The 105164-nt window shown below is 52.2% G+C and carries 102 protein-coding genes, 4 tRNA genes, 1 pseudogene and 1 CRISPR repeat array; of the genes and pseudogenes, 57 read left to right on the plus strand and 50 right to left on the minus strand.

The window, feature by feature from the left end:
• The first annotated feature begins 25 nt into the window (after positions 1-25).
• The 8 genes from QZF50_RS00535 to cas2e all read left to right on the plus strand — a co-directional run bounded on the left by QZF50_RS00535 (position 26) and on the right by cas2e (position 8584).
• Positions 26-2725, plus strand: coding sequence for a CRISPR-associated helicase/endonuclease Cas3 (locus QZF50_RS00535; RefSeq protein ID WP_042099585.1), 2700 nt, complete (start codon positions 26-28; stop codon positions 2723-2725).
• Positions 2726-2822: 97 nt separating this feature from the next.
• Positions 2823-4385 carry a type I-E CRISPR-associated protein Cse1/CasA gene (gene casA, locus QZF50_RS00540; protein WP_001084093.1) on the plus strand — a complete coding sequence of 521 codons (1563 nt, stop codon included), beginning with the start codon at positions 2823-2825 and terminating at the stop codon, positions 4383-4385.
• Positions 4382-4918 carry a type I-E CRISPR-associated protein Cse2/CasB gene (casB, locus tag QZF50_RS00545; protein WP_000029329.1) on the plus strand — a complete coding sequence of 179 codons (537 nt, stop codon included), beginning with the start codon at positions 4382-4384 and terminating at the stop codon, positions 4916-4918. The genes casA and casB overlap by 4 nt, the downstream gene beginning before the upstream one ends.
• Before the next feature lie 11 nt (positions 4919-4929).
• On the plus strand, positions 4930-5985 hold the full coding sequence (gene cas7e / locus QZF50_RS00550; RefSeq protein ID WP_000206450.1) for a type I-E CRISPR-associated protein Cas7/Cse4/CasC: 1056 nt from the start codon (positions 4930-4932) through the stop codon (positions 5983-5985).
• A gap of 10 nt (positions 5986-5995) precedes the next feature.
• Positions 5996-6742, plus strand: coding sequence for a type I-E CRISPR-associated protein Cas5/CasD (gene cas5e / locus QZF50_RS00555; RefSeq protein ID WP_000085060.1), 747 nt, complete (start codon positions 5996-5998; stop codon positions 6740-6742).
• Entirely contained in the window at positions 6724-7374 is a 651-nt protein-coding gene (cas6e, locus tag QZF50_RS00560; RefSeq protein WP_001472112.1) for a type I-E CRISPR-associated protein Cas6/Cse3/CasE, read from the plus strand. Before cas5e ends, cas6e begins: the two co-directional genes overlap by 19 nt.
• A complete protein-coding gene (gene cas1e / locus QZF50_RS00565; RefSeq protein WP_000144881.1) occupies positions 7371-8291 on the plus strand; it encodes a type I-E CRISPR-associated endonuclease Cas1e in 921 nt (306 codons plus the stop codon). The genes cas6e and cas1e overlap by 4 nt, the downstream gene beginning before the upstream one ends.
• Positions 8292-8359: 68 nt before the next feature.
• The gene (gene cas2e, locus QZF50_RS00570; RefSeq protein WP_223716397.1) at positions 8360-8584 is read left to right on the plus strand and encodes a type I-E CRISPR-associated endoribonuclease Cas2e; all 225 of its coding nucleotides are present in this window, start codon (positions 8360-8362) and stop codon (positions 8582-8584) included.
• Positions 8585-8680: 96 nt separating this feature from the next.
• Positions 8681-9687: direct repeats of the CRISPR family, unit length 29 nt; unit sequence GTGTTCCCCGCGCCAGCGGGGATAAACCG.
• Between the two features lie 81 nt (positions 9688-9768).
• Here the strand turns inward: cas2e and iap are convergent.
• A complete protein-coding gene (iap, locus tag QZF50_RS00575; RefSeq protein ID WP_000490402.1) occupies positions 9769-10806 on the minus strand; it encodes an alkaline phosphatase isozyme conversion aminopeptidase in 1038 nt (345 codons plus the stop codon).
• A gap of 251 nt (positions 10807-11057) precedes the next feature.
• On the opposite strand from iap, the gene cysD reads away from it, so the two are divergent.
• From cysD to rpoS, 12 genes are all read left to right on the plus strand, one after another.
• On the plus strand, positions 11058-11966 hold the full coding sequence (gene cysD / locus QZF50_RS00580) for a sulfate adenylyltransferase subunit CysD (protein ID WP_000372108.1): 909 nt from the start codon (positions 11058-11060) through the stop codon (positions 11964-11966).
• Between the two features lies 1 nt (position 11967).
• Positions 11968-13395: a sulfate adenylyltransferase subunit CysN gene (gene cysN / locus QZF50_RS00585; protein ID WP_001090346.1), complete on the plus strand. Its 1428-nt coding sequence runs from the start codon at positions 11968-11970 to the stop codon at positions 13393-13395.
• A complete protein-coding gene (gene cysC / locus QZF50_RS00590) occupies positions 13395-14000 on the plus strand; it encodes an adenylyl-sulfate kinase (RefSeq protein WP_001173673.1) in 606 nt (201 codons plus the stop codon). Before cysN ends, cysC begins: the two co-directional genes overlap by 1 nt.
• Before the next feature lie 49 nt (positions 14001-14049).
• Positions 14050-14373, plus strand: a complete 324-nt coding sequence (locus tag QZF50_RS00595; protein ID WP_001246104.1) for a DUF3561 family protein — start codon at positions 14050-14052, stop codon at positions 14371-14373.
• A gap of 193 nt (positions 14374-14566) precedes the next feature.
• Complete coding sequence (gene ftsB, locus QZF50_RS00600; protein WP_000517476.1) at positions 14567-14878, plus strand: cell division protein FtsB; 312 nt, start codon at positions 14567-14569, stop codon at positions 14876-14878.
• 18 nt (positions 14879-14896) lie between these two features.
• Positions 14897-15607, plus strand: a complete 711-nt coding sequence (gene ispD / locus QZF50_RS00605; protein WP_000246138.1) for a 2-C-methyl-D-erythritol 4-phosphate cytidylyltransferase — start codon at positions 14897-14899, stop codon at positions 15605-15607.
• A complete protein-coding gene (gene ispF, locus QZF50_RS00610; protein WP_001219242.1) occupies positions 15607-16086 on the plus strand; it encodes a 2-C-methyl-D-erythritol 2,4-cyclodiphosphate synthase in 480 nt (159 codons plus the stop codon). Before ispD ends, ispF begins: the two co-directional genes overlap by 1 nt.
• A complete protein-coding gene (gene truD, locus QZF50_RS00615; RefSeq protein WP_061892518.1) occupies positions 16083-17132 on the plus strand; it encodes a tRNA pseudouridine(13) synthase TruD in 1050 nt (349 codons plus the stop codon). The genes ispF and truD overlap by 4 nt, the downstream gene beginning before the upstream one ends.
• The gene (surE, locus tag QZF50_RS00620) at positions 17113-17874 is read left to right on the plus strand and encodes a 5'/3'-nucleotidase SurE (RefSeq protein ID WP_001472109.1); all 762 of its coding nucleotides are present in this window, start codon (positions 17113-17115) and stop codon (positions 17872-17874) included. The genes truD and surE overlap by 20 nt, the downstream gene beginning before the upstream one ends.
• Positions 17868-18494, plus strand: a complete 627-nt coding sequence (gene pcm / locus QZF50_RS00625; protein WP_000254708.1) for a protein-L-isoaspartate O-methyltransferase — start codon at positions 17868-17870, stop codon at positions 18492-18494. The genes surE and pcm overlap by 7 nt, the downstream gene beginning before the upstream one ends.
• A gap of 184 nt (positions 18495-18678) precedes the next feature.
• Positions 18679-19773, plus strand: coding sequence for a murein hydrolase activator NlpD (gene nlpD, locus QZF50_RS00630; RefSeq protein WP_224692580.1), 1095 nt, complete (start codon positions 18679-18681; stop codon positions 19771-19773).
• A 62-nt stretch (positions 19774-19835) separates the two neighbouring features.
• On the plus strand, positions 19836-20828 hold the full coding sequence (gene rpoS, locus QZF50_RS00635; protein WP_000081550.1) for an RNA polymerase sigma factor RpoS: 993 nt from the start codon (positions 19836-19838) through the stop codon (positions 20826-20828).
• A gap of 120 nt (positions 20829-20948) precedes the next feature.
• Here the strand turns inward: rpoS and QZF50_RS00640 are convergent, their stop codons facing one another.
• Complete coding sequence (locus QZF50_RS00640) at positions 20949-21356, minus strand: MarR family transcriptional regulator (protein WP_001208070.1); 408 nt, start codon at positions 21354-21356, stop codon at positions 20949-20951.
• 146 nt (positions 21357-21502) lie between these two features.
• Between QZF50_RS00640 and QZF50_RS00645 the strand changes: the two genes are divergently transcribed.
• Genes QZF50_RS00645 through QZF50_RS00655 form a run of 3 tightly spaced genes read left to right on the plus strand, consistent with a single transcriptional unit; the run spans position 21503 to position 23770 of the window.
• Entirely contained in the window at positions 21503-22096 is a 594-nt protein-coding gene (locus tag QZF50_RS00645) for a non-oxidative hydroxyarylic acid decarboxylases subunit B (protein WP_000767707.1), read from the plus strand.
• Positions 22096-23523, plus strand: coding sequence for a non-oxidative hydroxyarylic acid decarboxylases subunit C (locus tag QZF50_RS00650; protein ID WP_000863195.1), 1428 nt, complete (start codon positions 22096-22098; stop codon positions 23521-23523). The genes QZF50_RS00645 and QZF50_RS00650 overlap by 1 nt, the downstream gene beginning before the upstream one ends.
• A gap of 10 nt (positions 23524-23533) precedes the next feature.
• Positions 23534-23770 (plus strand): non-oxidative hydroxyarylic acid decarboxylases subunit D, encoded by a 237-nt coding sequence (locus QZF50_RS00655; protein WP_000562984.1) that lies wholly within the window; start codon positions 23534-23536, stop codon positions 23768-23770.
• A gap of 38 nt (positions 23771-23808) precedes the next feature.
• On the opposite strand, the gene QZF50_RS00660 is transcribed toward QZF50_RS00655, so the two are convergent.
• From QZF50_RS00660 to ltnD, 5 genes are all read right to left on the minus strand, one after another.
• Positions 23809-25173, minus strand: coding sequence for a GntP family transporter (locus tag QZF50_RS00660; RefSeq protein WP_000104439.1), 1365 nt, complete (start codon positions 25171-25173; stop codon positions 23809-23811).
• An 88-nt stretch (positions 25174-25261) separates the two neighbouring features.
• Positions 25262-26038 carry an HPr family phosphocarrier protein gene (locus QZF50_RS00665; protein WP_001136918.1) on the minus strand — a complete coding sequence of 259 codons (777 nt, stop codon included), beginning with the start codon at positions 26036-26038 and terminating at the stop codon, positions 25262-25264.
• Positions 26039-26042: 4 nt separating this feature from the next.
• A complete protein-coding gene (locus tag QZF50_RS00670; RefSeq protein ID WP_001278994.1) occupies positions 26043-26681 on the minus strand; it encodes an aldolase in 639 nt (212 codons plus the stop codon).
• Positions 26678-27940 carry a 3-oxo-tetronate kinase gene (gene otnK / locus QZF50_RS00675; RefSeq protein ID WP_000590392.1) on the minus strand — a complete coding sequence of 421 codons (1263 nt, stop codon included), beginning with the start codon at positions 27938-27940 and terminating at the stop codon, positions 26678-26680. The genes QZF50_RS00670 and otnK overlap by 4 nt, the downstream gene beginning before the upstream one ends.
• On the minus strand, positions 27937-28845 hold the full coding sequence (gene ltnD, locus QZF50_RS00680; RefSeq protein ID WP_000847985.1) for an L-threonate dehydrogenase: 909 nt from the start codon (positions 28843-28845) through the stop codon (positions 27937-27939). Before ltnD ends, otnK begins: the two co-directional genes overlap by 4 nt.
• Before the next feature lie 195 nt (positions 28846-29040).
• Here ltnD and ygbI point away from each other — a divergent pair, with 195 nt between their 5' ends.
• Entirely contained in the window at positions 29041-29808 is a 768-nt protein-coding gene (gene ygbI / locus QZF50_RS00685) for a DNA-binding transcriptional repressor YgbI (RefSeq protein WP_001297141.1), read from the plus strand.
• Between the two features lie 50 nt (positions 29809-29858).
• Here ygbI and pphB read toward each other — a convergent pair whose 3' ends face one another.
• Together pphB and mutS are read right to left on the minus strand one after the other, a co-directional pair.
• Positions 29859-30515, minus strand: coding sequence for a protein-serine/threonine phosphatase (gene pphB / locus QZF50_RS00690; RefSeq protein WP_001141333.1), 657 nt, complete (start codon positions 30513-30515; stop codon positions 29859-29861).
• Between the two features lie 105 nt (positions 30516-30620).
• Positions 30621-33182: a DNA mismatch repair protein MutS gene (gene mutS, locus QZF50_RS00695; RefSeq protein ID WP_001272898.1), complete on the minus strand. Its 2562-nt coding sequence runs from the start codon at positions 33180-33182 to the stop codon at positions 30621-30623.
• Positions 33183-33257: 75 nt separating this feature from the next.
• Here mutS and QZF50_RS00700 point away from each other — a divergent pair, with 75 nt between their 5' ends.
• Entirely contained in the window at positions 33258-33392 is a 135-nt protein-coding gene (locus QZF50_RS00700) for a hypothetical protein (RefSeq protein ID WP_000611926.1), read from the plus strand.
• Positions 33393-33468: 76 nt separating this feature from the next.
• The gene (locus QZF50_RS00705; RefSeq protein ID WP_000015499.1) at positions 33469-33822 is read left to right on the plus strand and encodes a nitrous oxide-stimulated promoter family protein; all 354 of its coding nucleotides are present in this window, start codon (positions 33469-33471) and stop codon (positions 33820-33822) included.
• Between the two features lie 36 nt (positions 33823-33858).
• On the opposite strand, the gene flhA is transcribed toward QZF50_RS00705, so the two are convergent.
• The 6 genes from flhA to hypA all read right to left on the minus strand — a co-directional run bounded on the left by flhA (position 33859) and on the right by hypA (position 39628).
• Positions 33859-35937: a formate hydrogenlyase transcriptional activator FlhA gene (flhA, locus tag QZF50_RS00710; RefSeq protein ID WP_061892517.1), complete on the minus strand. Its 2079-nt coding sequence runs from the start codon at positions 35935-35937 to the stop codon at positions 33859-33861.
• Between the two features lie 73 nt (positions 35938-36010).
• Positions 36011-37021, minus strand: a complete 1011-nt coding sequence (hypE, locus tag QZF50_RS00715; protein WP_061892516.1) for a hydrogenase maturation carbamoyl dehydratase HypE — start codon at positions 37019-37021, stop codon at positions 36011-36013.
• A complete protein-coding gene (gene hypD / locus QZF50_RS00720) occupies positions 37018-38139 on the minus strand; it encodes a hydrogenase formation protein HypD (RefSeq protein ID WP_001212982.1) in 1122 nt (373 codons plus the stop codon). The genes hypE and hypD overlap by 4 nt, the downstream gene beginning before the upstream one ends.
• On the minus strand, positions 38139-38411 hold the full coding sequence (hypC, locus tag QZF50_RS00725) for a hydrogenase 3 maturation protein HypC (protein WP_000334881.1): 273 nt from the start codon (positions 38409-38411) through the stop codon (positions 38139-38141). Before hypC ends, hypD begins: the two co-directional genes overlap by 1 nt.
• Complete coding sequence (hypB, locus tag QZF50_RS00730; protein WP_000337665.1) at positions 38402-39274, minus strand: hydrogenase nickel incorporation protein HypB; 873 nt, start codon at positions 39272-39274, stop codon at positions 38402-38404. The genes hypC and hypB overlap by 10 nt, the downstream gene beginning before the upstream one ends.
• A gap of 3 nt (positions 39275-39277) precedes the next feature.
• Complete coding sequence (hypA, locus tag QZF50_RS00735) at positions 39278-39628, minus strand: hydrogenase maturation nickel metallochaperone HypA (RefSeq protein ID WP_290388808.1); 351 nt, start codon at positions 39626-39628, stop codon at positions 39278-39280.
• 211 nt (positions 39629-39839) lie between these two features.
• Here hypA and hycA point away from each other — a divergent pair, with 211 nt between their 5' ends.
• The 9 genes from hycA to hycI all read left to right on the plus strand — a co-directional run bounded on the left by hycA (position 39840) and on the right by hycI (position 47702).
• Entirely contained in the window at positions 39840-40301 is a 462-nt protein-coding gene (gene hycA, locus QZF50_RS00740; protein WP_000158056.1) for a formate hydrogenlyase regulator HycA, read from the plus strand.
• 124 nt (positions 40302-40425) lie between these two features.
• Positions 40426-41037, plus strand: a complete 612-nt coding sequence (hycB, locus tag QZF50_RS00745; protein ID WP_001079181.1) for a formate hydrogenlyase subunit HycB — start codon at positions 40426-40428, stop codon at positions 41035-41037.
• The gene (gene hycC, locus QZF50_RS00750) at positions 41034-42860 is read left to right on the plus strand and encodes a formate hydrogenlyase subunit 3 (protein ID WP_001274407.1); all 1827 of its coding nucleotides are present in this window, start codon (positions 41034-41036) and stop codon (positions 42858-42860) included. Before hycB ends, hycC begins: the two co-directional genes overlap by 4 nt.
• 2 nt (positions 42861-42862) lie before the next feature.
• Positions 42863-43786 carry a formate hydrogenlyase subunit HycD gene (hycD, locus tag QZF50_RS00755; protein ID WP_000115199.1) on the plus strand — a complete coding sequence of 308 codons (924 nt, stop codon included), beginning with the start codon at positions 42863-42865 and terminating at the stop codon, positions 43784-43786.
• Between the two features lie 17 nt (positions 43787-43803).
• Entirely contained in the window at positions 43804-45513 is a 1710-nt protein-coding gene (hycE, locus tag QZF50_RS00760; RefSeq protein WP_001288134.1) for a formate hydrogenlyase subunit HycE, read from the plus strand.
• A gap of 9 nt (positions 45514-45522) precedes the next feature.
• The gene (gene hycF / locus QZF50_RS00765) at positions 45523-46065 is read left to right on the plus strand and encodes a formate hydrogenlyase subunit HycF (RefSeq protein WP_000493777.1); all 543 of its coding nucleotides are present in this window, start codon (positions 45523-45525) and stop codon (positions 46063-46065) included.
• Positions 46065-46832 (plus strand): formate hydrogenlyase subunit HycG, encoded by a 768-nt coding sequence (gene hycG, locus QZF50_RS00770; RefSeq protein ID WP_000067399.1) that lies wholly within the window; start codon positions 46065-46067, stop codon positions 46830-46832. The genes hycF and hycG overlap by 1 nt, the downstream gene beginning before the upstream one ends.
• Positions 46829-47239: a formate hydrogenlyase assembly protein HycH gene (hycH, locus tag QZF50_RS00775; RefSeq protein ID WP_001291921.1), complete on the plus strand. Its 411-nt coding sequence runs from the start codon at positions 46829-46831 to the stop codon at positions 47237-47239. The genes hycG and hycH overlap by 4 nt, the downstream gene beginning before the upstream one ends.
• Positions 47232-47702: a hydrogenase maturation peptidase HycI gene (gene hycI, locus QZF50_RS00780; RefSeq protein WP_000132962.1), complete on the plus strand. Its 471-nt coding sequence runs from the start codon at positions 47232-47234 to the stop codon at positions 47700-47702. The genes hycH and hycI overlap by 8 nt, the downstream gene beginning before the upstream one ends.
• A 158-nt stretch (positions 47703-47860) precedes the next feature.
• On the opposite strand, the gene ascB is transcribed toward hycI, so the two are convergent.
• Both ascB and ascF read right to left on the minus strand, forming a co-directional pair.
• On the minus strand, positions 47861-49285 hold the full coding sequence (gene ascB, locus QZF50_RS00785) for a 6-phospho-beta-glucosidase AscB (RefSeq protein WP_000110307.1): 1425 nt from the start codon (positions 49283-49285) through the stop codon (positions 47861-47863).
• An 8-nt stretch (positions 49286-49293) separates the two neighbouring features.
• Complete coding sequence (gene ascF, locus QZF50_RS00790; protein WP_001107881.1) at positions 49294-50751, minus strand: PTS cellobiose/arbutin/salicin transporter subunit IIBC; 1458 nt, start codon at positions 50749-50751, stop codon at positions 49294-49296.
• A 259-nt stretch (positions 50752-51010) separates the two neighbouring features.
• On the opposite strand from ascF, the gene ascG reads away from it, so the two are divergent.
• The 3 genes from ascG to hypF all read left to right on the plus strand — a co-directional run bounded on the left by ascG (position 51011) and on the right by hypF (position 55102).
• Positions 51011-52021, plus strand: coding sequence for a DNA-binding transcriptional regulator AscG (gene ascG, locus QZF50_RS00795; protein ID WP_001363554.1), 1011 nt, complete (start codon positions 51011-51013; stop codon positions 52019-52021).
• 148 nt (positions 52022-52169) lie between these two features.
• Complete coding sequence (hydN, locus tag QZF50_RS00800; RefSeq protein ID WP_001078777.1) at positions 52170-52697, plus strand: electron transport protein HydN; 528 nt, start codon at positions 52170-52172, stop codon at positions 52695-52697.
• 152 nt (positions 52698-52849) lie between these two features.
• The gene (gene hypF, locus QZF50_RS00805; protein ID WP_001107672.1) at positions 52850-55102 is read left to right on the plus strand and encodes a carbamoyltransferase HypF; all 2253 of its coding nucleotides are present in this window, start codon (positions 52850-52852) and stop codon (positions 55100-55102) included.
• 225 nt (positions 55103-55327) lie between these two features.
• Here the strand turns inward: hypF and norW are convergent, their stop codons facing one another.
• The gene (gene norW, locus QZF50_RS00810; protein WP_000064748.1) at positions 55328-56461 is read right to left on the minus strand and encodes an NADH:flavorubredoxin reductase NorW; all 1134 of its coding nucleotides are present in this window, start codon (positions 56459-56461) and stop codon (positions 55328-55330) included.
• Positions 56458-57897: an anaerobic nitric oxide reductase flavorubredoxin gene (norV, locus tag QZF50_RS00815; protein WP_000029625.1), complete on the minus strand. Its 1440-nt coding sequence runs from the start codon at positions 57895-57897 to the stop codon at positions 56458-56460. Before norV ends, norW begins: the two co-directional genes overlap by 4 nt.
• A gap of 186 nt (positions 57898-58083) precedes the next feature.
• On the opposite strand from norV, the gene norR reads away from it, so the two are divergent.
• Positions 58084-59598 carry a nitric oxide reductase transcriptional regulator NorR gene (gene norR / locus QZF50_RS00820; protein WP_061892515.1) on the plus strand — a complete coding sequence of 505 codons (1515 nt, stop codon included), beginning with the start codon at positions 58084-58086 and terminating at the stop codon, positions 59596-59598.
• On the opposite strand, the gene gutQ is transcribed toward norR, so the two are convergent.
• The 7 genes from gutQ to srlA form a co-directional block, all read right to left on the minus strand.
• Positions 59595-60560 carry an arabinose-5-phosphate isomerase GutQ gene (gutQ, locus tag QZF50_RS00825; protein WP_001287446.1) on the minus strand — a complete coding sequence of 322 codons (966 nt, stop codon included), beginning with the start codon at positions 60558-60560 and terminating at the stop codon, positions 59595-59597. The two genes, norR and gutQ, sit on opposite strands and share 4 nt — an antisense overlap.
• Entirely contained in the window at positions 60553-61326 is a 774-nt protein-coding gene (gene srlR, locus QZF50_RS00830; RefSeq protein ID WP_290388809.1) for a glucitol operon DNA-binding transcriptional repressor SrlR, read from the minus strand. The genes gutQ and srlR overlap by 8 nt, the downstream gene beginning before the upstream one ends.
• 66 nt (positions 61327-61392) lie before the next feature.
• Positions 61393-61752 carry a transcriptional regulator GutM gene (gene gutM / locus QZF50_RS00835; RefSeq protein WP_000252908.1) on the minus strand — a complete coding sequence of 120 codons (360 nt, stop codon included), beginning with the start codon at positions 61750-61752 and terminating at the stop codon, positions 61393-61395.
• 104 nt (positions 61753-61856) lie between these two features.
• Positions 61857-62636: a sorbitol-6-phosphate dehydrogenase gene (gene srlD, locus QZF50_RS00840; protein WP_001077342.1), complete on the minus strand. Its 780-nt coding sequence runs from the start codon at positions 62634-62636 to the stop codon at positions 61857-61859.
• Positions 62637-62639: 3 nt separating this feature from the next.
• Positions 62640-63011, minus strand: a complete 372-nt coding sequence (gene srlB / locus QZF50_RS00845; RefSeq protein WP_000216201.1) for a PTS glucitol/sorbitol transporter subunit IIA — start codon at positions 63009-63011, stop codon at positions 62640-62642.
• 10 nt (positions 63012-63021) lie between these two features.
• Complete coding sequence (gene srlE, locus QZF50_RS00850) at positions 63022-63981, minus strand: PTS glucitol/sorbitol transporter subunit IIB (RefSeq protein ID WP_000148875.1); 960 nt, start codon at positions 63979-63981, stop codon at positions 63022-63024.
• Positions 63978-64541 (minus strand): PTS glucitol/sorbitol transporter subunit IIC, encoded by a 564-nt coding sequence (gene srlA / locus QZF50_RS00855; RefSeq protein ID WP_000573321.1) that lies wholly within the window; start codon positions 64539-64541, stop codon positions 63978-63980. Before srlA ends, srlE begins: the two co-directional genes overlap by 4 nt.
• A 255-nt stretch (positions 64542-64796) precedes the next feature.
• On the opposite strand from srlA, the gene mltB reads away from it, so the two are divergent.
• The 13 genes from mltB (at position 64797) to luxS (ending at position 75915) form a co-directional block, all read left to right on the plus strand.
• Positions 64797-65882: a lytic murein transglycosylase B gene (gene mltB / locus QZF50_RS00860; RefSeq protein ID WP_001295177.1), complete on the plus strand. Its 1086-nt coding sequence runs from the start codon at positions 64797-64799 to the stop codon at positions 65880-65882.
• A gap of 144 nt (positions 65883-66026) precedes the next feature.
• Entirely contained in the window at positions 66027-66524 is a 498-nt protein-coding gene (gene pncC, locus QZF50_RS00865) for a nicotinamide-nucleotide amidase (protein ID WP_000132231.1), read from the plus strand.
• A 79-nt stretch (positions 66525-66603) separates the two neighbouring features.
• Entirely contained in the window at positions 66604-67665 is a 1062-nt protein-coding gene (recA, locus tag QZF50_RS00870) for a recombinase RecA (RefSeq protein WP_000963143.1), read from the plus strand.
• Between the two features lie 242 nt (positions 67666-67907).
• Entirely contained in the window at positions 67908-68408 is a 501-nt protein-coding gene (gene recX, locus QZF50_RS00875) for a recombination regulator RecX (protein ID WP_000140506.1), read from the plus strand.
• Positions 68409-68535: 127 nt separating this feature from the next.
• Positions 68536-71166, plus strand: coding sequence for an alanine--tRNA ligase (alaS, locus tag QZF50_RS00880; protein ID WP_000047176.1), 2631 nt, complete (start codon positions 68536-68538; stop codon positions 71164-71166).
• A 234-nt stretch (positions 71167-71400) separates the two neighbouring features.
• Positions 71401-71586, plus strand: a complete 186-nt coding sequence (csrA, locus tag QZF50_RS00885; RefSeq protein ID WP_000906486.1) for a carbon storage regulator CsrA — start codon at positions 71401-71403, stop codon at positions 71584-71586.
• Positions 71587-71901: 315 nt separating this feature from the next.
• Positions 71902-71994, plus strand: a tRNA-Ser gene (locus QZF50_RS00890).
• Positions 71995-71997: 3 nt separating this feature from the next.
• A tRNA-Arg gene (locus tag QZF50_RS00895) sits at positions 71998-72074 on the plus strand.
• A gap of 198 nt (positions 72075-72272) precedes the next feature.
• Positions 72273-72349: transfer RNA gene (locus tag QZF50_RS00900), tRNA-Arg, on the plus strand.
• Between the two features lie 280 nt (positions 72350-72629).
• On the plus strand, positions 72630-73196 hold the full coding sequence (yqaB, locus tag QZF50_RS00905; RefSeq protein ID WP_000273309.1) for a fructose-1-phosphate/6-phosphogluconate phosphatase: 567 nt from the start codon (positions 72630-72632) through the stop codon (positions 73194-73196).
• Complete coding sequence (locus tag QZF50_RS00910; protein ID WP_001287457.1) at positions 73193-73621, plus strand: YqaA family protein; 429 nt, start codon at positions 73193-73195, stop codon at positions 73619-73621. Before yqaB ends, QZF50_RS00910 begins: the two co-directional genes overlap by 4 nt.
• A gap of 72 nt (positions 73622-73693) precedes the next feature.
• Entirely contained in the window at positions 73694-75250 is a 1557-nt protein-coding gene (gene gshA, locus QZF50_RS00915; RefSeq protein ID WP_000611804.1) for a glutamate--cysteine ligase, read from the plus strand.
• A 149-nt stretch (positions 75251-75399) separates the two neighbouring features.
• Positions 75400-75915 (plus strand): S-ribosylhomocysteine lyase, encoded by a 516-nt coding sequence (gene luxS / locus QZF50_RS00920; RefSeq protein ID WP_001130207.1) that lies wholly within the window; start codon positions 75400-75402, stop codon positions 75913-75915.
• A 63-nt stretch (positions 75916-75978) separates the two neighbouring features.
• Here the strand turns inward: luxS and emrB are convergent, their stop codons facing one another.
• The 14 genes from emrB to QZF50_RS00990 all read right to left on the minus strand — a co-directional run bounded on the left by emrB (position 75979) and on the right by QZF50_RS00990 (position 90094).
• Entirely contained in the window at positions 75979-77517 is a 1539-nt protein-coding gene (emrB, locus tag QZF50_RS00925; protein WP_001295176.1) for a multidrug efflux MFS transporter permease subunit EmrB, read from the minus strand.
• 16 nt (positions 77518-77533) lie between these two features.
• On the minus strand, positions 77534-78706 hold the full coding sequence (gene emrA, locus QZF50_RS00930; RefSeq protein WP_001295175.1) for a multidrug efflux MFS transporter periplasmic adaptor subunit EmrA: 1173 nt from the start codon (positions 78704-78706) through the stop codon (positions 77534-77536).
• A 126-nt stretch (positions 78707-78832) separates the two neighbouring features.
• Positions 78833-79363 carry a multidrug efflux transporter EmrAB transcriptional repressor EmrR gene (emrR, locus tag QZF50_RS00935; protein ID WP_000378442.1) on the minus strand — a complete coding sequence of 177 codons (531 nt, stop codon included), beginning with the start codon at positions 79361-79363 and terminating at the stop codon, positions 78833-78835.
• A 90-nt stretch (positions 79364-79453) separates the two neighbouring features.
• The gene (gene ygaH / locus QZF50_RS00940; RefSeq protein ID WP_000119763.1) at positions 79454-79789 is read right to left on the minus strand and encodes an L-valine transporter subunit YgaH; all 336 of its coding nucleotides are present in this window, start codon (positions 79787-79789) and stop codon (positions 79454-79456) included.
• Positions 79779-80516 carry an L-valine exporter subunit YgaZ gene (gene ygaZ, locus QZF50_RS00945; RefSeq protein ID WP_061892514.1) on the minus strand — a complete coding sequence of 246 codons (738 nt, stop codon included), beginning with the start codon at positions 80514-80516 and terminating at the stop codon, positions 79779-79781. The genes ygaH and ygaZ overlap by 11 nt, the downstream gene beginning before the upstream one ends.
• A gap of 123 nt (positions 80517-80639) precedes the next feature.
• Positions 80640-81824 (minus strand): MFS transporter, encoded by a 1185-nt coding sequence (locus QZF50_RS00950; protein WP_000165699.1) that lies wholly within the window; start codon positions 81822-81824, stop codon positions 80640-80642.
• A gap of 291 nt (positions 81825-82115) precedes the next feature.
• Positions 82116-83108 (minus strand): glycine betaine/L-proline ABC transporter substrate-binding protein ProX, encoded by a 993-nt coding sequence (gene proX / locus QZF50_RS00955; protein ID WP_001216527.1) that lies wholly within the window; start codon positions 83106-83108, stop codon positions 82116-82118.
• 56 nt (positions 83109-83164) lie between these two features.
• The gene (gene proW / locus QZF50_RS00960) at positions 83165-84229 is read right to left on the minus strand and encodes a glycine betaine/L-proline ABC transporter permease ProW (protein WP_000774996.1); all 1065 of its coding nucleotides are present in this window, start codon (positions 84227-84229) and stop codon (positions 83165-83167) included.
• Positions 84222-85424, minus strand: coding sequence for a glycine betaine/L-proline ABC transporter ATP-binding protein ProV (gene proV, locus QZF50_RS00965; protein WP_000985494.1), 1203 nt, complete (start codon positions 85422-85424; stop codon positions 84222-84224). The genes proW and proV overlap by 8 nt, the downstream gene beginning before the upstream one ends.
• Before the next feature lie 354 nt (positions 85425-85778).
• Positions 85779-86738: a class 1b ribonucleoside-diphosphate reductase subunit beta gene (gene nrdF / locus QZF50_RS00970; RefSeq protein ID WP_000777969.1), complete on the minus strand. Its 960-nt coding sequence runs from the start codon at positions 86736-86738 to the stop codon at positions 85779-85781.
• 9 nt (positions 86739-86747) lie between these two features.
• The gene (gene nrdE, locus QZF50_RS00975; RefSeq protein WP_000246540.1) at positions 86748-88892 is read right to left on the minus strand and encodes a class 1b ribonucleoside-diphosphate reductase subunit alpha; all 2145 of its coding nucleotides are present in this window, start codon (positions 88890-88892) and stop codon (positions 86748-86750) included.
• Positions 88865-89275, minus strand: coding sequence for a class Ib ribonucleoside-diphosphate reductase assembly flavoprotein NrdI (gene nrdI, locus QZF50_RS00980; RefSeq protein ID WP_000080947.1), 411 nt, complete (start codon positions 89273-89275; stop codon positions 88865-88867). The genes nrdE and nrdI overlap by 28 nt, the downstream gene beginning before the upstream one ends.
• Positions 89272-89517 (minus strand): glutaredoxin-like protein NrdH, encoded by a 246-nt coding sequence (nrdH, locus tag QZF50_RS00985; RefSeq protein ID WP_001223227.1) that lies wholly within the window; start codon positions 89515-89517, stop codon positions 89272-89274. Before nrdH ends, nrdI begins: the two co-directional genes overlap by 4 nt.
• 247 nt (positions 89518-89764) lie before the next feature.
• Positions 89765-90094 (minus strand): DUF883 domain-containing protein, encoded by a 330-nt coding sequence (locus tag QZF50_RS00990; RefSeq protein ID WP_001295174.1) that lies wholly within the window; start codon positions 90092-90094, stop codon positions 89765-89767.
• A 151-nt stretch (positions 90095-90245) separates the two neighbouring features.
• On the opposite strand from QZF50_RS00990, the gene QZF50_RS00995 reads away from it, so the two are divergent.
• Positions 90246-90590: a DUF2002 family protein gene (locus tag QZF50_RS00995; protein WP_000281320.1), complete on the plus strand. Its 345-nt coding sequence runs from the start codon at positions 90246-90248 to the stop codon at positions 90588-90590.
• 36 nt (positions 90591-90626) lie between these two features.
• Here the strand turns inward: QZF50_RS00995 and alaE are convergent, their stop codons facing one another.
• The gene (alaE, locus tag QZF50_RS01000) at positions 90627-91076 is read right to left on the minus strand and encodes an L-alanine exporter AlaE (RefSeq protein WP_000492656.1); all 450 of its coding nucleotides are present in this window, start codon (positions 91074-91076) and stop codon (positions 90627-90629) included.
• Positions 91077-91743: 667 nt separating this feature from the next.
• On the opposite strand from alaE, the gene stpA reads away from it, so the two are divergent.
• Positions 91744-92148 (plus strand): DNA-binding protein StpA, encoded by a 405-nt coding sequence (stpA, locus tag QZF50_RS01005; protein ID WP_000115383.1) that lies wholly within the window; start codon positions 91744-91746, stop codon positions 92146-92148.
• A 46-nt stretch (positions 92149-92194) separates the two neighbouring features.
• On the opposite strand, the gene ygaP is transcribed toward stpA, so the two are convergent.
• Positions 92195-92719: a thiosulfate sulfurtransferase YgaP gene (gene ygaP / locus QZF50_RS01010; protein ID WP_001229467.1), complete on the minus strand. Its 525-nt coding sequence runs from the start codon at positions 92717-92719 to the stop codon at positions 92195-92197.
• 9 nt (positions 92720-92728) lie between these two features.
• On the minus strand, positions 92729-93028 hold the full coding sequence (locus tag QZF50_RS01015) for a metalloregulator ArsR/SmtB family transcription factor (RefSeq protein ID WP_000137280.1): 300 nt from the start codon (positions 93026-93028) through the stop codon (positions 92729-92731).
• A gap of 182 nt (positions 93029-93210) precedes the next feature.
• Here QZF50_RS01015 and QZF50_RS01020 point away from each other — a divergent pair, with 182 nt between their 5' ends.
• On the plus strand, positions 93211-93369 hold the full coding sequence (locus QZF50_RS01020) for a YqaE/Pmp3 family membrane protein (protein ID WP_000508177.1): 159 nt from the start codon (positions 93211-93213) through the stop codon (positions 93367-93369).
• Positions 93370-93452: 83 nt separating this feature from the next.
• On the plus strand, positions 93453-93902 hold the full coding sequence (kbp, locus tag QZF50_RS01025; protein WP_000522424.1) for a potassium binding protein Kbp: 450 nt from the start codon (positions 93453-93455) through the stop codon (positions 93900-93902).
• On the opposite strand, the gene csiR is transcribed toward kbp, so the two are convergent.
• The 7 genes and pseudogenes from csiR to QZF50_RS01060 all read right to left on the minus strand — a co-directional run bounded on the left by csiR (position 93903) and on the right by QZF50_RS01060 (position 103916).
• Positions 93903-94565, minus strand: coding sequence for a DNA-binding transcriptional regulator CsiR (gene csiR, locus QZF50_RS01030; RefSeq protein WP_000156811.1), 663 nt, complete (start codon positions 94563-94565; stop codon positions 93903-93905).
• A gap of 20 nt (positions 94566-94585) precedes the next feature.
• Positions 94586-95986, minus strand: a complete 1401-nt coding sequence (gabP, locus tag QZF50_RS01035; RefSeq protein WP_001295173.1) for a GABA permease — start codon at positions 95984-95986, stop codon at positions 94586-94588.
• Positions 95987-96296: 310 nt separating this feature from the next.
• On the minus strand, positions 96297-97577 hold the full coding sequence (gene gabT, locus QZF50_RS01040) for a 4-aminobutyrate--2-oxoglutarate transaminase (RefSeq protein ID WP_001472084.1): 1281 nt from the start codon (positions 97575-97577) through the stop codon (positions 96297-96299).
• Positions 97578-97590: 13 nt separating this feature from the next.
• Positions 97591-99039 (minus strand): NADP-dependent succinate-semialdehyde dehydrogenase, encoded by a 1449-nt coding sequence (gene gabD, locus QZF50_RS01045; protein ID WP_001748722.1) that lies wholly within the window; start codon positions 99037-99039, stop codon positions 97591-97593.
• Positions 99040-99061: 22 nt separating this feature from the next.
• Complete coding sequence (gene lhgO / locus QZF50_RS01050; RefSeq protein ID WP_001472082.1) at positions 99062-100330, minus strand: L-2-hydroxyglutarate oxidase; 1269 nt, start codon at positions 100328-100330, stop codon at positions 99062-99064.
• Positions 100331-100349: 19 nt separating this feature from the next.
• The gene (gene glaH, locus QZF50_RS01055; RefSeq protein ID WP_000993087.1) at positions 100350-101327 is read right to left on the minus strand and encodes a glutarate dioxygenase GlaH; all 978 of its coding nucleotides are present in this window, start codon (positions 101325-101327) and stop codon (positions 100350-100352) included.
• Positions 101328-101662: 335 nt separating this feature from the next.
• Positions 101663-103916, minus strand: a pseudogene (locus QZF50_RS01060) (alpha-amylase family glycosyl hydrolase).
• A gap of 559 nt (positions 103917-104475) precedes the next feature.
• Between QZF50_RS01060 and QZF50_RS01065 the strand changes: the two are divergent.
• Positions 104476-104551, plus strand: a tRNA-Ile gene (locus QZF50_RS01065).
• Positions 104552-105164: the final 613 nt, after the last annotated feature.

Raw genomic sequence — 105164 nt, forward strand, 5'->3', positions numbered from 1 at the left:
ATATATCACAGATAATTTTTAATATATGCGTAAATATCCTTTAAGTTTACTGAAGGATAAAAATATTGTGACTTTTTTTGATTTCTGGGGAAAAACCCGACGCGGCGAGAAAGACGGGGGCGACGACTATCACCTTCTTTGCTGGCATTCGCTGGATGTAGCCGCGATGGGCTATTTAATGGTTAAAAGAAATTGCTTCGGGCTGGCTGATTATTTTCGTCAATTAGGGATTTCTGACAAGGAACAGGCGGCTCAATTTTTCGCCTGGTTGCTGTGCTGGCACGATATTGGAAAATTTGCCCGCTCTTTTCAACAACTTTACCTGCCCCCTGAACTCAAGATTCAGGAAGGTGCCAGAAAAAATTACGAAAAAATCTCTCATTCAACGCTGGGCTACTGGTTGTGGAATCAGTATTTAAGTGAATGTCAGGAGTTACTTCCTTCATCTTCGCTCTCTCCGCGCAAACTTAGGCGAGTGATAGAAATGTGGATGCCCGTGACGACAGGGCATCATGGTCGGCCCCCTGATCGTATGGATGAATTGGATAATTTTCTGCCTGAAGACAAAGCTGCAGCACGAGATTTTCTCCTTGAAATCAAACCACTGTTTCCGCTCATAGAGATCCCCGCATTCTGGGATGATGATGAGGGCATTGAACTTATAAAACACCTTTCCTGGTATATCTCTGCAACCGTCGTGCTCGCAGACTGGACGGGTTCGTCAACGCGATTTTTTCCACGCGTCGCACACCCAATGGATATTAAAGGTTACTGGCAGAAAACTTTAATTCAGGCTCAAAACGCCTTAACCGTCTTTCCTCTAAAAGCAAAAGTCGCGCCTTTCAACGGAATTAATACGCTGTTTCCTTTTATTGAGAATCCGACACCGTTACAGCAAAAGGTGCTGGATCTGGATATCAGCCAGCAAGGACCGCAGTTATTTATTCTGGAAGATGTGACTGGCGCAGGTAAAACAGAAGCGGCGCTTATCCTGGCGCACAGGTTGATAGCTGCGGGGAAAGCTCAGGGGCTGTTTTTTGGTCTGCCAACAATGGCAACGGCCAATGCCATGTACGATCGGCTGGTCAAAACCTGGCTTGCTTTCTATTCGCCAGAATCCCGCCCCAGCCTGGTGCTGGCACATAGTGCCCGCACATTAATGGACCGCTTTAATGAATCACTCTGGTCTGGTGATTTAGTCGGGTCAGAAGAACCGGATGAACAAACGTTCAGTCAGGGATGTGCGGCCTGGTTTGCCGACAGTAACAAGAAGGCGTTGCTGGCTGAAATTGGCGTCGGCACGCTGGATCAGGCGATGATGGCGGTGATGCCGTTCAAACATAATAATCTGCGGCTTCTGGGGCTGAGTAACAAAATCCTGCTGGCTGATGAGATCCACGCCTGTGACGCTTACATGTCGTGCATTCTTGAAGGGTTGATCGAGCGGCAGGCGCGTGGCGGAAACAGCGTTATTTTGCTTTCTGCCACGTTATCTCAACAGCAGCGCGACAAACTCGTCGCTGCCTTTGCGCGGGGTACAGAGGGCCTGCAAGAAGCTCCGTTCCTGGAAAAGGATGATTACCCCTGGCTGACGCATGTCACGAAATCCGATGTGAACTCACACCGGGTAGCGACGCGCAAAGACGTTGAGCGTAGCGTCAGCGTGGGTTGGCTTCATAGTGAACAAGAGTGTATTGCGCGTATCGAATCGGCGGTAAGTCAGGGGAAATGCATCGCCTGGATCCGGAATTCTGTCGATGACGCTATTAAGGTTCATCGTCAGCTGCTTGCCCGCGGCGTCATTCCTGCTTCCAGCCTTTCACTTTTTCATAGCCGCTTTGCTTTTAGCGATCGCCAGCGAATTGAAACGGAGACACTGGCACGCTTTGGTAAATATTGTAGTTTACAGAGAGCGTCGCAAGTCATTGTTTGTACACAAGTAATTGAGCAAAGCGTGGATATTGACCTGGACGAAATGATCTCCGACCTGGCCCCTGTTGATTTGCTGATTCAGCGAGCAGGACGATTACAGCGGCATATCCGCGATATTAATGGTCAGTTAAAGCGTGACGGAAAGGACGAGCGTTCCCCCCCTGAATTGCTGATTCTGGCTCCCGTCTGGGACGACTCTCCTGGCGACGAATGGTTTGGCAGTGCCATGCGTAACAGTGCATTTGTCTATCCCGATCATGGGCGAATCTGGCTGACGCAGCGTGTGCTGCGTGAGCAAGGTGCTATTCAGATGCCACACGCAGCCCGGCTTCTTATTGAATCCGTCTACGGTGAGGACGTGGTAATGCCGGAAGGATTTGCCCGCAGCGAGCAGGAGCAAGTGGGCAAATATTACTGCGATCGCGCAATGGCTAAAAAGTTTGTGCTGAACTTCAGGCCCGGCTATGCCGCCAATATCAACGATTACCTCCCGGAAAAACTGTCGACACGTCTGGCTGAGGAGTCTGTTTCCCTGTGGCTGGCTACCTGTATTGACGGTGTGGTGAAGCCTTATGCCACCGGTGCTCACGCATGGGAAATGAGCGTTGTCAGAGTGCGCCGAAGCTGGTGGAAAAAACATCGGGATGAGTTTTCTTTACTGGAGGGAGAGGCGTTCAGGCTGTGGTGCATTGAACAGCGACAAGATCCGGAGATGGCAAACGTGATTTTAGTCAACGATGACGAAAGTTGCGGGTATTCGGCTACGGAAGGATTGATTGGCAAGGTTGGTTGAGATGTCTGCGACAGGACTCTCTGAATAGTTGATACACCGAAAAGGATGGAAAGATGGACAACCGACCTGGGATGGTCTTTTTTACGAGAGGATGCGTATGAACTCGTTTTCACTTCTGACAACCCCGTGGTTGCCTGTTCGTTTTAAAGACGGAACGACAGGCAAGCTGGCACCAGTCGATCTGGCTGATGAAAATGTTGTCGATATCGCTGCGCCGCGGGCAGATCTCCAGGGTGCGGCCTGGCAGTTTTTGCTGGGGCTACTACAAACCAGCTTCGCGCCCAAAAATCACGGTCGTTGGGATGATATCTGGGAAGACGGACTGGAGGCTGAAAAGCTACGGGAAGCATTGCTGTCCTTAGAACACGCTTTCCAGTTTGGGGCAGATTCCCCTTCATTTATGCAGGATTTCGAGGCGCTCAAGGGAGATAAAGTTCAGGTCGCTTCGCTACTGCCTGAGATTCCCGGCGCTCAAACAACGAAGTTTAATAAAGACCACTTTATTAAGCGTGGCGTGACTGAACACGTATGCCCTCATTGTTCCGCGTTAGCTCTGTTCTCCCTACAGTTAAATGCGCCATCAGGCGGCAAAGGCTATCGCACCGGTTTGCGCGGCGGTGGGCCGATGACCACTCTGATTGAATTACAGGAATATCAAGGCAATCAACAAACGCCCTTGTGGCGCAAACTGTGGCCCAATGTGATGCCGCAGGATGAAGCCGACTTACCGCTACCCAAAAAATTTGACGATCTGGTTTTCCCCTGGCTTGGCCCGACGCGAACCAGCGAACTGGCCGGTGCGGTGGTAACCCATGATCAGGTCAATAAACTCCAGGCTTACTGGGGAATGCCGCGCCGTATTCGTATTGATTTTAATACCACGACAGTCGGCAACTGCGATATTTGCGGTGAACAGAGCGACGCGCTCCTGAGCCTGATGACGACCAAAAATTACGGTGCGAATTATGCCATGTGGCAGCATCCCTTAACGCCTTACCGTATACCACTTAAAGAGGGTGGCGAGTTTTACTCGGTCAAACCACAACCGGGCGGTTTAATCTGGCGCGACTGGTTAGGCCTTATCGAAACGGGTAAATCAGAAAACAATACGGAACTTCCCGCGCTGGTGGTGAAACTCTTTAATGCCAGCAGTCTGAAACAGGCAAAAGTAGGCCTGTGGGGATTTGGCTATGATTTCGACAACATGAAAGCGCGCTGTTGGTACGAACACCATTTCCCGCTGCTGCTCAAGAAAAAAGAAGGCCAGATACCGAAACTGCGTCTGGCTGCGCAAACGGCTTCACGGATTCTAAGTCTGTTACGAAGTGCATTGAAAGAAGCGTGGTTCTCCGATCCAAAAGGTGCACGGGGTGATTTCAGTTTTGTGGATATCGACTTCTGGAACAAAACTCAGCATCGCTTCCTGAGGTTAGTGCGCCAAATTGAAGAAGGTCAGGATGCGGACGAATTACTCGGCAAATGGCAAAAGGAAATTTGGTTATTCGCGCGTCAGGATTTTGACGAGCGTGTATTCACCAATCCATATGAGCCTGTTGATTTGAAACGCGTTATGACCGCGCGCAAGAAATATTTCACAACATCGGCGGAGAAGCAAAGTGCTAAAGCCGCCAGGGAGAAAAAGCAGGAGGCTGCTGAATGAGTATTGTAAAAGAGGAGCACAAAGCCACGCTGCGCAAATGGCACGAGGAATTGCAGGAGAAACGTGGCGAACGTGCCAGTCTGCGGCGTAGTACGACGGTTAATGATGTTTGTCTGACGGATGGATTTCGCCTGTTTCTGAAGAACAGACAAATAAAGTGGCAGGATGAACCTGAGTGGCGTATCACCGCACTGGCGCTGATAGCCGCAGTTAGCGCCAATGTTAAAGCTATTGATGAACGGCAGCCTTTTGCCGCGCAGCTGGCGGCGGTAATGTCAAAGGGGCGTTTTACTCGTCTGTCGGCAGTAAAAACACCGGATGAATTACTGCGCCAGTTACGCCGCGCAGTCAGATTATTAAACGGTTCCGTCAATCTTGACTCTCTGGCAGAGGGGGTCTTCCGTTGGTGCCAGGAGAGCGACGACCTGCTCAATCATCACCGCCGCCAGCAGCGGCCAACCGAATTTATCCGTATCCGCTGGGCGCTGGAATATTACCAGGCTGGCGACGCCGATAACGAACAAAATCAATAAAGGACTATCTCATGACAACATTTATTCAGCTTCATTTGTTAACCGCTTACCCTGCTGCCAACCTTAACCGTGATGATACCGGTGCGCCAAAAACTGTGGTGCTGGGTGGAGCAACGCGTCTGCGCGTTTCCTCGCAAAGTCTGAAACGTGCGTGGCGCACTTCTGCACTTTTTGAACAGGCACTGGCGGGCCATATTGGTATTCGCAGTGGGCGTATTGCGCGTGAGGCGGCAACTATCCTGATTGAGAAAGGAATCGAAGAGAAAAAAGCCATCGAATGGGCGGCAAAAATTGCAGATTATCTTGGGAAAGCTAAAAACGACAAAAAACCAAAAGATCCGCTCACTAACGCCGAAACTGAACAGTTAGTCCATATCAGCCCGGCAGAATTTGACGCCGTAAAAGTGCTGGCCCATCAGCTTGCAGAAGAAAAGCGCGCGCCAAAAGAGGAAGATCTCGCGTTGTTACGCAAAGACCGTATGGCGGTAGATATTGCCATGTTTGGTCGTATGCTGGCGAATAAACCCGAGTTTAATGTTGAAGCCGCCTGCCAGGTAGCGCACGCATTTGGTGTCAGTGAAACGATTGTCGAAGATGATTTTTTCACCGCCGTTGATGATTTGCGCCAGGCTTCTGAAGATGCCGGTGCCGGGCATCTTGGTGAAACCGGATTCGGTTCTGCACTGTTCTACACCTATATCTGCATTGATAAAGATCTGCTGGTCGAAAACCTTGGCGGTGACGAAGCGTTAGCTAATCAGACCATACGTGCCTTTACGGAAGCCGCACTTAAAGTCTCCCCAACCGGCAAACAGAACAGCTTTGCCAGCCGTGCCTACGCCTCCTGGGCGCTGGCAGAAAAAGGCACCGATCAACCGCGTTCTCTGGCGGCAGCTTTCTATGAACCCATTAATGGCACCCGTCAGTTAGAGGTGGCGGTGCAGCGTATTACAACTCTTCGCGAAAATATGAATACGGTCTACGAACAGAAGACCGATTACGCAAGTTTTGACGTGATGAACAAACAGGGAAGCATGAAGGACGTGCTGGACTTTATCTGCGCGTAAGGGGCGGCTTATGAGCCAATATCTGATTTTTCAGCTTCATGGGCCGATGGCATCCTGGGGCGTCGATGCCCCCGGCGAAGTGCGTCATACCCATGAACTGCCTTCGCGCTCAGCATTGCTGGGGCTGCTGGCTGCCGGGGTAGGGATCCGGCGTGATGATACCGAACGCTTAAACGCGTTTAATCGCCACTATTCACTGGTGGTTTGCGCCAGCCGTAACCCGCGCTGGGCACGGGATTATCACACGGTCCAGATGCCAAAAGAGGTGCGTAAAGCACGTTATTTCAGCCGTCGCGAAGAGTTGAGCGCCCCTGAGCTTTTGAGCGCGATTATCTCCCGGCGCGACTACTACACCGATGCCTGGTGGATGGTGGCGGTGGCAACAACCCCCGATGCGCCTTACAGCCTCGAACAGTTGCAGGACGGTTTACGCCATCCGGTTTTTCCGCTTTATCTGGGGCGAAAAAGTCATCCGCTGGCGTTACCACTTGCGCCGTTACTACTCGAAGGCAACGCGTCGGATACCTTACGTAACGCATACCAACAGTATCAGGATCATTTCCGCAAACTGAAAGTCTCACTCCCAAAACTTCAGGATGAATGCTGGTGGGAAGGGGAACACGACGGCCTGGTCGCGAGCAAAATATTACGCCGTCGGGATGTTCCTTTAAATCGTCAGCAGTGGTTGTTTGGGGAACGCACCGTCAATCAGGGGCCGTGGCTCAGCAAGGAGGAACCATGTACCTCTCAAGAATAACCTTACATACCGGCCAGCTTTCCCCAGCGCAGTTGCTGCATCTGGTGGATCGCGGTGAATATGTGATGCATCAGTGGCTGTGGGATCTCTTCCCTGGCGGCAAAAAAAGGCAATTTCTTTATCGTCGGGAAGAACTCCAGGGCGCGTTTCGCTTTTTTGTCCTCTCGCAGGAACGCCCGGCGGAAAGTGAAACTTTCACCATCGAATGCCGACCATTTGTGTCCGAGCTGCGTACCGGACAATCTCTTTGTTTCAACCTGCGGGCGAATCCAACAATCTGTAAAGCGGGCAAGCGCCACGATCTGCTGATGGAGGCGAAACGGCAGGTGAAGGGGCAGGCGGAAGGGCGTGATATCTGGTTGCATCAACAACAGGCGGCGCTGGACTGGCTGGCAGCGCAGGGGGAAAGAAGTGGTTTTACACTACTGGATACCTCGGTTGATGCCTACCGACAACAACAACTCCGGCGGGAAAACACCCGGCAACTGATCCAGTTCAGTAGCGTGGATTATACGGGGATGCTTACGGTCACCGATCCTGGGTTATTTCTGCAACGTCTGAGCCAGGGGTATGGCAAAAGCCGGGCGTTCGGCTGTGGTCTGATGCTGATCAAACCCGGAGCCGAGGCGTGACGTTTGTACCACTGAGCCCGATCCCATTAAAAGATCGCACCACCATGATCTTCCTCCAGTACGGTCAGATCGACGTACTGGACGGCGCTTTCGTGCTGATCGACAAAACAGGGATCCGCACACATATTCCGGTAGGATCGGTCGCCTGCATTATGCTCGAACCGGGAACGAGAGTTTCCCACGCGGCGGTGCATCTGGCCGCCACGGTGGGAACACTGCTGGTCTGGGTCGGTGAAGCGGGCGTTCGCGTTTACTCATCCGGACAACCCGGAGGGGCGCGGGCAGATAAATTACTCTACCAGGCAAAGCTGGCTTTAACGGAAGATCTACGCCTGAAGGTGGTGCGCAAAATGTATGAATTACGTTTTCGTGAGCCACCGCCAGCTCGCCGTTCAGTGGAGCAGCTACGTGGAATTGAGGGATCTCGCGTTCGCCAGACGTATGCATTACTGGCGAAACAATATGGTGTGAAATGGAATGGTCGCAAATACGATCCTAAAGACTGGGAAAAAGGCGATGTTGTGAATCGCTGCATCAGTGCTGCTACATCATGTCTGTACGGTATATCTGAAGCGGCAGTATTAGCCGCGGGATATGCGCCCGCTATTGGGTTTATCCATAGTGGCAAACCGCTTTCATTTGTTTATGACATAGCCGATATCATTAAATTTGATTCGGTTGTACCAAAGGCATTTGAAATAGCGGCGAGGCAACCCGCAGAACCTGATAAAGAAGTCAGATTAGCCTGTCGTGATATTTTCCGTAGCACTAAGTTAACGGGCAAATTAATACCGTTAATTGAGGAAGTCCTTGCCGCAGGTGAAATTGAACCGCCACAACCTGCGCCGGATATGTTACCGCCAGCCATCCCCGAACCTGAAACGTTGGGCGATAGCGGTCATCGAGGACGCGGCTGATGAGCATGGTCGTGGTTGTTACAGAAAATGTCCCGCCGCGCTTACGTGGACGGCTCGCAATCTGACTACTGGAAGTGCGTGCCGGTGTGTATGTTGGTGATACATCAAAACGTATTCGGGAGATGATCTGGCAGCAAATTACCCAACTGGCAGGTTGTGGAAATGTGGTCATGGCCTGGGCGACAAATACTGAGTCTGGTTTTGAGTTTCAGACCTGGGGCAAAAACAGACGTATTCCGGTGGATTTGGATGGGTTACGTTTGGTTTCTTTTCTTCCTGTTGATAATCAATAAGTTAGACGTTCTTTAAAAATAAGGAAATGTTTGAATTTAGTTGGTAGATTGTTGATGTGGAATAAATTTGTTTAAAAACAGATATGTATGCTTAGTGTGTTCCCCGCGCCAGCGGGGATAAACCGATTAACGCGGCCCGCCTCTGCGTTGGCGTGAAGTGTTCCCCGCGCCAGCGGGGATAAACCGCGCGTTTCTGGAACCGTAATTTGCTGCGGTATGTGTTCCCCGCGCCAGCGGGGATAAACCGCTATTGGCCTCACTGCCACCGCAGTTAATACTGTGTTCCCCGCGCCAGCGGGGATAAACCGGTGGTTACCTAGTTGCTATGTGTTCGTGACAAGTGTTCCCCGCGCCAGCGGGGATAAACCGCGCCGAGCGTGGCGCGGATATAAAAAAGCCCCGTGTTCCCCGCGCCAGCGGGGATAAACCGGAATATCGGGTGCCAGCCTGGACGCTGGCCGAGTGTTCCCCGCGCCAGCGGGGATAAACCGACGCGAATCGGCGGTTTTGAGCGGGTAGCAAAGTGTTCCCCGCGCCAGCGGGGATAAACCGCTCCGCTCTGTGTTCGATAAACTCATCCAGCAGTGTTCCCCGCGCCAGCGGGGATAAACCGAATTAAAATCCCCGTTTCTGTTACATGGGCGAGTGTTCCCCGCGCCAGCGGGGATAAACCGAATTTTCTTCATTGCTCAAACAGGCTGCATAACGTGTTCCCCGCGCCAGCGGGGATAAACCGGACTCAACCGCGCTTCCCGGCCTCACCACTGCGTGTTCCCCGCGCCAGCGGGGATAAACCGGCGAAAAAATACGGCTGGATGCGACAAAAAAAGTGTTCCCCGCGCCAGCGGGGATAAACCGGAGAAGAAGCTCCTGAGCTAACCGTTGAAGAGCGTGTTCCCCGCGCCAGCGGGGATAAACCGCCAAAGAAGAACAACGAGCCAACTGGTTTCAGGTGTTCCCCGCGCCAGCGGGGATAAACCGGCAATTTGTTGTCCGCGATCCGGTACGCGCGTGTGTTCCCCGCGCCAGCGGGGATAAACCGCGGCTATGGAATTTATGGAGAAGTTTGGTTTTGTGTTCCCCGCGCCAGCGGGGATAAACCGGGCGCACTGGATGCGATGATGGATATCACTTAGAATTCCCCGCCCCTGCGGTAGAACACCCAGCTCCCATTTTCAAACCCATCAAGACGCCTTCGCCAACTCCTTCACCAGAGGTAGCATTATCCGCATAACGTCACGGCAGCGACGTTCTATTCTTCCAGGAAGTGCCTTATCAATATGCTGTTGATTATCCAGTCTTACGTCATGCCAGCTATTTCCCGCAGGGAATGCGGCTGTTTTTGCGCGTTGCTGATAACCATCCTTATTCCCAAGATTCCAGTTAGTCGCTTCCACCGAAAGTACAGCAATGCCCGCTTTGTCGAATATTTCTGCGTCATTACAACACCCAGTGCCTTTCGGATAATTTTTATTCAAACCCGGATTGGTCGTTGCGGCTATTCCGTGACTGCGCGCAATTGCCAGCGCCCTGTCGCGCGTTAATTTCCTTACTGCTTCAGGGGTTTTTACACCGCTGTTGAAATACAATTTATCGCCAACAATTAAGTTATCGAGATTAATCACCAGCAGCGTATTTTTCTTTTCGGTGTCACTCATCCGCTTGAGTAAATTCTCAGCGCCTAATTTCCCTTCCTCTTCGCCGCTGGTCGCCACAAATCGAATACCATACTCGGTAGGCGTATTTTTCAGGCGTTCTGCCAATTCCAGCATGACACCTAAACCTGCGGCGTTATCATCCATTCCTTGTAACGTCAGCCCGCCGAGATTGGCATCGGCGTCAGCATCGCTCAGCGGGGCGTAAGTATCCAGATGCGCCATAATGATGATCTGCTGCGGCGCTTTGCCTTCATGAGCGGCAATCACCGTACTTCCTGTCACGTTATGCCAGTTCTTGCGATTATCGCGGGCGGTATAAATATACCGACTATTAAATGTCCGAATATCACTGCGATAACCCATTTGCTGAAACTGTTGGCGAATATAATCGGCAGATAACATTTCTGCTGGAGTTCCGGTCATGCGTCCCGGAAAGAAAGTAGCAATATGTCGTGCCTGGGTATTAGCAAAATCGCCAGGTTTAGGTGACGAGGCGTGTACGGGGAGAATAAAGCATACGCCGAGCGCCAGGGCAGCGGTACGGTGGCGCAATGCGGAAAACATAGTGAGTCCTTAAATACCATGCAAATTTTTTTACCGCCATAGTATGAAACTGCCGCTGCGCTAAAACAATTTCAAATCTTCCTAAACGCCCGAAATCCGGTGCCTTAAGCACTTTTTGATATTAGCTTTGCCAAATCGTTATTCCGTTAAGGAACTACTCATTCTAATTGGTAATTTCATTCGTTCTCTTACGCTCCCTATAGTCGAAACATCTGATGGCAAGAAAATAGCGGTATTGCAAAGGAACGGTTATGGATCAAATACGACTTACTCACCTGCGGCAACTGGAGGCGGAAAGCATCCACATTATTCGCGAGGTGGCGGCAGAATTCTCAAATCCGGTGATGCTCTACTCTATCGGTAAAGATTCCAGCGTCATGCTGCATCTGGCGCGCAAGGCGTTTTATCCAGGTACGCTGCCTTTCCCGTTGCTGCATGTCGATACCGGCTGGAAATTCCGCGAGATGTATGAGTTCCGCGATCGTACGGCGAAAGCCTACGGCTGCGAGCTGCTGGTGCATAAAAACCCGGAAGGCGTGGCGATGGGGATTAATCCATTCGTGCACGGCAGCGCGAAACATACCGATATTATGAAAACTGAAGGCCTGAAACAGGCGCTGAACAAATACGGTTTTGATGCCGCCTTCGGTGGTGCGCGCCGTGACGAAGAGAAATCCCGCGCTAAAGAGCGAATCTACTCTTTCCGTGACCGCTTCCATCGCTGGGATCCGAAAAATCAGCGCCCGGAGCTGTGGCACAACTACAACGGGCAAATTAACAAAGGCGAAAGCATCCGCGTCTTCCCGCTCTCTAACTGGACCGAGCAGGATATCTGGCAATACATCTGGCTGGAAAATATCGACATTGTGCCGCTGTATCTCGCTGCGGAACGTCCGGTTCTGGAACGCGACGGTATGTTGATGATGATTGATGACAACCGTATCGACCTGCAACCGGGCGAAGTGATTAAAAAACGGATGGTGCGTTTCCGTACGCTGGGCTGCTGGCCGCTGACCGGTGCGGTGGAGTCAAATGCACAAACACTGCCGGAGATCATCGAAGAGATGCTGGTTTCCACCACCAGTGAACGTCAGGGCCGCGTGATTGACCGCGACCAGGCGGGGTCTATGGAGCTGAAAAAACGTCAGGGGTATTTTTAAGATGAACACCGCACTTGCACAACAAATCGCTAATGAAGGCGGCGTCGAAGCCTGGATGATTGCGCAACAACATAAAAGCCTGCTGCGTTTTCTGACCTGTGGTAGCGTCGATGACGGCAAAAGTACCCTGATTGGTCGCCTGCTGCACGATACCCGCCAAATCTACGAAGATCAGCTCTCATCGCTGCATAACGACAGTAAGCGTCACGGCACCCAGGGCGAAAAACTGGATCTGGCTCTGCTGGTGGACGGCCTGCAAGCTGAGCGCGAACAGGGCATCACTATTGATGTGGCCTACCGCTATTTCTCTACCGAGAAGCGTAAATTTATTATCGCCGACACCCCCGGGCACGAGCAGTATACCCGCAATATGGCGACCGGCGCCTCAACGTGTGAGCTGGCGATCTTACTGATCGATGCCCGTAAAGGCGTGCTCGATCAAACCCGTCGTCACAGTTTTATCTCCACGCTGCTGGGGATCAAACATCTGGTCGTAGCGATCAACAAAATGGATCTGGTGGATTACAGTGAAGAGACATTCACCCGCATTCGTGAAGACTACCTGACTTTCGCCGAACAGTTACCTGGCAATCTGGATATTCGCTTTGTGCCGCTCTCTGCGCTGGAAGGCGACAACGTGGCTTCGCAAAGTGAAAGTATGCCGTGGTACAGCGGTCCGACACTGCTCGAAGTGCTGGAAACCGTGGAGATCCAGCGAGTGGTGGATGCTCAGCCAATGCGCTTCCCGGTGCAGTACGTTAATCGCCCGAATCTCGATTTTCGTGGCTACGCCGGAACGCTGGCATCCGGTCGCGTGGAAGTCGGGCAACGTGTCAAAGTGCTGCCCTCTGGTGTGGAATCAAACGTCGCGCGGATCGTGACTTTTGATGGTGATCGCGAAGAAGCCTTTGCCGGAGAAGCGATCACCCTGGTGCTGACGGATGAGATCGACATCAGCCGTGGCGATCTGCTGCTGGCGGCAGACGAAGCGTTACCGGCGGTGCAGAGCGCGTCGGTGGATGTGGTATGGATGGCGGAACAGCCGCTTTCCCCGGGCCAGAGTTACGACATCAAAATTGCCGGTAAGAAGACGCGCGCGCGTATTGATGGCATTCGCTATCAGGTTGATATTAATAACCTTACCCAGCGTGAAGTTGAAAACCTGCCACTGAATGGGATCGGCCTCGTGGATCTCACTTTTGACGAGCCGCTGGTGTTAGATCGTTATCAACAAAATCCGGTGACGGGTGGGCTGATTTTTATCGATCGCCTGAGCAATGTGACCGTGGGTGCCGGTATGGTGCACGAGCCAGTTAGCCAGGCAACTGCTGCGCCATCTGAATTCAGTGCATTCGAACTGGAATTGAATGCTCTGGTTCGTCGCCACTTTCCGCACTGGGGCGCGCGCGATTTGCTGGGGGATAAATAATGGCGCTGCATGACGAAAACGTCGTCTGGCATAGCCATCCGGTCACTGTGCAACAACGCGAGCTACACCACGGTCATCGTGGTGTAGTGCTGTGGTTTACCGGCCTCTCCGGGTCCGGTAAATCAACGGTCGCCGGGGCGCTGGAGGAGGCGTTACATAAACTCGGCGTCAGTACGTATCTGCTGGATGGCGATAATGTTCGCCACGGATTATGCAGCGATCTCGGTTTTAGCGATGCCGATCGTAAAGAGAATATCCGTCGCGTCGGTGAAGTGGCGAATTTGATGGTTGAAGCCGGACTGGTAGTGCTGACCGCATTTATCTCGCCACACCGCGCCGAACGCCAGATGGTTCGTGAACGCGTAGGAGAAGGGCGCTTTATCGAAGTGTTTGTCGATACGCCGCTGGCGATTTGCGAAGCCCGCGATCCAAAAGGCTTATATAAGAAAGCGCGTGCCGGTGAACTGCGCAACTTTACGGGAATAGATTCCGTTTACGAAGCGCCTGAATCGGCAGAAATTCATCTCAATGGTGAACAATTAGTAACAAATTTGGTACAGCAATTATTAGATCTGTTGAGACAGAACGATATTATCAGATCCTGAGACACCACCGGGTTTCCATGCCCGGTTCGTCAAAGTAACAGGATCAAATATGCGTAATAGCCATAACATTACACTAACAAATAACGACAGCCTTACTGAGGATGAAGAAACCACATGGTCACTGCCTGGTGCCGTGGTCGGTTTTATCTCCTGGTTATTTGCGCTGGCGATGCCGATGTTGATTTATGGCTCTAACACGCTGTTCTTCTTTATCTACACCTGGCCTTTCTTTCTGGCGCTGATGCCCGTCGCGGTAGTGGTGGGGATTGCGCTGCATTCATTGATGGACGGAAAGCTACGCTACAGTATTGTTTTCACCCTGGTGACAGTAGGCATTATGTTTGGCGCACTGTTTATGTGGCTACTGGGCTAATTTGTACTTTCCCGTCTCCTCTGTTCATAATTCAAACCGTAACTAATAATGAGATTATGTTCTGCACGCCCTGGGTATACGTAACAATGGACAAATGTGGTACATTTGCCCGCGTTGTCGCGGTATCCCCAACAGAGGATGTAGAGTCGTCTTCGGATGCATGGGATGATGATGCCGTTTTTCAGGGGGCAGGATGGGTAAACTAACGCTGCTGTTGCTGGCTATTCTGGTCTGGCTACAGTATTCGCTGTGGTTCGGTAAGAACGGTATACATGACTATACCCGCGTCAATGATGATGTGGCGGCACAGCAAGCTACAAACGCGAAACTTAAAGCGCGAAACGATCAACTTTTTGCCGAAATTGACGATCTCAATGGCGGCCAGGAGGCGCTCGAAGAGCGTGCGCGTAATGAACTCAGCATGACCAGGCCGGGCGAAACTTTTTATCGTCTGGTGCCTGACGCGTCGAAGCGCGCACAGTCTGCGGGGCAAAACAATCGATAAATCAGCCCGGGAATTAACATGGCAACCACTCATTTGGATGTTTGCGCCGTGGTTCCGGCGGCCGGATTTGGCCGTCGAATGCAAACGGAATGTCCTAAGCAATATCTCTCAATCGGTAATCAAACCATTCTTGAACACTCGGTGCATGCGCTGCTGGCGCATCCCCGGGTGAAACGTGTCGTCATTGCCATAAGTCCTGGCGATAGCCGTTTTGCACAACTTCCTCTGGCGAATCATCCGCAAATCACCGTTGTAGATGGCGGTGATGAGCGTGCCGATTCCGTGCTGGCAGGTTTGAAAGCCGCTGGCGACGCGCAGTGGGTATTGGTGCATGACGCCGCTCGTCCTTGTCTGCATCAGGATGACCTCGCGCGATTGTTGGCGTTGAGCGAAACCAGCCGCACGGGAGGGATCCTAGCCGCACCAGTGCGCGATACGATGAAACGTGCCGAACCGGGCAAAAATGCCATTGCTCATACCGTTGATCGCAACGGCTTATGGCACGCGCTGACGCCGCAATTTTTCCCTCGTGAGCTGTTACATGACTGTCTGACGCGCGCTCTAAATGAAGGCGCGACTATTACCGACGAAGCCTCGGCGCTGGAATATTGCGGATTCCATCCTCAGTTGGTCGAAGGCCGTGCGGATAACATTAAAGTCACGCGCCCGGAAGATTTGGCACTGGCCGAGTTTTACCTCACCCGAACCATCCATCAGGAGAATACATAATGCGAATTGGACACGGTTTTGACGTACATGCCTTTGGCGGTGAAGGCCCAATTATCATTGGTGGCGTACGCATTCCTTACGAAAAAGGATTGCTGGCGCATTCTGATGGCGACGTGGCGCTCCATGCGTTGACCGATGCATTGCTTGGCGCGGCGGCGCTGGGGGATATCGGCAAGCTGTTCCCGGATACCGATCCGGCATTTAAAGGTGCCGACAGCCGCGAGCTGCTACGCGAAGCCTGGCGTCGTATTCAGGCGAAGGGTTATACCCTGGGCAACGTCGATGTCACTATCATCGCTCAGGCACCGAAGATGTTGCCGCACATTCCACAAATGCGCGTGTTTATTGCCGAAGATCTCGGCTGCCATATGGATGATGTTAACGTGAAAGCCACTACTACGGAAAAACTTGGATTTACCGGACGTGGGGAAGGGATTGCCTGTGAAGCGGTGGCGCTACTCATTAAGGCAACAAAATGATTGAGTTTGATAATCTCACTTACCTCCACGGTAAACCGCAAGGCACCGGGCTGCTGAAAGCCAATCCGGAAGACTTTGTGGTGGTGGAAGATTTGGGCTTTGAGCCTGATGGTGAAGGTGAGCATATTCTGGTTAGAATCCTCAAAAACGGCTGCAATACCCGTTTTGTGGCGGATGCACTGGCGAAATTCCTGAAAATTCATGCCCGTGAAGTCAGCTTCGCTGGGCAAAAAGACAAACATGCTGTTACGGAACAGTGGTTATGCGCTCGCGTGCCAGGCAAGGAAATGCCCGATCTGAGCGCCTTTCAACTGGAAGGCTGCCGGGTGCTGGAGTATGCGCGGCACAAGCGCAAGCTGCGTTTAGGCGCGCTGAAAGGTAACGCCTTTACCCTGGTTCTGCGCGAAGTGAGCAATCGCGATGACGTTGAACAACGTCTGATCGATATTTGCGTAAAAGGTGTACCGAACTACTTCGGTGCCCAACGTTTTGGGATTGGCGGTAGCAACTTGCAAGGGGCGCAGCGCTGGGCGCAAACCAATACTCCGGTGCGCGATCGCAATAAACGGAGTTTTTGGTTGTCGGCAGCCCGCAGTGCGTTGTTTAATCAGATTGTTGCTGAGCGCCTCAAAAAAGCAGACGTTAATCAAGTTGTTGACGGCGATGCGCTACAATTAGCCGGACGTGGTAGCTGGTTTGTCGCAACCACCGAAGAACTGGCGGAATTACAGCGTCGCGTCAACGATAAAGAGCTGATGATAACCGCCGCATTGCCGGGCAGTGGCGAATGGGGAACTCAGCGTGAAGCGCTGGCATTCGAACAAGCAGCTGTCGCCGCAGAAACTGAATTACAAGCTTTACTGGTGCGCGAAAAAGTTGAAGCCGCGCGCAGAGCGATGCTGCTGTATCCGCAACAATTAAGCTGGAATTGGTGGGATGACGTCACCGTAGAGATCCGTTTCTGGCTTCCGGCGGGTAGTTTTGCAACCAGCGTTGTCAGGGAACTTATCAACACAACAGGTGATTATGCGCATATTGCTGAGTAATGATGACGGGGTACATGCACCCGGTATACAAACGCTGGCGAAAGCCTTGCGTGAGTTTGCTGACGTTCAGGTGGTCGCCCCCGATCGTAACCGCAGCGGCGCTTCAAATTCTCTGACACTGGAATCCTCCCTGCGCACGTTTACCTTTGAAAATGGTGATATTGCTGTGCAAATGGGAACCCCGACCGATTGCGTCTATCTTGGCGTGAATGCTCTGATGCGTCCGCGCCCGGACATTGTTGTGTCCGGGATTAACGCCGGGCCGAATCTGGGGGATGATGTTATTTATTCCGGTACGGTAGCCGCCGCGATGGAAGGTCGCCATTTAGGTTTTCCGGCGCTTGCCGTCTCGCTAGACGGGCATAAACATTACGACACCGCTGCGGCAGTTACCTGTTCTATTCTGCGTGCACTGTGCAAAGAACCGCTGCGAACAGGGCGTATTCTTAATATAAATGTACCGGATTTGCCGCTGGACCAAATCAAAGGAATCCGCGTGACTCGCTGTGGGAGCCGTCATCCGGCAGATCAGGTGATCCCGCAGCAAGATCCTCGTGGTAATACACTGTACTGGATTGGTCCTCCGGGGGGGAAATGTGACGCCGGGCCGGATACCGACTTCGCAGCGGTAGATGAAGGCTATGTCTCCATCACGCCGCTGCATGTGGATTTAACTGCGCATAGCGCGCAAGATGTGGTTTCAGACTGGTTAAACAGCGTGGGAGTTGGCACGCAATGGTAAGCAGACGCGTACAAGCACTTCTGGATCAATTACGTGCGCAAGGTATTCAGGATGAGCAGGTGCTGAATGCACTTGCCGCCGTGCCGCGTGAAAAATTCGTTGATGAAGCGTTTGAACAAAAAGCCTGGGACAATATCGCCTTGCCGATAGGTCAGGGGCAGACAATTTCGCAGCCGTATATGGTGGCGCGAATGACCGAATTACTCGAGCTGACGCCGCAGTCGCGGGTGCTGGAAATTGGCACTGGTTCGGGATATCAAACGGCAATCCTGGCGCATCTTGTCCAGCATGTTTGCTCGGTTGAACGGATTAAAGGCTTGCAGTGGCAGGCGCGTCGCCGCCTGAAAAATCTTGATTTACATAATGTTTCAACCCGTCATGGCGATGGATGGCAAGGTTGGCAGGCACGTGCGCCGTTTGACGCTATCATTGTTACGGCGGCACCGCCGGAAATTCCAACTGCGCTAATGACGCAGCTGGACGAAGGCGGGATTCTCGTCTTACCCGTAGGGGAGGAGCACCAGTATTTGAAACGGGTGCGTCGTCGGGGAGGCGAATTTATTATCGATACCGTGGAGGCCGTGCGCTTTGTCCCTTTAGTGAAGGGTGAGCTGGCTTAAAACGTGAGGAAATACCTGGATTTTTCCTGGTTATTTTGCCGCAGGTCAGCGTATCGTGAACATCTTTTCCAGTGTTCAGTAGGGTGCCTTGCACGGTAATTATGTCACTGGTTATTAACCAATTTTTCCTGGGGGATAAATGAGCGCGGGAAGCCCAAAATTCACCGTTCGCCGCATTGCGGCTTTGTCACTGGTTTCGCTATGGCTGGCAGGCTGTTCTGACACTTCAAATCCACCGGCACCGGTCAGCTCCGTTAATGGCAATGCGCCTGCAAATACCAATTCTGGTATGTTGATTACGCCGCCGCCGAAAATGGGGACGACGTCTACAGCCCAGCAACCGCAAATTCAGCCGGTACAGCAGCCACAAATTCAGGCTACTCAACAACCGCAAATCCAGCCAGTGCAGCCAGTAGCTCAGCAGCCGGTACAGATGGAAAACGGACGCATCGTCTATAACCGTCAGTATGGGAACATTCCGAAAGGCAGTTATAGCGGCAGTACCTATACCGTGAAAAAAGGCGACACACTTTTCTATATCGCCTGGATTACTGGCAACGATTTCCGTGACCTTGCTCAGCGCAACAATATTCAGGCACCATACGCGCTGAACGTTGGTCAGACCTTGCAGGTGGGTAATGCTTCCGGTACGCCAATCACTGGCGGAAATGCCATTACCCAGGCCGACGCAGCAGAGCAAGGAGTTGTGATCAAGCCTGCACAAAATTCCACCGTTGCTGTTGCGTCGCAACCGACAATTACGTATTCTGAATCTTCGGGTGAACAGAGTGCTAACAAAATGTTGCCGAACAACAAGCCAGCTGCGACCACGGTCACAGCGCCTGTAACGGTACCAACAGCAAGCACAACCGAGCCAACTGTCAGCAGTACATCAACCAGTACGCCTATCTCCACCTGGCGCTGGCCGACTGAGGGCAAAGTGATCGAAACCTTTGGCGCTTCTGAGGGGGGCAACAAGGGGATTGATATCGCAGGCAGCAAAGGACAGGCAATTATCGCGACCGCAGATGGCCGCGTTGTTTATGCCGGTAACGCGCTGCGCGGCTACGGTAATCTGATTATCATCAAACATAATGATGATTACCTGAGTGCCTACGCCCATAACGACACAATGCTGGTCCGGGAACAACAAGAAGTGAAGGCGGGGCAAAAAATAGCAACCATGGGTAGCACCGGAACCAGTTCAACACGCTTGCATTTTGAAATTCGTTACAAGGGGAAATCCGTAAACCCGCTGCGTTATTTGCCGCAGCGATAAATCGGCGGAACCAGGCTTTTGCTTGAATGTTCCGTCAAGGGATCACGGGTAGGAGCCACCTTATGAGTCAGAATACGCTGAAAGTTCATGATTTAAATGAAGATGCGGAATTTGATGAGAACGGAGTTGAGGTTTTTGACGAAAAGGCCTTAGTAGAAGAGGAACCCAGTGATAACGATTTGGCCGAAGAGGAACTGTTATCGCAGGGAGCCACACAGCGTGTGTTGGACGCGACTCAGCTTTACCTTGGTGAGATTGGTTATTCACCACTGTTAACGGCCGAAGAAGAAGTTTATTTTGCGCGTCGCGCACTGCGTGGAGATGTCGCCTCTCGCCGCCGGATGATCGAGAGTAACTTGCGTCTGGTGGTAAAAATTGCCCGCCGTTATGGCAATCGTGGTCTGGCGTTGCTGGACCTTATCGAAGAGGGCAACCTGGGGCTGATCCGCGCGGTAGAGAAGTTTGACCCGGAACGTGGTTTCCGCTTCTCAACATACGCAACCTGGTGGATTCGCCAGACGATTGAACGGGCGATTATGAACCAAACCCGTACTATTCGTTTGCCGATTCACATCGTAAAGGAGCTGAACGTTTACCTGCGAACCGCACGTGAGTTGTCCCATAAGCTGGACCATGAACCAAGTGCGGAAGAGATCGCAGAGCAACTGGATAAGCCAGTTGATGACGTCAGCCGTATGCTTCGTCTTAACGAGCGCATTACCTCGGTAGACACCCCGCTGGGTGGTGATTCCGAAAAAGCGTTGCTGGACATCCTGGCCGATGAAAAAGAGAACGGTCCGGAAGATACCACGCAAGATGACGATATGAAGCAGAGCATCGTCAAATGGCTGTTCGAGCTGAACGCCAAACAGCGTGAAGTGCTGGCACGTCGATTCGGTTTGCTGGGGTACGAAGCGGCAACACTGGAAGATGTAGGTCGTGAAATTGGCCTCACCCGTGAACGTGTTCGCCAGATTCAGGTTGAAGGCCTGCGCCGTTTGCGCGAAATCCTGCAAACGCAGGGGCTGAATATCGAAGCGCTGTTCCGCGAGTAAGTAAGCATCTGTCAGAAAGGCCAGTCTCAAGCGAGGCTGGCCTTTTTTCTTTCGGTTGGTGAGTCGGTGTATTTGTAGTCTGGATAAGACGCGATAGCGTCGCATCCGGAAATTTGCCCCCTATGCGTTCATCATCTTGCGCACCAGCTGCATAAACAGCTCCTGCTCTTCTCCACTCAAACGCCCCAAAAATTCCTCATCCACGCTGTCACCAATGGGTATCGCCGCAGCAAGTATCTTTTCGCCTTCGGCAGTCAACCAGACAAAGCGTCGCCGCTTATCAGCGGGGTCATGTTCACGTCTGACTAAGCCACGATTTTCCATTCTTGCCAACATTTCTGCTAACGTTGCTTTGGTGCTGACAGCTGCTTCTATCAGTGCCACCTGTTCGATACCAGGTTTATCAGCAATGGCGCGCATCACCGCGTACTGTGGTTTGGTCAGGTCAGGTAACTCGTGCTGCCAGCGAGCCGTGTGCTGCTGAAAAAGCTGTCGTAACTGATGGAACGCTTTATTTCGTAACGCCATGTAAACTCCGGGCTAATTCTCTGTCGCTATCATAGCGGTTTTTTAGTGACGAAGAAGATGTTGTTACTTTTCAATCCTTGCCGCTGTGGAAATGAAGGAGTATGTTAATAATAACGTTCGTATACGAACAATTAAGAGGATAAGCAATGAAACTGATCGTCGGGATGACAGGGGCTACCGGTGCGCCTCTTGGTGTGGCATTACTGCAAGCGCTGCGGGATATGCCGAATGTCGAGACTCATCTGGTGATGTCGAAGTGGGCGAAAACCACCATTGAACTAGAAACGCCTTACAGCGCTCACGATGTTGCTGCCCTCGCAGACTTCAGCCATAACCCGGCGGATCAGGCGGCGATCATCTCATCCGGTTCTTTTCGTACCGACGGCATGATCGTTATTCCGTGCAGTATGAAAACGCTCGCCGGTATCCGCGCTGGTTACGCCGATGGCCTGGTAGGGCGCGCGGCGGACGTCGTGCTCAAAGAAGGCCGCAAACTGGTGCTGGTGCCGCGTGAAATGCCGCTTAGCACCATCCATCTCGAAAATATGCTCGCACTTTCACGCATGGGCGTGGCGATGGTGCCGCCGATGCCTGCCTTTTATAACCATCCCGAAACGGTAGATGACATTGTCCACCATGTGGTAGCCCGCGTGCTGGATCAATTTGGCCTCGAACATCCCCATGCCAGGCGCTGGCAAGGATTGCCGCAGGCCCGGAATTTTTCTCAGGAGAATGAATAATGGCATTTGATGATTTACGCAGCTTTTTACAGGCGCTTGATGACCACGGCCAGTTACTGAAAATCAGCGAAGAGGTGAACGCTGAGCCGGATCTGGCAGCAGCAGCTAACGCCACCGGGCGTATCGGCGACGGCGCGCCCGCGCTGTGGTTTGATAATATTCGCGGCTTTACCGATGCCCGCGTGGCGATGAACACCATCGGTTCCTGGCAGAACCACGCGATTTCCCTCGGCCTGCCGCCAAATGCCCCGGTTAAAAAGCAGATTGATGAGTTTATCCGCCGCTGGGATAACTTCCCGATTGCCCCGGAGCGCCGCGCCAATCCAGCCTGGGCGCAGAACACCGTTGATGGCGACGAGATCAACCTGTTCGATATCCTGCCGCTGTTTCGTTTAAACGATGGCGATGGCGGTTTCTATCTCGACAAAGCGTGCGTGGTTTCCCGCGATCCGCTCGACCCGGATAACTTCGGCAAGCAGAACGTCGGCATCTACCGCATGGAAGTGAAGGGCAAGCGTAAGCTCGGCCTGCAACCGGTGCCGATGCACGATATCGCCCTGCATCTGCATAAAGCAGAAGAGCGCGGTGAAGATCTGCCGATTGCGATCACGCTCGGTAACGATCCGATCATCACGCTGATGGGGGCCACGCCGCTGAAATATGATCAGTCCGAGTACGAAATGGCAGGCGCGCTGCGTGAAAGCCCGTACCCGATCGCCACCGCCCCGCTGACCGGTTTTGATGTGCCGTGGGGTTCAGAAGTGATCCTCGAAGGGGTTATCGAAAGCCGTAAACGCGAAATCGAAGGGCCGTTCGGTGAGTTTACCGGGCACTACTCCGGCGGGCGTAACATGACCGTGGTGCGCATCGATAAAGTCTCTTACCGCACCAGGCCGATTTTCGAATCGCTGTACCTCGGTATGCCGTGGACCGAAATCGACTACCTGATGGGGCCAGCCACCTGCGTGCCGCTGTATCAGCAGCTGAAAGCCGAGTTCCCGGAAGTGCAGGCGGTAAACGCCATGTACACCCATGGCCTGCTGGCGATTATCTCCACCAAAAAACGCTACGGCGGCTTTGCCCGCGCGGTGGGCCTGCGCGCAATGACCACGCCGCATGGTCTGGGCTACGTGAAGATGGTGATTATGGTCGATGAAGACGTTGACCCGTTCAACCTGCCGCAGGTGATGTGGGCGCTCTCCTCGAAAGTGAACCCGGCAGGGGATTTGGTGCAGTTGCCGAATATGTCCGTGCTGGAACTCGATCCAGGCTCAAGCCCTGCGGGGATCACCGACAAGCTGATTATCGACGCCACTACGCCTGTCGCCCCGGACAACCGTGGTCACTACAGCCAACCGGTGGTGGATTTACCGGAAACCAAAGCCTGGGCTGAAAAACTGACCGCTATGCTGGCTGCACGTAAATAAGGAGAAGAAGATGATTTGTCCACGTTGTGCCGATGAACAGATTGAAGTGATGGCGAAATCGCCGGTGAAAGATGTCTGGACGGTATATCAGTGCCAGCATTGCCTTTATACCTGGCGCGATACCGAACCGCTGCGCCGTACCAGCCGCGAACATTATCCCGAAGCGTTCCGCATGACGCAGAAAGATATTGATGACGCGCCAATGGTGCCGAGCATCCCGCCGCTGCTGGTGGAAGGTAAGCGTTAAATAAAAGGTCCGATGCCCATCGGACCTTTTTATTAAGGTCAAATTACCGCCCATACGCACCAGGTAATTAAGAATCCGGTAAAACCGAGAATGGTCGTTAACACTGTCCAGGTTTTCAGACCGTCTGCTACCGACAACCCCAGATATTTGGTCACAATCCAGAACCCTGAGTCATTAATATGTGACGCGCCAAGCCCACCAAAGCAGGCTGCCAGCGTCACCAATACGCACTGAATCGGATTCAATCCCATCACCGCTTCTGAGAGTAACCCGCCGGTTGTCAGGATTGCTACGGTTGCTGACCCCTGCGATGCACGCAGAGCCAGTGAAATAATAAATGCGGCTGGTAACAGAGGCAGGTCAATCATTTGTAGCATATTGGCAAGGGCTTTGCCGACGCCCGATTCCACCAGCACTTTGCCAAATACCCCTCCAGCACCAGTAACCAAAATCACTACCGCCGCAGTGGGAAGGGCTGAGCCCATAATGTCGCTGGTGTGTTGTAAGCTCCAGCCGCGACGTAAAGCCAATAACCAGAATGCCAGCACCAGCGCAATCATTAGAGCTACCATTGGTGAGCCGATCAGCTGTAGCGTACCAAGCAGGGGATGCGAAGGCGGCATCAGTGTTGCGGAAACCGTACCCGCCATGATAATCGCGATAGGAATAACAATTAGCGAGGTGACCAGCGCGACGCCCGGTGGATTTATTTTATCGCTTAATTTTGTTGCGCCTTCCTCACTGGCCGGAGCCAGTTGCATCTGTTCCAGTACTTCCACCGACATCGCATATTGGCGCGTATTGATTATTTTCGCTGCAAAGTAGCCAACAATCCCTACGGGAATAGAAATCGCAATACCGATGATGGTTAGCCAGCCGATGTCTGCGTGGAGTAACCCCGCTGCGGCGACAGGGCCTGGATGCGGCGGTACCGCCACATGAACAGTTAGCATGATTCCAGCGACAGGCAGGCCAAATTTGAGTGGCGATATTTTGGCAACCTTGGCAAAACCGTAAATGATTGGCGCAAGAATAATAAAGCCGACATCAAAGAAGACGGGAATACCGAGGAAGAACGCTGCCAGAGTCAGCGCAGCGATAGTTCGTTTGTCACCTAACTTGCGACTGAAATAATTAGCCAGTGACTCTGCACCACCAGAGTGTTCGATCATACGCCCCAGCATAGCGCCCAGACCAATAATAATAGTGACGGAACCAAGCACACCGCCCATCCCGGCGATCATCACTTTACCCACTTCGCCCGCCGGTATACCCGCCGCAAGTGCGACTAACAGGCTGACGAGGAGCAGAGCAACGAATGGTTGTACCTTTGCCTTGATGACCAGCAGCAACAGCATGATTACGCCAGCTAACGCAATGCATAACAATGTAATTGTGGACATGGGAAACCCTGTCTGAAAGTTATAGTTAACCTACCCCATCCGTAGATGGGGGGATGTATGGGTACGTTGTAATTAGGGATTTAACGAATTAGCGCCAGGCGTCAAACCAGCCAAGCCCTTCTTCGGTGAGGCCACGAGGTTTATATTCACAACCGATCCAGCCCTGATATCCCACCTCATCGAACAGGCGGAACAGCCACGGATAGTTGATTTCTCCATCGTCCGGTTCATGTCGATCAGGTAGTCCGGCAATTTGTACGTGCGCATATTTCCCAGCGTAGTCGCGGATTAAATGCGTCAGGTTGCCATCTACTTTTTGCGCATGAAAAGTATCTAGTTGAATAAACACGTTATCTCGCGCAACCTCTTCAACAATAGCCAGTGCCTGATACTGGCTGGAGAAGAGATAATGAGGCTTAACGTCGGGGCTGAGTGCTTCAACTAATATTCGCTTGCCGTGTAGCGCAAAGCGGTCGGCAGCGTAGCGGAGATTATCGATAAATACTGCCCGGTACCGTTCAGCGTCTTCGCCAGCGGGCACGACGCCTGCCATCACATGGACTTGTTCACAATTGAGCGCCAATGCATATTCCAGTGCCAGGTCGATGTCTGCGTGTGCTTCGTGCTCACGTCCGGGAAGGGCGGATAATCCCCATTCCCCCGCATTAATATCTCCGGGAGCGGTATTGAACAGCGCCAGTGTCAGATGGTTTTGCTCCAGTTGCTTTTGGATTTGCAGGGTGGAGTAGTCATAGGGAAACAGAAATTCCACAGCATCGAACCCGGCTTTTCGCGCTGCGGCGAAGCGTTCAATAAAAGGCACTTCGGTGAACATCATGGATAAATTAGCTGCAAAACGAGGCATTGCATTAACTCCTTAATTCCGCAATTTCACCTGCGGTCAGATAACGGATCGGGCGGTCACCGAGAATAAAAATCAGCTTTGCCGTTTCCTCCAGCTCTTCCATATTGTTGGCGGCTTCTTGCAGGCTTTCACCGCAAACCACTGGGCCATGATTTGCCAGTAAAAAAGCCTGATTGTCTGCTGCCAGTTCCGCCAGATCCTGTGCGATGCGTTTATCGCCCGGTCGGTAATAAGGCACCAGCGGGACATTTCCCATCCGCATCACCACGTATGGTGTGAACGGACGAATAACGTTGCTGCTGTCCAGCCCTTGCAGGCAGGAAAGCGCCGTCGACCATGTGCTGTGCAAATGCACCACCGCTTTACAGCGCGGATTGTTGCGATACAGCGCCAGATGAAAGAGCACCTCTTTCGAGGGTTTGTCACCACTTAACCATTCGCCATCCGCGGCGACTTTGGAAAGCCGCTGCGGATCGAGATTGCCCAGGCATGAACCTGTCGGTGTCGCCAGTAAATTCCCGTCAGGTAAAAGCAGCGACAGATTGCCAGCCGAACCGGTTGCATAGCCGCGCTGAAAGAATGAACTGGCAATCCGCGTCATCTCCTCTCGCAAAGACTGCTCTACTTTTGCGAAATCGCTCATGATAAAAACTCTCTTTGGGCTCGTGAAAAAAAGGCTTCATCACCGAAGTTGCCAGATTTAAGGGCGAGTGAGACAGGCTTATCCAGTGCGTTTACCCACGGCACGCCGGGGGAAATGGTTGGGCCAATATGAAACCCTTTTATGCCCAGGCTCTGTGTGACTACGCCGGAGGTCTCACCGCCTGCGACAATAAAGCGTGTCACGCCTTCCGCTGCTAACCGCGCCGCTAGTTGAGAAAATAGAGTTTCTACTGCCTGACTGGCTTTTTGTGCACCGTATTGCTGTTGAATTGCTGCCAATGCGTCAGTGCTGGCGGTGGCAAAAACCAGTGGAGCAAGTACACTTTCCTGGCCCAGAACCCACTCTGCCAGTTCGTGTGCATAAGCGGCCAGAGTTTCGGTTGAGAGGCAGCGTGCCACATCAACTTCACGGGCTGGTGCAATTTGACGGTAATGTGCCACCTGGCGGTTGGTCATTTGAGAGCATGAACCGGAGAGCACTACGCCGCGCCCAGCGAGCGGATGCCCTGCTTCGCGAGCCTGGTTACCGTTTTCTTGCGCCCACTGCCGGGCCAGGCCAATCGCCAGACCAGAACCGCCCGTTACCAGTGGGGCATCGCGCAAGGCTTCTCCCTGAATTTCCAGATGGTGTTCGGTCAGCGCATCAAGCACCGCGTAGCGGTAGCCCTCTTGCTGTAAGCGAGCCAGCTCTTGACGAACGGCATCCACACCTTGTTCGAAAACATGTGCCGAAACGACGCCGCAGCGCCCTGTGGATTGCGCTTCAACCAGACGGGGAAGATAGCTGTCGGTCATGGGATTTACCGGGTGATGGCGCATCCCGGATTCGGCCAGCAGTTGATTCATTACGAACAAATACCCCTGATAAACCGTACGTCCGTTGACCGGCAGGGCCGGAGAGAAGACCGTAAACGGCGTGTCGAGAGCATCCATTAATGCATCGGTAACCGGGCCGATATTACCTTTCGCCGTACTGTCGAAAGTAGAGCAGTATTTGAAATAGATCTGTTTGCAACCTTGCTGTTGCAACCAGCTCAGAGCCGCCAGCGATTGCTGTGTGGCTTCAACCACCGGACAGGAGCGCGTTTTCAGGCTGATCACCAGTGCGTCGATTGCTTCCGGCATTTTACCTGTTGGAACACCGTTAATTTGTACCGTTGGTAGACCGTTTTCCACCAGAAAACTGGCGATATCCGTCGCGCCGGTAAAATCATCGGCGATAACGCCAATCTTGATCATGATTTCGCTCCCGGTAGAGTGATGCCAGAGAAAATCTTGATAACTGCGCTATCGTCTTCTTTCCCGTAACCTGCGTTACTGGCGCTGGTGAACATATTCAATGCTGTTGAGGCCAATGGCAGCGGGAAGTGCAGGGCTTTGGCTGTATCGGCAACCAGACCAAGATCCTTAACAAAAATATCGACGGCTGAATGCGGGGTGTAATCGCCATCCACCACATGACGCATCCGGTTTTCGAACATCCAGGAATTTCCGGCGGCATTGGTCACGACGTCATACATCACATCCAGCGGGATCCCCGCACGGGCTGCAAGTGCCATCGCTTCGGCTCCGGCAGCAATATGTACGCCCGCTAACAACTGGTGAATAATTTTTACGGTCGAACCTAGTCCCGGTTCTGCACCTATGCGATAAACTTTTCCGGCAACGGCTTCCAGCACGGGTGCCAGTCGTTCAAAGGCAATATCGCTACCGGAGGCCATGACAGTCATTTCACCGTTAGCGGCTTTTACTGCACCACCAGAAACTGGCGCATCCAGCATTTCCAGATCGAATCCAGCCAGAGCGGTAGCAATTTCTTGCGCATCAGCACTAGCGATAGTGGAAGAAACCATTACTGCCGTACCGGGTTTCAGATGTTGTGCAACGCCTGTTTCACCAAACAGCACCTGTTTAACCTGGGCCGCATTGACCACCAGCACCAGCAGAGCGTCCAGTTTTTCGGCAAACGTCGCGGCGTTATCAGAAACCCCGCAAGCACCTGCCTCTTTCAACGTAGCGCAGGCATTGCTGTTCAGGTCTGCGCCCCAGGTAGAAAGACCTGCGCGGACACATGACAGTGCTGCTCCCATTCCCATTGACCCTAAGCCAACGATACCGACATGAAACTCAGATCCCGTTTTCATCTGCTCTCCTTGTTAATTTAAGTAATATTTTGTTTGATATTGTGAATATAAGCGCTGGAAGATAACGATATGGTGAGCTGATTCACATAAATTAACATTGTGTGTTATTTTATGTGAACTAAGCGTTAGTTGCGCCGCGCACGTTTCGCAGGCAAATAGCGTAGAATGTCAGCAGGACAAAGGAAGGAGCAAAAGTTGATACCCGTAGAGCGTCGCCAAATCATCCTTGAGATGGTAGCTGAAAAAGGCATTGTCAGTATTGCTGAACTAACGGACAGAATGAATGTGTCACATATGACCATTCGTCGGGATTTACAAAAACTGGAGCAGCAGGGAGCCGTTGTGCTGGTGTCCGGAGGCGTCCAGTCTCCGGGACGCGTGGCGCATGAACCTTCTCATCAGGTAAAAACTGCGCTGGCAATGACGCAAAAAGCGGCTATTGGCAAGCTGGCGGCAAGTCTTGTTCAGCCGGGAAGTTGTATCTATCTGGATGCGGGAACGACCACGTTAGCGATAGCACAGCATCTGATTCACATGGAGTCACTGACTGTGGTCACAAACGATTTCGTTATTGCGAACTACTTGCTCGACAACAGTAATTGCACAATTATTCACACTGGCGGTGCAGTGTGTCGGGAAAACCGTTCCTGTGTCGGGGAAGCCGCTGCGACCATGCTGCGCAGCCTGATGATTGATCAGGCTTTTATTTCTGCATCGTCATGGAGTGTGCGGGGGATTTCTACGCCAGCGGAAGATAAAGTCACGGTGAAACGGGCGATTGCCAGTGCCAGCCGCCAGCGAGTTTTGGTCTGTGATGCGACGAAATATGGTCAGGTGGCGACATGGCTGGCGTTACCATTAAGCGAGTTTGATCAGATTATTACAGACGACGGTTTGCCGGAGAGTGCCAGTCGCGCGCTGGCGAAGCAGGATCTCTCTTTGCTGGTAGCGAAAAATGAATAATGGCCTGCAATAACATCTGGTTACTCATGCTTCACAGAAGAAGCATGAGACTACCTTATTTTATAAAATGACAGCCGCCCACTTTTCGGCGATCCGGTATCAATATAAATCTGGTTAGCGAACGTCTGAATGTTATCAAACATCATATGTCCAAATATAAAATAATCAGCGCCGTTTATTTGTTGTAACTCGCCATTAAGCGATTTCTGCACACGATCAACAGGCCAGAGTAATTCGCTCTCCGCTATTTCTTTACCAAAGAGATATTCACTCCCCGGATAATCTGCATGTGCGATGACATATTTTATTATGTCGTTAGTGATTTCAATAATATGTGGAAGGTGATGGAATTTCAGCAACAGATCTATTGCCTCTTGTTGCTCTGAATCATTTAAATCGAAAAACCAGTCACCACCGCTGGCAAGCCACATATTGCCATCGCCGGTCGCGAACGCATCCAGCGCCATTGCTTCGTGGTTGCCTTTAACGGAGATAAACCAGGGCTGGTTTAGCAGGCGCAGGACGTCAAGACTCTCCGGCCCACGATCGATGTTATCGCCTACCGAAATAAGTAAGTCGGTTTCGGGGAAAAAAGAGAGTTGATGTAAGCGGGATTGTAATAACTGATATTCACCATGAATATCACCAACGACCCATATATGGCGATAGTGATGGGCATTGATTTTTTGATAGCGTGTAGATGGCATGGTTTGACCCTGTAAAATAAGCTTTCCTATTATACAGGGTATTTTTATTTGATTCGTCAGTTGTCGTTAATATTCCCGATAGCAAAAGACTATCGGGAGTTGTTATTACACCAGACTCTTCAAGCGATAAATCCACTCCAGCGCCTGACGCGGAGTCAGTGAATCCGGGTCCAGGTTTTCCAGTGCCTCGACCGCAGGCGAAGTTTCTTCTGGTACGGACAGCAAAGACATTTGCGTACCATCCACTTGCGTAGCGGCGGCGTTCGGCGAAATGCTTTCCAGCTCACGCAGTTTTTGCCGTGCGCGCTTAATAACCTCTTTCGGTACGCCCGCCAGAGCAGCAACCGCCAGACCGTAGCTTTTGCTCGCCGCGCCGTCCTGCACGCTGTGCATAAAGGCGATAGTGTCGCCGTGCTCCAGCGCATCGAGATGTACGTTGGCGACGCCTTCCATTTTCTCCGGTAGCTGGGTCAGCTCGAAATAGTGGGTGGCAAACAGCGTCAATGCCTTAATCTTATTCGCCAGATTTTCTGCGCACGCCCACGCCAGCGACAGACCATCGTAGGTGGACGTTCCACGCCCGATCTCATCCATTAACACCAGACTGTATTCGGTGGCGTTATGTAAAATATTGGCGGTTTCAGTCATCTCCACCATAAAGGTTGAGCGCCCGGAAGCCAGGTCATCTGCCGCGCCTACGCGGGTAAAGATGCGATCGATAGGTCCAATCTCGACTTTTTGTGCCGGTACATAGCTGCCGATGTAGGCCATCAGCGCAATCAGTGCGGTCTGGCGCATATAGGTACTTTTACCGCCCATGTTCGGGCCGGTAATAATCAACATACGGCGCTGCGGCGACAGATTCAGCGGGTTAGCGATAAATGGCTCATTCAGTACTTGTTCAACTACCGGATGGCGACCTTCGGTAATGCGAATGCCCGGTTTATCAATGAAGGTCGGGCAGGTGTAGTTCAGGGTATAGGCCCGTTCCGCCAGGTTAACCAGCACGTCGAGTTCCGCCAGCGCGCTCGCGCTCTGTTGCAACGCTTCCAGATGCGGCAACAGCAGGTCGAACAGCTCTTCATAAAGCTGTTTTTCCAGTGCCAGTGCTTTGCCTTTTGAGGTGAGAACTTTATCTTCGTACTCTTTTAGCTCTGGAATGATGTAGCGCTCGGCGTTTTTCAGCGTCTGGCGACGCATGTAGTTGATGGGGGCCAGATGGCTTTGCCCACGGCTGATTTGAATGTAGTAGCCGTGCACCGCATTAAAGCCAACTTTCAGCGTGTCCAGGCCGGTACGTTCACGCTCGCGGACTTCCAGACGCTCCAGATAATCGGTCGCGCCGTCAGCCAGCGCGCGCCACTCATCCAGCTCTTCGTTATAGCCCGATGCGATAACACCACCGTCGCGTACCAGCACCGGCGGTGTGTCGATGATTGCTCGCTCCAGCAGATCGCGCAGCTCGGCAAACTCGCCCATCTTCTCACGTAGCGCCTGTACCGGTGCACTATCGACAGTTTCTAACTGCGCACGCAGCTCCGGCAGTTGCTGGAAAGCGTGGCGCATACGGGCCAGATCGCGTGGGCGAGCAGTTCGTAAAGCCAGACGTGCCAGAATACGTTCCAGGTCGCCGACCTGACGCAGTACCGGCTGCAACTCGGCGGTGAAATCCTGCAATGCGCCAATAGTTTGCTGGCGCTCAAGCAACACGCGGGTATCGCGCACTGGCATATGCAGCCAGCGTTTCAGCATACGACTACCCATCGGCGTGACGGTGCAGTCGAGCACAGAAGCCAGCGTATTTTCCGCACCGCCCGCCAGGTTCTGAGTAATTTCCAGGTTACGACGTGTCGCGGCATCCATAATGATGCTGTCCTGCTCACGTTCCATGGTGATAGAACGAATATGCGGCAGGGTCGTGCGTTGGGTATCTTTCGCATACTGCAACAGACAACCGGCAGCACAAAGTCCGCGCGGCGCGTTCTCGACGCCAAAACCGACCAGATCGCGGGTGCCAAATTGCAGATTCAACTGCTGGCGCGCGGTGTCGATTTCAAACTCCCACAGCGGGCGACGGCGCAGGCCGCGACGGCCTTCAATCAGCGACATCTCGGCGAAATCTTCTGCATACAGCAGTTCCGCCGGATTAGTGCGTTGCAGCTCTGCCGCCATCGTTTCGCGGTCGGCCGGTTCGCTCAGGCGAAAACGCCCGGAGCTGATATCCAGCGTCGCGTAGCCGAAACCTTTGCTGTCCTGCCAGATAGCCGCCAGCAGGTTGTCCTGACGCTCCTGTAACAGGGCTTCATCGCTGATGGTGCCTGGCGTAACGATACGCACAACTTTGCGCTCAACCGGACCTTTGCTGGTCGCCGGATCGCCAATTTGTTCGCAGATGGCAACGGACTCGCCCTGATTCACCAGTTTGGCGAGGTAGTTTTCCACCGCATGGTAGGGAATCCCCGCCATCGGGATCGGCTCTCCCGCCGAAGCACCGCGTTTGGTCAGTGAAATATCCAGCAGTTGCGACGCGCGTTTTGCGTCGTCATAAAACAGTTCATAAAAATCACCCATCCGGTAAAACAGCAGGATCTCGGGATGCTGGGCTTTCAGCTTGAGATACTGCTGCATCATGGGCGTATGGGCGTCGAAATTTTCTATTGCACTCATGGGGTTATGTCCGGTTCCCTGATATTAAATGGGGTGTGATGGTTTTTATTTTCGTTGTAATCACATAAGGCGCACATGATACCGGAGTTAATCATTTCAGGGGAAGAAGCGAACGGCGAGTTCTTGATGCTGGTTCCGGGAAAGATGCTGTTTTGCAGCTTTTGCGTGATGCTTATGAAGCAAGTACGCAAAATTGCGTCGGTTGAATAAACCTCCTCCTTCAGAGCCATAGTCCCCTTTCAAATTAAGTTGTAATATAAATACACCTTAAGAGTATGGAGGCAGCATGTCCGGCAAGCGTATCTCTCGTGAAAAACTGACGATTAAAAAAATGATCGATCTTTATCAAGCGAAATGCCCGCAGGCGTCAGCGGAGCCGGAGCATTACGAGGCGTTGTTTGTTTACGCGCAAAAGCGGCTGGATAAATGTGTGTTCGGCGAAGAGAAACCAGCCTGTAAGCAGTGTCCGGTGCACTGTTACCAGCCAGCAAAGCGTGAAGAGATGAAACAGATTATGCGTTGGGCCGGGCCGCGAATGCTGTGGCGTCATCCGATCTTAACCGTGCGTCATCTCATCGATGACAAGCGTCCGGTGCCAGAACTGCCGGAAAAATATCGTCCGAAAAAAACTCGTGAATAGTATGCCGGACAGGCAGATCTGTCCGGCAATTTGCAGTTAAATCAATGCCGATTTATCAATTCCAAGCCGCTTCATCCGTGACAGCAAGGTCGTGCGTTTCAGCCCCAGACGTTGCGCAGCGCCTTTAGGCCCGGCAACCACGCCGTTGGTTTCTTTCAGCACGCGAACAATCAACTGATATTCATCTTCGCCCTCCTGGGCGACAACCGTTGCGGCAGGCGGCGTTTCAGGTTCCGGTAAAACAATATCTGGCAATGACAGCTGCAGCACGTTGCCGCGTGTTAGCAATACTGCGCGCTCAATGACGTTTTCCAGTTCGCGTACGTTACCCGGCCACTCCATATTGCTCAAGGTGCGCAACGTCTCGGCAGGAATGCTGTCGATATTGCGCCCCAGACGACGGGCAATTTTGAAGGTAAAGGCTTTCGCCAGCAGCGGAATATCTTCCGGACGCTCGCGTAGTGGCGGCAGGTGAATCGGGAATACGTTCAGGCGGTAATAGAGATCGCTACGGAACTCACGGTCGGCGACCATTTTTTTCAGATCGCGGTTAGTCGCGGCGATTAGACGCACATCCGTCTGAATGATTTTGTTGCTGCCGAGACGTTCAAACTCCTGTTCCTGTAATACACGCAGCAACTTCGGCTGTAACTCCAGTGGCATATCGCCCACTTCGTCGAGGAACAGGGAGCTTTTATCCGCCAGTTCAAAACGACCAATGCGCTGGGCGCTGGCACCGGTAAAAGCCCCACGCTCATGACCAAACAGATCGCTTTCCAGTAATCCGGCAGGCATCGCCGCGCAGTTCATTTTGACCATGCGGCGATTATTACGCCCACTGAGATTATGGATCGCGCGGGCAATCAGCTCTTTACCCGTGCCAGTTTCACCGAGGATCAGCACGGTACTGTCACTTTGCGCCACCATTTCAACTTGTTTAAGCACGCTGTACATGGCTTCGCTGCGGCCAATAATCTCGCCAAATTCACTATCAACATTGTTGAGCTGCTCGGTCAGGGCGAGGTTTTCATCAACCAGCCGTTCTTTCAGACGATGGATTTCCTGATAGGCGAGGGCGTTATCGACAGCGATTGCCACACGTTCGGCAATCTGGCGCAGCAAATTCAGATTGGTAGTGGTAAACACTTTCTCTTCGCATTGCGCCAGTTTCAGCACGCCCAGCATGGTGTCGCCAGACATCAGCGGTAACAGGCACAAGGTTTGAATCTGGTTGCCCCAGGTGTCGAACAACATGCGTTCATAGGGGGCTAAATCGTCCCGCTCGTGGAGATTGATCAGCAGCATCTCTTTACTTTTGAACACGCGTTCGGTGAGGGTTCCGGCTTCATCGACTTCGCTCTGTTCGTGGGCGGGATGTTGTTTATCAAGATAGTGAGTGGAGTAGATGTTGAGTTTGTTTTTACGGTGGCTGCGTAAGACGATACTGATATCGTCAATGTCGAAATAGTAATGGATTTCTTTGGCGACTTCGCTGACCAGTTCGTCCATATCCAGGCGGGAAAGCACCGCGTTGGTAATGGCAACCAGGATGCGGAAGTTATCGCGCTCCCGGCATAACAACTCATAGTCGACATTGTTGACGACGCGGCTCTGGATTTGTTCGGTGACGACAGAAACGATCTGCGTAAATGTTTGCAGACGATTGAACTCTTTTTCGCCCCAGGGGCGATCGTCATAACGAATAAATTCACAGCCACCAAAAATATGCCCTTCCGCCGCCAGTGGCATCAGGCAATAGTGACCAAATTTTGGGTATAGCCCACCTGCGGCCAGCTGCGGCCAGGTTTCACAAAATTCTTCGTAACTGCAATGCAGCGTATCAGGGCGCGACAAAATGCTGCGTACCGGACCGTGTGCCAGAACAGTTTCGTCTTCATATTTAATGGGGGTGTCTTTTTCACGCGATGCGTAATAAGACGCACGTTGAGTCTGCGCTTGCCACAACACAATAGCCGCGTTGTCGGCGAGCGCAGAACGCTTTACCAGTTGCGAAAGAGCCTCACACAGCGAGGCCAGATCGGGCTGCTGCAATAGTGTCCGAGTGATGTCGAACAACCCTTGCTGTCCGAGATCACTCATCGGTGTATATGACATTTTGTTCTTCCAGGAAAGCACCGCAAAGCGGTGCAAAAGGTCATTGACTAACTATAGGAGATTTAGAATTTTATTAGCATATACGCGGAAGCGGTTCGGCGTGTGGTAAATCGAGGGTTCGTTTCACGCCATACAGACCGGCAAGACGAACACCTTTACGTTCCACCACTTCACCAATCAGCGCCGCGTCTTTTCCCAGTGGATGGGAATGTAACGCTGCCAGCACTTGCTCTGCCGCGTTGCGTTCAACGGCGATCACCAGTTTGCCTTCGTTGGCAAAGTTAAGGGCGTCCAGCCCCAGCAGTTCGCAAACGCCGCGCACGGCAGGTTTAACCGGCAGTGCCGCTTCTGAAATTTCAATACCACAACCGCAGGCTGCCGCGAACTCATGAACTACCGCGTTCACACCACCACGGGTGGCATCACGCAGCGCTTTCACGCCGGGAATGTCACGCAGCGTCTGAATAAGCGGCGTCAGTACCGAGCAGTCGCTGACCAGTTCGCCATCCAGCCCCAGCTGCTCACGCAGGTTAAGGATAGTCGCCCCGTGGTCGCCGAGCGTGCCGCTAACCAGTAATACATCGCCTGCGGTTAGCGTCTGTGCGCCCCAGTGAATATTCGCCGGAATTGCGCCCATGCCAGCGGTGTTGATAAACAGTTTATCTGCCGCGCCGCGCTGCACCACTTTAGTATCGCCAGTAACGATGGCAATGCCTGCCGTGCGGGCGGTTTCTGCCATGCTGGTCACTACGGCTTTCAGTGTCTCCATCGGCAATCCTTCTTCGAGGATAAAGCCACAGGAGAGATAGCGCGGAATAGCGCCACTGACCGCAACGTCATTCGCAGTGCCGCAAATCGCCAGCTTGCCGATATTACCGCCAGGAAAGAACAGCGGGTCAATGACGTAACTGTCGGTGGAGAACGCCAGACGATCGCCTTCTGCTACCAGCTGCGCCAGATCAAGACGTGCCTGATCTTCCTGCTCTGCCAGCCACGGGTTGGCAAAGGCTTCCATAAACAGGCTGTTGATTAATTGCTGCATCGCCTGGCCGCCGCTGCCGTGGGCGAGTTGGATATTATTCACGCTTCACTCTCCTGCTGACGATACTGATACCACGCGGCGCACGCTCCTTCGGAGGAGACCATCAGTGCACCAAATGCGGTTTGAGGATTACAGGTGTTACCAAACAGCGGGCATTGATGCGGCTTACATTTGCCCGTTAATACTTCACCACAACGTGCGCGCGGGTCATCGCAGACCTGCTGCGGTGCCGGGCGGAAATGCGCTTCGGCATCGAATCGTTGATAATCTGGCGTCAGGTGTACACCAGAAGATTCAATCACGCCTAAGCCGCGCCATTCGCTGTCGCCGTTGACACAGAACACATCGGCAATCGCCTGTTGCGCCAGCAGGTTACCGGCATCCGGTACCACCCGACGATACTGATTCTCTACCTTGCTGTGGGCCGCTATTTTCTGCTCCACCAGCATGACCACGCCTTGCAGTAGATCAAGCGGTTCGAAACCAGCCACCACCAGCGGACGATGAAAATCGCTGGCGATAAAATTATAGGCATCAGTGCCGATAACCATACTAACGTGGCCCGGCGCGAGGAACGCGTCGATACCGTTATCCGGCTGTTCCAGCAAACTGCGAAGCGTCGGGATAAGCGTAATATGCTGGCAGAAGAAGTAAAAATTCTGCACATCACGCGCTTTCGCCTGTTGCAGAGTGATGGCGGTGGTCGGCATGGTGGTTTCAAAACCTAAGCCGAAGAACACCACTTTGCGGGTTGGATTCTCCTGCGCCAGTTTCAACGCATCCATCGGCGAGTAAACGATGCGCACATCGGCACCGCGTGCTTTTGCCTGCAACAGCGATCCCTGTTTCCCTGGTACGCGCATGGCGTCGCCAAAGGTACAGAAGATGACTTCCGGATGGCTGGCAATCTCCACGCAGGTGTCGATTCTACCCATCGGCAGTACGCACACCGGGCAACCCGGACCGTGGATAAACTCAACGTTTTCAGGCAGTAACTGGTCGAGGCCGAATTTAAAAATAGCGTGGGTATGACCACCGCACACTTCCATAATCCGCAGAGGGCGTTCGGCGGTGTAAGAGAGATGTGAAGCACGTTCGCGCAGATGCTCAATTAACTGCATCACCTGTTCCGGCGCGCGATATTCATCAACAAAACGCATTATTTTTCCTCGCCATACAACAGCGCGCCGACATCCGGCTCAACGTCAAACATGTTTTGTAAGGCGTCGAGAGTGTCGCGTGCTTCGGCTTCATTAATTACGCTCATGGCAAAGCCAACGTGTACCAGTACCCACTGGCCCACGCGCGGCTGACCGTTTTCATCGCAGCTGCCGACTAACGTTAAATCGACATCGCGCTGAATGCCGCAGACGTCGACTTTTGCCTGGTTGCCGTCAATGGTGCGGATCTGGCCGGGAACGCCTATGCACATCGCTGTGTCTCCAGCCAGTTCAGCCACTGGTCCATCCCTTCACCGCTGGTGGCGGAAATAAGGATGATTTCAATTTCTGGATTGACTTCGCGGGCGCAGGCGATGCACTTTTCAACGTCAAAGTTGAGATACGGCAACAGGTCAACTTTGTTGAGCAGCATCAGCGAGGCGGCGGCAAACATATGCGGATATTTCAGCGGTTTGTCTTCACCTTCGGTAACGGAAAGCACCGCCACTTTGTGTTTTTCACCGAGATCGAAGCTGGCCGGGCATACGAGGTTGCCAACGTTTTCGATAAACAGAATACCGTTATCGTCCAGTGGCAGACGCGGTGCGGCGTCGGCAATCATCTGTGCGTCAAGATGGCAGCCTTTACCGGTGTTCACCTGAATCGCTGGTGTGCCGGTAGCGCGAATGCGTGCGGCATCGTTCACGGTTTGCTGGTCACCTTCAATAACCGCGCACGGAACGCTGTCTTTCAGGCGCATTAAGGTTTCCGTCAGCAGGGTGGTTTTACCGGAACCAGGGCTGGAAACCAGGTTGAGCACCAGTTGCTTGCGGGCAGCAAAGCGCGCGCGGTTGCGTTCAGCCAGACGGTTATTTTTGTCCAGCACGTCAATTTCGACTTCCAGCATCCGACGCTGGCTCATGCCCGGCGCGTGAGTGCCCGCTTCGCCATGACCGTAATGCAGGTCGCCTTCTTCAGTCTGGCTGGGGGTAAATTCAGGCGCTTTAATGCCGGTGATTTTCATCTTCGGGCGTGCCGCCGGGGCAAATGGCGCGCTACGAAACGCGGAATGAGGGTTATGTTCATCACCCTCGATATACAGGTTGCCTTCACCGCAACCGCATGTTGTACACATCGCTCACTCCTGGTCTATTTCTATCCGCCGAATCTGTAAACCGTCGTCTGCCACAATCTGTAGCATGTCACCATGACACTGTGGACAGCGGCGGACGCGCTGGGTCAGTAGCGTCACATACTGTTGGCATGTTTCACACCAGCATTCGGCCTCTTGTTCTTCGAGGTGCAGTTTACAACCTTCCGCCACGCTGCCGCGGCAAACCAGATCAAAACAAAAGGCAAGAGAGCTGGTTTCGACACAAGAAAATGCGCCAATTTTGAGCCAGACCCCAGTTACGCGTTTTGCGCCGTGTTTTGCGGACTGCTGTTCGATCAATTCCAGTGCCCGTTGGCAGAGGGTTATTTCGTGCATATCGCCTCCCATTAACTATTGCCAGCTACAAGCAATAATTGTGCCAGTGTTGATTATCCCTGCGGTGAATAATGTCGATGATGTCGAAATGACACGTCGACACGGCGACGAAATTCATCTTTATCTTAAAAATCTCTTTAATAACAATAAATTAAAAGTTGGCACAAAAAATGCTTAAAGCTGGCATCTCTGTTAAACGGGTAACCTGACAATGACTATTTGGGAAATAAGCGAGAAAGCCGATTACATCGCACAGCGGCATCGTCGCCTACAGGACCAGTGGCACATCTACTGCAATTCGCTGGTTCAGGGGATCACGTTATCGAAAGCGCGCCTGCATCACGCCATGAGCTGCGCGCCGGACAAAGAACTCTGTTTCGTCCTTTTTGAACATTTTCGTATTTACGTCACCCTGGCGGATGGCTTTAACAGCCACACCATCGAGTATTACGTCGAAACAAAAGATGGCGAAGACAAACAGCGGATTGCGCAGGCGCAACTGAGCATTGACGGCATGATTGATGGCAAGGTCAACATCCGCGATCGCGAACAGGTTCTGGAACACTATCTCGAAAAAATCGCTGGCGTTTACGACAGCTTATACACCGCCATTGAAAACAATGTGCCGGTGAATTTAAGCCAACTGGTAAAGGGACAAAGCCCGGCAGCATGAGCTGAGGCTTTGCCCGTTTTGCAGGCGTTACGCCTGTTTGGGGATGGGCGTGTCGATGAGTGTCGAAAATGACATTTCATCGGCATGTTTTCGTCAAAAATGACAATCACCTGAGGAATGCCTGGTGAATCGTTTTGTAATTGCTGACTCCACGCTCTGTATCGGCTGCCACACTTGTGAGGCCGCCTGTTCAGAGACGCATCGCCAGCACGGCCTGCAATCAATGCCGCGCCTGAGAGTGATGCTGAATGAAAAAGAATCTGCGCCGCAGCTCTGTCACCACTGTGAAGATGCACCCTGCGCGGTGGTCTGCCCGGTTAACGCCATCACCCGCGTTGATGGGGCCGTGCAGTTGAATGAAAGCCTGTGCGTAAGCTGCAAGCTGTGCGGCATCGCCTGCCCGTTTGGCGCAATTGAATTTTCCGGCAGCCGTCCGCTGGATATTCCTGCAAATGCCAATACCCCGAAAGCGCCACCGGCACCGCCTGCTCCGGCGCGTATCAGTACGCTGCTTGACTGGGTGCCGGGTATTCGCGCGATCGCCGTCAAATGTGACCTTTGTAGCTTTGATGAACAAGGTCCGGCCTGCGTGCGGATGTGCCCGACCAAAGCCCTGCATCTGGTGGATAACACCGATATCGCCCGCGTTAGCAAACGTAAGCGTGAGCTGACCTTTAACACGGACTTTGGCGATCTCACCTTGTTTCAGCAGGCTCAAAGTGGAGAGGCTAAATGAGCGCAATTTCCCTGATCAATAGCGGCGTGGCGTGGTTTGTCGCCGCCGCTGTTCTGGCATTTCTCTTTTCTTTTCAAAAGGCGCTAAGCGGCTGGATAGCCGGAATTGGCGGCGCGGTTGGTAGCCTGTATACGGCAGCCGCGGGCTTTACTGTGCTGACTGGCGCGGTTGGCGTGAGCGGTGCGCTGTCGCTGGTAAGCTACGATGTGCAAATCTCTCCGCTTAACGCGATTTGGCTGATTACGCTCGGTCTGTGCGGTCTGTTTGTCAGCCTCTACAACATTGACTGGCATCGCCACGCGCAGGTGAAGTGCAACGGCTTGCAGATCAATATGTTGATGGCTGCCGCCGTCTGCGCCGTCATCGCCAGCAACCTCGGCATGTTCGTGGTAATGGCTGAAGTCATGGCCTTGTGTGCGGTGTTCCTTACCAGCAACAGCAAAGAGGGCAAACTGTGGTTTGCGCTGGGGCGTCTTGGCACTCTGCTGCTGGCGATTGCTTGCTGGCTGCTGTGGCAGCGTTATGGCACGCTGGATCTGCGCCTGCTGGATATGCGTATGCAACAGCTGCCGCTCGGTTCCGATATCTGGCTGCTCGGTGTGATTGGCTTTGGCCTGCTGGCCGGGATTATTCCGCTGCACGGCTGGGTGCCGCAGGCACATGCTAACGCCTCTGCGCCAGCTGCCGCGTTGTTTTCTACGGTAGTCATGAAAATTGGCCTGCTGGGCATGTTAACCCTGTCACTGCTTGGCGGTAATGCACCGCTGTGGTGGGGGATCGCGCTGCTGGTGCTCGGCATGATCACCGCGTTCGTCGGTGGTCTGTATGCGTTGATGGAACACAACATCCAGCGCCTGCTGGCTTACCACACCCTGGAAAATATCGGCATTATTCTGCTGGGGCTGGGCGCTGGCGTAACGGGTATCGCGCTCGAACAACCGGCACTGATTGCTCTTGGCCTGGTCGGTGGTCTGTACCATCTGCTTAACCATAGCCTGTTCAAAAGCGTACTGTTCCTCGGAGCGGGGAGCGTCTGGTTCCGTACCGGTCATCGCGATATCGAAAAACTCGGTGGTATTGGCAAGAAAATGCCGGTTATCTCCATCGCCATGTTAGTCGGGTTAATGGCAATGGCTGCGCTGCCGCCGCTGAACGGGTTTGCCGGGGAATGGGTTATCTATCAATCCTTCTTCAAACTGAGCAATAGCGGCGCGTTTGTTGCCCGTCTGCTGGGGCCGCTGCTCGCTGTGGGTCTGGCAATTACCGGTGCGCTGGCGGTGATGTGTATGGCGAAAGTCTATGGCGTCACGTTCCTCGGCGCGCCGCGTACCAAAGAAGCCGAAAACGCCACCTGTGCGCCGCTCCTGATGAGCGTAAGCGTAGTGGCACTGGCGATTTGCTGCGTAATTGGCGGTGTTGCTGCGCCGTGGCTGCTGCCGATGCTCTCTGCTGCTGTACCTCTGCCTCTGGAGCCTGCTAACACCACCGTTTCTCAACCAATGATCACATTGCTGCTGATTGCCTGCCCGCTGCTGCCATTCATCATTATGGCGATTTGCAAAGGCGACCGCCTGCCGTCACGTTCCCGCGGTGCGGCCTGGGTGTGCGGCTACGACCATGAAAAATCAATGGTGATTACCGCTCACGGTTTTGCCATGCCGGTGAAACAGGCGTTTGCGCCAGTGCTGAAACTGCGCAAATGGCTGAATCCGGTGTCGCTGGTGCCGGGCTGGCAGTGCGAAGGTAGTGCGTTGCTGTTCCGCCGGATGGCGCTGGTTGAACTGGCGGTACTGGTGGTGATTATTGTTTCACGAGGAGCCTGAGAATGAGTGTTTTATATCCGTTAATTCAGGCGCTGGTGTTATTTGCCGTTGCGCCGCTGCTCTCCGGTATTACCCGCGTGGCGCGCGCCCGTCTGCATAACCGTCGTGGGCCGGGTGTGTTGCAGGAGTATCGTGACATTTTCAAACTGCTGGGCCGCCAGAGCGTTGGCCCGGATGCCTCCGGCTGGGTGTTCCGCCTGACGCCGTATGTGATGGTGGGCGTCATGCTGACTATCGCTACTGCGCTGCCGGTGGTGACCGTCGGTTCTCCGCTGCCGCAACTGGGCGATTTGATCACCTTACTGTATCTCTTTGCCATCGCGCGTTTCTTCTTTGCTATTTCCGGTCTGGATACCGGTAGCCCGTTTACTGCTATCGGCGCGAGCCGTGAAGCGATGCTTGGCGTGCTGGTCGAACCGATGCTGCTGCTTGGTCTGTGGGTTGCCGCACAGGTTGCCGGTTCCACCAACATCAGCAACATCACCGACACCGTTTATCACTGGCCGCTGAGCCAGAGCATCCCGCTGGTGCTGGCGCTTTGTGCCTGTGCGTTCGCCACTTTTATCGAAATGGGCAAACTGCCGTTCGACCTGGCGGAAGCCGAGCAGGAGTTGCAGGAAGGTCCGCTCTCCGAATACAGCGGTAGCGGCTTTGGCGTCATGAAATGGGGTATCAGCCTGAAACAGCTGGTGGTGTTGCAGATGTTCGTCGGGGTGTTTATTCCGTGGGGACAAATGGAAACCTTCACCGCTGGTGGACTGCTGCTGGCGCTGGTGATTGCCATCGTCAAACTGGTGGTCGGCGTCCTGGTTATCGCGCTGTTCGAAAACAGCATGGCCCGTCTGCGTCTTGATATTACTCCGCGCATTACCTGGGCTGGGTTTGGCTTTGCATTTTTAGCGTTCGTCTCCTTGCTGGCGGCGTGATTAAAGAGAGTTTGAGCATGTCTGAAGAAAAATTAGGTCAACATTATCTCGCCGCGCTGAATGAGGCATTTCCGGGCGTCGTGCTGGACCACGCCTGGCAGACCAAAGATCAGCTGACTGTCACCGTAAAGGTGAACTACCTGCCGGAAGTGGTGGAGTTTCTTTACTACAAACAGGGTGGCTGGCTGTCGGTGCTGTTTGGTAACGACGAACGCAAACTGAATGGTCATTACGCCGTTTATTACGTGCTGTCGATGGAGAAGGGCACTAAGTGTTGGGTAACGGTTCGCGTCGAAGTTGACGCCAACAAACCGGAGTATCCGTCCGTGACGCCGCGCGTTCCGGCGGCTGTGTGGGGCGAGCGCGAAGTGCGCGATATGTACGGTTTGATTCCGGTTGGTCTGCCGGATGAACGTCGTCTGGTGCTGCCGGATGACTGGCCGGATGAACTTTATCCGCTGCGTAAAGACAGCATGGATTATCGTCAGCGTCCGGCGCCGACCACCGATGCTGAAACCTACGAGTTCATCAATGAACTGGGTGACAAGAAAAACAACGTCGTGCCGATTGGTCCGTTGCACGTCACTTCCGACGAACCGGGTCACTTCCGTCTGTTCGTCGATGGCGAAAATATTATCGACGCCGACTACCGCCTGTTCTACGTCCATCGCGGCATGGAAAAACTGGCGGAAACCCGTATGGGGTACAACGAAGTGACCTTCCTCTCTGACCGTGTGTGCGGCATCTGCGGCTTTGCTCACAGCACCGCCTACACCACGTCGGTGGAAAACGCGATGGGTATTCAGGTGCCAGAACGTGCGCAGATGATCCGCGCCATTCTGCTGGAGGTGGAACGCCTGCACTCGCATCTGCTCAACCTCGGCCTGGCCTGTCACTTTACTGGCTTCGACTCCGGCTTTATGCAGTTCTTCCGCGTGCGTGAAACCTCCATGAAAATGGCAGAGATCCTTACCGGTGCGCGTAAAACCTACGGCCTGAACCTGATCGGCGGGATTCGTCGCGATCTGCTGAAAGATGACATGATCCAGACCCGCCAGCTGGCGCAACAAATGCGTCGTGAAGTGCAGGAGCTGGTGGATGTGCTGCTGAGTACGCCGAACATGGAACAGCGCACTGTCGGCATTGGTCGTCTGGACCCGGAAATCGCCCGCGATTTCAGTAACGTTGGCCCGATGGTCCGCGCCAGCGGACACGCTCGCGATACCCGCGCCGATCACCCGTTTGTTGGTTATGGCCTGCTGCCAATGGAAGTCCACAGCGAGCAGGGCTGCGACGTTATTTCCCGTCTGAAAGTGCGTATCAACGAAGTCTATACCGCGCTGAACATGATCGACTACGGTCTGGATAACTTGCCGGGTGGTCCGCTGATGGTGGAAGGCTTTACCTACATTCCGCACCGTTTCGCGCTGGGCTTTGCCGAAGCGCCGCGCGGCGACGATATCCACTGGAGCATGACCGGCGACAACCAGAAGCTGTACCGCTGGCGCTGCCGTGCCGCGACCTACGCGAACTGGCCGACCCTGCGCTACATGCTGCGTGGCAATACCGTTTCCGATGCGCCGCTGATTATCGGTAGCCTGGACCCTTGCTACTCCTGTACCGACCGCATGACCGTGGTCGATGTGCGTAAGAAGAAGAGCAAAGTGGTGCCGTACAAAGAACTCGAGCGTTACAGCATTGAGCGTAAAAACTCGCCGCTGAAATAAGGAATCGCCATGTTTACCTTTATCAAAAAAGTCATCAAAACCGGCACGGCGACCTCGTCTTATCCGCTGGAGCCGATTGCGGTTGATAAAAACTTCCGTGGTAAGCCAGAGCAGAACCCGCAGCAGTGCATCGGCTGCGCGGCCTGCGTCAATGCCTGCCCGTCAAACGCCTTAACGGTTGAAGCTGACCTCGCCACAGGAGAGCTTGCGTGGGAGTTTAATCTCGGGCGCTGCATCTTCTGTGGACGCTGCGAAGAAGTCTGCCCGACGGCAGCGATCAAACTGTCGCAAGAGTACGAACTGGCGGTGTGGAAGAAAGAAGATTTCCTGCAACAGTCCCGTTTTGTGCTGTGCAGCTGTCGCGTCTGCAATCGTCCTTTCGCCGTCCAGAAAGAGATCGACTACGCCATTGCGCTGCTTAAGCACAATGGTGACAGCCGCGCGGAAAACCACCGCGAAAGCTTTGAGACTTGCCCGGAATGTAAGCGCCAGAAATGCCTGGTGCCGTCCGACCGTATTGAACTGACTCGCCATATGAAAGAGGCCATCTGATGAGCAATTTATTAGGCCCCCGTGACGCCAACGGCATTCCGGTCCCGATGACGGTGGATGAATCCATCGCCAGCATGAAGGCGTCGTTACTGAAAAAAATCAAACGTTCTGCCTACGTTTACCGCGTGGACTGCGGCGGCTGCAACGGCTGCGAAATCGAAATTTTCGCCACGCTTTCGCCGCTGTTTGATGCAGAACGCTTCGGCATTAAAGTCGTTCCTTCACCGCGTCATGCGGATATTTTACTGTTTACCGGCGCGGTCACCCGTGCAATGCGATCCCCTGCGCTGCGTGCGTGGCAGTCCGCGCCGGACCCGAAAATCTGTATCTCCTACGGTGCCTGCGGTAACAGTGGCGGGATCTTCCACGATCTCTACTGCGTGTGGGGCGGTACGGATAAAATCGTCCCGGTAGATGTCTACATCCCTGGTTGCCCGCCAACGCCTGCCGCCACGCTGTACGGCTTTGCAATGGCGCTCGGCCTGCTGGAGCAGAAAATTCACGCCCGTGGCCCGGGTGAGCAGGATGAACAACCGGCGGAAATCCTGCATGGCGATATGGTGCAGCCGCTGCGTGTGAAAGTGGATCGCGAAGCACGCCGCCTGGCAGGTTATCGTTACGGTCGTCAGATTGCCGATGACTTCCTGACACAGTTAGGGCAGGGCGAAGAACAGGTTGCACGCTGGCTGGAAGCGGAAAACGATCCGCGTCTGAACGAGATTGTCAGCCATCTGAATCATGTTGTAGAAGAGGCGCGTATCCGATGAGTGAAAAGGTGGTGTTCAGTCAACTGAGCCGTAAATTTATTGATGAGAACGATGCCACGCCCGCCGAGGCGCAGCAGGTGGTCTATTACAGCCTGGCGATTGGTCACCACCTTGGGGTTATCGATTGCCTGGAAGCGGCGCTCACCTGCCCGTGGGATGAATATCTGGCATGGATTGCCACTCTGGAGGCGGGCAGCGAAGCCCGCCGCAAAATGGAAGGCGTGCCGAAATATGGTGAGATCGTCATCGACATTAACCATGTGCCGATGCTGGCCAACGCATTCGATAAAGCCCGGGCAGCGCAAACTTCGCAGCAGCAGGAATGGAGTACAATGCTGCTAAGTATGCTGCATGATATTCATCAGGAAAACGCCATCTATTTGATGGTGAGGAGACTGCGTGACTGACGTTTTACTCTGTGTTGGCAATAGCATGATGGGCGATGATGGCGCAGGCCCGCTGCTGGCGGAAAAGTGCGCCGCCGCGCCGAAAGGTAACTGGGTGGTGATTGACGGCGGTAGTGCACCGGAAAACGACATCGTCGCCATCCGTGAACTGCGCCCTACGCGACTGCTGATTGTCGACGCCACTGATATGGGGCTAAACCCCGGCGAGATCCGCATCATCGACCCGGATGATATCGCCGAGATGTTTATGATGACTACCCATAACATGCCGTTGAACTACCTTATCGACCAGTTGAAAGAAGATATTGGCGAAGTGATTTTCCTCGGCATCCAGCCGGATATCGTCGGCTTTTACTACCCGATGACCCAGCCGATTAAAGATGCGGTTGAAACCGTTTATCAACGACTGGAAGGCTGGGAAGGAAATGGTGGATTTGCGCAGTTAGCGGTGGAAGTAGAGTAGTTTTTCATTAAGGAATCAGGACAGGGATGTTCTTGATGGGGTGAACCAGCTCTGATGCCAAATGCTAAATTGCCCGATGCGCTGCGCTTATCGGGCCTTCATGGTTCGTGCGACATGTAGGCCGGATAAGGCGTTCACGCCGCATCCGGCACTGTTACCTACTCTAAATCTTCCCCATTACTGGCAATCACTTTTTTATACCACCAGAATGATTTCTTACGCGTGCGCGTCAGCGTACCGTTGCCTGCGTCGTCACGGTCAACAAAGACAAAGCCGTAGCGTTTGCTCATTTCACCCGTAGAGGCGGAAACTAAATCAATACAGCCCCATGTGGTGTAGCCCATCAGCGGAATGCCGTCTGCAATCGCTTCGCCCATTGCGCGGATATGTTCGCGTAAGTAGCTGATGCGATAGTCGTCGTTAATCTCGCCATTGGCAGCAAATTCATCTTTTGCGCCCAGGCCGTTTTCCACCAGAAACAGCGGCTTCTGATAACGATCGTACATCATATTCATGGTGATACGCAGACCGAGTGGATCAATTCCCCAGCCCCAGTCGCTCACCTGTAGATACGGATTACGCAGCGATTTCACCACGTTCGCCGCACTGCTGTTGTTGGCGTTCATCTCCGCCGAGGCGCAGCGCGAGGCGTAATAGCTGAAAGAGACAAAATCGACGGTGTTTTTCAGGATTTCATCATCGCCCGGTGCTTTGTTGATGGTTACCCCTTTTTCGCGGAATACGCGGGCAGAGTAAGCCGGATACGTGCCCCGCGCCTGCACATCGATAAAAAACAGGTTTTCCCGGTCTTTCTCCAGCGCCGCCCAGACATCTTCCGGCTTGCAACTGTAAGGGTAGAAGTTACCGCCCGCCAGCATACAGCCCACCTGATTTTGCGGGTTAACCTCATGGGCGATTTTGGTGGCTAGCGCACTGGCAACCAGCTGGTGATGCGCGGCCTGATATTTCACCTGATCCTGATTTTCACCTTCTTCAAACACCAGACCCGCGCCGGAGAACGGGCTATGCAACATAATGTTGATTTCATTGAAGGTTAGCCAGTATTTCACCAGACCATCAAATGCTTCAAAGCAGGTTCTGGCGTAGCGGCTGAAAAACTCCACCAGCTTGCGGTTACGCCAGGAGCCATATTCGGTGACCAGATGCATCGGCACATCGAAGTGGCACAACGTGACCAGCGGTTCGATACCGTACTTTTTACACTCTTCAAAGACAGAACGGTAAAAAGCAATGCCCTGCTGATTGGGCGTGATTTCATCGCCCTGCGGAAAGAGGCGGCTCCAGGCAATTGAGGTACGGAAAACCTTGAATCCCATCTCTGCCATCAGGGCGATATCTTCTTTATAACGATGATAAAAATCCGTCGCCTCATGGCTGGGATAAAACTCGTCATCGCGCAACTGAAAACGTTTTTCCAGCCCCAGTTTCACCGCCATTCGATGCTCGCCGTGCGGGATCATATCGACCGTGGTCAGTCCTTTGTCACCTTCACGGAACGCACCTTCAGACTGGTTGGCGGCAAGCGCGCCGCCCCATAAAAAACCTTCTGGAAATACTGACATTTTCATCCTCAATTAAGACTTACTTCTTTGGCGACGGTCGGTTGTGCGCTCTGATGCTTTCGCGCCTCGGCAGCCGCTTCCTCAACAGGAATATCCTCAAAGCCGAGCAATAGTGTGAGGATAAACGACAGCACCACCGCCAGCGCCATGACCGCGAACACCCAGACGATGCTCATTGGATTCGCCGGATCGAAGAATTGCACGCTGGTAAATAACCCCGGCGCTGCCATTGAGTGGCTGGCAAGCCCCGCCATACCGGCAACCGCGCCGCAAATAAAACCGCTGATAAGACTGGCGATAAGCGGACGTTTCAGGCGGATCGCCACGCCGTATAACGCCGGTTCGGAAATCCCCGCCATAATGGCTGATGCCGCCGCAGCCAGCGCCGTCTGGCGCAGTTCCGGGTTTTTCGTTTTCCACGCCACCGCCAGTGATGAACCGCCCAGCGACAGGTTAGCGCCGATCTCTGACGGCATGACCATCCCTTCTTTGCCGGTTTCGGCAATGGTCTGAATGATGGTTGGCGTAAAGACGCGGTGCATCCCGGTCATTACCAGCAGAGGCCACAGCGCGCCCATAATGGCGACTGAAAGCCAGCCCAGATAACCATGAATGGTGTAAACCAGCGCCGAAATGGCGCTACCGATCCAGATACCAATCGGGCCAATCAGCAGGATTGCCAGCGGTGCGGCAATCAACACAATCAGCATTGGCTTGAGGAAGTTTTTGGTCACAGCCGGTGTAATGCGATCCACCCAGCGTTCGATATATGACAGGCACCAGGTCATCACCAGCGCCGGGATCACCGTGTAGGTATATTTCACCGCGGTGACCGGAATCAGGGCAAATTCGACATGTTCACCCTGGGCCGCTTTCGCCATCAGTTCAATAAAGCTCGGATGTACCAGCACACCTGCGATGGCAATCGCCAGCGACATATTGGTTTTAAATTTGATGGCGGCAGATGCCGCGACCATTAGCGGCAGGAAGAAGAAAGCACCGTCACCAATCACATTCAGAATGGTTAAGGTCGGCGATCCTTTTGTCAACACGCCGCTCATCTCGAGGATCATCGCCAGCAGTTTGACCATCGATCCGCCGATAATCGCCGGGATCAGCGGTGACATGGTGCTGATCAGCGCATCGAGGATCCCCGCACCAATGCGACGCAGCGTGAGTTTGGGTTTACCCACGGGCTGTACGGGCTGCATATCTCCCGGCAGCAGGCTGACGACTTCCTGAAAGGCTTGTGAAACGGTATTGCCGATAATCACCTGACACTGGTTGTCACTACGTACCACGCCGAGCACGCCGGGGATGGTTTTTAACGTCGGGCTGTCGATAAGCTGGTCATCTTTGATAACAAAGCGCAAACGCGTCATACAGTGCGTGACTGCCGAGATGTTATCAACGCCGCCCAGTGCCGCTATCACCGAGCGTGCCAGCGCCGCATAATTTTTGGCCATCGGATTTTATCCTGTTATCAGTAGGGTAGATGTAGTTGTTATCAGTCGACGTAACGGAAAAATGCCGATGCTGAAACGGAATTAGGAAACCGGTTTCACAAAATCATGAATAGTTGTCACTAAATAAGCAAGAGAGTTAATTGTTCATTTTTTATATTTGTGAAACCGGTCACCTGAATATTTTTCCCGCCGATTGCGCAAGGACAATCGGCAAACGGTGCAGTACACTGCGTTGATTGCGTGTAAAGGGATGAAAATGATGACGACGATGCTGGAAGTGGCGAAGCGCGCCGGGGTTTCAAAAGCGACCGTTTCCCGCGTGCTTTCAGGTAATGGCTACGTCAGCCAGGAGACTAAAGATCGCGTGTTTCAGGCGGTAGAAGAGAGCGGTTACCGCCCAAATTTGCTGGCCCGCAATCTGTCGGCGAAGAGTACTCAGACGCTGGGGCTGGTAGTGACCAACACGCTTTATCACGGCATTTATTTTAGTGAATTACTGTTTCATGCCGCGCGAATGGCGGAAGAGAAAGGGCGGCAGTTGCTATTGGCAGATGGTAAACACAGCGCCGAAGAAGAGCGCCAGGCGATTCAGTATCTGCTGGATTTGCGCTGCGACGCCATTATGATTTACCCGCGTTTTTTAAGCGTGGATGAGATTGATGACATCATTGACGCGCACAGTCAGCCGATAATGGTGCTTAATCGCCGCCTGCGCAAAAACAGCAGCCATAGCGTCTGGTGCGATCATAAACAGACCAGCTTTAATGCCGTGGCAGAGTTGATAAACGCCGGACATCAGGAGATTGCTTTCCTTACCGGCTCGATGGATTCCCCCACCAGCGTTGAACGTCTTGCCGGGTATAAAGACGCGCTGTCGCAGCATGGTATTGCGCTCAATGAAAAACTTATCGCTAACGGTAAATGGACGCCCGCCAGCGGGGCCGAAGGGGTAGAAACGTTGCTCGAACGTGGGGCTAAATTTAGCGCGTTAGTTGCCAGTAACGACGATATGGCGATAGGTGCGATCAAAGCGTTGCACGAGCGCGGCGTAGCGGTGCCAGAGCAGGTGTCGGTTATCGGATTCGATGATATCGCAATTGCCCCCTACACCGTTCCGGCGCTCTCCAGCGTAAAAATTCCGGTAACAGAGATGATTCAGGAAATTATTGGACGGCTGATTTTTATGCTCGATGGCGGGGATTTCTCACCGCCGAAAACCTTCAGCGGAAAACTGATCCGCCGCGACTCACTCATTGCCCTTTCGCGATAAACATTGTCATCACATGTCATCGTCACTAGTGTCGATGACATCTTTTTTCCTGCATTACAGAAATTAATTTCCTTAAATAACAGCAAATTAAAAACTGGCATGATTTGTGAATGTATCGGCGCATTAACTGTCATTGCTGGAGAATTTGATGAACCGTTTCATCATTGCTGACGCGAGTAAATGTATTGGTTGCCGTACCTGTGAAGTGGCGTGCGTGGTTTCTCATCAGGAAAATCAGGACTGTGCATCGCTGACCCCGGAAACCTTTTTACCGCGAATCCATGTCATTAAAGGTGTGAACATTTCCACGGCGACAGTCTGCCGTCAGTGTGAAGATGCACCGTGCGCTAACGTCTGCCCGAATGGTGCTATCAGCCGTGATAAAGGGTTTGTTCATGTGATGCAGGAACGTTGCATTGGTTGCAAAACCTGCGTGGTGGCTTGCCCGTATGGCGCGATGGAAGTGGTGGTACGTCCGGTGATCCGCAACAGCGGCGCGGGGCTGAATGTACGGGCTGACAAAGCTGAAGCCAATAAATGCGACCTGTGCAACCATCGCGAAGACGGCCCGGCGTGTATGGCGGCTTGCCCGACCCATGCGCTGATTTGTGTCGATCGTAATAAACTTGAACAACTGAGCGCAGAAAAACGTCGCCGTACGGCGCTGATGTTCTAAAAATCTTATAGAACTGTTCTGGCATCAAAGGAATTCCCGGAAATATTCGTAGAATACGGAGCTGGCGGTATCGCCGACCTGAGACTGCCGGATACGACGCAGTCGTGTCCGGCAGGGCGGGTTACGCAATTCATGATGGCGGGAATAACTCAATGGCAAAAAACACATCTTGCGGTGTCCAACTGCGTATTCGTGGCAAAGTGCAGGGCGTCGGTTTTCGTCCGTTTGTCTGGCAGCTGGCACAGCAATTAAATCTTCACGGCGATGTCTGTAATGACGGCGATGGCGTAGAAGTCCGGCTGCTGGAAGACCCGGAAACGTTTCTTGTTCAATTGCATCAGCACTGCCCGCCGCTGGCGCGTATTGATAGCGTCGAGCGTGAGCCGTACATCTGGTCACAACTGCCCACCGAGTTCACTATCCGCCAGAGCGCGGGAGGTGCCATGAATACGCAAATTGTCCCGGATGCCGCTACTTGCCCTGCCTGTCTTGCCGAAATGAATACCCCAGGCGAACGGCGTTATCGTTATCCGTTTATCAACTGTACCCACTGCGGCCCGCGTTTCACCATTATTCGCGCCATGCCTTACGACCGCCCGTTTACCGTGATGGCGGCGTTTCCGTTGTGTCCGGCTTGTGACAAAGAGTACCGCGACCCGCTCGATCGTCGCTTCCACGCCCAGCCGGTGGCCTGCCCGGAGTGTGGCCCACATCTTGAATGGGTAAGTCATGGTGAACATGCAGAACAAGAGGCGGCATTACAGGCGGCTATCGCACAGTTAAAAATGGGCAACATTGTCGCCATCAAAGGGATTGGCGGATTTCATCTTGCCTGCGATGCACGTAACAGTAACGCGGTGGCGACACTGCGGGCGCGCAAACATCGCCCGGCGAAACCGCTGGCGGTCATGTTGCCAGTGGCTGACGGTTTACCAGACGCTGCGCGCCAGTTGCTTACCACGCCCGCCGCGCCGATTGTGCTGGTGGATAAAAAATACGTTCCTGAGCTTTGTGATGATATCGCCCCTGACCTTAACGAAGTCGGGGTAATGTTGCCTGCGAACCCGCTCCAGCATTTGCTGTTACAGGAACTGCAATGCCCGCTGGTGATGACCTCCGGCAACCTGAGCGGTAAACCACCAGCTATCAGCAACGAACAGGCGCTGGCGGATTTGCAGGGCATTGCCGACGGATTCTTGATACATAACCGCGACATCGTGCAGCGGATGGATGATTCGGTGGTGCGCGAAAGCGGCGAAATGCTGCGCCGTTCACGCGGGTATGTGCCGGATGCGCTGGTTTTGCCTCCGGGCTTTAAAAATGTTCCGCCTGTGCTGTGTCTTGGCGCGGATCTGAAAAACACCTTCTGCCTGGTGCGCGGTGAACAAGCGGTGTTGAGTCAGCATCTGGGCGATTTAAGTGACGATGGCATCCAGATGCAGTGGCGCGAAGCGTTACGCCTGATGCAAAACATCTACGATTTCACTCCGCAATACGTTGTGCATGACGTGCATCCGGGCTATGTCTCCAGCCAGTGGGCGCGCGAAATGAATCTGCCGACGCAAACGGTGCTGCATCATCATGCCCACGCAGCGGCGTGTCTGGCAGAGCATCAGTGGCCGCTGGATGGCGGTGATGTCATTGCTTTGACGCTCGATGGTATCGGTATGGGGGAGAACGGCGCTTTGTGGGGCGGCGAGTGTCTGCGGGTGAACTATCGCGAATGTGAGCACCTGGGCGGCTTGCCTGCAGTGGCGCTTCCGGGTGGCGATTTGGCGGCGAAGCAGCCGTGGCGAAACCTGCTGGCGCAGTGCCTGCGCTTTGTGCCGGAGTGGCAGAATTATTCTGAAACAGCAAGTGTGCAACAGCAAAACTGGAGCGTGCTGGCGCGGGCCATTGAGCGTGGAATTAACGCGCCGCTGGCGTCATCGTGTGGGCGGTTGTTCGATGCCGTGGCGGCGGCACTGGGCTGTGCGCCAGCCACGTTAAGTTATGAAGGTGAAGCGGCTTGTGCTCTGGAGGCACTCGCAGCTTCGTGCCACGGAGTGACGCATCCGGTGACAATGCCGCTGGTGGACAATCAACTGGATCTCGCCACTTTCTGGCAGCAGTGGCTGAACTGGCAGGCACCGGTTAATCAACGCGCGTGGGCGTTTCATGATGCGCTGGCGCAGGGTTTTGCCGCGTTGATGCGTGAGCAGGCCACGATGCGTGGTATCACTACGCTGGTATTTAGCGGCGGGGTTATTCATAACCGTTTGCTGCGTGCACGTCTGGCGCATTATCTCGCTGATTTCACATTGCTCTTTCCACAGAGTTTACCGGCGGGTGATGGCGGTTTGTCTCTGGGGCAGGGGGTTATTGCTGCGGCGCGTTGGTTAGCGGGTGAAGTCCAGAACGGATAAAACGTGTTGCATTTGGACACCATTGCCGGATGCGGCGTAAACGCCTTATCCGGCCTACACATGCGTCCCCGTAGGTCGGATAAGACGCGCCAGCGTCGCATCCGACATTTTGGGCACAGTAGCTGGATGCGACATGAACGCAGTATGTGACCAACACATGCGCTCCCCGTAGGTTGGATAAGACGCGCCAGCGTCGCATCCGACATTTTAGGCACAGTAGCCCACCTACATAGGCAATGTTTTCAACAATCCAAATGCCTCTTTCATCCGATCCTCACTGACCACAAAGGCGCGAAGCTGGTCAGCATCGTCAACGCCGCGCGCCACCATTCCCTGGCGTTCGGTATTAATTTGCCAGCGTAAATCCTGACGCTGGGTTTCGCCTGCCAGATGCAGCGGTAATTCCGGCGTTTTGATTTTCACCAGCATCGCCGGTAGTTTCAGTGGCGTGTTATTGCCGAGAAGATTTTTTGCCAGCACCATCGCGCTAAGTTGAATCGGCTGGAGGAACGGCAATACCTGACCGTTAATTTCCGCGCAATCGCCCAGCGCGTAAATATCGGCATTACTGGTTTGCAGATAACTATCGACGCAAACGCCGCGATTAATCGTCAGCCCGGCGCGTCGTGCCAGGGCGGTTTCCGGGCGCAGTCCGGTGGCGGCAATTACCGCATCCACTTCGATACTGCGCTGGCGGTCCAGCGTTGCCAGAATGCCAGAATCTGTTTTTTCCAGCCCCTGCAACTGAGATTTCAACAACAGATGAACGCCCATCTCCGTCAACCGATGCTGCAAGCGGCTGCTTACTTCCGGTGGCATTAATGACGCCAGAATACTGGCAGCGTTGTCGATTAGCGTGACCGCTTTGCCTGCACGACAAAAATCCATCGCCAGTTCGCTACCAATCAAACCACCGCCAACAATCAACACGCGTCGGGCATCCCGCAGTTGCGTTTCACAGGCGCGATACTCTTGCTGACTATTTAACGTCAGCATTAACTCACGCCCAGGCACAGGCGGGACAAAGGCACTGGCACCGGTTGCCAGTACTAGCTTGTCGTATTGCCACTGATTATTCTGGCTTTTCACCACACGGGCTTCGGCATCGATATCCGTCACCCAGGTTTGTGGAAACAGGTGCAGATTAAACTGCTCGGCAAATTCACCCGCCGTCTGGCGGGTAAGGTCATCGGCACGTTGCCCCTGACTGATAACATGGCTGAGGTCAGGTTTGTTGTACTCATCCATGCTGTCGGCGGCAATCAGGGTTAATGGAATAGTGGCGTCCTGTTTGCGAATATTTTTCACCAGTTGGCGGGCGGCGAAGCCCGAACCGATGATCACAATGCCGTTACTCATTTTGCCTCCGATGCCAGTTCTTCAAAGACGTCTTTGCCGAGGGAGCATTCCGGGCAGAGGAAGTTATCCGGGACTTCACTCCACGGCGTTCCTGGCGCAACGTCCTGCATTGGCTCGCCTTTTGCCGGATCGTAAATCCACTGGCAGACGCTGCACTGCATCCGTGGGCCGAGGTCAGCCGTCGTGGTGGCAGAGGTTTCTTCTTTAACCACCGTATTCACCGTGCTCTGCGGCAGCGGCGCGAGCGCCCACTGACGGGCGATTTCGCGACCGTGTTCACGACATAACTCCAGAGCGTCCTGGTCTGGTCGCCATTTGGCTTTCAGGCTAAGCGACATTTCGAAACCCGCATCCTGCAGGCGCGTGGAAAGACGATCCACCGCACCGCCGCTCCAGCCGTGAGAGCCGAAAGCACTGGCGCGTTTGTTACGGAAGCGTAAACCAGTCATCTCCTCCACCAGCCCGGCGATTTTCGGCATCATCACGTTATTCATCGTCGAAGTGCCGACCAGCACGCCTTTTGAGCGGAAGACATTGGTCAGGATTTCGTTTTTATCGCTTCGGGCGACGTTGAAAATTTTCACCGCCACGCGTGGGTCGGTTTCCGCAATTCCCTGGGCGATAGCGTCAGCCATCATGCGGGTGTTATTCGACATGGTGTCGTAGAAAATGGTGATTCTGTCTTCCTGATAATCAGCGGCCCACTTCAGGTACAGCTCGACAATTTGCGTCGGGTTATCGCGCCAGACCACGCCGTGGGAGGTCGCTATCATATCGACTGGTAAGTTAAAGCCTAGGATCTCGGTAATTTTCGGCGTTACCAGGCGGCTGAACGGCGTCAGGATATTGGCGTAGTAACGCTGGCACTGCTCGAAAAGCTCCGTCTGATCCACTTCATCGTTGAACAGATGCTCGTCGCAGTAGTGCTGACCGAAAGCATCGTTACTGAACAGCACCGCGTCGCCTGTCAGGTAAGTCATCATGCTGTCCGGCCAGTGCAGCATTGGTGTTTCGACAAAAATGAGCTGTTTGCCGTTGCCGATATCCAGCGTGTCGCCAGTTTTCACCACATTAAAATTCCACTCCGGATGATGGTGATGACCATTTATCGAGTCGATAGCGTTGGCAGTACAGTAGATCGGCGTATCGGGAATTTGCGCCATCAGTTCGGTCAGCGCCCCAGCGTGGTCCTCTTCTGCATGGTTAATCACGATGTAATCGATATCCGCCAGATCGATTTCATTACGCAGGTTCTGCACAAATTCGCGGCTGAATTTATGGTCGACGGTGTCGATCAGCACGTTTTTTTCTTCGCGGATGAGGTAGCTGTTGTAACTGCTGCCGCGCAGCGTTTTATATTCCGTGCCGTGAAAATCACGCACTTCCCAGTCACGTTGACCAACCCAATGAATGTTATTTTTCACCACAATAGACATAGCAACCTCAATTTATTCAGCGTGTTCTAAAAAGATGTCTTGCCAATTGCAGATTGCGTGCCAGTTTTTTATCTGATTGTTTTTACTATATAAATAAAAGTATGCTCATTAATGAGTAGTCAAAATGACTATCAATCAAATGGTCGATATGACAATATCTATAGTCAAATTGACAGTGAGGCAAAGATGAGTTTTTCCGTTGATGTGCTGGCGAATATCGCCATCGAATTGCAGCGTGGGATTGGTCATCAGGATCGTTTTCAGCGCCTGATCACCACGCTACGTCAGGTGCTGGAGTGCGATGCGTCTGCGTTGCTACGTTACGATTCGCGGCAGTTTATTCCGCTTGCCATCGACGGTCTGGTAAAGGATGTACTCGGTAGACGCTTTGCGCTGGAAGGGCATCCACGGCTGGAAGCGATTGCCCGCGCCGGGGATGTGGTGCGCTTTCCCGCAGACAGCGAATTGCCCGATCCCTATGACGGTTTGATTCCTGGGCAGGAGAGTCTGAAGGTTCACGCCTGCGTTGGTCTGCCATTGTTTGCCGGGCAAAACCTGATCGGCGCACTGACGCTCGACGGGATGCAGCCCGATCAGTTCGATGTTTTCAGCGACGAAGAGCTACGGCTGATTGCTGCGCTGGCGGCGGGAGCGTTAAGCAATGCGTTGCTGATTGAACAACTGGAAAGCCAGAATATGATGCCAGGCGATGCCACGCCGTTTGAAGCGGTGAAACAGACGCAGATGATTGGCTTGTCCCCTGGCATGACGCAACTGAAAAAAGAGATTGAGATTGTGGCGGCGTCCGATCTCAACGTCCTGATCAGCGGTGAGACGGGAACCGGTAAGGAGCTGGTGGCGAAAGCGATTCATGAAGCCTCGCCACGGGCGGTGAATCCGCTGGTCTATCTCAACTGTGCCGCACTGCCGGAAAGTGTGGCGGAAAGTGAACTGTTCGGGCATGTGAAAGGAGCGTTTACTGGCGCTATCAGTAACCGCAGCGGGAAGTTTGAAATGGCGGATAACGGCACTCTGTTTCTGGATGAGATCGGCGAGTTGTCGTTGGCATTGCAGGCCAAGCTGCTGAGGGTGTTGCAGTATGGCGATATTCAGCGCGTTGGCGATGACCGCAGTTTGCGGGTCGATGTGCGCGTGCTGGCGGCGACTAACCGCGACTTACGCGAAGAGGTGCTGGCAGGGCGATTTCGCGCTGACTTGTTTCATCGCCTGAGCGTGTTTCCACTTTCGGTGCCGCCGCTGCGTGAGCGGGGCGATGATGTCATTCTGCTGGCGGGGTATTTCTGCGAGCAGTGTCGTTTGCGGCTGGGGCTCTCCCGCGTGGTATTAAGTGCCGGAGCGCGAAATTTACTGCAACACTATCGTTTTCCGGGGAACGTGCGCGAACTGGAACATGCTATTCATCGGGCGGTAGTGCTGTCGAGAGCCACCCGCAACGGCGATGAAGTGATTCTTGAGGCGCAACATTTTGCTTTTCCTGAGGTGACGTTGCCGCCGCCAGAAGCGGCGGCGGTGCCCGTTGTTAAGCAAAACCTGCGTGAAGCGACAGAAGCGTTCCAGCGTGAAACTATTCGTCAGGCGCTGGCACAAAATCATCACAACTGGGCTGCCTGCGCGCGGATGCTGGAAACCGACGTCGCCAACCTGCATCGGCTGGCGAAACGTCTGGGAATGAAGGATTAAATAATCCCGGCCTGATAGAAATCCTGCAGGTTAATTGCGCCGGTGAGTTTGCCGTTTTCATCTACCACCGGTGCGGCAGTGATTTTGCGCTTCATCAGGATCTCTTTGGCGTCGATGGCGCGACTTTGCGATTGCAACGTGGTGCCGCCGACCGTCATCGCTTCATTAACTGGCGTGGTGAGTGCGCCGCCGCCAACCAGCCAGCGACGTAAATCGCCGTCGGTAAAGACGCCTTGTACCTGTTGTTGAGCGTCACATACCGCCACCAGCCCCAGACCGGTGCGGCTGAGTTCCAGCATCGCATCCATCACGCTGGCGGTTAACGCCACCTGTGGGATGGCATCGTCACGGCGCATCAGATGATGCACTTTATTCAGCAAGCGAGCGCCCAGTGCCCCGGCTGGGTGGGAGCGGGCAAAATCTTCTTCATTAAATCCGCGCGCCTGCATGACCGCCATCGCCAGCGCGTCACCCATCATCAGGGTATTGACGGTGCTGGAGGTCGGCGCAAGGTGCATCGGGCAGGCTTCGCGTTCTACGGAGATATCCAGCACCGCTTTTGCCGCCAGGCCCAGCGGTGACGTCGGTTTGCCGGTCATCGCCAGCAGCGCGATAGATTTATCTTCCAGACGCGGAATAATCAGATCCAGTTCCTTCGCGCCACCGGAGTAAGAGATAAACAGCATCACATCGCGGCTTTCAATCATCCCCAGATCGCCGTGCAGTGCTTCTGCCGGATGGACAAAAAAAGCCGGTGTGCCGGTACTGGCAAGTGTTGCGGCGATTTTCTTACCAATGTGGCCCGATTTGCCAATTCCCGAAACCACCACTTTGCCTTCGCAGTGCAGGATGATATTGGCGGCGCGAACAAAATCATCGCCCAGACGTTCCGGTAAACGGCTTGCTTCCTGCAACTCCAGCATTAACGTCTGACGTCCCGCGTTCTGTAGTGCTTCACTCATTGCTCTCTCCGGTTATGATCACATCGATCCCTTTCTCTTCCAGCGCCTGACGAAACGCCGGATCGATACCTGCGTCGGTAATCAGCTTATCGACGCTTTCAAGACTGCAAACTACGTTGGGGCTTTTACGGCCAAACTTTGATGAGTCCGCCATCAAAATCACTTCGCGCGCGGCATTGCACATTGCCTTACTGACGGTATAAACCTCGTTGAAGGTGGTTACGCCCGCATTGAGATCGATGCCGTCGGTGCCCATAAACAATTTATCGAAACTGAAATGTTCGAAGGCATTCTCTGCCAGCTGTCCGTGAAATGAGGCCGATTTTTTACGAAACGTTCCGCCTGGCATCAGGATAGTTTGTTCGTTATCCAGTTCGGATAGCGCATTGACGATATGCAGGCTGTTGGTCATCACCGTGATGTTATTAAAGCGCGAGAGCAGGGGAACCATCTGCAAAACGGTACTGCCAGCATCAACAATGATCGAATCGCCATCATGGATAAAACTAACGGCAGCTTCTGCAATCAGCTCTTTCTTGTGGGTGTTGATGAGTGTTTTATGATCGATAGGCGGATCGGATTCCTCTTTATTCAACACCACTCCGCCATAAGTACGAATGACGGTTCCGGCATGTTCCAGAATGACCAGATCTTTGCGAATGGTTGTGCCTGTGGTGTCAAAGTATTGCGCCAATTCTTCAACCGAGCATTTACCCTGCTTTTGCAGATACTCCAGAATGGCGGCCTGACGCTGACGAGGTTTCATGGGCGTGATTACCTGATTTAGGTTTCAAAATGATAACTTCGCAAGCAAGTAACATTCACAACGAAATTATCCACGTTTCAGTTTAAGCGCCAATGATAGAGCATTCTGTGATAGTGGATCATGGGGAAAGATCACATCGGGCTGTAAATCACCCGCATGCATACCGGTAATTGCGGGAATTTTTTGCGGTCGGGCGAAGACGGTCAGTCCTTTCATAAACAAGGTGTCGACGATGCGCTGCTGATCGTCCAGCGCGATGGCGACCACGACCCGCGGTTTAAAGCGCCCGCTGGAACGGCCCACGCCAACCCGCCCTTGCTGGCATAGTGTGTCGAAGGCACGGTTAAAACGAGAAATTTGCCAGCCGCCTAAGGCCAGTTGCGCACACCAGGCGATAACGGCGACGGTGATGAGTGCGGATACCATAACTTTTCCTTAATGTAGTGGCGGAAGTCCTGTATGCCTGATGAGCGTAGCGCATCAGGCATTCTATAGTCTCACGGAGATCCTTAATGGATCTCCGCTGTTGATCAGAACATCACCTGACCGCCGGTGACATTGATCGACTGTCCGGTGCAGTACGACGCCTTAGGACTGGCGTAGAACAGCAGCATATTCAGCACATCTTGATAATCGCAGCCGCGTTTGAGCGGTACTTTGTCGATGTAATACTGCTCGACTTGATCCGGTTTGATACCCAGCTTGGTCGCGTATTGTGGCAACAGTGACTGGAACATCGGCGATTTCAGCAGGTTACCGAGCATCAGTGAATGCACCGTAATGCCGTACTCCGCCAGATCCAGCGCCAGTGATTGAGTCAGCCCGACGCCACCAAATTTCGCTGCGCTGTAGCCAGAGTTGTGTTTGCTGCCCACTTTGCCGGATTTCGAGTTGATCTGAATAATGCGACCCTGAATCCCGTCGCGGATCATCAAACGCGAAAATTCACGGGCACACAGGAAATAACCCACCAGATTCACTTGTAGCGAACGGTCAAAATCGCCGAGCTGGAAGTCGCTGATAAAGGCTGCTTTTGCTATTCCGGCGCTATAGACCAGCAAATCCACGCGACCAAAGATTTCATCTACCCCACGAGAGAGCGCCAGAACGCTTTGCTCGCTGGTGGCGTCAGCACCAAAACCGTACGCCATACCTTCACCATATTCGGCGTTAATTTCTTGTGCCACATTTGCGGCTTTGTCGCTCTGAATATCGACAACCGCGACGCGATACCCCTCGGCAGCCAGACCGTGGCACAGGAACGCGCCTAAGGTTTGCCCACCACCGATGACAACGGCAACCTGATTCATTTTTTACTCCTTAACAGATTCAAACTTCAAAACCGATCCCGGCGCGATATCGTCGGGTACAGGGCCTGCCACATGGACAGTGCCCGGAAATTCCGCTTCGTTTAAACCATCGAAGCGCAGGGTGACATGACCCAGTTCGCGAAGGTTGTCTTCCGCCACGCTGCCAACAGCGGTCACCGGATAGCGATGCTGCCCGAGTGAAAATTGCAAACCGGGATGGAGTGCACCTTTCAACTCGCCGTGGCAATGAATGAAGCAATACTCTTCGAGGTCCGCTGGCGCGCCTTCACGAAAGGTGATGAGCATCTGGTCGCTGAGGGCGTCAGTGGCACTCGCGCCGATACGGGTGATGGTGGTCTGATAAATAACGGTCATGTTTCAGCCTCTATTGATAGATAAAACCGGAGACAAACCAGGCGATCAGTACAGTCGGCGCGCCGGTTAAAAAGCGGCTCACCAGTACAGAAGGGACACCGACGCGAACCGTGTCCTGACGAGCTTCCGCCAGCGACAAACCGACCGGGATGAAGTCGCAGGCCGCCTGCGCGTTGATGGCAAACAGTGCAGGTAAAGCCAGATGCGGCGGAATATTGCCGAGACCAATCTGCACGCCAATCAATACGCCGATAACCTGTGCGATAACTGCGCCTGGGCCGAGGAAAGGTGAAAGCAGTGGGAAGGAGCAGATGAGCGCCAGCATGACCAGACCCAGTGGATGGCTCGCCAGCGGAGCAAGACCGTGGGCAATCCAGTCACCAAGGCCAGAAGCCATAATGATGCCAATGAGCGCCGAGACGAATGCCATAAACGGCAGAATGGTTTTTAATACAGTGTCGATGGTGTCACGACCAGATTGAAACAGCACCGCAACGGCGGACCCCATGCCCATTCCCACCTTCGCCAGTAAACCATCGCTTTGTTCGGTGATTTTCTTACTGGTGTCATAGTCACGGCCCACGGAAGAGGGTTGTGGTGTCGCATCACCCACTACAGTGATGTTTTCTTCTTTTACGCCAGAGACATAAATATCTTCCACAATGTACTGCGCCAGCGGACCGGACTTGCCCGTCGAGTGGATATTAATGGTGGGAATACGTCGTTTCGGATAGATGCCGCAGCGTAATGTGCCGCCACAGTCGATTACCGCGACACCAATTTCCGCCTCCGCGGGTTCACCTTCTTTAAATCCGTCAATAGCCTGCCAGCCAGTAAGCTGTGCCAGTTTGTCAACAATCGCAGGCCGGGTACCGGCGGTGATATAGACGATTTTTTTTCCCGGCGTGGCTTTCAGCTCAAGCGGGCCGCCCCAGCCACCCGTTCCTTTTTCGATCCGAATATGCGTCATGATGTTGCTCCTGCCAGGTGAACTTTTTGTTCAAGTTGAATGCCCATCTTTTTCTCAAAAATGGCGGTGGTCAGATCGGTCACCCAGCCGCGGAAGAAATTGGTGACCAGACCAACCAGCAGATAACTCACCGCCAGTGGGCCAAGTGGCAGGTTCAGCGTTGTCAGACCGCTGGCAATGCCAAGATAAACAAACAGTTCGCCAGGGTTGATATGGGGGAAGAGGCCATTCATTGAGTGGCAGCTATAAGAGGCCGCCGCGTAGTAGCTGGGTTTGTACTTTTCCGGCATAAAGCGACCCAGGCTTAGGGTCATCGGATTGCAAAAGACAAACGTGCCAATGCACGGTAACAGTAGGTAACGGGAAACAGGGTTACCGGCGCAACGTTGAGCAAAACGTTCAATACGATGCTGACCGATAAAATTAATCAGTGCGTTCATGATAACCAGCAGGCTAATCAACAGCGGAAGAATGCCGGTCACCATCCCGGTAAACACCTCTCCGCCCTTTTGGAACAGCCCGATAAACCACTCTGCACCATGAGTAATGGTTTCTATCATTGTTCTCTCCTTCAGGATTTATTGTTTTATTACCAAACGGCAACCTAATCTAATCAGATTGAAAGATTTAAAAGTGTTATTTTGATCGCAAAATGAAAGATAAATATTTTAATTTGAAAGTTTGAATAAAAGGATAGCGAGGGGAATGAGTTGAGTTATGTAAAGTCCGTATCGGGCAGTGACTACCGCTTCCTTGTGCGGGGCGTGATGCTTTACCATACTTGCCCCTGGTTGAATCTGTTAAATGGACCCCTCATGTTCAAGCGTCGTTATGTAACATTGCTTCCCCTTTTTGTGTTGCTTGCCGCCTGTAGCAGCAAGCCAAAACCTACTGAGACTGATACGACCACCGGAACGCCGTCTGGCGGCTTCCTGCTTGAGCCGCAGCACAATGTGATGCAGATGGGCGGCGATTTCGCTAATAACCCGAATGCCCAGCAGTTCATCGACAAAATGGTGAACAAACACGGTTTCGATCGTCAGCAGTTGCAGGAAATTCTCTCCCAGGCGAAACGTCTGGATTCGGTACTGCGGCTGATGGATAACCAGGCACCAACCACATCGGTGAAACCGCCATCAGGTCCGAACGGCGCATGGCTGCGTTATCGCAAAAAATTTATTACGCCGGACAACGTGCAGAACGGTGTGGTTTTCTGGAATCAGTATGAAGATGCGTTGAATCGCGCGTGGCAGGTGTATGGCGTACCGCCGGAAATTATCGTCGGGATTATCGGCGTTGAAACCCGCTGGGGGCGCGTGATGGGGAAAACTCGCATCCTCGATGCGCTGGCAACGCTGTCATTTAACTACCCACGCCGCGCGGAGTATTTCTCTGGCGAGCTGGAAACCTTCCTGTTGATGGCGCGCGACGAGCAGGACGATCCGCTCAATCTGAAAGGTTCCTTTGCCGGGGCGATGGGCTACGGACAGTTTATGCCGTCGTCTTACAAACAATATGCGGTAGATTTCAGCGGCGACGGGCATATCAACCTGTGGGATCCGGTTGATGCGATCGGTAGCGTGGCGAACTATTTCAAAGCGCACGGCTGGGTGAAAGGCGATCAGGTCGCGGTAATGGCAAACGGTCAGGCTCCAGGCTTGCCAAATGGCTTCAAAACTAAGTACAGCATTTCGCAGCTTGCCGCCGCAGGTTTAACGCCACAGCAGCCGCTGGGCAACCATCAACAAGCCAGCCTGCTGCGTCTGGATGTTGGCACCGGCTACCAGTACTGGTACGGTCTGCCGAACTTCTACACCATCACCCGTTACAACCACAGCACCCATTACGCAATGGCGGTCTGGCAGTTAGGACAAGCCGTGGCGCTGGCGCGAGTACAGTAGCTATTTACAAGAGGGGGGCGTGAGCTTCCCTCTGGCTAATCAGCTTTTTTCTGAATCCTCCTCGTAAAATTGCAACGCCAACACCATCTTCCTGACGAAAGTGCTATCTTGTCCGGCATAAATTTTTGACTGACAGAGGTTGTGATGACTGACAGTGAACTGATGCAGTTAAGTGAACAGGTTGGGCAGGCGCTGAAAGCCCGTGGCGCAACCGTAACAACTGCCGAGTCTTGTACCGGTGGTTGGGTAGCGAAAGTGATTACCGATATTGCCGGTAGCTCCGCCTGGTTTGAACGCGGATTTGTCACCTACAGTAACGAAGCCAAAGCGCAGATGATCGGCGTACGCGAAGAGACGCTGGCGCAGCATGGCGCGGTGAGTGAACCCGTCGTGGTGGAAATGGCGATAGGCGCACTGAAAGCGGCTCGTGCTGATTATGCCGTGTCTATTAGTGGTATCGCCGGGCCGGATGGCGGCAGTGAAGAGAAGCCTGTCGGCACCGTCTGGTTTGCTTTTGCCACTGCCCGCGGTGAAGGCATTACCCGGCGGGAATGCTTCAGCGGCGACCGTGATGCGGTGCGTCGTCAGGCTACTGCGTATGCATTGCAGACCTTGTGGCAACAATTTCTACAAAACACTTGATACTGTATGAGCATACAGTATAATTGCTTCAACAGAACATATTGACTATCCGGTATTACCCGGCATGACAGGAGTAAAAATGGCTATCGACGAAAACAAACAGAAAGCGTTGGCGGCAGCACTGGGCCAGATTGAGAAACAATTTGGTAAAGGCTCCATCATGCGCCTGGGTGAAGACCGTTCCATGGATGTGGAAACCATCTCTACCGGTTCGCTTTCACTGGATATCGCGCTTGGGGCAGGTGGTCTGCCGATGGGCCGTATCGTCGAAATCTACGGACCGGAATCTTCCGGTAAAACCACGCTGACGCTGCAGGTGATCGCCGCAGCGCAGCGTGAAGGTAAAACCTGTGCGTTTATCGATGCTGAACACGCGCTGGACCCAATCTACGCACGTAAACTGGGCGTCGATATCGATAACCTGCTGTGCTCCCAGCCGGACACCGGCGAGCAGGCACTGGAAATCTGTGACGCCCTGGCGCGTTCTGGCGCAGTAGACGTTATCGTCGTTGACTCCGTGGCGGCACTGACGCCGAAAGCGGAAATCGAAGGCGAAATCGGCGACTCTCACATGGGCCTTGCGGCACGTATGATGAGCCAGGCGATGCGTAAGCTGGCGGGTAACCTGAAGCAGTCCAACACGCTGCTGATCTTCATCAACCAGATCCGTATGAAAATTGGTGTGATGTTCGGTAACCCGGAAACCACTACCGGTGGTAACGCGCTGAAATTCTACGCCTCTGTTCGTCTCGACATCCGTCGTATCGGCGCGGTGAAAGAGGGCGAAAACGTGGTGGGTAGCGAAACCCGCGTGAAAGTGGTGAAGAACAAAATCGCTGCGCCGTTTAAACAGGCTGAATTCCAGATCCTCTACGGCGAAGGTATCAACTTCTACGGCGAACTGGTTGACCTGGGCGTAAAAGAGAAGCTGATCGAGAAAGCAGGCGCGTGGTACAGCTACAAAGGTGAGAAGATCGGTCAGGGTAAAGCGAATGCAACTGCCTGGCTGAAAGATAACCCGGAAACCGCGAAAGAGATCGAGAAGAAAGTACGTGAGTTGCTGCTGAGCAACCCGAACTCAACGCCGGATTTCTCTGTAGATGACAGCGAAGGCGTAGCAGAAACTAACGAAGATTTTTAATCGTTCGTTATTGATGATAATAGATAATGTGTGCACGGACGGTCCCCTCGCTCCTTTGGGGAGAGGGTTAGGGTGAGGGGAACAGGCCAGCACTGGCGTGAAAAATTACTCTCACCTCGATCCTCTAACGAATTGGGCCTGCGGGAACATTCTGCACACTCATTGACTATTAAATCTGTTTATCAGCAAAACCTGGGTCGCATCTGCGGCCCTTTTGCTTTTTTAAGTTGTAAGGATATGCCATGACAGAATCAACGTCCCGTCGCCCGGCATATGCTCGCCTGTTGGATCGTGCGGTACGCATTCTGGCGGTGCGCGATCACAGTGAGCAAGAACTGCGACGTAAACTCGCGGCACCGATTATGGGCAAAAATGGCCCAGAAGAGATTGATGCTACGGCAGAAGATTACGAGCGCGTTATTGCCTGGTGCCATGAACATGGCTATCTCGATGACAGCCGATTTGTTGCGCGCTTTATCGCCAGCCGTAGCCGCAAAGGTTATGGACCTGCGCGTATTCGCCAGGAACTGAATCAGAAAGGTATTTCCCGCGAAGCGACAGAAAAAGCGATGCGTGAATGTGACATCGACTGGTGCGCACTGGCGCGCGATCAGGCGACGCGAAAATATGGTGAACCTTTGCCAACTGTCTTTTCAGAAAAAGTTAAGATCCAGCGTTTTCTGCTCTATCGTGGCTATCTGATGGAAGATATCCAGGATATTTGGCGAAATTTTGCCGACTGAACGCATACGGTATTTTACTTCCCAGTCAAGAAAACTTATCTTATTCCCACTTTTCAGTTACCAGCCCGGCGGTTAAGACACGCTGGAGCTGGTGGCGATATTTCGTTAGCTTGATTTCAGGATAATTATGAGCAAGAGCACCGCTGAGATCCGTCAGGCGTTTCTCGACTTTTTCCATAGTAAGGGACATCAGGTAGTTGCCAGCAGCTCCCTGGTACCCCATAACGACCCAACTTTGTTGTTTACCAACGCCGGGATGAACCAGTTCAAGGATGTGTTCCTTGGGCTCGACAAGCGTAATTATTCCCGCGCTACCACTTCCCAACGCTGCGTGCGTGCGGGTGGTAAACACAACGACCTGGAAAACGTCGGTTACACCGCGCGTCACCATACCTTCTTCGAAATGCTGGGCAACTTCAGCTTCGGCGACTATTTCAAACACGATGCCATTCAGTTTGCATGGGAACTGCTGACCAGCGAAAAATGGTTTGCCCTGCCGAAAGAGCGTCTGTGGGTTACCGTCTATGAAAGCGACGACGAAGCCTACGAAATCTGGGAAAAAGAAGTCGGGATCCCGCGCGAACGTATTATTCGCATCGGCGATAACAAAGGTGCGCCATACGCATCTGACAACTTCTGGCAGATGGGTGACACTGGTCCGTGCGGCCCGTGCACCGAAATCTTCTACGATCACGGCGACCACATTTGGGGTGGCCCTCCGGGAAGTCCGGAAGAAGACGGCGACCGCTACATTGAGATCTGGAACATCGTCTTCATGCAGTTCAACCGCCAGGCAGATGGCACGATGGAACCGCTGCCGAAGCCGTCTGTAGATACCGGTATGGGTCTGGAGCGTATTGCTGCGGTGCTGCAACACGTTAACTCTAACTATGACATCGACCTGTTCCGCACGTTGATCCAGGCGGTAGCGAAAGTCACTGGCGCGACCGATCTGAGCAATAAATCGCTGCGCGTAATCGCTGACCACATTCGTTCTTGTGCGTTCCTGATCGCGGATGGCGTAATGCCGTCCAATGAAAACCGTGGTTATGTACTGCGTCGTATCATTCGTCGCGCAGTGCGTCACGGCAATATGCTCGGCGCGAAAGAAACCTTCTTCTACAAACTGGTTGGTCCGCTGATCGACGTTATGGGCTCTGCGGGTGAAGACCTGAAACGCCAGCAGGCGCAGGTTGAGCAGGTGCTGAAGACTGAAGAAGAGCAGTTTGCCCGTACTCTGGAGCGCGGTCTGGCGTTGCTGGATGAAGAGCTGGCAAAACTTTCTGGTGATACGCTGGATGGTGAAACGGCTTTCCGTCTGTACGACACCTATGGCTTCCCGGTTGACCTGACGGCTGATGTTTGTCGTGAGCGCAACATCAAAGTTGACGAAGCTGGTTTTGAAGCAGCAATGGAAGAGCAGCGTCGTCGCGCGCGCGAAGCCAGCGGCTTTGGTGCCGATTACAACGCAATGATCCGTGTTGATAGTGCATCTGAATTTAAAGGCTATGACCATCTGGAACTGAACGGCAAAGTGACCGCGCTGTTTGTTGATGGTAAAGCGGTTGATGCCATCAATGCAGGCCAGGAAGCTGTGGTCGTGCTGGATCAAACACCATTCTATGCGGAATCCGGCGGTCAGGTTGGTGATAAAGGCGAACTGAAAGGCGCTAACTTCTCCTTCGCGGTGGAAGATACGCAGAAATACGGCCAGGCGATTGGTCACATCGGTAAACTTGCTGCGGGTTCTCTGAAAGTGGGCGACGCTGTGCAGGCTGATGTTGATGAGGCTCGTCGCGCCCGTATTCGTCTGAATCACTCCGCAACGCACCTGATGCACGCTGCGCTGCGCCAGGTTCTGGGGACTCATGTATCGCAGAAAGGTTCACTGGTTAACGACAAGGTGCTGCGCTTCGACTTCTCACACAACGAAGCGATGAAACCGGAAGAGATTCGTGCGGTCGAAGACCTGGTGAACGCACAGATTCGTCGCAATTTGCCGATCGAAACCAACATCATGGATCTCGAAGCGGCGAAAGCGAAAGGTGCGATGGCGCTGTTCGGCGAGAAGTATGATGAGCGTGTACGCGTGCTGAGCATGGGCGATTTCTCCACCGAGCTGTGTGGCGGTACTCACGCCAGCCGCACTGGTGATATTGGTCTGTTCCGCATCATCTCTGAATCGGGTACTGCTGCAGGCGTTCGTCGTATCGAAGCGGTAACCGGAGAAGGCGCTATCACCACCGTTCATGCAGACAGCGATCGCTTAAGCGAAGTCGCGCATCTGCTGAAAGGCGATAGCAATAATCTGGCGGATAAAGTGCGCTCAGTACTGGAACGTACGCGTCAGTTAGAAAAAGAACTACAACAGCTTAAAGAACAAGCTGCCGCACAGGAGAGCGCAAATCTTTCCAGTAAGGCAATTGATGTTAATGGTGTTAAGCTGTTGGTTAGCGAGCTTAGCGGTGTTGAGCCGAAAATGTTGCGTACCATGGTTGACGATTTAAAAAATCAGCTGGGGTCGACAATTATCGTGCTGGCAACGGTAGCCGAAGGTAAGGTTTCTCTGATTGCAGGCGTATCTAAGGACGTCACAGATCGTGTGAAAGCAGGGGAACTGATTGGTATGGTCGCTCAGCAGGTGGGCGGCAAGGGTGGTGGACGTCCTGACATGGCGCAAGCCGGTGGTACGGATGCTGCGGCCTTACCTGCAGCGTTAGCCAGTGTGAAAGGCTGGGTCAGCGCGAAATTGCAATAATATAAGCGTCAGGCAATGCCGTGGACTCGCTTCACGGCATTCGCATTAACGCTATCGACAACGATAAAGTCAGGTTGAAGTTGTGTATATCGGCTAAACTTAGGTTTAACAGAATGTAATGCCATGACTGCTTACATGTAATGTGTTTGTCATTGCTTACTTTTTGGCGTTATATGATGGATAATGCCGGGATACAGAGAGACCCGACTCTTTTAATCTTTCAAGGAGCAAAGAATGCTGATTCTGACTCGTCGAGTTGGTGAGACCCTCATGATTGGGGATGAGGTCACCGTGACAGTTTTAGGGGTAAAGGGCAACCAGGTACGTATTGGCGTAAATGCCCCGAAGGAAGTTTCTGTTCACCGTGAAGAGATCTACCAGCGTATCCAGGCTGAAAAATCCCAGCAGTCCAGTTACTAATCTTTCCGCGTCTCATCTTTATCGGTGAGACGCACCCTCAAAATTTCTCCTTCACTCTATAGTCTTTTCGCTTTACTCCCGTTCATTCAACTTAAGTCTCCATTTTTTTGCATTACTACTATCTGTCAGACCTCCATTTTTCTGTTGATAAAACACTCTTTTTGACGTTTTTACAGACTAATTGAACGTGAAGTGTGCAAACGATAAAAGTGTAGGAAAAATTGTTTGACTTATAAGTCTCAGAAAGTAATATGTGCGCCACGCAGCGACGATGAGCGATAAACAAGTTCTTCGAAGCACTCGTAAGAGGCGTGTGGTGAGGTGGCCGAGAGGCTGAAGGCGCTCCCCTGCTAAGGGAGTATGCGGTCAAAAGCTGCATCCGGGGTTCGAATCCCCGCCTCACCGCCATTTGCATCCGTAGCTCAGCTGGATAGAGTACTCGGCTACGAACCGAGCGGTCGGAGGTTCGAATCCTCCCGGATGCACCATATTATCCGTAATCTTCAGCGATGAAGGTATCGAAGAGGTGGCGGTACTAACCGCAAGCACCAGGGAGGATAACGTTGCTTTAGCAACGGCCCGAAGGGCGAGCCGCAAGGCGAGTAATCCTCCCGGATGCACCATCTCTTACTTGATATGGCTTTAGTAGCGGTATCAATATCAGCAGTAAAATAAATTTTCCCGATGCATCCGTAGCTCAGCTGGATAGAGTACTCGGCTACGAACCGAGCGGTCGGAGGTTCGAATCCTCCCGGATGCACCATATTCTCCGTAACCTTCAGCAATGAAGGTATCGAAGAGATAGCGGTATTAACCGCAGGCACCAGGGAGGATAACGTTGCGTCAGCAACGGCCCGAAGGGCGAACGCCAGTGAGTAATCCTCCCGGATGCACCATCTTCTCCCAAAAATTTCCTTCAAAAATATCTCATTTCTAAATAACTACTTTATCCATTTCCTGAATTTTCTTCTCCTTCGCCATCAGCGACAAAATCAAGCAATTACGCTAAAGTAGCGTCATATTTTTCGACTTGCGAGAAGACCATGTACGAGCGTTATGCAGGTTTAATTTTTGATATGGATGGCACAATCCTGGATACGGAGCCTACGCACCGTAAAGCGTGGCGCGAAGTATTAGGGCACTACGGTCTTCAGTACGATGTTCAGGCAATGATTGCGCTTAATGGATCGCCCACCTGGCGTATTGCTCAGGCAATTATTGAGCTGAATCAGGCCGATCTCGACCCGCATGCGTTAGCGCGTGAAAAAACAGAAGCAGTAAGAAGTATGCTGCTGGATAGTGTCGAGCCGCTTCCTCTTGTTGAAGTGGTGAAAAGTTGGCATGGTCGTCGCCCAATGGCTGTAGGAACGGGGAGTGAAAGCGCCATCGCTGAGGCATTGCTGGCGCACCTGGGATTACGCCGTTATTTTGACGCCGTCGTCGCTGCTGATCACGTCAAACACCATAAACCCGCGCCAGACACATTTTTGTTGTGCGCGCAGCGTATGGGCGTGCAACCGACGCAGTGTGTGGTCTTTGAAGATGCCGATTTCGGTATTCAGGCGGCCCGTGCAGCAGGCATGGACGCCGTGGATGTTCGCTTGCTGTGAGTGAAGCGTTATCGCTTTTCTCGTTGTTTGCCAGTAGTTTTCTCAGCGCTACACTATTACCCGGCAACTCCGAAGTCGTGCTGGTGGCAATGTTGCTTTCCGGGATCAGTTATCCCTGGGTTTTAGTTTTAACAGCAACAATGGGTAATAGCCTTGGAGGGTTAACTAACGTTATCCTTGGGCGTTTCTTTCCATTGCGTAAAACATCGCGCTGGCAAGAGAAAGCTACCGGCTGGCTGAAACGCTATGGTGCAGTCACGCTATTATTAAGCTGGATGCCCGTGGTTGGCGATTTACTGTGTCTGTTAGCGGGATGGATGCGCATCTCCTGGGGGCCAGTAATCTTTTTTTTGTGCCTTGGTAAAGCGTTACGCTATGTTGCAGTTGCAGCAGCGACCGTTCAGGGCATGATGTGGTGGCACTAATTGTAGGCCTGCACATATGGTCACCATTACAGTTATGCTAATTAAAACGATTTTGACAGGCGGGAGGTCAATTTGATCCCGGACGTATCACAGGCGCTGGCCTGGCTGGAAAAACATCCTCAGGCGTTAAAGGGGATACAGCGTGGGCTGGAGCGCGAAACTTTGCGTGTTAATGCTGATGGCACACTGGCAACAACAGGTCATCCTGAAGCATTAGGTTCCGCACTGACGCACAAATGGATTACTACCGATTTTGCGGAAGCATTGCTGGAATTCATTACACCAGTGGATGGTGATATTGAACATATGTTGACCTTTATGCGCGATCTGCATCGTTATACGGCGCGCAATATGGGCGATGAGCGGATGTGGCCGTTAAGTATGCCATGCTACATCGCAGAAGGTCAGGACATCGAACTGGCACAGTACGGCACTTCTAACACCGGACGCTTTAAAACGCTGTATCGTGAAGGGCTGAAAAATCGCTACGGCGCGCTGATGCAAACCATTTCCGGCGTGCACTACAATTTCTCTTTGCCAATGGCATTCTGGCAAGCGAAGTGCGGTGATATCTCGGGCGCTGATGCCAAAGAGAAAATTTCTGCGGGCTATTTCCGCGTTATCCGCAATTACTATCGTTTCGGTTGGGTCATTCCTTATCTGTTTGGTGCATCTCCGGCGATTTGTTCTTCTTTCCTGCAAGGAAAACCAACGTCGCTGCCGTTTGAGAAAACCGAGTGCGGTATGTATTACCTGCCGTATGCGACCTCTCTTCGTTTGAGCGATCTCGGCTATACCAATAAATCGCAAAGCAATCTTGGTATTACCTTCAACGATCTTTACGAGTACGTAGCGGGCCTTAAACAGGCAATCAAAACGCCATCGGAAGAGTACGCGAAGATTGGTATTGAGAAAGACGGTAAGAGGCTGCAAATCAACAGCAACGTGTTGCAGATTGAAAACGAACTGTACGCGCCGATTCGTCCAAAACGCGTTACCCGCAGCGGCGAGTCGCCTTCTGATGCGCTGTTACGTGGCGGCATTGAATATATTGAAGTGCGTTCGCTGGACATCAACCCGTTCTCGCCGATTGGTGTAGATGAACAGCAGGTGCGATTCCTCGACCTGTTTATGGTCTGGTGTGCGCTGGCTGATGCACCGGAAATGAGCAGTAGCGAACTTGCCTGTACACGCGTTAACTGGAACCGGGTGATCCTCGAAGGTCGCAAACCGGGTCTGACGCTGGGTATCGGCTGCGAAACCGCACAGTTCCCGTTACCGCAGGTGGGTAAAGATCTGTTCCGCGATCTGAAACGCGTCGCGCAAACGCTGGATAGTATTAACGGCGGCGAAGCGTATCAGAAAGTGTGTGATGAACTGGTTGCCTGCTTCGATAATCCCGATCTGACTTTCTCTGCCCGTATCTTAAGGTCTATGATTGATACTGGTATTGGCGGAACAGGCAAAGCATTTGCAGAAGCTTACCGTAATCTGCTGCGTGAAGAGCCGCTGGAAATTCTGCGCGAAGAGGATTTTGTAGCCGAGCGCGAGGCGTCTGAACGCCGTCAGCAGGAAATGGAAGCCGCTGATACCGAACCGTTTGCGGTGTGGCTGGAAAAACACGCCTGACAGAAAAGAAAAAGGCCACTCGTGAGTGGCCAAAATTTCATCTCTGAATTCAGGGATGATGATAACAAATGCGCGTCTTTCATATACTCAGACTCGCCTGGGAAGAAAGAGTTCAGAAAATTTTTAAAAAAATTACCGGAGGTGGCTAAATGCCGTTGTTAGATAGCTTCACAGTCGATCATACCCGGATGGAAGCGCCTGCAGTTCGGGTGGCGAAAACAATGAACACCCCGCATGGCGACGCAATCACCGTGTTCGATCTGCGCTTCTGCGTGCCGAACAAAGAAGTGATGCCAGAAAGAGGGATCCATACCCTGGAGCACCTGTTTGCTGGTTTTATGCGTAACCATCTTAACGGTAAGGGTGTAGAGATTATCGATATCTCGCCAATGGGCTGCCGCACCGGTTTTTATATGAGTCTGATTGGTACGCCAGATGAGCAGCGTGTTGCTGATGCCTGGAAAGCGGCAATGGAAGACGTGCTGAAAGTGCAGGATCAGAATCAGATCCCGGAACTGAACGTCTACCAGTGTGGCACTTACCAGATGCACTCGTTGCAGGAAGCGCAGGATATTGCGCGTAGCATTCTGGAACGTGACGTACGCATCAACAGCAACGAAGAACTGGCACTGCCGAAAGAGAAGTTGCAGGAACTGCACATCTAGTCAGTAAACTATCTTCACAATTAATTGAAAAAAGCCAGTTCAAATGAACTGGCTTAGTTGTACTTAGTGCGCACCGCCTCCGCCGCCACCTGCGCCAAATGGCGGTTTAGCAAACCACACCAGCCCCAGCAGTACGAGGAATATTCCGGCTGACATCCAGAAGATCTCATTGGCGGAAATAATCAGCCCCTGATTGGTGATCTGCTGGGCAATCCAGCCTGATGCCTGCTGTTGCGTCATCCCAAGCCCTTCCAGTTGACTGTACATCGCCTGGGCATTCGGGTTGAACGGGTTTACCGACTCAGTCAACTGCGCATGGTGCATCGACTCGCGGTTGGTCCACATGGTCGTGGTTATCGACGTGCCGATAGACCCCGCCAGCGTTCGCGTAAAGTTAGAGAGGCTCGATGCCGCCGCCAGTCGTTCCGGTGGCAAACCAGACAGCGTAATGGTGGTCAGCGGCATAAAGAAGCAGGCCACCGCAAACCCCTGGATAAACTGCGGCCAGGCCGACGCGCCAAAATCCATACCTGGTTCAAAGGTATAGGCACGCCAGTAGAAGCAGACGGCATACATAATAAAGCTGAAGGTTACCAGCCGCCGCATATCCAGTTTATGCGCGAAGCGGCCGATAATCGGCGACAGGATCACCGGAATAATCCCTACCGGCGCAGAGGCCAAACCTGCCCAGGTCGCCGTGTAACCGTAGACCTCCTGCAACAACTGCGGCAGCAGAACAATAGCGCCGAAGTAGAGCATATACGCGAGGCTGATACACAAGCAGCCGATGGTGAAGTTGCGCGACTTAAACAACGACAGATCGACTATCGGGTTATCGTCGGTCAGCTCCCAGACAATCAGGAAGCAGATAGCCACCACCGCCACCACGGTAAGAATGATAATTTCCTGTGATGAAAACCAGTCCAGCTCTTTACCGCGGTCGAGCATAATCTGCAGGCTGCCGATACCAATAACCAGCAGTGCCAGCCCCACGGCATCAATCCGCCGCCGTTCGGTGCGGGTTTCACGTCCGCGCAGAGTTTGCAGTGTCATCAACACCACCGCCACGCCAATCGGCACGTTGATGAAGAATATCCAGCCCCAGTGGTAATTATCGCTGATATAACCGCCGAGGATCGGGCCGCAAATTGGCGCGACAATCACCGTCATCGACCACAACGCCAGCGCGATCGAGCGTTTGGCTGGCGGGTAGTTATTCAGCAATAGACTTTGCGAAAGCGGGATCAACGGCCCGGCGACAATCCCCTGAATCACGCGGAAGAAGATCAGCATATTCAGGCTGCTGGAGACACCACACGCCCACGACGCAATAGCAAAGGCGATGGTGGACCAAAGGAACAGTTTCACTTCCCCGACGCGCTTTGCCAGCCAGCCGGTAAGCGGGATCGAGATGGCATTCGCCACCCCGAAAGAAGTGATTACCCACGTTCCCTGGCTGAGCGATGAGCCCAGATTCCCGGCGATAGTGGGGATCGCCACGTTAGCAATGGTGGAGTCCAGCACCTGCATGAATGTCGCCAGTGACAGCGCAATCGTCATAATGACCAGTTGCGCGCCTTCCAGCGGTTTTTGCTGTTGCATCACACGCACCTCTGGATTAGCCAGCGTTAGCTTTTACGATATCGTCGATCAGTTTATTGACAGGTGCCAGGCTGATTTCACGCGCGGTACTTACCGCGACCGGTGTTGAACGTACTTTATTTGCCAGTACCTGACCGTCACGGTTAGTGGTATTGACGCTCACCAGCGTGGACAAACCAATGCGCAGCGGGTATTGCTCCAGCTGTTTCTGGTCCAGTTCGATACGCACAGGCAGACGCTGAACGACTTTGATCCAGTTACCGGTCGCATTTTGCGCCGGAAGCAGTGAGAACGCGCTACCTGTGCCCATATCCAGACCAACTACTTTACCGGTGTATTTCACATCATCGCCGTAAATATCGGTGGTGATAGTGACCGGCTGACCGATACGCATATTGGCAATCTGCGTCTCTTTAAAGTTGGCATCCACCCACATATTGGTGGCTGGAACGACCGCCATCAGCGGCGTCGTTGGGCTAATTTGTGCCCCAGGCTGTACCGCGCGGCGGGAGACATAACCGGTCATCGGACTGACAATACGAGTACGCTCTAGCGCCAGCCAGGCGTTACGTACTTCGGTGGCAGCCTGTTGCACGGCAGGCTGATCTTCCAGTTTAGTCCCCAGAATCATCGCCTGATTGGCATTGTATTGTTGAATAGCGACGTCCAGTTGCGCCTGGGCACTGGTGACGGCGTCGCGGGCGTGTTGCAGCTCTTCGCGACCAATCAGGTTGGCATTGCCCAGCGGCACACGGCGGTTGTAGTCGCTTTGTGCTTTCGCGAGGGCGATTTTCTGCACCTCAATATTCGCCTGCAACTGCTTGCTGTTAATCATCAGCTGGTGGGTTTGGCGAACGCTGGAAGCCAGTGCAGTTTTGGCTTTTTCAAACGCCTGGCGAGCATCTGTCGGGTCGAGAGTGACCAGCACGTCGCCTTCTTTTACAAAATCGGTGTTATCGGCCCAGACTTTCGTCACGCTGCCAGACACCTGAGACATAATTTGAATCTGATTCCCTGCCACGTATGCGTCATCGGTTTCTTCGAAATGACGCAGTACCAAAAACCAATAAATCCCTATCGCTACGGCAATAATTATAAAGAGCAAGGTGAGAAGGAGGAGCAGACGCTTACGTTTGCCGCTCTTCTTTACCGGTTGCTGCGGGGTTTGAGTCTCCGCATTTGCGCTCATATTGTTCTCCACGATCTTCTTAACTCATCGGCTGAGCCGACCTGCTTGCCAAAAAGGCCAGCATGTTGCGATGCTGGCCGGTCATTTTTTCTTTTATAAATCTGGATTTTTGAGCGAGATGACGCGTTAGCTCATCGCTTCGAGAACCACACCGTCTTGTTCCATCTGGTCGAGACGGGAGAGCAATTTGCGGGTGATTTGCTCGAGCTGATCTTTTTCTGTTGTGCTGAGCGCGGACCAGAGTTGATGCAGGCAGTTATGCTGCGGTGGTAAAACCTCGCGCAAAAACTCGTGACCTTTTTCCGTTAATTGCAGATGCAGGCAGCGGCGATCGTTATCGCTTTCACGACGTTCGATCCAACCGCGTTTTTCCAGTTCATCGGCAATACGCGTCGCGTTGGTACGGGATGATCCAAGAGCACAACTTAATTCAGAAGGCTGAATACTGTGGTTTTCCTGAGACTCCAGCGTAATCAACGCCATAAACAACGTCTCGTTAATCCCCTGAGCCTTCAGCATTTTATTGCGGTTCTCCAGCAGCTTGCTTTGCATGTGCATGCAAAGACGAGTCAGAAGGATCTCCTGATAAGGAAAATCTTCGTGGCGGCTGGCGCGAAATTTTAGCATTTGTTCAATGGGCGTAAACGAACTATCCATTTGGGTATGACCTCATTAATTTCAGCCGATATAGTAACGACAGTGACAAATAAAGTAAATGTATTGTTTTAGAAAAATGATTCTTGTGGGTTATATAATCGCCATCACTTTCCAGGCGAGCCCATAGGCCAGCGCACTAAGCAGTGTTGGGATGATAATGCTGCGTGTTTTATAGAAACTGGCACCCAGTACCGCGAAGCCGACCAGCGTGGGCACGAAACGGCGTGTATCGTGCATCACTTCTGGTGCGGTAGAGACAACCAGCAGAGCGCATATCGAGGCGATGCCAATGGTGTCGAGCAAAATACCTACCGCGCCACGTTTGGTTGGGCGGGCATTACCCACACGCAGGCGCAGCGGCAAATAGCGGAAGCAATAATTCGCCACGCCAACCAGTAACCCAAGCAGCAGAACCTCATAGCTCATCGGGCGCTCCTTGCCAGAATGCCTGGATTAACGCAGTGAGGCAGCCACAGACAATGCCTGCCAGAATGGCGACGGGAATAGAAAATAGCGTTACGCCTGCAAGGGCACCAACTAACGCTGCGGTAACGCAAAGAGATTGTTTGCGCTGGAAAGAGGCGAGCAGGAAACTCATAAAGAGTGCCGGAAGCATAAAACCTAATGCAGCTTCAACGGCGGGATAACCTTGCAGCAAGCCGCTGCCGGAGAATGCCCCTATTACCGTACCAAATACCCACGATGACCATGAACTGAAGGCAATGCCGATCATCCTGTTCTCGCTCCAGCGGCGATTATTGCGTACCAGTTTTGCGGTTGCGGCGGCAAAAACCTCATCCGTCAGGCCAAATGCCCACAGGGCGGTTTTCGATTTTTGCAGACGCTGAATAATACGGCTACGCAGTGACGGGCCATACAACACATGGCGAACATCCATTGCCATGACGGTCAGTGCAGCAACCCACAAACTACTCCCGGCTGCCAGCATCGCGGTAATGACGAACTGGCTCGCGCCTGCATAAATGATGCAGGAGAAAAAAACGCTTTCGAGAGGAGAGAATCCCAGACGGGTCGCATTCAGACCGAACGCAAAGGCCACCGGAATATAACTAATAACAATCGGTAAACTGTCTTTGCATCCTTCCATGAAGGTCGCCGAACCAGGAGCAGGCTGTGGAGTAGGGCTTTCCATAGAGTGTACGCTTAACGATTGTTAATATAATAAATAGACTGAATGAATATCTTAACCTTATCAGACTGATGGGCTTCTTAACACCCTTATAAGTGTAAAGCCACGAAAACGGTTGCTGATTGCTTAATTTGCGGCTTCCTGACGATGAAAACCTCGCCACCAGACCAGTAAGTTAACCAGGGCAATCGTCGCGCCAGCCAGACAAACGCCAGCCCAACCGCCATGTTGCCAGGCTGAGGCTGAAATTAGCGAACCGGCGGCACCGCCAATAAAGTAGCTGGTCATGTAACCTGCGGTCAGGCGATTACGCGCATCAGGGTGTATTCGATAAATTACCGTCTGGTTAGTGATATGCACGCCCTGTACGGTGAGATCCAGCACCAGGATGCCGATAATCAGCGCCAGTACGGAAGTGTGACCAAACCAGATCGCCAGCCATGAAAGTAATAGCAGCAGCAGACCGAAAGTTGTGGTGTGGTGCGATTTACCCTTATCGGCAAAACCGCCCGCCGGACGAGCGCCCAACGCTCCGGCAGCTCCCGCAAGTCCAAACAGACCAATGACACCATCGCTGTAGTTAAAAGGTGGAGCGGCAAGCAAAAAGGCCATTGAGGTCCAGAGAATGCTGAAGTTGGCAAAGGTCAGGCAGCCCAGCAATGCGCGGGTGCGCAGGATCTTATCGCTGATAAACATGCTGAAAACGGAACCTAACAACTGTGGGTAGTTGAGGTGGGTTTCTGATTTCATTTGTGGCAGACCACGCCATAATGCCAGCGCCATCAGTGCCATTAACACCGAGGCAACCCAAAAGACGGTGCGCCAGCCGCCGAGATTCGCCAGCAATCCGGCAACGGTCCGTGCGAGTAAGATCCCCAACAGCAGACCGCTCATAATAGTGCCAACCACTTTGCCGCGTTTGTCCGGTGAAGCCAGCGTCGCTGCCAGCGGAACCAGAATTTGTGCCACGACAGAGAATAAACCGGTTAATGCCGTACCGAGGATCATCATCGCCAGCGACTGACTGCTGGCAGTGATTAACATGCCGCCTGCCGCCAGTAAGGTCATCGAGACAATCAGGCGGCGGCGTTCAAACATATCACCGAGGGGAACAAGAAACAGCAGACCTGCTGCATAGCCCAATTGCGCGGCGGTAACAATAAAGCCTGCCGAACTGGCGGAAAGGGAAAAGTTACGCGCGATGGTGTCGAGCAATGGCTGAGCGTAATAGTTACTGGCGACCGCCAGACCGGTGGCGATAGACATCAGCACGATCAGCGCCGGGCTAAGCTCATGATTAGGTTTAGTCATTATTTTTGTTCATCAGGTGATGATTAAGCTGGAAATCAATAATAGCGGATGTTGATGAATATGGGATGAAAGATAGCTTGTTGAAATGTGCGATGTGGTTTGTAGGCATGATAAGACGCGCCAGCGTCGCATCAGGCATTGTGCACAGAACGGCGGATGCGGCGAAAACGCCTTATCCGCCATACGGAATGAGTGTATTTTGTAGGCATGATAAGACGCGTCAGCGTCGCATCAGGCATTGTGTACAGAGCGGCGGATGAGGCAAAAACGCCTTATCCGCCTGAATAAAAATTACTTCTGCGCTGCCAGCGCCTCATTCACCCAGCCATCGAACTGCTGCTGGTGGGCTTTGATCCAGCCATCAACGTGGCCCTGAATATCGCCTTCTGAGGCTTTGCCGTCATGCATAATGGCGTTCTGGGCGTTAATATCGGCCACTGGCAACTGCATAATGGCAAACAGTTTGGCTGCCGCCGGATTTTTCTCGGTCCAGGCTTTGTTGGCAACGATATGCATGGTGCTGACCGGGAAGCCGTAATTCGCGCCATTCGGCAGTTTGGTATCGGCATTTTTATCGCCCGGCAGTGCGGAGAACGGCACCTGCAACCAGACCACATCTTTCCCTGGCTTCAGCTCATTACTCACCCAGTACGGCGTCCAGGTGTAATAAAACACCGGTTTGCCCTCTTTGTAGCGACTGATGGTGTCGGCCATCATCGCTGCGTAGTTCCCCTGATTATGCGTCACGGTGTTGGTCAGTTCATACGCGGCAAGCTGGTGGTTGATGGCACCTTCGCAGCCCCAGCCAGGGTTACAACCGGTTAAATCCGCTTTACCGTCGCCGTTGGTATCGAACAGTTTGGCGATCTTCGGATCTTTCAGTTGTGCGATGTTGGTGATTTTATACTGGTCGGCGGTTTTCTTATCGATCAGGTAACCCTGTGCCGCGCCGTTAACAAATACCCCTTCACGATAAAATTTCTTATCGCCACCGGCAGCTTCGTACATGTTGTCATGCAGCGGCGTCCAGTTCACGGCGGTGAAGGTTGCATCGCCGGAAGCAAGCGAGGTGTAGCCAACGTTGTAATCTACTTCGCTGGGTTTATTGACGGTATAACCTAATTTCTCCAGCGCACGACTGACCAGCAGTGTCTGGAAGGTTTCTTCGGTGATGGTGCTTTGAACTGGATTAACTGTAATGCCTTTGCCCGGCAGGTCGGCAGCAAAAGTTTGTGTAGAGATAAGCGTGGCAAACGCTGTCGCAAAAAGTACGCTATGTCGCATTGTTATTCCTTTTTTTGGCAGGGTGATATGCCCGGCGTTACCGGGCAAGTGCAGAGTTACTTAATGAATGGGCGGGTCAGCAGACCGACAGGGCCAGTGGTGTACCAGCGACGGTTGCCGCGACTGCGTGAGTCGCGCCCAACGGCCTGCGTCAGGCGGTCGAGGATAATGGCGAGGATCACAATCCCGACGCCGCCAACGGTGGCAAGCCCCATATCCAGACGACCGATACCGCGAAGTACCATCTGACCCAGCCCGCCGACGGCAATCATCGAGGCAATGACCACCATAGAAAGGGCCAGCATCAGCGTCTGGTTAACGCCCGCCATAATGGTCGGCATCGCCAGCGGTAACTGAACTTTGAACAGCATCTGGCGCGGGCTGGCACCGAATGAGCGCGAGGCTTCAATCAGATCCGCCGGAACCTGGTTAATCCCCAGAATGGTCAGACGGATAATCGGCGGCAGAGCAAAGATGATCGTCACCACCACGCCCGGCACGTTACCGATACCAAATAGCATGACGATTGGCACCAGATAAACAAACGCTGGCGTGGTCTGCATGGCATCAAGCAGTGGACGAATAATTTTCGCCGCTCGCGGACTTCTCGCCAGCCAGATCCCCAGCGGCAAACCAATGACGATACAGAACAGCAGGGCGGTTAACACCAGCGCCAGGGTAACCATGGCCTGCGACCAGGCACCGATTGCGCCGATGGCAATCAGCGAAACCAGCGTCGCCACGCCCATTCCGACCCCGGAAATCTGCCAGGCGATGAGAGCGAAAACGATAATCGCCACCGGTGCGGGCATACCCAGCAGCAATTGCTGGAAACCGTTGAGAATGTAATCAACCGGAACGCGCACGCCCTGGAAGACGGGACGGAAATGGGTAACAACCCAGTCGATCCCTTCAGTGACCCAACTGTCGAGCGGGATCAGCGTTTTATGGAACGGATCGAGAATATTAAAATGCTCGACGTTTGGCGCAGGCGTACTGGTCAGCCAGTCAGCACCACCGCCGTCAGTCGGTGCAGTCGCCGGTGTACCCCAGGCGTCTGCGGATTGCACGGCACTGTCCGCCGCTGGCGTGGTATCCCACGGATTATTTTGATCAGCCATTATTTACCCCCTCACGATCTAAAGCGCGCAGCAGCATTCCTTTCGAAATGATGCCGACATACTGTTGGTCCTCGTCGACCACGGGCACCGCACAGGGTGCCTGTCCGACATGAGAGAGCAACTCGCTAAGAGGCGTTTGTGCATCGACTGCTAACGGCGCATCAATCAGCGCCGCATCAAGACCTTGCTGCTGCGTTAACGCGGTTTTAAGCGAATCGATGGAAACTGCGCCGACAAACTTATTACCGCGTTCGATAACGTAGCCATATTCGCGATCTTCATCCTGCAATAATTTCAGTGCCGAACGTGGGCCGAAGCCAGGGGTTTTACGAATTAAGCCATTCGGTGTCCGGCGGGCAATATCTTTCGCACTGAATACCTGACTAATATCAACGCCACGGAAGAAGGTACGGACATAATCATTCGCCGGATTATTGAGAATTTCATCCGGTGTGCCGACCTGTACCACTTCACCATTTTGCATAATGGCAATTCGGTCGCCAATACGCATAGCCTCATCGAGATCGTGGGAAATAAAGACAATGGTGCGCTGATGTTTCGCCTGTAATTTTACCAGCTCATCCTGCATCTCGGTGCGAATTAATGGATCGAGCGCCGAGAAGGCTTCGTCCATTAATAATATATCCGGATTAATCGCTAACGCGCGGGCTAATCCCACACGTTGACGCATCCCGCCAGAGAGTTCATCCGGGTAGCTGTGGGCATAATTTTCCAGCCCGACCTGACGCAGTGCATCAAGGGCTTTTTCCCGGCGTTCTTCGGCATTAATTCCGGCCAATTCCATACCGAACGCAGTATTGTCCAGCACGGTCATATGCGGCATTAAGGCAAAGGACTGGAAGACCATCGCAATCTTTTTTCTGCGCACCTCACGGAGTTCGGCATCGGATATTTTGGCAATATCCACACCATCAATCAGCACTTGCCCGCGGGTGGGTTCAATCAGGCGATTGAGAAGGCGTACCATTGTGGATTTACCCGAGCCGGATAATCCCATGATGACAAATATCTCGCCTTCTTCAATGGCCAGACTGGCGTCTTTTACGCCAAGCGATAGCCCAGTTTTTTCCAGAATTTGTTCTTTCGAAAGTCCTTGTTCGATATATTTGAACGCTCGCTGTGGATGCTCGCCAAATATTTTATAAAGATTTTTAATTTCTAATTTAATTGCCATGCAATAGAAAGATTCCTTTATTTGTTTATGTCGATATATTACCCAATGGAAATAGTCACTTTTTTCTACCCTAACATACTGAGAATCTGAGGCAACCCCTGTGGGCAAATGTGGCATGAATATTGATGCGAGCAAATCGCCGGAATTTCCCGTGATATAAGGGCTGAGAGCAAATCGAGAAAAGTTGATATTTTTTGTCATAGATAGCGAAAAAACGCCTGAATATTGTAGTTTCAGGCGAATAATGCAACAGAGTATCAGTGTAGATCACTACAGAATATTTGCGTGATAAAAAGCTATTTGGCGGGAATTATTTCCCTGCTGCGGGTAGTGATATTTTTGAAAATAACACCCTCAGAAATTCCAGTCTTCATCTTCTGTTTCAACCGCTTTCCCCATCACATAAGAGGAGCCTGAACCGGAAAAGAAATCGTGATTTTCATCGGCATTCGGCGAAAGCGCGGCGAGGATTGCCGGATTCACTTCCGCCATTTCTGCGGGAAATAACGGTTCGTAGCCCAGATTCATCAAAGCCTTATTGGCGTTGTAACAGAGAAACGCTTTCACATCGTCAGCCCACGGGGTTTCGGCGTACAGCTCATCGGTGTATTGCAACTCGTTGTCGTAGAGTTCCAGCAACAAATCGAAGGCGAAACTCTTCAACTCTTCACGTTGTCCCAGAGATATCTTTTCCATGTTTTTCTGATATTTATAGCCTATGTAGTAACCGTGGACTGCTTCATCGCGGATAATCAGACGGATCAGATCTGCGGTATTGGTCAGCTTTCCGCGGCTGGAAAAATACATCGGCAGCCAGAAACCGGAATAGAACAAAAAAGATTCAAGAAACACACTGGCGATTTTCTTTTTCAGCGGATCATCACCGCGATAATGTTGCTGAATAATCTGAGCTTTTCGCTGCAACGGTGCGTTTTCTTCACTCCAGGCGTAGGCGGCATCGACATCTTTGGTCTGACACAGCGTCGAGAAAATCGAACTGTAAGAGCGGGCATGAACCGCTTCCATAAAGCTGATATTCGATAATACCGCTTCTTCATGAGGCGTGAGTGCATCGGGCATCAGCGAAGGCGCGCCGATAACATTTTGCAGCGTGTCGAGCAGCGTCAGGCCAGTAAAAACGCGCATCGTCAGTTGTTGTTCTACGACAGTTAATGTCTGCCAGGCAGGAATATCGTTCGACAGCGGCACCTTTTCTGGTAGCCAGAAATTGCTGGTCAGGCGATTCCACACCTCCAGATCTTTATCGTCAGATATCTTGTTCCAGTTGATGGCGCTGATACGTGAGAGTTTCATAGATATTCCTTAAAGTGCACAGGAGACGCAGCCTTCAATTTCAGTGCCTTCCAGCGCCATCTGACGCAGGCGAATGTAATAGAGCGTTTTGATACCTTTGCGCCAGGCGTAAATCTGCGCTTTGTTGATATCGCGAGTGGTGGCGGTATCGGGGAAAAACAGCGTCAGCGACAAACCCTGATCGACATGGCGAGTCGCTTCCGCGTAGGTGTCGATGATCTTTTCTGCGCCGATTTCGTAAGCATCCTGATACAGCGCCAGATTCTCGTTAGTCATAAACGGGGCAGGGTAGTAAACGCGTCCTGTTTTGCCCTCTTTGCGTATCTCTACTTTCGCCACAATCGGATGAATACTCGACGTAGCATGGTTGATATAAGAGATAGAACCGGTTGGCGGCACCGCCTGAAGATTCTGGTTATAAATGCCGTAGCGCATCACGTCGTCGCGCAGTTGCGCCCACATCTCACGGGTAGGTAACGTAATACCGCTACGGGCAAACAGTTCGCCAACTTTCGTCGTTTTCGGCTGCCAGTTCCCTTGCAGATATTGGCTGAAATATTCACTACTGGCATAGCGTGACTGTTTGAACCCGGCGAAGGTTTCACCGCGTTCGCGTGCCAGCAACATCGAGGTACGCAGTGCGTGCCAGGTGATGGTATAGAAATAGAGATTGGTGAAATCCAGTGCTTCCGGCGAACCATAAGCGATGCCTTCTCGCGCCAGATAACCGTGTAAATTCATCTGCCCCAGCCCGATGGCGTGTGAGGCGGCATTTCCGGCTTCGATGGACGGCACGCTGCGGATATGACTCATATCTGACACCGCCGTTAAACCGCGTACGGCAGTCTCTACCGTGCGGGCAAAGTTGGGGGAATCCATGGTGTGGGCAATATTCAACGAACCTAAATTGCAGGAAATATCATGGCCTGTACGGGCATAGTCGAGATTCTCGTCATACTCTGAGGCGCTGTTAACCTGCAAAATTTCTGAGCATAGATTACTCATATTTATGCGCCCGGCGATAGGGTTAGCACGGTTTACCGTGTCTTCATACATGATGTAGGGATAGCCGGACTCAAACTGGATTTCTGCCAGTCGCTGGAAGAAATCACGGGCGTTGAGGTATTTTTTGCGGATGCGTTCATCGGCAACCAGTTCGTCATAGTGTTCGCTAATGGCGATATCGGCAAACGGCTTGCCATAAACTCGCTCAACGTCATAGGGCGAAAACAGCGCCATCTGCGCATTCTCTTTGGCCAGATGGAAAGTGATATCCGGGATCACCACGCCAAGCGACAGTGTTTTAATGCGGATTTTTTCGTCGGCATTTTCCCGTTTCGTGTCGAGAAAACGCAGAATATCGGGATGATGAGCATGTAAATAGACTGCACCAGCCCCCTGACGAGCGCCGAGTTGGTTGGCATAGGAAAATGCGTCTTCCAGCATTTTCATCACCGGAATTACGCCAGAAGATTGATTTTCAATACGTTTAATTGGCGCGCCCGCTTCCCGCAGATTCGACAGCAAAAATGCTACGCCGCCGCCGCGTTTCGACAGTTGCAGTGCGGAATTTACCGCCCGACCAATCGACTCCATATTGTCTTCAATACGCAGCAAAAAACAGGAAACCAGTTCGCCGCGCTGCTGCTTACCGCAGTTGAGGAATGTCGGCGTGGCTGGCTGAAAGCGTCCTGACAGCATTTCATCGGTCAGTTGCAACGCCAGCGTCGCATCGCCTTGTGCCAGCGTCAGCGCCACCATCGTGACTCGATCGGCAAAATCTTCCAGATAACGTTTACCGTCGAATGTCTTCAACGTATAGCTGGTGTAAAACTTCCATGCCCCGAGGAATGTCTGGAAACGAAAACCGCTGGTGTGTGCGTGGGCAAACAGCGTAATGACAAAGTCGCGAGAGTAGCGATTAAGAACGCTTTCATCATAGTAACCTTCGTTGACCAGCCAGTTCAGGCGCTGCTGCTGGCTACTGAAGGTCACACTGTTCGGACGCACATGCGTCGCCATAAAGGCGTCAACGGCCTGGCGGTCTTTATCGAACTGAATGCGACCTGCGCTATCGTAGAGGTTAAGCATCGCATTCAGCGCGTGGTAATCCATCGTTTCCTGCGTCAGGCATTCTGCGGTTGTCGTTGCCAAAATTCGGTTACTCCTTTACGAACGTTTTCGATATCGCTTTGCGTACCCATGAGTTCAAAACGGTACAGCCACGGCACGCCGCATTTCCGGGCAATCACATCTCCGGCGCGGCCATACGCCTCACCAAAGTTGCGATTACCCGAAGCAATAACGCCGCGAAGCAACGCCCGGTTGTGCTCGTCGTTTAAAAAGCGAATTACCTGTCGTGGCACCGCGCCAGCCGTACCGCCGCCGCCGTAAGAGGGCACGATCAGGATGTAAGGCTCGTCTACCTGAATCCGTTCCCGCTCATTGAGCGGGATGCGCACCGCGGGCAGTCCTAAACGTTCGATAAAACGCTGCGTATTTTCGGAGCTACTGGAAAAGTAGACGAGCTGGCTCATGCACTGGCCGCGTGTGGCGCTGGATGCAGACGATTGATCATGTCCGGGCGGAAACCAGACCAGCTAAGATCGCCAGCAATCACTACCGGCAACTGACGAAAGCCCTGAGCACGCAGCGCTTCCGCCGCTTCAGGAACGCGATCGACATTAATCATTTCAAAATCAAAGCCCCGGTTTTCCATCGCCCGTTTGGTGGCGTGGCACTGAACGCAATCGTTACGAGTGTAAATAGTAATGCGCATGATTCGTATTTCCGTTTAAAATGAAGATACGGCGCGATGATACGCGTCGGGTTGTCTCTCTGTTGATACAGAGATACTAGATGTAGTTGAAAAAAGATTCAACCACACAATATATAGCAAATAGTGGTCGAAATTACCCTGGATATGAGCGTGACGGGGTAGGGGGATTTTTGTGATTCACCAGGCAAAAAGAAACCCCGAAGACAGGCTTCGGGGTCAAAGACGCGTATTTATTATCATTTTTGCACTACGATTTGCGCATGCTTAACAGTGCGCCGATAAAAATACCTACCGCAGCTGCTGTACCCACGCTACACCAGGGTCTTTCACGAACAAAAGAATCCGCGCAGCCAACGGCATCGCGTGCGGCTTGCTGGACGCGAGTACGACCATGCATTCGCGCCCTGGTTTCTTTCAGCAATGCCTGAGCTTTACTGCGTGCGGCTTCAGCTTCCCCTTTGGCGTCGCTGCCCCAGGACTTTAATACAGATTCGAGGCTGTCAGCTAATTGATTGACATCATTCTGGATATCCTGCACGCCATCATCAACGTCGTTGCGGTTCGGTCGGTTAAACATATGATCCCCCATTAGAATTCGATGTAATTTTCAGTGTAGACCATAATTTTCTTAACTGAGGTTCATCGCGGCTTTATGGACTTTTCTGAAAGCGTTGTGAATGCGCAATCAGGTAAGGTAGGCCCGCGGTTGATAATAACGAGGATCAAATATGTATTTACGACCAGACGAGGTGGCGCGCGTACTTGAAAAAGTCGGTTTTACTGTCGATGTGGTAACCCAGAAAGCGTATGGTTACCGCCGTGGGGAAAATTATGTCTATGTTAATCGCGAAGCGCGAATGGGACGTACCGCTCTGGTAATTCATCCAACATTAAAAGAACGCAGTTCAACACTGGCTGAACCCGCTTCCGATATTAAAACTTGCGATCATTACCAGCAATTTCCGCTCTATTTAGCAGGCGAGCGACACGAGCATTACGGTATCCCGCATGGCTTCAGTTCGCGTGTTGCGCTTGAACGTTATTTGAATGGTTTATTTGGCGAAGCCAGTTAAAGACGCGACTGGCGATGCCAGTCGCGAAAAGAAGAGTCAGGCTTTTACCTGCTGGTAACGGCTGACTTTAAACAGTCGGCGGCAATAATCGAGGAAGTAGCCATAAACCGCCCCCATCAACATCGAAACAACGATGTTTGAACTGACCGCCGCCATAATCTGATGCCAGTCTGCGCCCACCACTAACAAGATCGCCACATACACCGGTGACTGGAACGTCACATAAGCCAGGATATCAGCCAGATTTTTTATCCAGCCCGACGGGCTAACTTTGCGTGCCGCGCGCATAAACAGATCGCGGTACATACCGTATGGCCATGCAATTAAGATGTTCACCGGAATCGCTACCAATCTGGAATAAAAAGACTGTTCGAAGCTCATTCCGGAGAGGAAAACTTCAATACACATGTTCACGACAGAACAGTAAACAACCATCGCGAACGTATCTGCAACTGCATGACGCAAGCGTGACTGCGGTGAGAACATGCTAATGCTCCTTAATAAAAGCGTAATGGGATGTTAATGGAGATGAAAGCAGTGGATCTCATTGTCATCTGCATTTTCGCATAGCGTATATCGCTGGCTATGACTATTCAATTAGTGAAAAATTTTTATTTAGTCAGTTTTTGTAGATAAAATATTCCGTAACGGCTCGTTTTTTGTACATTGTGGATTTTTACATGCCGATATGATTTATTTTCAATTAAATCAATTAGATATGACCTTGCCTTTAATTTCACTAATGAAAGTTTGGGGGTGAGGTAACGCTATAAGCGTAGAGAATTCGGTGTATGTCGTGACCGTGTCATTTACAGCATTTTTTATGCCAGAAAATGTACATTAACAGCAGAAAGCACCAGTGAGGGGTGTTTTCTTTTATTCTGTTATATTGCATTTTTATTCACTTCGGTTTTGTCAGGCTTGCGGAATTAGCGAGCAGAGAGCGCCACTCTGTTCACCAATAATCTAAATTACTCATCAAAATGGCTAATATATAATCTTGAAATTATTCTGAGAGTTTCAGAAAATAACAGCTGAAATAATCTCGCGCAGGACTGTAAATAGATTAAATTTTGTGGAAATATAATAAGTGATCGCTTACACTACGCGACGAAATACTTTTTTGTTTTGGCGTTAAAAGGTTTTCTTTATTATGTCCGTAATGTTACAAAGTTTAAATAACATTCGCACCCTCCGTGCGATGGCTCGCGAATTCTCCATTGACGTTCTTGAAGAAATGCTCGAAAAATTCAGGGTTGTCACTAAAGAAAGACGTGAAGAAGAAGAACAGCAGCAGCGTGAACTGGCTGAGCGTCAGGAAAAAATTAGCACCTGGCTGGAGCTGATGAAGGCTGACGGAATTAACCCGGAAGAGTTATTGGGTAATAGCTCTGCTGCTGCACCACGCGCTGGTAAAAAACGCCAGCCGCGTCCGGCGAAATATAAATTCACCGATGTTAACGGTGAAACTAAAACCTGGACCGGTCAGGGCCGTACACCGAAGCCAATTGCTCAGGCGCTGGCAGAAGGTAAATCTCTCGACGATTTCCTGATCTAATTACTGAGGCCGGATGTCGCTGCTAGGGCGCGTCCGGCGTCGCTTCTCAAGCTCGTTGGTTCCACGGCATCTTATCTAACAACCTTGCCATTCCACAAAAACCGCTGATTCCTGCAAACAGTAACCCGGCACCAACAAAGCCACTTAATAAGAAGAAACCGCTATTTACGGTATAACCCAGTACAACGCCGATTAATATTAAACCACCCGCAGCGATCTGCACCTGGCGCATTAACGGCAAGGGTTGAGATTTATTTACCGCTACTGGCAATCCAGCTCTTTTCCAGCCATCAATCCCATCTTCGAGTAAAAATATTTCTGCGGGGGCGGCAATCGCTGCTAATTTATCGGCGTTATTACTGGTGCGTTTACCTGCCTGGCAGTGGAATATAATTTGCTCGCGACGTAATTTAGGTGGAAGACCTGACTGTTCCAGCACGGATAATGGAGCCAGATCTGCTTCAGGAATATGTTCACGAAGATATTCATCAGCATCACGAATATCGATTAACTTTGCGCCGCGTGCGATTAATTCTTGTGCATCATGCGGCGAAATGGTTGTCAAAGCCATAGTGACTCCTTACGGACAATAGACATTTTTCAGGGTGGCGATAATGGCATTTACCGCCTCATTTTTAATGGAATATAGAATGCGTTGGGCATCCCGTTGGCTGTCGATAAGCCCTTCGTCCCGCATACGAGCGAGATGCTGTGATGTCGCAGAGGCACTCAGTCCGGTAATGCGCGTCAGCTCTCCCGCGCTGGTGCCGGGGGAACCGCTAAGCATGCACAGAATCAGCAATCGTTTAGGATGGCTCATTGCTTTCAATAAGGCCGCTGCCTGTTCGGCACTGGCCTGTAATTGCGCGAGTTCAGTCATATTTATTTAAGTATTTTCTAAATTAAGTAAACTCTAAACTAAAAATGCAACATATACCAGCATCAGCAGCGTAAATGAGAGTAAAAGCGTAAGCTGAAACTGGCAGGCTCCGCTAAAATTACTACGGTTAAGAGATAAAATCTCTTTTTAAACAATGAGTAATTTTCTTATAGGGAGTACATATGGGTTTCTGGAGAATCGTCATCACCATCATTCTGCCGCCTCTCGGCGTGCTGCTCGGTAAAGGGTTCGGTTGGGCGTTCATTATTAATATTCTGCTGACACTGCTTGGGTATATCCCCGGTTTGATTCACGCGTTCTGGGTGCAAACCCGCGATTAAACCTGTGCTCACCCCCGCGGCGTTAACGCGCCGCGTTCCTCTGCTACACTTTCTGAGTGTTTCCGTTAACGAATGAGGTAGCTATGGGTCTGTTCAATTTTGTGAAAGATGCCGGAGAAAAACTCTGGGACGCGGTTACAGGTCAGCACGATAAAGACGATCAGGCGAAGAAGGTGCAGGAGCATCTGAGCAAAACCGGTATACCTGATGCCGATAAAGTGAACATTCAAATTGCCGACGGCAAAGCGACGGTCACTGGTGACGGCCTGAGTCAGGAGGCGAAGGAGAAAATCCTTGTTGCGGTGGGGAATATTTCCGGTATTGCCAGTGTTGATGATCAGGTGAAAACGGCGACACCAGCCACTGCCAGCCAGTTTTATACCGTTAAGTCTGGCGACACTCTGAGTGCCATTTCCAAACAGGTCTACGGTAACGCTAATCTGTACAATAAAATCTTCGAAGCGAATAAACCGATGCTAAAAAGCCCGGATAAAATTTATCCGGGGCAAGTGTTGCGTATTCCGGAAGAGTAGTTAATTGCCAGCCATCGCCTGCTGGATAATGGGAATTGGCGTCAGTAAATGCTGGCGCATTAACTCACTGGCGCGCGCGGTATCTCGCGCCAGTACCGCCGCAGTCAGGGTCTGGTGCTGATCGTGTTTATCCTCCAGCATTTCTACCGAAAGCACCGTTCGCCGCAGCCAGATAAATCGATAGCGCGCCGCCAGATCAAACAACCGTTCACGCATTTGCAGCAAATAGTGAGAACCACAGCCCGCCACAATTGCTGTATGAAACGCCTGATGACGCAGATCCCACTCATCAAGCATTTTCTCGCTGGCGTCACAGGCCTCCAGCTTACTCAGCAGATGCGCTTTTGCGAGAACGTCTGCCTCCCATTCATCGCCACCGCGGGCAATCGCCAGACTGACCAGCATCGCTTCCATATTGGCGCGGGCGTCGAAAATATCGAGCAGCTCCTGCTCTGACATAGACGCCACCCGATACCCTTTTTGATTCACCACCGTGACCAGCCGTTCCGCCACCAGTTGCGAAAGAGCTTCCCGTAACGGCCCAACGCCAAGTGCATAACGCGATGTCAGCAAACTCATTCGTAATTTTTCATCCGGTTGAAAATTACCGCGAATAATATCGTTCTTCAGCCAGCGATAGCCATCCAGAGACGTAATGGTCATGGTGTGACTCCTGATCATTATCAGCGCGTATTATGAACGGGTGTTTTTTGCCACAATACCAGCTTTTTCCAGCGCGCCATAATCGGCACGGTACAGATAATCCCTATCGCTAATAAGCCGGTAGAGATCACTTCTAACTGTTGCGCCGGGCGGAATAACATCACCACCAACACAAAGGTAATAAAGCCTATTACCAGCCAGGTGAGCCACGGGTAAAGCCACATGCGCAAGCGAATTTCGCTTCCTTCTGCTCGCAGAATTTTACGCATCCGCAACTGTGAAACGGCGATGACTAAATAAACCAGCAGGGCGATAGCACCGGAGCTGTCTATCAGGAATTTAAACACTTTCGCAGGTGCGTAATAGTTCACCACCACCGTTAAAAATGCCGCTCCGGTGGAGAGTAACACCGCCACATACGGGGTTTTACTGCGGTTGATTTTGCCCATTACCGCGGGCGCATCACCGCGACGGCTTAAGGAGTAGAGCATCCTTGACGCGGTATACAGCGCCGAGTTCAGACAGCTGGTTACGGAAAGTAATATCACGCAGTCCATGATTAATTTCGCATGGGGAATATTGAGCAATTCCAGAACCGAGCGATAAGAACCAACGGCTTTCAGCCCCGGCATATTCCACGGTATTAACGCCACTACGACAAAAATAGAGCACAAATAGAAGATAGAAATACGCCAGATAACCGAGTTGGTAGCGCGGACAATATGTTTTTCCGGCGTGTCGGATTCCGCGGCGGCAATGGTGACAATTTCTGCGCCCATAAACGAGAACATGGTGATCAACATCGCGCTTAATACCGCACCGAAGCCGTTGGGCATAAAGCCGCCGCTATCCCACAATCTTGAGATCCCGCTCACTTCGGCATAAGGGTAAAAACCGCTAATTGCGACTGCACCAAGGAAAATAAAGGCCAGGATAGCGATGACTTTGCACAGCGCCAGCCAGAACTCAAATTCGCCGTAGTTTTTAACGCTTAATAAATTACTGCCAGTTAAGGCGAGGGTAATGACGAGGGAAAATAACCAGATGGGAATGCCAGGAACCCACGAGTGCAGGATCATAGCGGCGATGTTGGCTTCCAGCGGGATAACCAGTACCCAAAACCACCAGTACAGCCAGCCGATGGTATAACCCGCCCAGCGGCCAATGGCTTTATCGGCATAGGTGGAAAACGAACCGGTATCGGGCGTGGCAACTGCCATTTCCGCCAACATCCGCATAATCATAACCACCAGTAACCCGGCGAACAGATAGGCCAGTAATACCGCCGGGCCCGCTTCGGCGATGGCGACGCTGGAACCGACAAACAGACTTGCGCCGATAACACCGGCAATAGACAACATGGTGACGTGGCGTGACTTCAGCCCGCCGCCTAACTCATGTGGTTGCGATGATTGCCCCATCCTGAATCCTCTCGAAAGTGTGCCACTTGGGAGAGCGCCCCGACATTTCCCGCGTCGGGTCACGCGTTTAATTGAGACGGTCAACAAAATCTTAAAAACGAAAGCGGGAGGGTTTTCTCCCTCTCCCTTAGGGAGAGGGCCGGGGTGAGGGTGTAGCCGCGTGATTACCCCTCACCCTAACCCTCTCCCCAGAGGGGCGAGGGGACAGTCCGCAGTCGTTTTTAACTTTGTCGATCGCCTCATCGTTATTATTTTTTACTGCATCGTTATCATTCCCTTAGCAACGGTTAACTCTTACAAACGGACATAGCTACTGCTTCGCCTCATCAAAACACTGACCGATAATCTCCAGACCCTGACGGATCTGAGCGTCTTCAATGGTGAGCGGTACAAGGATGCGCAGCACGTTGTAATACGGGCCGCAGGAGAGAAGAATCAGGCCCTTATCACGGGCGCGCGCCACGATCTCGGCGGTGAGTTTGGCGTTCGGTTTACTGTGATCGCCATCTTCAAACAGCTCGATGGCGATCATCGCCCCCAGCCCGCGTACGTCGCCGATCTCAGTGTGTTTTTCGGCGATCGCCAGCAATCCGTCTTTTAGCTTCTGCCCCAGATCGTTGGCTTTTTGCAGCAGATTTTCCTGCTCGAACACCTTTAACACTTCCAGCGCCGCTACGCAGGCAATCGGGTTACCGGCATAGGTGCCGCCCAGCCCGCCCGGTGCGACGGCGTCCATCACTTCGGCGCGCCCGGTGACGCCCGCCAGCGGGAAACCGCCTGCGATTGATTTCGCAAAGGTGGTGAGATCGGGTGCCACGCCCATTTGCTCCATCGCAAACAGCGTGCCGGTTCGCCCCGCGCCGCTCTGCACTTCATCAGCAATCAGCATGATCCCGTGTTCGTCACACAGCGCGCGTAAACGCTGCATAAAGGCTGGCGTTGCGGCGTAGAAACCGCCTTCGCCCTGAACCGGCTCAATCACGATGGCGGCGATATCTTCCGGCGCCGCGTCATTTTTGAAGATTCGGTGGATACTGGCGATTGCGTCATCCTCGCTGATGCCGTGCAGCGGGCAAGGATAAAGCGCGCGATAAACATGGCCCGGCATCAGGCCCATGCCCGCAGAGTACGGATTCACCTTACCGGTCAGCGCCAGCGTGTAGTGCGTGCGCCCGTGATACGCGCCGCTAAAGGCGATGGTACCGCTACGTTTGGTGGCGGCGCGGGCGATTTTCACCGCGTTCTCCACCGCTTCGGAACCTGTGGTGACCAGCAGCGTTTTCTTGGCAAAATCGCCCGGCACCTTCTGATTCATTATTTCGCACAGCTCCAGATACGGCTCGTAGGCCAGCACCTGGAAGCAGGTGTGCGACAGTTTTTTCAACTGCGCTTCCACCGCGGCAACCACCTTCGGATGCAGGTGCCCGGTATTGAGCACCGCAATCCCGCCCGCGAAATCAAGATACTCACGGCCTTCAACGTCCCACACCCGGCAGTTTTCCGCGCGGTCAGCGAAAATCGGGTGAATTTGCCCAACGCCACGGGGAATCGCCTGACTGCGGCGCTGCATTAACTCTTTATTGCTGTTCATTCGCATTCTCCAGTTAAAGACCGATGCACATATATTTGATTTCTAAGTAATCTTCGATGCCATACTTCGAACCTTCACGACCCAGACCCGAGGCTTTAATGCCGCCGAACGGGGCCACTTCATTGGAAATAATGCCGGTATTGATTCCGACGATGCCGTACTCCAGCGCTTCGCCGACGCGGAAGACGCGGCTTAAATCACGGGCGTAGAAATAGGCGGCAAGGCCAAATTCGGTGTCATTGGCCTGCGCAATCACATCAGCTTCATCTTTAAAACGGAACAGCGGGGCGAGGGGGCCGAACGTCTCTTCTTTCGACACTTTGGCGTTGGCCGGAACGTCCACCAGAATGGTCGGCTGGAAGAAGTTGCCGCCGCGCTCGTGCGCTTTACCACCGCAAACCACGCGCGCGCCTTTCTCCAGCGCATCGGCAATATGCTCTTCCACTTTTGCTACCGCTTTTTCATCGATCAGCGGCCCGATGGTGACGCCGTTATCCAGCCCGTCGCCGATATGCAGTTTGCTCACCGCCTGCTGTAATTTTTCGGCAAAGCGGTCATACACGCCGTCCTGTACGTATAAACGGTTGGCGCAGACGCAGGTTTGCCCGGCGTTGCGGAATTTCGAAGCCAGCGCGCCTTCCACGGCTTTATCGAGATCGGCATCGTCAAAGACGATAAACGGCGCGTTACCGCCCAGCTCCAGCGACACTTTCTTGATGTCTTTCGCGCACTGTTCCATTAACTGGCGGCCAATTTCGGTCGAACCGGTAAACGACAGTTTGCGCACCAGCGGGTTACTGGTCAGTTCGTTACCGACCGCGCCCGCCGAACCGGTGACCACGTTAAACACGCCAGCCGGAATGCCCGCGCGGATCGCCAGCTCCGCCAGCGCCAGCGCAGAGAACGGCGTCTGACTGGCGGGCTTCAGCACCATGGTGCAGCCTGCCGCCAGCGCCGGACCGGCTTTGCGGGTAATCATCGCCGCCGGGAAGTTCCACGGCGTGATAGCCGCGGTGACGCCAATCGGCTGCTTGATAACAATCAGGCGTTTATCGGCCTGATGACCAGGAATGGTGTCGCCATAAATGCGTTTGCCTTCTTCGGCAAACCACTCAATAAAAGAGGCGGCGTAGCTGATTTCGCCTTTCGCTTCAGCCAGCGGTTTTCCCTGTTCGAGGGTCATCAGGCGCGCTAAATCGTCCTGATGCTCCATCATCAAATTGAACCAGTTGCGCAGAATGGTGGCGCGTTCTTTGGCGGTGAGCGCACGCCAGGCGGGCAGGGCGCGGTTGGCGGCGTCGATAGCGGCGCGGGTTTCATCCGCGCCCATTTTCGGCACGCTACCCAGCTTGTCGCCGTTCGCCGGATTGGTGACATCGATGACTTCACCATCGTTGGCGTCCAGCCATTCCCCGTTAATCAACGCCTGCTGGCGGAATAAGTTACTGTCGTTAAGTTTCATCGCTACATCCTGTTTTCAAAGGTTATTGATTAAATGCGGCGTGTAAGGCATCCACACTACGTGCCGCTCGCAGCGTGCGTCCGGGGTTACTCTGGCTTGCCAACAGCGTTTGTACCTTGCTGACAATATGCGCACCAATAGGAATTGCTGATGTCGCTGCCGGGGAGGGCGCATTGCAGGTGTGGATCGTGCGCGGGGTGGTGACAAACAGAAAATCGTCAATCAGCTTGCCGTCCGGCGATACCGCCTGCGCCCGCACACCGGCGGGCCAGGGCTGGAGATCGCTTAACGAAAGCCGGGGACAATACTTTTGCACCAGCCGCAGATAGCCGCTTTTGCACAGCGAGTTTTTCATCTCGCCCAGTCCTGAGCGTAGATGGTTTTGCAGCACCCGGCGAATCCCCGACGAGCCCAAAATCTCCAGCGTGTCGCTAAATGAGAAGTCGCGCTTGCGATAGCCTTCGCGTTTGAAAGCCAGCACCGCGTTTGGCCCGACGGTCACGCTGCCGTCGATCATGCGGGTGAGATGAACGCCCAAAAACGGCATTGCCGGGTCGGGAATGGGGTAAATCAGGTGGTTAACAATCTGGTTATGCTCCGGCGCAAGGCGGAAATACTCGCCACGGAACGGGCAGATGATAAAGCCCGGTTCGAGTCCGAGCATTTTCACCAGCCGGTCAGCCATCAGCCCGGAACAGCTAATCAGCGTTGATGCTTCATATTCGCCGCCCTGACGGGTACGTATCACCACGCCGTTTTTATGCTCATTAAGCCCGCTGACTTCGGCGTTATAGATAATTTCACCGCCTCTGGACTGGAAGATTTTTGCCATCGCCGCCGTCACGTCGCGGTAGCTGACAATGCCGCTGGACGGCACAAAAATGCCGCCGAGCCCGGTGATATTCGGTTCGCGCTCGCGCAGTTCCTCGGCGTTTAACCACTCGCGCTCGATACCGTTCGCCGCCGTGCGTTCCCACAACGCGCGCATCCGTTCCATTTCGAGATCGGACGTGGCGACCAGCATCTTGCCGCAGTTGTCATAGCGAATGTCGTTTTGATCGCAAAAGGCTTTGGTGGCGCGGTTTCCCGCCAGGCAAAACTGCGCCTTCAGGCTGCCGGGCGTGTAATAGACCCCGGCATGGATCACGCCGCTGTTGTGGCCCGTCTGGTGACAGGCCGGGCCGGACTCTTTTTCCAGCAACGCAATGCGGGCATCCGGATAAACATCAATCAGTTGCATGGCGGTCGACATGCCGATGATGCCGCCGCCAATAATCACAAAATCATACATCCGCTCAATTCCTTTGCGCTTACTGATGCGTCTGGTAGTGGTGAGTGGCGTAAGCGAAATAGCCACGCTGACGCATCAGTTCACGGCGCAGATCCGGGTGCGGAGTAAAGCGGTCGCGACCGTGCAGCCAGAACAGGTTGTTTATCAACAGGAATTTGCCAACGGGAACGGGTACAGAAAGAATGCCTTTGCTGGTTTCAATGGCATCGGAAAGCTCGCTCAACCACACGCCTTCTTCAAAATCTTTTGGCTGGACGAACTGGTCGATATAGCGCATCACCGGGCGACCCTGTTGATCAACGTCGAACACTGGATGGAAAACATCTTTGCTGACGTTTTTGCTCGGCGGCGCGGCAAAGCGCATCGGGCGACGCGCCAGTGGATGGCGGAAATAGTGGTCCAGATGTTCCCAGTCATCGAGATGCAGCAGCAACGAATTTCCACCCTGCATGTTTTGCTCATCGATTTTCATCATCAGCACGTAATCGGTGATCTCTTCGACATACGTGCCGTCGTTGTGCAGTTCCATCACGCGGTGCGGCTGACGCAGATAGCTGTCTGAGTTATCGACATTTTTCACCACGAAACGCGCGTAATACTGACCGCTCATCGCATCGAAATTTGAGCGACCAATCAGATGCGCTACCGCCGTTGCCAGCTTCACCATCTCATCTGCCTGCGCCACATCATCGATACCCACCGCATTGATCAACAGCGCACCTTCAGCACGGTTTAGCAGGGTCTTCAACAGCAATGGTTGCAGCTGATTCGCACACAGATCGTCAAGAATTTTGCCTACCCGAAAACGCAGAAACGATTTGTACTCCAGCGCCTGCACGGGCCATTCGGCAACCTGTTCGAGAAACTGTTTGGTCGTCTGTTCGGTGAAGGTGAGTTCCAGCAGACGCGGGGATTGCGCCGACGGGATGAGAGTGAATCCGCTATAGTCCTGGCCTGAATCGACAGCGTTATTGTGTACGGCGGTCAGTGCATTCATCAGAAGCGATCCTCTTATGAGATGTAGGGTGACATGGCGATGCTCATTTCGTAGCCATAATCTAAAAATATCTACATTTCTGAAAAATGCGCACAAAAGCGACATATTGTTTTCTTATTGTGATCAAAAGCAACAAATTAGTAACATTTAACGTAGGGTATTAAGGCAAAGTGAGACAGGAAATGAATAACTAAAGCAACAGGTTAGGGGGAGTTAACATTAGAGAACAGATTATCTGGTCGATAAAAAACAGTAAATGGCTTCACTGCAAAATGACCGTTAGTAAACTAAACATATTATCTGCCCCGTTTTATCGGGGCAGATATAACATTAAATTATAAATAGAGATAGTTCGGCGGTTCTCCTGTTTTCCCTAAAAGAAGAGCGCTACGCCCAGGAATATTGATATTTAGAGTTCCGCCTCTAAGCGTAAATACTTTACCAGGGGGGATAATTTTTCGGGTATTATTAATAATAATGTTAACGCTATTACTCCCCATGTTTTTGTATATTCCAGGTTGCAATTTGTTAGGCCAGGTACCTTCAACTTCTTCGTTTCCTTTATTTATTATAACTAGTCCATCATGAGGAGAGTGATTAATGTTCACAGAATCCCCACGACTAAAGGCCAGAACGTTTTTAGTTGCAGATACACCCTCAAATGCGCTCCATATTCCTGCTTTATCTATATATAATGCGTGGAATTCATTGTAGAGCTGCTGATAGGTAGAGCAACCTTTATTAAGCTACGCCTCACCGCCGACACGCGTGGACCCATCATAATTTTTAATTTCAGTCGTTGATTTTAATACTTGGCCATCCCAGTAAACTAAAGGCCTGCTGAACGGCAGAGCGGCTATATATGCCATTGCTAATTGTTCATCTTGTTGATGGTTAAATAGAAAGTCATTGAAAAGATTGCCATTGTTTGGAAAATCGTGGTTAATGATTAATCAATATCCGTCTTTCTGATGGGATACTTGAGATTGTGGAACCCGGTTTTGATGCAAGGGTTTGGAGATCGCCATCAAATGAAAAGGCTTTTATCGTTTTCATGAGCAATGAAAAATCAATGGCGCTTAAATCATCTCTTTCATAAAGCAGCGATGACATTTGTTGTTCATCCAACTGACAAGTTACCAGGTATTCCATGTAATTCATAACGGCTTTTTTTTGATATTTTGGGTTAAATAAATTAGTATTGTGTAACCGCTCATTATAATTTTTAAGCGGTGGAGTTATTGATCTTTCTATTTGTTCATGTTTTGAGTGTTTTGCTGCATCGTAACGTAAACCTCGTACGCCATATTTTCGCATTTCACGAACGTATTGATTTTGCAACATAATAACCTGGTCACTTTTGGGTGTTGTTTTAGGCATTCCATTTAAACGCTTTTCTTTTAATGCATGGAGGTTTTCCCATTCATCCTTAGATATGTTATCTTTACTTGCTTCGAAGTCTTTTGCAGTGAGATGTATATCTTCTGGATGGATTTGTTTACGTTCTTTTGTTACTGGATCTTTAATGAATGGAATCAAAACCTGACCTTGCCAATAGCCAGGGATACCACCTTCTATATCTTTACTGATCTTCGCTCGTATATCAGCAGAGGGATAATCCAGGTCATTTTTACCACTACCCCCAATTCCCATAAAGTTAAAGGTATAATCAGGAATGATATCGATACCAAATTTTTTAGCATCTTTAACCAATGCGATAAAATCCTGCAAATCTCCCATTGGATTATGGATGGTACAAAGATCTTCGGGTTGATAAGCATGAAACCAGTAACCCTTTTCTTCTTCGGGAGTTTCTGGTCCGTCGGCGCGGAAAGTTGTCACTGGAGGGATTTGTATATACCCATAATGGCAACGTGCAAACTCAGACATATTTTCCCTGATTTGCTGGTAGGTGGCATTAAAAGCATGAAGAATCGCTTCGCCAGGTTTTTTGGGGGTTATGATTTCACATTGTGATTTCTGAACAGCAGTAAGAGATTTACGCTCAAGTGTTTGCCGTAGATGTTCTGGATTGATTAGTATTTTAAATGTTTCTTGCTGTTCGGAAGGTGACGTCACGTTAATATTATATACATCGGCTGCCAGCTCATAGTCAGGAATGTTAATAGCATATGCAATATACTCATCTTTTGGGGACGGTTTGTCAGATATAATGTGGGTGAAATGTTCAGCAGGACCATACTGATGAACACCGCTGTTATCACCTCTTTCAATCATTGTATCTCTTTGATAAACCCATGATTTTCCTTCTCCTATCCTGTCTGGCGCTGTAATGCTACGCTGTGCTGCTTTATTCAACTCACGATAAGTTGTATCTGGAGAAAGGGAAATTTTATAATCGTTTTTTAACAGATCATTAATAACTTTTTCTGCGTGAAAAGTTGATATAATTTCTCTGTCTTTTAATCCTTGAGGGTAAACTCCACAAGAATTAATAATATTTGTTATACAGTTTAGATATTCTAATGTATTTAATTTGGAATTTAGATCCCCGTCAGTAATGTTCCATGATAACAATGTGGGGTTGTCGATAGGTAAATTTCTGGGTCCTGGTTTTATAGAAAACATAATAAAGTTCCTCTAATGGTAGAGTAATATGATGTATACGGAAACATAAAAATGTTTAATTGTTGTGAAAGTAATTGCAAACAGATGTCCTACTTTTATCCAATATTTATATGGAAAAGGATAATGCTTAAATCTGTTTTATTAATTATCGATGTGGTCTGGAGAGGCAACTGTCAAAAATCGCTCATACGAAACTAATGATTAGCAGAATAAGATCTATGAAAGAATATATTGCTATACGAAGTTTATTTTTATGGAGTGAAAAGTAACAGATATCATAATGATGCGAAAACTCTTCAGTTAATGTAATAAACTTATATTATTAGATACAAAATCATTACAAAGTATCATTGAATCGATGATAACTATAGATAGTGCTAATTATTAACATTTGCTTGTTGACTGCGAGTATCGACTTTGCGAATGGAAGCGGTGTCGGGTTTTATGTCGCGTGTAATGACGAGCAAGGATGAATGAGAACGCATAAAAATCTGTTATTTACATCATATGATCATCATGTTTATTGCGTGGTTTATAAGTATTGTTATTGCACACTCAAGGCCCTTTAGCTCAGTGGTTAGAGCAGGCGACTCATAATCGCTTGGTCGCTGGTTCAAGTCCAGCAAGGGCCACCAAATCATTATTTACGTATCAGGAAGAGTTAAGGGTACAAGGGGTACTCGATGGCGGTCTATATTTCATGACTAACGCCATTTCAAGGAAGAAGTGCGGTGGGTGGTTTCGAATGAGGGCTGGTGTTTTGGTACGTGGCACGCCACTGCAATGTATTTATCCATCAGTACTCATTCAAAAGTACCTGGAAAAAATGCCTGCTATGCCAAGCGGGCAAATTGCTTACATGTGGAATTAAGTAATTAACGATAAAGCCAGAGTATTATCATTTATTATACCCCTTAATTTAATCAGGTTAATTACTCAAATCACTGAACTATTCTCTGTTCGCTCACTGATGATGAGTGAGTACCACAACCAATGTATGTAGAACAATGCCGTAGAGTAAGGATGAAATGTCTCTGCCACGCCTTAAACATCTACTACTGACCAGAACACCCGCCGCAGGCAGATGAGTTTTGTGAGCGTTACAGGAGCGTGGCTATGCTCATTAACCAACGCTATTGAGATATAAATTTCTAACACTTGAAAAACGATTTTCACTAATAAATTATAACGGTTTTTTTATCATACAGCGAAATAACCTTTTGTTTATTAAATTTAACATTCCTGTGC

Origin of the sequence: uncultured Escherichia sp. (assembly GCF_948475835.1) — a bacterium.
GTDB lineage: Bacteria > Pseudomonadota > Gammaproteobacteria > Enterobacterales > Enterobacteriaceae > ECMA0423.

Coding starts and splice junctions, on each gene's coding strand:
- QZF50_RS00535 (WP_042099585.1), top strand. CDS start 26: ATGCGTAAATATCCTTTAAGTTTACTGAAGGATAAAAATATTGTGACT.
- casA (WP_001084093.1), top strand. CDS start 2,823: ATGAACTCGTTTTCACTTCTGACAACCCCGTGGTTGCCTGTTCGTTTT.
- casB (WP_000029329.1), top strand. CDS start 4,382: ATGAGTATTGTAAAAGAGGAGCACAAAGCCACGCTGCGCAAATGGCAC.
- cas7e (WP_000206450.1), top strand. CDS start 4,930: ATGACAACATTTATTCAGCTTCATTTGTTAACCGCTTACCCTGCTGCC.
- cas5e (WP_000085060.1), top strand. CDS start 5,996: ATGAGCCAATATCTGATTTTTCAGCTTCATGGGCCGATGGCATCCTGG.
- cas6e (WP_001472112.1), top strand. CDS start 6,724: ATGTACCTCTCAAGAATAACCTTACATACCGGCCAGCTTTCCCCAGCG.
- iap (WP_000490402.1), bottom strand. CDS start 10,806: ATGTTTTCCGCATTGCGCCACCGTACCGCTGCCCTGGCGCTCGGCGTA.
- cysD (WP_000372108.1), top strand. CDS start 11,058: ATGGATCAAATACGACTTACTCACCTGCGGCAACTGGAGGCGGAAAGC.
- cysN (WP_001090346.1), top strand. CDS start 11,968: ATGAACACCGCACTTGCACAACAAATCGCTAATGAAGGCGGCGTCGAA.
- cysC (WP_001173673.1), top strand. CDS start 13,395: ATGGCGCTGCATGACGAAAACGTCGTCTGGCATAGCCATCCGGTCACT.
- QZF50_RS00595 (WP_001246104.1), top strand. CDS start 14,050: ATGCGTAATAGCCATAACATTACACTAACAAATAACGACAGCCTTACT.
- ftsB (WP_000517476.1), top strand. CDS start 14,567: ATGGGTAAACTAACGCTGCTGTTGCTGGCTATTCTGGTCTGGCTACAG.
- ispD (WP_000246138.1), top strand. CDS start 14,897: ATGGCAACCACTCATTTGGATGTTTGCGCCGTGGTTCCGGCGGCCGGA.
- ispF (WP_001219242.1), top strand. CDS start 15,607: ATGCGAATTGGACACGGTTTTGACGTACATGCCTTTGGCGGTGAAGGC.
- truD (WP_061892518.1), top strand. CDS start 16,083: ATGATTGAGTTTGATAATCTCACTTACCTCCACGGTAAACCGCAAGGC.
- surE (WP_001472109.1), top strand. CDS start 17,113: ATGCGCATATTGCTGAGTAATGATGACGGGGTACATGCACCCGGTATA.
- pcm (WP_000254708.1), top strand. CDS start 17,868: ATGGTAAGCAGACGCGTACAAGCACTTCTGGATCAATTACGTGCGCAA.
- rpoS (WP_000081550.1), top strand. CDS start 19,836: ATGAGTCAGAATACGCTGAAAGTTCATGATTTAAATGAAGATGCGGAA.
- QZF50_RS00640 (WP_001208070.1), bottom strand. CDS start 21,356: ATGGCGTTACGAAATAAAGCGTTCCATCAGTTACGACAGCTTTTTCAG.
- QZF50_RS00645 (WP_000767707.1), top strand. CDS start 21,503: ATGAAACTGATCGTCGGGATGACAGGGGCTACCGGTGCGCCTCTTGGT.
- QZF50_RS00650 (WP_000863195.1), top strand. CDS start 22,096: ATGGCATTTGATGATTTACGCAGCTTTTTACAGGCGCTTGATGACCAC.
- QZF50_RS00655 (WP_000562984.1), top strand. CDS start 23,534: ATGATTTGTCCACGTTGTGCCGATGAACAGATTGAAGTGATGGCGAAA.
- QZF50_RS00660 (WP_000104439.1), bottom strand. CDS start 25,173: ATGTCCACAATTACATTGTTATGCATTGCGTTAGCTGGCGTAATCATG.
- QZF50_RS00665 (WP_001136918.1), bottom strand. CDS start 26,038: ATGCCTCGTTTTGCAGCTAATTTATCCATGATGTTCACCGAAGTGCCT.
- QZF50_RS00670 (WP_001278994.1), bottom strand. CDS start 26,681: ATGAGCGATTTCGCAAAAGTAGAGCAGTCTTTGCGAGAGGAGATGACG.
- otnK (WP_000590392.1), bottom strand. CDS start 27,940: ATGATCAAGATTGGCGTTATCGCCGATGATTTTACCGGCGCGACGGAT.
- ltnD (WP_000847985.1), bottom strand. CDS start 28,845: ATGAAAACGGGATCTGAGTTTCATGTCGGTATCGTTGGCTTAGGGTCA.
- pphB (WP_001141333.1), bottom strand. CDS start 30,515: ATGCCATCTACACGCTATCAAAAAATCAATGCCCATCACTATCGCCAT.
- mutS (WP_001272898.1), bottom strand. CDS start 33,182: ATGAGTGCAATAGAAAATTTCGACGCCCATACGCCCATGATGCAGCAG.
- QZF50_RS00700 (WP_000611926.1), top strand. CDS start 33,258: ATGATACCGGAGTTAATCATTTCAGGGGAAGAAGCGAACGGCGAGTTC.
- QZF50_RS00705 (WP_000015499.1), top strand. CDS start 33,469: ATGTCCGGCAAGCGTATCTCTCGTGAAAAACTGACGATTAAAAAAATG.
- flhA (WP_061892517.1), bottom strand. CDS start 35,937: ATGTCATATACACCGATGAGTGATCTCGGACAGCAAGGGTTGTTCGAC.
- hypD (WP_001212982.1), bottom strand. CDS start 38,139: ATGCGTTTTGTTGATGAATATCGCGCGCCGGAACAGGTGATGCAGTTA.
- hypC (WP_000334881.1), bottom strand. CDS start 38,411: ATGTGCATAGGCGTTCCCGGCCAGATCCGCACCATTGACGGCAACCAG.
- hypB (WP_000337665.1), bottom strand. CDS start 39,274: ATGTGTACAACATGCGGTTGCGGTGAAGGCAACCTGTATATCGAGGGT.
- hypA (WP_290388808.1), bottom strand. CDS start 39,628: ATGCACGAAATAACCCTCTGCCAACGGGCACTGGAATTGATCGAACAG.
- hycA (WP_000158056.1), top strand. CDS start 39,840: ATGACTATTTGGGAAATAAGCGAGAAAGCCGATTACATCGCACAGCGG.
- hycC (WP_001274407.1), top strand. CDS start 41,034: ATGAGCGCAATTTCCCTGATCAATAGCGGCGTGGCGTGGTTTGTCGCC.
- hycD (WP_000115199.1), top strand. CDS start 42,863: ATGAGTGTTTTATATCCGTTAATTCAGGCGCTGGTGTTATTTGCCGTT.
- hycE (WP_001288134.1), top strand. CDS start 43,804: ATGTCTGAAGAAAAATTAGGTCAACATTATCTCGCCGCGCTGAATGAG.
- hycF (WP_000493777.1), top strand. CDS start 45,523: ATGTTTACCTTTATCAAAAAAGTCATCAAAACCGGCACGGCGACCTCG.
- hycG (WP_000067399.1), top strand. CDS start 46,065: ATGAGCAATTTATTAGGCCCCCGTGACGCCAACGGCATTCCGGTCCCG.
- hycH (WP_001291921.1), top strand. CDS start 46,829: ATGAGTGAAAAGGTGGTGTTCAGTCAACTGAGCCGTAAATTTATTGAT.
- ascB (WP_000110307.1), bottom strand. CDS start 49,285: ATGTCAGTATTTCCAGAAGGTTTTTTATGGGGCGGCGCGCTTGCCGCC.
- ascF (WP_001107881.1), bottom strand. CDS start 50,751: ATGGCCAAAAATTATGCGGCGCTGGCACGCTCGGTGATAGCGGCACTG.
- ascG (WP_001363554.1), top strand. CDS start 51,011: ATGACGACGATGCTGGAAGTGGCGAAGCGCGCCGGGGTTTCAAAAGCG.
- hydN (WP_001078777.1), top strand. CDS start 52,170: ATGAACCGTTTCATCATTGCTGACGCGAGTAAATGTATTGGTTGCCGT.
- hypF (WP_001107672.1), top strand. CDS start 52,850: ATGGCAAAAAACACATCTTGCGGTGTCCAACTGCGTATTCGTGGCAAA.
- norW (WP_000064748.1), bottom strand. CDS start 56,461: ATGAGTAACGGCATTGTGATCATCGGTTCGGGCTTCGCCGCCCGCCAA.
- norV (WP_000029625.1), bottom strand. CDS start 57,897: ATGTCTATTGTGGTGAAAAATAACATTCATTGGGTTGGTCAACGTGAC.
- norR (WP_061892515.1), top strand. CDS start 58,084: ATGAGTTTTTCCGTTGATGTGCTGGCGAATATCGCCATCGAATTGCAG.
- gutQ (WP_001287446.1), bottom strand. CDS start 60,560: ATGAGTGAAGCACTACAGAACGCGGGACGTCAGACGTTAATGCTGGAG.
- srlR (WP_290388809.1), bottom strand. CDS start 61,326: ATGAAACCTCGTCAGCGTCAGGCCGCCATTCTGGAGTATCTGCAAAAG.
- gutM (WP_000252908.1), bottom strand. CDS start 61,752: ATGGTATCCGCACTCATCACCGTCGCCGTTATCGCCTGGTGTGCGCAA.
- srlD (WP_001077342.1), bottom strand. CDS start 62,636: ATGAATCAGGTTGCCGTTGTCATCGGTGGTGGGCAAACCTTAGGCGCG.
- srlB (WP_000216201.1), bottom strand. CDS start 63,011: ATGACCGTTATTTATCAGACCACCATCACCCGTATCGGCGCGAGTGCC.
- srlE (WP_000148875.1), bottom strand. CDS start 63,981: ATGACGCATATTCGGATCGAAAAAGGAACGGGTGGCTGGGGCGGCCCG.
- srlA (WP_000573321.1), bottom strand. CDS start 64,541: ATGATAGAAACCATTACTCATGGTGCAGAGTGGTTTATCGGGCTGTTC.
- mltB (WP_001295177.1), top strand. CDS start 64,797: ATGTTCAAGCGTCGTTATGTAACATTGCTTCCCCTTTTTGTGTTGCTT.
- pncC (WP_000132231.1), top strand. CDS start 66,027: ATGACTGACAGTGAACTGATGCAGTTAAGTGAACAGGTTGGGCAGGCG.
- recA (WP_000963143.1), top strand. CDS start 66,604: ATGGCTATCGACGAAAACAAACAGAAAGCGTTGGCGGCAGCACTGGGC.
- recX (WP_000140506.1), top strand. CDS start 67,908: ATGACAGAATCAACGTCCCGTCGCCCGGCATATGCTCGCCTGTTGGAT.
- alaS (WP_000047176.1), top strand. CDS start 68,536: ATGAGCAAGAGCACCGCTGAGATCCGTCAGGCGTTTCTCGACTTTTTC.
- csrA (WP_000906486.1), top strand. CDS start 71,401: ATGCTGATTCTGACTCGTCGAGTTGGTGAGACCCTCATGATTGGGGAT.
- yqaB (WP_000273309.1), top strand. CDS start 72,630: ATGTACGAGCGTTATGCAGGTTTAATTTTTGATATGGATGGCACAATC.
- luxS (WP_001130207.1), top strand. CDS start 75,400: ATGCCGTTGTTAGATAGCTTCACAGTCGATCATACCCGGATGGAAGCG.
- emrB (WP_001295176.1), bottom strand. CDS start 77,517: ATGCAACAGCAAAAACCGCTGGAAGGCGCGCAACTGGTCATTATGACG.
- emrA (WP_001295175.1), bottom strand. CDS start 78,706: ATGAGCGCAAATGCGGAGACTCAAACCCCGCAGCAACCGGTAAAGAAG.
- emrR (WP_000378442.1), bottom strand. CDS start 79,363: ATGGATAGTTCGTTTACGCCCATTGAACAAATGCTAAAATTTCGCGCC.
- ygaH (WP_000119763.1), bottom strand. CDS start 79,789: ATGAGCTATGAGGTTCTGCTGCTTGGGTTACTGGTTGGCGTGGCGAAT.
- ygaZ (WP_061892514.1), bottom strand. CDS start 80,516: ATGGAAAGCCCTACTCCACAGCCTGCTCCTGGTTCGGCGACCTTCATG.
- QZF50_RS00950 (WP_000165699.1), bottom strand. CDS start 81,824: ATGACTAAACCTAATCATGAGCTTAGCCCGGCGCTGATCGTGCTGATG.
- proX (WP_001216527.1), bottom strand. CDS start 83,108: ATGCGACATAGCGTACTTTTTGCGACAGCGTTTGCCACGCTTATCTCT.
- proW (WP_000774996.1), bottom strand. CDS start 84,229: ATGGCTGATCAAAATAATCCGTGGGATACCACGCCAGCGGCGGACAGT.
- proV (WP_000985494.1), bottom strand. CDS start 85,424: ATGGCAATTAAATTAGAAATTAAAAATCTTTATAAAATATTTGGCGAG.
- nrdF (WP_000777969.1), bottom strand. CDS start 86,738: ATGAAACTCTCACGTATCAGCGCCATCAACTGGAACAAGATATCTGAC.
- nrdI (WP_000080947.1), bottom strand. CDS start 89,275: ATGAGCCAGCTCGTCTACTTTTCCAGTAGCTCCGAAAATACGCAGCGT.
- nrdH (WP_001223227.1), bottom strand. CDS start 89,517: ATGCGCATTACTATTTACACTCGTAACGATTGCGTTCAGTGCCACGCC.
- QZF50_RS00990 (WP_001295174.1), bottom strand. CDS start 90,094: ATGTTTAACCGACCGAACCGCAACGACGTTGATGATGGCGTGCAGGAT.
- QZF50_RS00995 (WP_000281320.1), top strand. CDS start 90,246: ATGTATTTACGACCAGACGAGGTGGCGCGCGTACTTGAAAAAGTCGGT.
- alaE (WP_000492656.1), bottom strand. CDS start 91,076: ATGTTCTCACCGCAGTCACGCTTGCGTCATGCAGTTGCAGATACGTTC.
- stpA (WP_000115383.1), top strand. CDS start 91,744: ATGTCCGTAATGTTACAAAGTTTAAATAACATTCGCACCCTCCGTGCG.
- ygaP (WP_001229467.1), bottom strand. CDS start 92,719: ATGGCTTTGACAACCATTTCGCCGCATGATGCACAAGAATTAATCGCA.
- QZF50_RS01015 (WP_000137280.1), bottom strand. CDS start 93,028: ATGACTGAACTCGCGCAATTACAGGCCAGTGCCGAACAGGCAGCGGCC.
- QZF50_RS01020 (WP_000508177.1), top strand. CDS start 93,211: ATGGGTTTCTGGAGAATCGTCATCACCATCATTCTGCCGCCTCTCGGC.
- kbp (WP_000522424.1), top strand. CDS start 93,453: ATGGGTCTGTTCAATTTTGTGAAAGATGCCGGAGAAAAACTCTGGGAC.
- csiR (WP_000156811.1), bottom strand. CDS start 94,565: ATGACCATTACGTCTCTGGATGGCTATCGCTGGCTGAAGAACGATATT.
- gabP (WP_001295173.1), bottom strand. CDS start 95,986: ATGGGGCAATCATCGCAACCACATGAGTTAGGCGGCGGGCTGAAGTCA.
- gabT (WP_001472084.1), bottom strand. CDS start 97,577: ATGAACAGCAATAAAGAGTTAATGCAGCGCCGCAGTCAGGCGATTCCC.
- gabD (WP_001748722.1), bottom strand. CDS start 99,039: ATGAAACTTAACGACAGTAACTTATTCCGCCAGCAGGCGTTGATTAAC.
- lhgO (WP_001472082.1), bottom strand. CDS start 100,330: ATGTATGATTTTGTGATTATTGGCGGCGGCATCATCGGCATGTCGACC.
- glaH (WP_000993087.1), bottom strand. CDS start 101,327: ATGAATGCACTGACCGCCGTACACAATAACGCTGTCGATTCAGGCCAG.